Source organism: Bradyrhizobium sp. SZCCHNR1043 (assembly GCF_032489675.1).
GTDB lineage: Bacteria > Pseudomonadota > Alphaproteobacteria > Rhizobiales > Xanthobacteraceae > Bradyrhizobium.
Window position 1 is genome coordinate 1 of record NZ_JAUEYN010000019.1, and the last position, 112,833, is coordinate 112,833.

The following is a 112,833-nucleotide window of genomic DNA, read 5'->3' on the forward strand; positions in this document are numbered from 1 at the left end:
ATGGCCGCGACCGGCAAGCCGCAGAAGCACGTCGCGACCAATGCGCCGTGCGAGACCTGCCACAAGAGCACGACGACATTCGGTGGAGCCCGCTTCAGTCACACCGGCACGATGGCGGCCTGCGCGAGCTGCCACAACGGCATGGCCGCAACCGGCAAGCCGCAGAAGCACGTTGCGACCAATGCGCCGTGCGAGACCTGCCACAAGAGCACGACGACATTCAGCGGAGCCCGTTTCAGCCACACCGGGACGATGGCGGCCTGCGCGACGTGCCACAACGGATCATCAGCCGGCGGCAAGCCGCCGCGCCACGTGGTCACCAGCGCGCCATGCGAAAGCTGCCACAAGAACACCGTGTCGTTCTCGGGCGCACGGATGGATCACACCAGCCTCACTGCGCCGTGCGCCAGCTGTCACAATGGCTCCAATGCCACCGGCAAATCGCCGAAGCACTTCGTGACCAACGTCCCCTGCGAGAGCTGCCATCGGACGGTCAGCTGGAGTTCGGTCAACTACCGGCACATGTCGGCAAGCTATCCGAACCATAGCGCCGCCATTGGCTGCACCGCCTGCCACAGCGGCAATTCGCAAGCCGTCGTGTTCAAGTTCGCGGCCTACAAGCCCGACTGCGCCGCCTGTCACGCGAGTGATTTCCGGCCGCAGCAGCATGCCAAGCTCGTGAAGCCGGCGCCGATGGACTACACCGTCGCCGAGCTCAAGGACTGCACCGGCGCGTGTCACATCTATGCTGACAAGTCGCAGACCGCCATCATCACCCGTCGCCAGCGGCAGCACCGGGTCAATGGAGGCGGCTGGTGATGAGCTGCCGCTTCAGTCAAGCAGCAGCAGGGAGACCGACCCGATGGGCGATGACTCTGCTGTCCGGCCTGCTCGCAATCCTGCTCGACGGAGCCTTCGGCGTCGCACCGGCGCAGCCGGTCATCGATCAGTTCGTTGCCAGTGCAAACGCCACGACGATCGGCAACTGCAGCCTGCTGCGCGTCAACTTTCATGCTCGCGTGCGCTACACTGGGCATTTTCCGCTGGATAAGGGCAGCCAGCTCAGCGTCTCGCTACAATTGGTCGATCGGGACGCCGTCATCACGCGGCGTCTGGTCAGACGAGAGGGCGTGCGGGTCGACAATGCCCAGGGCTCCGGCATCCAGGACGTCTATTTGACGCTCGATCAGAACAGAGGACCGATCCTCGTCGCTCAGTTTGCTGGCGAGTTCACCTATCAGATCGTGCAATCCGGCAGCTTCGAGCAGGTCACGATCGTGATTGCCCGGAAGGGCCCGGTGTCGGCGTGCAAGGTGAAGGCCCTGGTGCCGAGCGTAGCCGCTCCGGATGCGCCGAAACCGGTTGCGATCCCCGGTGCGGCGGCGTCGGTCCGCAACGACAATCGCACGATGCAGCCGGCGTCCGCGGCGGACATCCGGTTTGCGGAGGCCTCGATGGACGAGGCGCGCGCATCGATCAAGAAAGGCAATTTCAACGCCGCGATCGACCTTCTGAAGAAGGTGCTGAAACTCCCTGAGACCGGCTCGAGCGCAGAGGCGCAGGAGCTGCTCGGCGTCGCGCGCCAGAAGGCCGGGCAGACCGCTGCAGCCCAGGCCGAATTTGAGGACTATCTGCGCCGTTATCCGAACGGCGAGGGCGCTGAGCGGGTGAGGCAGCGGCTCGCTGCGCTTCTGACCGCAACCAGCAGCGCGCCGGCGCGGCCGCGCGACATGTCTCCGGCCAACTCCGATGGCGGAGACATGGGGGCAGGGATGCCAACCAAGTCGGCAGGGCCGAACGGCGATACGCGCTGGTCGATGTCGGGCAGCCTCTCGACCACCTTCATCACCAATGACAGCACCAGCGCCGTCAAGGACAGGGCCATCGCGCCGAACCCGAATGCAGATCCCGATGCCCACCGGGTGCACCAGAACACGCTGCTGACCAATTTCGACTTCCTGGGCACCGCGGACAACGATCGCATCAGGACCAAGTTCAAGCTGGCGTTCACCCACGAGCGCCAATTCGATACGGGCAATGACAAGTATGGCGTCTCGACCGCGCAAGTCGATTACACGCTGAAGGAAGCCGACGTGACCTTGCGTGTCGGACGGCAATCCCGCAACACCGGCGGCGTGATCGGCCGTTTCGACGGCGCGGTGCTGAGTTGGCAGAAGAGCCCCGGGCTGCGCTTGAACGTGCTCGCGGGCTCGCCGAACTGGAGCCGTTTCGACGCACCGTTCAAGGATGGCAAGACGCTCTATGGCGCAAGCATCGATTTCGGCAAGATTCTCGGCGGGCTCGAGACCACCGTCTACCTGATCACGCAATACGACCGCAACATCATCGACCGCCAGGCCATCGGCGCGGAATTCCGCTATTTCGACACCAACAAGTCGCTGCTCGGCCTGATCGACTACGACACGCATTTCCGCGCGCTCAATGCCGCCGTGTTCTCGGGAACGTATACGTTCGAGGACAAGTCGGTCATCAACGCCTCGTTCGATTACCGAAGAGTTCCATTTCTCTCGACCTGGAATGCGTTGCAGGGGCAGCCGTTCCTCACGCTCTACGACATGATGAAGTTCAATACCGCAGGCGAGATCAGGCAGCTCGCGATCGACCGCACGCCGACATTCCAGTCGGCGATGGTGAGCTATTCGCGGCCCCTGAACGAGACCTGGCAGGTCGCCGCCGATGCCACGGTGACCAATCTGACCGGCACGCTGCCGTCCGGCGGCGTCGACGGCACGCCGGCGAGCGGTCTCGAATATTATCTGTCGGCCCAGTTGACCGGGAACAGCATCATCAAGCCGGGCGATCTGTTCATGGGCGCGCTACGCTACGCGAGCCTGGCGGACTCGAAGTTCTATGTGCTGGATCTTGCCTCGCGCTACCCGATCACGCCCGATCTCGCCATCAGCCCGCGGCTGCGGATGGGCTACAGGTCCGGCACCCGGACCGACTTGAAGGAGTACACGATCCTGCCGTCGTTGCTGGTCAGCTATCTCTGGTCGAAGGAGATCAGCTTGGAAACAGAGGTTGGCTACCGGTTCGTCGACAGCACGCTGGCCAACGTCAAGACGACGACAAAGGACCTGTTCGCGACGGTCACGTTGCGGCGCGATTTCAACGCCGACGGTGTCACGAAGTGCAACGCCTCGATCGTCAGCTGCGCCTGGGCCAGGCCTGCAGCGTTGCAAGGCGGCCAGGGCGCGGGCTCGGGCGATATGCCGCTGCGGTCGCGCGCGTCGATCCTGCCGTCCTATATGCTGGAGACCGGAGTGCGCTACTGGTTCAGCTCGGGGCAGAATCGCTACCGCTATTTCGCCGATCAGGCTGCGACGCTTCAGGTCTCCCGGCTCGCTTATGGCGGAATGACCGGACACAGCGGCGAGATGTTCTTCAGGGTCGATGCGCTCGACGGCCCGTTCACCAACATGTTTCTGAAGGGCTATTTCGGGGCGGGCAAGATCAGCTCGGGCACGCTCGTCGACGAGGACTTTGCTCCTTTCGTCAATCCGTCATCCAAGACCGTCAGCAGCGTGGGCGGGCGGCTGCAATACGCAAATCTCGATGTCGGCTTCAACCTGCTGGAGACGGGGCGTTTCCGGCTTGGTGCCTTCGTCGGCTATCAATATTGGACAGAAACGGTCGACGCGCGGGGCTGCACCCAGGTGGGTGGCAATCCGACGATCTGCAGTCCGGCTCTTGGGGCAGGCGTCAAGGTGGTGACCGAGCAGGATCGCTGGCATAGCGGACGGGCCGGTGTCTCACTCGACACGCGGCTGTCGGACCGGCTGAGCTGGCAGGCGGAGGCCGCTTATGTCTGGACTTCGCAGAATGCGATCGACACGCACTATTTCACGTTCGGGCGCGATCCTGCCTCAGGACAAGGATCCGGATTCCAGGCCGAGACCGTGCTGAACTACCAGTTGACCGACAATTTCCGCATCGGCATCGGCGGACGCTGGTGGCATCTCAGCACCAATGCGGTCGATTCGTTCAATCAGGTCCTGAGATACACGACGGAGCGCTATGGCGTCTTCCTGCAGGGCTCCTACCAGTTCAATCGGGCAAAATAGTCGGCAGGAGTCGTCCAATCATGAACTACCAGATGCGGCCGTTGAGCCTCCTCCCCGAATATGACGCGATGTTCCGCGGTGCGTTGGATCGACTGCATCAGGAACGGCGCTATCGTGTCTTTGCGGATCTTGAACGCCAGGCGGGGCGCTATCCCTATGCGATCTGGCATTCGGGGGAGGGCAAGCGTGAGGTTGTGATCTGGTGCTCGAACGATTATCTGGGCATGAGCCAGCACCCGAAGGTCATGGGAGCCATGATCGATGCCGTATCGCGCATGGGCACAGGAGCCGGGGGCACCCGTAATATCGCGGGAACGAACCATCCGCTCGTCGCGCTCGAGCAGGAGCTGGCCGATCTCCACGGCAAGGAAGCCGCGCTGGTGTTTACCTCCGGCTACGTTTCCAACGAGGCGGGGATATCGACGATCGCCAAGCTGCTGCCTGGGTGTTTGCTGCTTTCCGACGCGTTGAATCACAACTCCATGATCGAGGGGGTACGCAAGGCCGGTGCTGAGAAGCAGATCTGGCAGCACAATGATCCTGAGCATCTCGAACGGCTGCTGCGGGCGGCAGATCCCGAAAGGCCAAAGCTCATCGTATGCGAGAGCCTCTACTCGATGGACGGCGATATCGCGCCTCTGCATCGAATTTGCGACTTGGCCGAGCGCTACGGCGCACTGACCTATGTCGACGAGGTGCATGCGGTCGGGATGTATGGCCCGCGCGGCGGCGGCATAGCTGAGCGCGACGGGGTCATGGAAAGGATCGACATTGTTGAGGGCACGCTCGCAAAGGCCTATGGCTGTCTCGGCGGCTATCTTGCGGCTGGGACGAACCTGATCGATGCGGTGCGCTCCTACGCCCCCGGTTTCATCTTCACGACGGCATTGCCGCCTCCGGTCTGTGCAGCCGCGACCGCTGCAATCCGGCATCTGAAAGCCTCGACAGCGGAGCGCGTCCGGCATCAGGATCGTGCAGCGCGGCTGAAGTCCGTCCTGACGGCAGCAGACCTGCCGGTGATGCCGAGCGAGAGCCATATCGTGCCGGTGCATGTCGGCGATCCCGAGAAGTGCAGGGCGGCTTCGGACCTGCTGATGTCGGAGCATGGCATCTATATCCAGCCGATCAATTACCCCACTGTCCCGCGAGGAATGGAACGCCTGCGTCTTACACCTACGCCCTATCACGACGACGCGCTCATGGACCAACTGGTCCATGCGATGATGAAGGTGTGGGACAAACTCCATCTCTGTTACCGCCGGGAGAGAGGCTTCACACGTGGGCATGAAGCGCCATAGCGCTGCCGGCGAAAGATTGGATCAGAAATCGGCACGTCCGGCCGGTGTGCGGAAAGGCGGTCGTGCTTCAGCTACTGAACGAACGCAGGTGTTCTCCCGCTCCGAGCGCACCATCCAGCCTCTCCTCCTTTCCAGTCTGTTTCCGGTTGTTTGCGGATGGCCGTGTCCGGCGACGAGTCCGAGCTGTCCGACGGCCCATGCCAGGCATCCGGCCGGATCAGCGCCAGGCCCGATTCCGGATCGTGAAACTTGCGCAGATGCGCCGGCGTTTCGGTGATGATGATCTCGAGGTCGGCCGGATGGCCCGACCTCGTATAGGCGTAGCCACCGAAGAAGTCCTCGCCCTTGCCCTGCACGCCGATTTGATCATGCCCGCGATGGTTGCGCTGAGTTTAACTTCCACGAAGCGTGTCATCGGATCGTTGTCTTCCGCGCTCTTATATTAGGGAATGCAGGCAGAATCGGAGCGGTCCTTACCACAGCCGGAGATAGAATTGCGACTGTCAGCCTGAATGAGAATCAATTACGCTGAAATCGTAACCGGGACGAATTGCAGCAATGAACCGTCGCGAGCGCCGAGCTTCGCCCACCAAAGTGAAGCTCCAACCTGCCAAGCCCGATGGTGCCGCGAACTTCTATGACGCTGCCTTGCGTGACGTCGCCAATGGCCGACATGCGGACGCCGAGCGGTGTTGTCATATGGCGCTTGCGATCGATGGAGGGCATGCGCCGACCCTCAACTTGCTAGGGATCCTTGCACTGCAGGCACAGCAGTATGAAGCTGCACTGCGGTGGGTATCCCGCGCGATCCAGCAGGATGTTCAGCCGCAGTACTTCCTGAGTCTTGGCACGGTGCTACAGGTCCAGGGACGCTCGGATGAGGTGATGAAGGTCGTCGAGAAGGCGAGGGCGCTCGGTCTCGAAAGCGCCGATCTGTGGATGCTGAGGGGCAATGCCCTTGTCAGCCTGCAGCAGCTCGCCGACGCTGTGTTGAGCTTCCAACGTGTGCTGGAACTGAATGCGAGGCATTGGGACGCGGCAAACCAGTGCGGCATCGCGCTTCAACGGTTGGGGCGGATCGACGAAGCGCTCGCCTATCTCGATCTGAGCGACGCCTTGCGGCCCAACCATGTACCGACGTTGTTGATGCGTGGTGCACTTCTGAATGGCCTGAAGCGCTTCGACGAGGCCCTTGCCATCTGTCGGCGAGCCCACGAGATCGAGCCTGGCAACTCTGACATCTGCGTCAAGACGGGCATTGTCCTGCGGACGATGCGCCGAGACGAAGAAGCGCTGCAATGGTTCGAGCGGGCGCTGGCTTTGCAACCTGGCTCCAGGGATGCTCTGCACGACAAGGCCTCTGTGCTGACGAAGCTGCGTCGATTCGACGAAGCGTTCGAGGTCTACAGGCAGTTGAAGCGTGCCGACCCGAGAGACACGCTGGCCGATCTTGGGACGGCTCATTTGAACCTGTTGCTGGGGGATCTCGACGCGGGCTGGTCTGGTCGGGAGGCCCGTTGGAGCCTGCCGAGCTCTTATCCGCGCTTCCAGCAACCCATGTGGCTGGGCCAGGACGGCATCGCTGGAAAAACCATTGTCATCGCAGCCGACGAAGGACTGGGCGATACGATCCAGTTTGTCCGTTACGTGCCGATGGTCCTGGCGCTAGGCGCCTGCGTCATCCTCGCCGTTCAAAAGCCGTTGCTACCTCTGTTGTCGAATGTGCCGGGCATTTCGCAGTGCATTCCGGTCTCGGAGGCCGCCGACCTTGCGGGAGTGGATATCCATTGTCCGATCATGAGCCTGCCGTTTGCCTTTCGGACGACACTGGCCGCGATTCCAGCGCCGGTGTCGTATTTGCCGGCGCCTGATCCGGATCGGATTCAAATCTGGCAAGAGCGCCTTGGTGCGCCTGAGAAATTGCGTGTCGGCCTGGTCTGGTCAGGCAACCCCAATCATCTCGACGACCACAATCGCTCCATCCCATTGCGCATGTTTTCCCGCCTGCTCGGCGAGGACGCGGCGTTCATCAGCCTGCAGAAAGAGCCGAAGGCCGAAGACAAAGCCGTGCTCCAGGAGACGAGCCGGATTGTGGACCTGACGGGTCAACTTGCCGATTTCGCGGACACGGCCGCGCTGATCTCATGTCTGGATCTCGTGATCACCGTCGATACCAGTGTCGCTCATCTCGCCGGCGCGCTCGGCCGTCCCACCTGGACGCTTCTGTCGTATACGCCGGACTATCGCTGGCTGCTCGATCGTGACGATAGCGTCTGGTACCCGAGCATGCGTCTGTTCCGTCAGCGCGAAGGGCGCGACTGGGGCGAAGTCATTGATCGGGTCGGAGATGCTCTTCACAAGCTGATTGTGGCGAGGGCGCCGTCCCTGCCGGTGTCGAGCGAGGAGATCGCGTGATCTGCCGCCGTTTCACTTCGACGACTGGCGGCTTGCCGTCAGCTGCTGTCGGTAACGTTCGGCGTCCCAGTTGAGCAGCAACTGCTCGTGCTGAGACGAGAGATAGCCGATATCGGCCGATAACGGCAGGCGGCTGGTCACGAGCGCGAGGCAGCTCAGCATGGCCTCGGCGCCCGGGCTGGCGTCGCTGCGGATGATGGCGCCGAGACCCGGCGCGAGGACCGCGACGGGCGCGGGCAGGCGGCTCGCGTCCGCCCGTGCGAGCAGCGTGGCGAGGCCGCCGGCGCTCTCGATCGTCGGCAGGCCCGGGCCGAGAAACACGACGTGGTCCGGATACAATGAGCCGCCGGTTGCGATGGCGCGGTTGAACGGATCGGTGGCGATGCCGTGGCTACCAGCGTCGTGCGGCAGGCGATAGTCGGCGCCGGCGCACAGGCGGCGCAAGGCCGCGGCGTCGGCGGCGGGCGCCGAGCGCACCGGCAGCGCCAGCCGGCGCTCGACGTCATGGACCAGCGCCTCAGCCTGATCGCAGGTGTCGGCGCCGACGACGAGGCCGTGATTGCCGAGGATCAGCACGTCGATGCGCTCGCGCGCGACGATTGCACTCACCGCGCGCGCCAGCGGCAGCCCGGGATGAAAGTAGTCGAGATCGCGCCAGGAGAGCCCGACCAGTCGCGCCGAAAATTCATCGCGTGCGTCGCGCCGTGCCGCCCAGGCGATGGTGTTGACGGCATGCACGTGCAGCACGACCCGGTGCGGCAGCAGCGCATGCAGCGCGGTCTCGATCGAGGCGCGTAGCGGGCCGGGGGCTGCCAGCGGAATGCGCTCGTCATCAGCGGCGAGCGCGTCGCGCGCTGCAGGCAGCAGAACAGGCACGAAGATGTCCTTCGCGTCGGCGTCGGCAAGCCAGGTGCCGGACGCCTTCACCCACAGCACATCATCCTGCTTGAGCGAGGAGTTGCCGCCGGCGCCTTGAACCAGCTCCACGTTGCGGCCGACCCGCGCCGACATCCGGCGCAAGTCATCAAGCTCGGCAGGCTCGCGCATCTCGCGTCTCCTTCTCACCACACCAGGTGCTGCATCGTCCAATTCGGCATGCGGCCTGGCGAAGCCGCGAGCTTGCGCGTCGCGGCAGCCAGGTCGGGCGCACCGGCCAGCGTCGTGCGATGCACGCCATCGCCGAGCAGCAGGCTCTGCAGGCCTGCGGCGCGGGCGCCGGCGACGTCATGGTCGAGCGAGTCGCCGATCATCAGCACGCGATGCGGATGCGGATGGCCGAGCTGCTCCAGCGCAGCCGCGAAGATCGGCGCATGCGGCTTGCCGACGAAGCTCACCGGGCCGCCGAGCCACTCATAGGCGCGCGCCAGCGTGCCGGGCGCAGGCACGAGGCCGCTCGCGCCGAACATCATCAGGTCGGGATTGGCGCAGATCATCGGCACGCCTCGCGCCGCCGCTCCGGTGAATTGATCGCGCCAGAGGTCCGGCTCGGCGAGGTCGTCATCAAGGCCGCCGAGCAGGATGAAATCGGCGTCGTGCATATCCGTCACGATGACGAGATCCAGCCCGTCGATCAACGAGCGGTCGCCGCCCCTGGTGATCAGGAAGCAGGCATTGCCACAATCGGTGAAGGGCGCGCGGGTGCGGTCGCGCAGGCCGGTCCAGGTCACCTCGCCCGAGGTGAGAATGCCGTCATAGGTCGAGCGCGGCAGGCCGAGCCGGGCGAGGCGCTCGGCATTGGCGCTCGCGCGCTTGCCGGAGTTCGACAGCACCAGGATATGCTTGCCGGCCTCGCGCAGCCGCAGGACGCAGTCATGCGCAGCGGTAAGCACCGTCCTTCCGTCATGCAACGTGCCCCATTGGTCGAGCAGCACGTGATCGAACCGGTCGGCGATGGCGGACAGGCCGCTGATCTCGCACGCCGCCGCCGTCATCGCGGCGGTCCCTGCAGCGCCAGCAGCGCCGTGCCGTAGCTCGCTTCGGTCTGCGCGGCGACGCTGACGGGCACGCCGACGATGCGCCGGCGGATATCGGTCCAGGCATCGTTTCGGACCCCGCCGCCGATGCTGATCACCCGCCGCAGAGCCGGCGCGCCGAGCGCGTGAAGACGCCGATAGGCCAGCGCTTCCACGCCAGCAATTCCTTCGAGCAGCGCCTGGAAGAAGCGATGATCCTCGACCGGCCGTGGCGTGATCCGCGGCGCCAGCGCGGGATCTGCGATCGGAAAGCGTTCGCCGGGTTTTTGCAGCGGATAGTAGTCGAGCCCGGTGGGCTCGTCCGGGCGCAGTAGCGGTGTCATGCGATCCATGGCGTCGGTGGTGAAATGCGCAAGCAGCGCGGCGCCGCCGGAATTCGATGCGCCACCGGCGAGCCATTTGTCGCCGAGGCGGTGCGAGTACACGCCCTGATCGGCGGCGAAAATCGGCTGCGTCGCGACCAGCTTCACCACCAGCGTGGTGCCGAGCGAGGTCACCGCATCGCCCGGCGTATCGGCGCCGGTGGCGATGAAGGCGGCGACGCCGTCGGTCGTGCCGGCGACGATGCGCGTCGATGGGGACAGACCGAGCGACCGCGCGATGGCTGGATCGATGTCGGCGAATGGCGTGCCCGGCACCAGAATGCTGGGCAGCACGTCGCGTGGAACGCCGAGCTGATCGATCCACTGCGGCCATTCGCGCCTGACAGGGTCATAGCCGAGCTTCAGGGCGTTGTTCTCATCGCTGACGCCGTGACGGCCGGCGAGGCGTCCGGCGATCCAGTCGGCCTGGTGCACGGCATGCCGCGCGCCGCTCGTGGAGGCGAGCAGATGCAGCAGCTTGGCGAGCGGGCTGCTCGTGCCATGCGCACCGCTCTCGGGCGGTGCGACGGCTGCGATGCGCCTGGCCTCGTCGACGGCGCGGGCATCATTGTACATCAGGCCGAGCGAGCGGGGCCGCCCGTCGGCGTCGATCAGCAGCAAGGTGCCGGAGGTGCCGTCGACCGCGATGTGCGCGACGGCGCCGAGATCGACGATCCTGCCGAGCTTGTCGAGCGCCGCGACCGTCGCCTGCCACCACAGCTCGGGATCCTGGTCGATGGCGTTGCCGTCCTGACGCGGCACGACCAGCGGAACGGCGGCTGCGCCCTTGATCTCGCCGCTGATATCGACGGCGCAGGCGCGCACACCGCTCGTGCCCACGTCGATGCCGACAAACAACTCCGTCATGCGACCTCATCCCGTTGTGCGCCGGCGAGCATGCCTGTGCTCGCCCGGCGCGTCGTCCCTGACGCGCTGCAGCACGTTTGGGGGATTGACGGCCGGATCGGCGTCGGCAATTTTTTGCAAGGAGTGAAGAATTTTGCAAGCAGGCATTCGGCGTGACGACAGCTTCCGACAGGGCGCCCATGGTGGACGGCGAGGCCTCGCTCGCAACGCGCGCCGCGTGGCTGTATTTCGCGGCCGGGCTGACGCAGTCGGAGGTCGCCGACCGGCTCAACATCCAGAGCACCAAGGCGCATCGCCTGATCGCGCGCGCCAGCCGCGAGGGCATGATCCGCGTCTTCGTCGAGGGCCCCGTCGCCGAATGCGTCGCGCTGGAGAACGCGCTGGCCGAGCGCTACGGGCTCGCCTTCTGCCGCGTCGCGCCGGATCTCGGCGAGGGCGATCTGCCGCTGAAGGCGCTGGCGCTGGAGGGCGCCAGCTTCCTGCGCCAGGTGCTGGAGCGCGGCGACGACAAGATCATCGGTGTCGGCCATGGCCGCACGCTTGCGGCGGTGGTGGCGCAGCTGCCGCAGACCCCGGCGCGCGACGTGCAGTTCGTGTCTTTGCTCGGCGGCCTCACGCGCAAATTCGCCGCCAACCCGTTCGACGTGATCCATCGTCTCGCCGAGCGCACTGGTGCCGAAGCCTATCTGCTGCCGGTGCCCGTGTTCGCCAATTCGGTCGCGGACCGCCGCGTGCTGATGCAGCAGTTCGGCATTGCCGACGTGTTCGCGCTGGCGCAGCGGGCGTCGCTGCTGTTCGTCGGCATCGGCCAGATCCATGCCGACGGCTTCCTGGTGTCGAGCGGCATGATCAAGCCGGACGAGGTCGTCGAGCTGAAGCGCGCCGGCGCCTGCGCCGACCTGCTCGGGCATTTCTTCAACGCCCAGGGCGAGCTGCTCGATCTCGATCTTTCGGCGCGCGCCACCTCGATGGCCGCTGCCGATCTGAAGAAACACCGCATCGTCGCCATCGGCGGCGGCGAGGCAAAGATCACGGCCCTGCGCGCGGTGCTGCGCAGCGGCTTCCTGAACGGTCTCATCATCGATGAGGTAACCGCTCAGGCACTCGCTACCGACAAGCCGGAGAAAACATCCGGCCACGCCAAGAACAAGAGTCGGAAGGGCAGGTAACGCGAACACGTCTCTACAAAAAACAAAGGGAGGGTTGAATGTACGATCGTGAGAAGAATCTCTTTGCGTCCTATGCCGGCAAGCGCATCAGCCGGCGTGATCTGCTCGACGGCGCTGCCAAGCTCGGCATCGCCGGTGTCGCCGCCAATGCCGCCTTTGCCTCGGCGATGTCGAGGGCGATGGCCGCGGATTTCAACTGGAAGGCCCATAGCGGCAAGACCGTCAAGCTGCTCCTCAACAAGCATCCCTATGTCGATGCGATGATCGGCGACATCGAGGCGTTCAAGAGCCTGACCGGCATGAACGTCAGCTACGACATCTTCCCGGAGGACGTCTATTTCGACAAGGTGACGGCGGCGCTGTCGTCGAAATCCGATCAATACGACGCCTTCATGACCGGCGCCTACATGACCTGGACCTATGGTCCGGCCGGCTGGATCGAGGACCTCAACACCTACATCAAGGATCCCGCCAAGACCAATCCGGCGTTCGCCTGGGACGACGTGCTGCCCGGCCTGCGCTCCTCGACCGCCTGGGACGGCGTGGCCGGCTCCGAGCTCGGCTCGGGCAAGGCCAAGCAATGGTGCATCCCGTGGGGCTACGAGCTCAACAACATCACCTATAACCGCAACATCTTCGACAAGGTCGGCGTCAAGCCGCCGAAGAACCTCGACGATATGCTCGACGTCGCCGCCAAGATCACCAAGGACGCCGGTGGTCCCTATGGCGTCGGCGTGCGCGGCTCGCGCTCCTGGGCCACCATCCATCCCGGCTTTCTGTCGGCCTACGCGAATTTCGGCCAGAAGGACTTCGTGATGGAGGGCGGCAAGCTCAAGGCCGCGATGAACACCAAGGCGTCGAAGGATTTCCACGAGAAGTGGGTCAAGATGATCCAGGGCTCGGGTCCGAAGAACTGGTCGACCTACACCTGGTACCAGGTCGGCACCGATCTCGGCGCCGGCGCTTCCGGCATGATCTTCGACGCCGACATTCTCGGCTACTTCATGAACGGCGGCGAGAACAAGGAGCGTGGCAATCTCGGCTACGCGCCATTCGCGGCCAATCCGGCCGCCAAGGCGCCGACGCCGAACGTCTGGATCTGGTCGCTGGCGATGTCGAGCTTCTCCAAGCAGAAGGATGCGGCGTGGACCTTCATGCAGTGGGCGGCTTCCGTCGAGCACGACCTGTTCGGCGCCCGCAAGATGGACTTCGTCAATCCAGTCCGCACCTCGGTGTGGAAGGACAGCGAGTTCCGCGATCGGATCGCCAAGTCCTATCCTGGCTATCTCGAGCAGCATGACCTCTCGGCGCCCGGTGCGAAGATCTACTTCACAGCGCAGCCGCTGTTCTTCGATCTCACGACGGAGTGGGCGGCCTCGCTGCAGAAGATGGTGGCCAAGGAGATCAGCGTCGACGAGGGCCTCGACAAGCTTGCCGAGAGCATCAACCGTCAGTTGAAGCAGGCCGGCCTTGGCTGAGGCCGGGCGACGCTCGTTCCATGACCACCCGCCGGTCCGGCCGCTCCCCCACGGGCGTCCGGACCGGCCCATCCCCGCGCTGATGCGATCACGCTTGTCATGAGCATGGCTGAACTTATCGAGACCCAAGCAGTGCCGCGCCGCACGAAACGCTGGCGCGGGCGATTGCTGCCATACCTGTTGAGCCTGCCGGCCCTGCTGGTCTGCATCGCCATCCTGGTGCCGTTCGTCACCGCGGCCGTCTATTCTCTGCAGCGCTACCGGCTCAATCTGCCATATCTGCGCGGCTTCATCGGCATCGACAACTACATCGATTTCCTGTCCGATCCGGCGTTCTGGAACACGCTGCGGATCTCGCTCGTCTACACCGCGGTAACAGTCGTCGCCGAGCTGCTGCTCGGCCTGGGCATCGCGCTGCTGCTGCTGCGGCCGACGCGCTTCCACAACGCGGTCTCGATCGTGCTGCTGCTACCGCTGATGACGGCGCCGGCGATCGCCGCCTTGATGTGGAAGCTGATGACCAATCCGAGCTTCGGCATCCTGTCCTATCTGGTCGGCCTGTTCGGCGCACATGACTTCAAATGGGCCTCCGATCCGTCGACCGCGCTGTTCACGGTCGTCCTGGTCGACGTCTGGGTCTACACGCCCTTCATCATGATCCTGCTCTTGGCCGGTCTGCGCTCGCTGCCGCGTCAGCCGTTTGAGGCGGCCGCACTCGACGGTGTGCCGGCGAGTTTCGTGTTCTTCCGCATCACCCTGCCGATGCTCGCGCCCTACATCATCACCGCCTCGCTGTTCCGGCTGCTCGATTCGATCCAGCAGTTCGACATCGTCTATGCGATGACGCAAGGCGGCCCCGGCGACCGGCTGATGGTGTTCCAGGTCCAGGCCTATCTCGAGTTCTTCCAGTACACCAATGTCGGACGCTCGGCGGCGCTGCTGATGATCCTGTGGCTGATCACCAACATCCTCTCGAACATCTTCATCAAGAACTGGCTGCGGCTGCGCGCACGCGCCCACGGTCACGCCTGAGGGAGGGACGTCATGGATCACTCCAGCCTGGCTGGACGCATCTTTCGCGGCATTGCGCTCGCGCTGGTGCTCGTGTTCTTCATGTTTCCGATTGTCTGGATCCTCCTGATGTCGTTCCAGACCAACGAGCAGATCCTGCGGATCCCGCCGCGCATCCTGTTCGAGCCGACATTCGCCAATTACGAGGCGCTGATCTCGGGCCAGCTCCGCACCGCGGCCGGCAATCTGCAGATCTCGTTCATGCGCAACCTGATGAACAGCTTCGTGCTGTCGAGCGCCTCGGTGATCCTGGCCTTGCTGCTCGGCGTGCCCGCGGCCTATGCGTTCGCGCGCTTCAAGTTCAGGCTCGGCGAGACCATTGCGTTCACGCTTCTCTCGTTCCGCTTTGCGCCCCCGCTGCTGGTGCTGCTGCCGCTGTCGCTGTACTACCAGCAGCTCGGCCTGAACGACACGTATTTCGGCATCGTCTGGGTCTACCAGCTGATCGCGCTGCCGTTGATCCTGTGGATCGTGCGCGGCTATTTCGAGGACATCAGCCCGGATATCGAGCATGCCTACCGGCTCGCCGGCCATTCCTGGCGCGAGGCGTTCACACGCATCGCGGTGCCGCTGGCAGGGCCGGGGATCGCAGCGGCGGGGCTGTTGTCCTTCATTTTCTGCTGGAACAATTTCGTCTTCGCGCTGATCCTGGCCTCGGCCGACAAGCAGCCGGTGACGGTGGGCGCGCTCGCCTTCGTGACGGCGTCCGGCATCCAGTACGGCCAGATCGCCGCCGCGATCGTGCTGTCGGTTACGCCGACATTGCTGCTGGCGCTCTACGCGCAGCGTTATCTCGTCGAAGGACTGTCGCTCGGTGCGGTCAAGGGTTGAGGATACATGGCGCGTCTCGAACTGAAAGCCGTCGACAAGACCTTTGGCGCCGCCTGCTGCGCGAAAGGCGTGTCGCTGACGGTCGAGCCCGGCGAGATCGTCGCAGTGTTCGGTCCGTCCGGCAGCGGCAAGACCGTGCTGCTGCGCATGATCGCCGGCATGTTCGAGCCTGACGATGGCGACATCCTGGTCGGCGGGCGCTCGATCGTCGATGCCCCGCCGGAGCAGCGCGGCATCGGCATGGCCTTCCAGAATTTTGCGCTGTTTCCGCATATGAGCGCGCGCGACAATATCGCCAGCGGCCTGCGCGCGACGGGGGCGGCCGACACCGCCGCGAAAGTGACGGCGATGAGCCGGCTGTTGAAGATCGAGCACGTGCTCGGCCACAAGCCTCGTGAACTGTCCAACGGCCAGAAGCAGCGCACCGCGCTGGCGCGCGCGCTGATCGGCAACCCTGAGGTGCTGCTGCTCGACGATCCCCTGCGCAACGTCGACGCCAAGCTGCGTTACGAGATGCGCCTCGAGCTGCCGAGCCTGCTGCGCCGCAGCTCGGCGGCGGTGCTCTATGTCACGCAGGACTATCGCGAGGCGATGGCAATCGCCGATCGCATCGCGGTGCTGATCAACGGCCGTCTGGTGCAGGTGGCGCGTCCCGAGGAAATCTACGCGCGGCCTGCCTCGGTCGCGGTGGCGCGGCTGTTCGGCGATCCCAGCATCAATCTTGTCGAGGTCACGCCGGTGGCGGAGCAGGGCCGGCTGACCGCATCTGTCGCCGGGACGCTGATCCGGCTCGATGCGGACGGCTTGCCGACCAATATGCGCGAGCGCTGCTGGCTTGGCGTCCGGCCGGACGATGTCGTGGTGACGCGTGATGGCGGCGAGGGTGCGATCCCGGCGCGGATCGTCGCGGTCACGCCGATCCACGAGCGCGCCGTGGTGCTGCTGCGCTTCGCCGACGGATCCGAGTGGCTGGCTGCGCTGGCGCCCGAGGCGCTGGAGGCAGATGCGGACGAGGACGTGTTCGTGCGGTTCGCGCCCGATGCGGCGCTGTTGTTCGACCACGCGACGGGAGACCGCATTGGCCTCTCGCCGCGGCGGCAGGCGGCGTGAGGACCTGGCATGGGCATGCTCGAAATCCGCAACGTCGACAAGGTCTATCACAGCCGGGGCAAGCCGCCGGTCCATGCCGTGCGCGCGCTCGATATGGAGGTGAAAGCAGGCGAGATCGTTGCGCTGCTCGGCTCTTCCGGCTGCGGCAAGACCTCGACTTTGCGCATGATCGCCGGGTTCGAGAGCGTCAGCTCGGGTTCGATCGCGCTGGCGCAGCGGCCGATCCATGATCTGGCGCCGGCGAAGCGCAAGGTGGCGATGGCGTTCGAAGGCTATTCGCTGTATCCGCCGCTCACGGTGCGCGAGAACATCGGCTTCGCGCTGAAGGCGCAGCAGCTGTCGCGCGCCCAGATCGCGCATCGGGTCGATAGCATCGCCCGCCTGGTCGAGATCGAGGATATCCTCGACAGCCATCCGCGCGCGCTTTCCGGCGGCCAGCAGCAGCGCGTCTCGCTGGCGCGCGCGTTGGTGCGCGACGCCGACCTCTATCTGCTGGACGAGCCGATGGGGCAGCTGGAGCCGCAGCTCCGCGCCGTGCTGCGCGGCCGCATCAAGGGCCTGCTCGCCGAACGTGGCATGACGGCGATCTTCGTCACCCATGACCAGACCGAGGCGAGCGCGCTCGCCGATCGCATCGCTGTCATGGAAGACGGCGTGCTGCAGCAGTTCGCGAGCGAGCGCGAGCTGAAGAACCGCCCGGCCAATCAGTTCGTCGCGAGCTTCATCGGCGAGCCGCCGATGAACCTGCTGGAGACCGCGGTGACACAGGAGGAAGGCGGCTTCCGTCTGTCCGTGGGCTCCGATGTTGCCTTTCACATTCCCGGGCAGACGTTGGACGTGACGGGACAACAGGCGCTGGTGCAGGCCGATCGGATCAAAGTCGGCATCCGGCCGCAGCGGATCGCGATCGGCAGCGGTGAAACGCGGCTGCGCGTCGTCTCCAACCAGTGGCTCGGCGATCAGTCGCACATTGCGGGCGAGTGCGCCGGTCATCTGCTGGTCGCCGTGACGTCGAGCAGGGTCGTGGCGCGGCCGGGCGACGTCGTGCCATGCGCGCTGGAGTCACGCCATCTCCACGTTTTCGACGCCGACGGAGTCTGCGTCCGCCACGCGGAGGCGCGTTGAATATGACCTCCGGAGCGATTCGCGACGTGATCATCGGCATCGACGCCGGGACGTCGGTGATCAAGGCGGTGGCCTTTTCGCGGGATGGCCGCCAGCTCGGGGATTTCGCGATTCCCAACAGCTACACCACCTTGCCGGGCGGCCGAGTCGAGCAGGACATGGAGCGGACCTGGACCGACACCGTTGCGGCCTTGCGCGGCCTCAGCGGCGCGCTGCCGAATCTGGCTCACCGGGTCGCCGCGATCGCCGTGACGGGGCAGGGCGATGGCACCTGGCTGATCGATGCGGATGGCCATCCCGTCGCTCCCGCGCTGCTGTGGCTCGACTCGCGTGCGGCAGGTTTCGTTGAAGCCTTCCGCGGCGGCGAGCGCAATGTCGCGCACTATCAGCGCACCGGATCGGGGCTCAACGCTTGCCAGCAGGGGGCGCAACTGGCCTGGCTGCAGGCCCACGACGAAGAGTTGCTGGGACGCGCGGGCACGGCGTTCCACTGCAAGGACTGGCTCTACTTCAAGCTGACCGGCGAGCGGGTCACAGATCCCTCCGAGGCGACGTTCTCCTGCGGTGATTTTCGCAAGCGCGGCTTCGACGGCGATGCCGCGCGTCTCATCGGCATCGCCGATGCCGCGCGCCTGTTTCCAGATGTCGTCGATGGTGTCGCGACGACGCATGGCTTGACGGCAACGGCTGCGGCCGAGACGGGCTTGCCCGAGGGCGTGCCGGTGTCGCTCGGCTATGTCGACGTGATCTGCAATGCGCTCGGCGGTGGGCTGTATGACCCCACGCCGGAGGTCGGCTGCACCATCATCGGCTCGACCGGCATGCACATGCGGCTGGTGAACGGCGCCGATGCAGTCAGGCTGAATGCCGAGGCGACCGGTTATACGATGCCGTTCCCGGTGCCGGGCCACTATGCGCAGATGCAGTCGACCATGGCCGCGACCTTGAACATCGACTGGCTGCTCGATGTCGCGCGCGGGGTGCTCGCCATGGAAGGCATCGCGCGGTCGCGCAACGATCTGATCCGGCGGCTGGACGAGCGCGTGCTTGCGGCGAAATCGGGCGAGCTGCTGTATCATCCGTTCATTTCCGACGCCGGCGAACGCGGCCCCTTCGTGTCCCATGAAGCTTCTGCGCAACTGATCGGCCTGCGTATCGGTCACGGCTACTGGGATCTGATGCGTGCCGTGATGGAGGGACTGGCCTTCGCTGCACGTGACTGCTACGCGGCGATGGGACCGCTGCCGACGGAAATTCGCCTGACGGGGGGCGCGGCGCGCAGCCGCGCGCTCGGTGCCATTCTCGGCGCGGCACTCGGCAGCACAATTCGAGTCTGCCGTCGCGAGGAGGCCGGCGCGTCGGGGGCGGCGATGATCGCCGCGGTCGCGACCGGGCTCTACTCGGACATGATGATCTGCGCGGAGGAGTGGGTGAGACCGTATCTGGATGAGCCGCAAGCGCCGGATGCGGCGCTGGCGGAACGCTATGCGCAGCTGTTCCCGGCCTATGTCGAGGCCCGCCTCGCGGCGCGGCCGGTCTGGAAGCAGCTCGCCGCACAACGCGCAGGTGCCGATCATGTCTAGCTCCATCGCCATCATCGGCGACCGCTTCATGCTGCCGTCGGTGTTCGCCGAGCGCATCACCGCCACCTGCGGTGATGGCATCGACATCCGCATGCTCGAGCAGCCCTGGCCGGACGAGCCGATGGAGCATGGCTATGCCGGCTCCAAGCTCGACGGGCTGAAGGAGTTCATGGGCGACCCCGAAGAACTGGCGGACTTCATCGGCGAGGCGTCCCTGCTGGTGACGCATCTGGCTCCGATCTCGCGGGCGATGCTGCAGCGGTTGCCGAGCCTGAAATTCATCGCCGTGTCGCGCGGCGGCCCCGTCAACGTCGACATGCAGGCCGCGCGCGATCACGGCGTGTTGGTCGTCAACACGCCCGGCCGCAACGCGAGCGCGGTGGCCGAATTCACCATCGGCGCGATGCTCGCCGAGACCCGGTTGATCCGTAGCGGCCACGAGTCGATGCGGGGCGGGCAATGGCGCGGCGATCTCTACCGCGCCGACCGCACGGGACGCGAACTCGGCGAAATGACGGTCGGCATCGTCGGCTATGGCGCGATCGGCACTCGTGTGGTCAAGCTCTTGAAGGCGTTCGGCTGCAAGATCCTGGTGACCGACCCCTACGTCCAGCTCAGCGCTGAGGACCGCAACGACGGCGTCGAGCACGTCGCGCTCGCCGACCTCTTGGCGCGCGCCGACGTCGTCAGCCTGCATGCCCGCGTGACGCCGGAAACCACCGGCTTCATCGATCGCGATGCGCTGGCCCGGATCAAGCCCGGCGCGATCCTGATCAACACGGCGCGCGGGCCGCTGGTCGACTATCGCGCGCTCCATGACGCGCTCAGCTCGCAGCGACTGGCCGGTGCGATGCTCGATACGTTCGCCGTCGAGCCGGCGCCGCCGGACTGGCCGCTGTTGCAGCTTCCCAACGTCACGCTGACGCCGCACATCGCCGGCGCGTCCGTGCGCACCGTCACCTTTGCCGCCGACCAGGCGGCCGAAGAGGTTCGCCGCTATCTCGCCGGCGAGCTGCCGCTCAATCCCTGCTGACGACGAAAGGTTTTCGACATGAATCGCGAGGAACGGCTGATCCGCGAGAACATCATCGCCAAATGCCGATGGATGAATGCGTCGGGCTTGAACCAAGGCACCTCGGGCAACATCTCCGCCCGCTACAAGGACCGCATGCTGATCACGCCGTCGGCGACACCTTACGACTCGATGAAGCCGGAGATGATCGCATCGATGCCGCTCGAGGGTGAATACGGATCTTGGGAAGGGCCGCTGAAGCCTTCGACGGAATGGCGCTTTCATCTCGACATCATGCGCGGCCGTCCGGATGTCGGTGGCGTCGTTCACACGCATTCCACCTATGCCACCGTGCTCGCCATCGCGCGCAAGCCGATACCGGCCTGTCACTACATGATGGCGGCGTTCGGCGGCACCGACATCCGCTGCGCCGGCTATGCGCGTTTCGGCACGGCCGAATTGTCCGAACTCGCGCTCGCGGCGCTCGAGGGACGCAACGGCTGCCTGCTCGCCAATCACGGCATGATCGCGGTCGGCGCCAATCTCGACAAGGCGATGTGGCTCGCGGTCGAGCTCGAGACCATCGCCCGGCAATATTATCTGTCGCTCGCGCTGGGCCAGCCGCACATCCTGGGCGACGCCGAGATCGCCGAGACGTCGCAGGGGTTTTCGACCTACGGGCTGCAGGAGCCGAAGGCGAAAGCGGCAAAGCCGGCCAAGGCTGCGACGAAGGCGCGTGCTGCTGCGCGCAGCAAGCCAGAGAAGAAGCGCAGTAGCAAGCGATGAATGCGACGGTCTCACGCAGCGGAACCGATCACGGTCTGTTGGACCTCGCCGTGATCGGCGGCGGCATCAATGGCGCTGGTATCGCCCGTGATGCCGCCGGCCGCGGCCTGAAGGTGCTGTTGTGCGAGAAGGACGATTTCGCCGAGGGCACCTCGTCGCGATCGGGCAAGCTGATTCATGGCGGCTTGCGCTATCTGGAGTACTACGAATTCCGCCTGGTGCGCGAGGCCCTGATCGAGCGCGAGGTGCTGCTGGCCTCGGCGCCGCACATCATCTGGCCGATGCGCTTCGTGTTGCCGCACTCGCCGGAGCAGCGTCCCGCCTGGCTGGTGCGCGCCGGGCTGTTCCTCTACGACCATCTCGGCGGCCGCAAGCAGCTGCCAGCGAGCCGCAACGTCGATCTCGCGCATGAGCCGGAGGGCGCGCCGCTGCGCCCCGAATTCCGGCGCGGCTTCGAATATTCGGACTGCTGGGTCGACGATGCCAGGCTGGTGATCCTCAATCTCGTCGATGCCGCACGCAAGGGCGCGACGATCCTGCCGCGCACCCGCGCCGTGAGCGCACGGCGAGAGAATGGCGTCTGGCGGCTGGAGATGCGCTCCGAGAGCGGCGAGCTGCAGACCGTCAGCGCGCGGGCGCTGGTCAATGCCGCAGGTCCCTGGGTGCAGGACGTGGTGCAGGGCGTCGCCGGGCTCAACTCGGCGCACAATGTGCGGCTCGTGAAAGGCAGCCATCTCGTGGTGCCAAAATTCTGGAGCGGATCGCAGGCCTATCTGCTGCAGAACACAGATCGCCGCGTCATTTTCGTCAATCCTTATGAGACCGATCTGGCGCTGATCGGGACCACTGACATCGTGCATGACGGCCGCGCGGAAGACGTTGCGATCGACGGTGCCGAAGTCGACTATCTGCTCGCCGTGCTCGACCGCTATTTCCGGGCTGCGCCCGGCAAGGGGGATATCATTCACGCCTTCTCGGGGGTGCGGCCGCTCTATGACGACAACGCCGACAATCCGTCGGCGGTGACGCGCGACTACGCGTTCGAGGTACATGGTGCACCCGGGCAGCCGCCGCTGCTGTCGATCTTCGGCGGCAAGATCACGACGTTTCGCCGGCTTGCCGAACAAGCGATGGAGCGCCTCGCGCCATGGTTTCCGCAGCTGGCGTCGGCATGGACGGCGGGCGCGTGTCTTCCGGGCGGCGATCTCGGTGCGCCGTTCGATCAGTTCCTTGCTGATCTCGCCGGCGAGTATCCGGGATTGCCGCCGGCGGTGCTGGCACATTATGCGCGGCTCTACGGCACCCGGGCGCGCGACCTGCTCGGAGCATCCCGCAACGTCGGCGATCTCGGCCGCCATTTCGGTTCCTCCTTTTATGAGCGCGAGCTCGTTTTTCTGCGCGAGCAGGAGTGGGCCGTCACGGCCGCCGACGTCCTCGACCGGCGCACCAAGCACGGCCTGCATCTGAGCCGTGCCGAGCGCGAGGCGTTCGAGCATCAGCTCTGACCGCGTCTTGACGCCTCGAGCCCTTCCGCGACCGCCGCAGCGCTTGGCGGGTGCCGATGACACGCCCCGGCAAACCGTGCTATCGAGCGCCCGCGATATGGATCGCGACGCGCCTGGAGACGCGGAATTCGGCACAATCCGGACCTTTCGCCGATGCTTGACGCGCCGATCGATTCACAATCAAACCGCCCGACGACCTCCTGAATTCGACGCCATGCGGGACCAGATCAAAGCGAGAGCCGACCATCGGCGCGGTCCGCGGCAGGCAGGCATTGTCGACGCCTGGACCAGGGCCGCGTCCGGATCGTGGATGGATCGGCGCTGGACCCCCTGGATCATCGTGCTGAGCGGCCTCGTGCTGGCGCTGCTGTGTGATGCCTTCGTGGCGCACATGCTTTCCGTCAACTATCGGGAGACCTATCGGGCCACCGAGGCCGCCAACGGCGATCTTGCCCGCGCGCTCGAAGAATACATGTTGCGCAACATCCAGGGCGTCGACGTGCTCTTGAACACGACGATCGACAGTCTCAAGCAGGACCCATCGCTGCTCACCGCCGGCAATCCGGCGCTGATCGACGAGCTGAAGCGCAGGGTGGCGCCGTATCCAGCCGCGGGCGGCATCGTCGTGATTGATGCGGACGGCAACCTGCTCGGCGACAGCGCCGGCAACGGAGTTCCCGGCCGCGAGAACAATTTCGCCGATCGGGCCTATTACAAGGTCCAGCGCGATGACCCCGGCCGCGGCCTGTTCATCGACGTGCCGGTGGCCTCGCGTGTGAACAAGGGTCTGTTCATCGCGGTGAGCCGCGCCTTGATGATGCCGGGCGGACGTTTCGCCGGCGTGATCGTCGTGGCCGTCGACTACGAGAATCTGCGGCAGTTCTTTCTGTCGCTGAACGTCGGGCAGCGCGGAACGGTGACGCTCTATCGAGACGATGGCACGATCCTGCTGCGCTCGCCGAACGCCGACGATTTTGCCGGCCGCAACGTTCGGTCCAATCGTCTGTTCAGCCAATATCTCCCGCAGGCGCCTCACGGCAGCTTCGAGGGCAGCGGCATGACGGATGGCACGTCGCGGAGCATCAGCTATCGACGCGTCGCCGGCCTGCCGCTGGTGGTGACCGTGGCGCGCGATCCGGTCGAGTATCTGGCCGGCTGGAAACACAACGCGCTGTACTACAGCGCCATCGCCGCCGGGCTCAATCTGCTGATCTCGGGATTCGGCCTCGTCCTGGCGCGGCAATGGCGGCTGCGCGCGGCATCCGAGCAGGCGCTGCGCGACAATTTCGAGCAGCATCTGCTGGTCACGGAGAACGTGCCCGCGTTGATCGTCCAGGTCGGCGCCGACGGCGACATCCGCTACGCCAATCGTGTCGCACGCGAATGGTACGCGCAGCCGCCCACCGGAGCCGGCCGCAGCCGCAGGATCGACGACTACATCGATCCCGCGCGACGTGGCGAGGTGAGGCCGAAGATCGAGGCCGCGCTGGCCGGCCGCACCGCGGGCGGCGAGGAGAAGATCGCGTTTCCCGACGGCCGTGAACGCTGGTGCCAGACCATTCGGGTGCCGGATCGCAGCCAGGATGGCACGGTGCGCGGCTATTTCGTGCTGTCGGTCGACATCACCGAGCGCAAGCGCATCGAGGACGAATTGCGCCAGGCCCAGAAGATGGAGGCCGTCGGCCAGCTGGCCGGCGGCATCGCGCACGATTCCAACAACATGCTGGCGGCGACGCTCGGCAATCTGGATCTGCTGCTCGACGCCTTGCCGCCCGCCGATGTCTCCTGCCGCAGCATGGTCGAGCGGGCGATCGAGGCGGCGGAGCGGGTCGCCGATCTCAACCGGCGGCTGCTGGCCTTCGCCCGCAAGCAAGCGCTGCAGCCGCAGATCACCGACGTAAATCAGTTGGTCAGCGGGATGACGACGATCCTGCAGCGGACGCTCGGCGAGAACATCGAGATCGAATTGGCGCAGGATCCGATGCTGTGGCACTGCCTGATCGACCCGACGCAATTGCAGAACGCGCTGCTCAATTTGGCGCTCAACGCGCGCGATGCGATGGATGGCGGCGGTCGACTGACGATCACGACGACGAATGCCGTGCTCGACCAGCCGCTCGATGACGGCGACGAGCGCATCATGCCCGGGGACTACGTGACGATCGCGGTGTCGGACATGGGGGCCGGCATGCCGCCCGAGATCGCGCGCCGCGCCTTCGAGCCGTTCTTCACCACCAAGGAGTTCGGCAAGGGCAGCGGCCTCGGCCTCAGCATGGTCTATGGCTTTGCGCGGCAATCGGGCGGCACGGTGCTGATCGACAGCCGGGTGGCGGAGGGCACGTGCGTCACGCTGTATCTGCCGAGCGCGGGGCCGGGCGTCACCGGTCGCGCGCGCGCCGGCGCGGCGCGGCTGGCGCGGCCGCAGACCGGCGAACGGATCCTGGTCGTGGAGGACAATCCGCTGGTGGGCGCGATGGCATCGACCATGCTGACATCGATGGGCTACAGCCTGGTCGTCGTCACCAACGTGGCCGCGGCGATTGCCGAGCTGGAGCGGCCGGACCCGGTCGCGCTGCTGCTGACCGACATTCTCCTGCCGGATGCCCTGACCGGCATCGACCTGGCGCGCGAGGTGCGCCGCAGATGGCCCGATCTGCCCATCGTCTTCATGTCCGGCTTCGCCGACCCCTCGCTGGTGCCGGAAGAATTCCGGGCGACGACCAGGCTTCTCGCCAAGCCGTTCCGGCTGAGCCAATTGTCGGAGGCGATCGTGTCGGCCTTGGCCGGCAGGACAGCGACGTGAGCCCGCAGCGATCATGCGGTGAGCGATCCCTCGTTCGCCCCGATCCACAGCGCCGTCCGGGCGAGCCGTCTCCGCCTCGCGGCGCGTGATGCGTCCGAGCTCTGCCGGTGGTTTCGCCCTCTCGACAACGAGGGGGCGGGGAATGCCGGGCGCTGGCCGCACCCATGGCCCGCCTGCGAAAAAAGTGCAGGCGGCAGGAACCACAGGTTCAGCCGAGACATCCCGGCATTCCCCGCGCGATGGTTGGGCGGCTTATACGTCCTCTCCCCGGGGACCGGCTGTCTTGCCCCCGTCACCCGCGCAACGCGAACGCGTTGTCACGAGCTTGGCCTCAGCACCGGGAGGCCAGGACCCTACGATTTCGCCGGCGCATCGGAATCGTTCGTCCGCATGTCGAGCATGCTGCGACTCGCTACGCCCACCGCATCCCACCCCGCGTGTCGTGACGATCGCGATACGCCCCTCGTGCCGAGGCGGGACGGTGGTAGAAAATCATGATTTTCGGAAAAGCGAAAGAGGAATATTTTTCACGGAACGACTGGACAGGGATGATGTGGTTGAGGGGGCAGACGAAAACAGAGTTTTGGCGCAACCGGGTTTTCTCCCGCGCTGCTCGGGACGGCGTTGAACCATGAGAGCGAGGAGACGTCGTTGCAGCCATGGCGCAACGTCCGACATGAAGAATCCAAGACGGCTGTGCGGACACGCAGCCTCAGCGCAGCGACCGAGACTGGCTCAATGCAAAGCTCTAAGCCCGATCAGGGTCGGCTCCTCGATAGAAGAGCGCTCGTCCCTTCGGTATGAGCTGAAGCAATATGTCGTAGTCGGGGACATTTGCCGTCAGGACCACCAAGCCGAGCTTCTGCGCCTGAAGGAACAGCGCGCAATCCTGGAGAGCGCGGAACTTGCCATCTTTGTCATAACCCTGGGTTCGGCAAAGGATGCCTGACAGGAGTGCTGCGCGTCCAAGAATTTCGGCGTCTGGGATGAAGACGCAATGCGAGGGCGTTGCCTTGATCTGTCGTCCAACCACCGCGATGACGGACGCAGTGCGCGAGTCGGTTGGGTTCAAGGCGCCAACCGTGTGCATCAACTCCTGCACCGCAAGGATCGAGTGGTTGACCTGACGACGCGCGATGACTTCGTCCAGAATGGGAGGTGAGCGGCTCTGCATCTGGTCGATATAGACACAAGTGTCGAGCAAAAGTCCTTGTCCGGCAATCAGGCCGGGTCCGACAAATGGCAGCTCGTCATCGCTCCGCCGTGCCACGTTCCCCGTGGATCGAAACGCGCCCAGCGCCGCGCGCTCTCGAAGTCGAATGCCGCCACGTCAATAGCCGAGCTTCAGTTTCGGATCGACCGTCCCGCGCGATTCCTTGAAGACTTGCGCGAAATTATCCTCGAGCGCGATGGTCGCGAGAGCAAACTCGAAAAGGTCGGTATCCGTTTCGATTCCCGTTTGCCGTTTGGCCTGCCGGACCAACGCGGAGCTCACGCGTCCGCCAATCCGTCCCGCCTTGTCCTTGACGAGTCCGGACCGTTCGGCTGCCCGCATGACCGCCTGGACGCGCGTCTCGCTCGGGACGACGCGTCCAATCGTCGCCTCAACACGAGGCCGGCGCGACATGCCGTGAGCGGTTTGCTTGCCCCGGCGGGAGGGGGATTTGCCGGCAGGTGCCTTGGCCATGATGATCCGGGTTCTGTTGGACAAAAACCTTCTTTGTTCAACATAGCGCGTCTCGCCTCTGCTTCAACGTGCCGCCGACGCGCCCCTCACTCCACCGCATCCTTCTTCGCGATCCGGTGCAGCTGCTCGAACAGATCGGCCTGCTCGCTGGTGCACAGACACACGCCCTGCGCGGAGTCCGTCTCGCCGGCGTTGAGGTAAGCGTGGCCCATGGTGCTGTCGAGATACATGCCGTCGCCTTCGTGCAGGATCTCGGGCGCGTAGAACTCGGTGTGCACGGCGATGGTGCCGCGGGTCACCAGGAAGTATTCCTCGCCGCTGTGGCGGAGCAGGGGGCCGAACTCCTCCAGCGTGCGGGCGCGCACCTCGGCGATCATCGGCACCATGCGCTTTCCGATCAGGTCGGTGCATTGATAGGTGTAGGTGTAGAACCTCGTGTTCACCACTTGGCCCTGGCCGGCGCGGCTGATGCTGCGCCGTGCCGTCACCGGCCGGCCCGGCTCGGGGCGCGGCGTCGTCGGGCTGAACAGCTCGGCGATGTCCATCTGCAGGCCCGAGGTGAGCTGCAGCAGCTTGTCATAGGTCAGGGACATCAGGCCGTTTTCGACCTTGGACAGGGTCGACAGCGCCATGCCGGTCTTTTCGGCGACCTGCTTCAGGGTCAGCCCGCGCGCCTGCCGGGCCGCCTTCAGGCACTGGCCGAGCTGGGAGTGGGGGGCTTCGGCTGAAACGCTGATGGCAGTGTCTGTCAAAGCGATCTCCGGAAAATCCGTTAGCGGATCAGGCGTGCCGATGGCCGGGGCAGGCCGACAATCTCGCCCCAAAGAACAACATATTCAATTGGGTGCCCCGATGTCCGAAGGTCATGCGTGGACAGCGGTGGAACAATGCGTTTTCGGGTCGTGCATTCGATTTCCTATATGCTAAATAGTTTTCCGAAACGGAAAAGAGAAGCCCCGTGGAATCGATTTGCGACACGACCGCCGTCGAGCTGGTCAACCTCCTGAAAACAAAGGCGATCTCGCCGGTTGCGCTGCTCGAATCGTGTCTGGACCGGATTGCGGCGGTGAATCCGGCCGTCAACGCGGTGGTGACCCTGGACGAGCCGGCTGCCCGCGCGGCGGCCAAGGCCGCCGAGGCCGAGATCGTGAGGGGCGAGGACAGGGGGCCGCTGCACGGCCTGCCGGTCCTGATCAAGGATACCCAGGACACCGCCGGGATTCGCTCCACCTATGGCAGCCCGATCCTGGCCGACAATGTTCCGGCCGTCGACCAGGCCTCGGTGGGCCGGCTGCGCGCCGCCGGCGCGATCATCTTCGGCAAGACCAATACGCCGGAATGGGCGGCGGGCGGCAACACCCGCAATCCGGTGTTCGGCGCCACCGGCAATCCGTTCGATCCGATGCGCTCGGCCGCCGGCTCCTCCGGCGGCTCGGCGGTCGCGCTCGCCTGCGGCATGGCCCCGCTGGCCTCCGGCTCGGACACCGGCGGCTCCCTTCGCAATCCGGCCGGCTTCTCCGGCATCGTCGGCATGCGGCCGTCGTACGGCCTCGTCGCCAGCGAGAAGCGCGCCCATGGCTGGTCGTGCCTGTCGACCGATGGGCCGATGGCGCGCGATGTCGGCGATACCGCGCTGATGCTGTCGGTGATGGCGAGCGACGATGCGCGCGATCCGCTCGCCTACACCTTGCCGGGCGAAGCCGTGCGCGGCGCGCCATCGCGCTGGGTGGTGCCGCCGGTGGTCGAACTCAAGACGCTCAGGCTCGCCTTCACCGAGGATTTCGGCTTTGCCCCGACGGAAGCGCTGATCCGCCGCGCCTTCCGCGCGCGCGTGTCGCGCATCGCGCCGCTGTTTGCTGACGCGCACGAGAGCGCGCCCGATTGCAGCGGTGCCGACGAGACCTTCGCGGTGCTGCGCGCCTCGCTGTTCCTCACCCAGCACGGCAAGAATTTTCGCGAGCGGCCCGACATGCTGGGGCCGAACGTGCGCGCCAATGTCGAGGAGGGGCTCGGCTACAGCCTCGACGATTTTTCGCGCGCGAGCGCCAACCAGACCCGCATCTACCGCGCCTATCAGGGCTTCTTCGCAAGCCACGACGTGCTGATCAGTCCGACCATCACCTTGAGCCCGCGGCCGTGGGTCGAGCTGTATCCGGCCGAGATCGACGGCGTGCCGACACGCTCCTACTTCCACTGGCTGGCGCTTGCCTATGCGGTGACGCTCGCCGGCCATCCCGCGCTCAGCCTGCCGCTCGGCCTCGACGACAACGGCCTGCCGTTCGGCCTGCAGATCGTAGGTCCCCGCGGCGGCGATGCGCTGGTGCTCGGCGTCGCCGCGGCGCTGGAAGCCGCCTTTGCCGATGACGCCGAGCTGCGCCGTCCACGGCCGGACCTCGCCAAGCTCGCGTCGCTGCCGCCACTGGCGCAGACGCCGGGCTTCATGGCGTGGGATTGAGGCCGGCCATCATGATCAATACATCCTGGAGCGACTAACGATGTCCGACGCCCCCTCATGGCCGTTTTCGCTGGTGCGCCGCGCCGGCGGCCTGGTGTTCCTGTCCGGCGAAATCCCGGTTGCGGATGACGGCAGCATTCCCGAAGGCATCGCGGCGCAGACCGATCTCGTCTTCAAGCACATCTCGGAGACGCTTGCCGGCGAAGGCCTGACGCTCGACGACGTCGTGTCCTGCATGGTGCACCTCGCCGACAAGGCGGATTTCGCCGCCTACAACGAGGCCTATCGCAGGCACTTCAAGGACCCGCTGCCGGTGCGCACCACGGTGCAGGCCCAGATGATGGCGGATGTGAAGATCGAGGTCACCGTCGTCGCGGCGGCGCGGACCTGAGGCAGGAGTGATGACGATGCAAAGCGCGATCGTTCTCGGTGGCGGCATGGTCGGCGTCGGCACGGCGCTGCACCTGCAGAGCCGCGGCTGGTCAGTGGCGCTGGTCGACCGCAGGGAGCCAGGCCGCGAGACCAGCTACGGCAATGCCGGCATCATCCAGAGCGAGGCCGTCAGGCCCTACGCGATGCCCTATGATCTCGCCGGCGTGCTCGACATTGCGCTCGCGCGCACCAACGACGTGCACTACAGCCTCGCGGCGTTGCCCTATCACGTGCGCCCGCTGCTGCAATACTGGTGGAATTCGTTCCCCGCCCGGCACGAGGTGCTGACGCGGACCTATGCGCAACTGATCGCACGCGCCGCGCCCGAGCACGAGCCGCTGATTCTCGCGGCCGGGGCCGGCAATCTCGTGCGCCGCGACGGCTTTCGCGTGCTGCACCGGACGCAAGCGCAGTTCGACAAGGAGGCGAGGGAGGCCGAGGCGGTCGGCAAGGCGTTCGGCGTCAAGTTCAAGCTGCTCAGCGCCCAGCAGCTCAAGCAGGCCGAGCCCGGGCTGATCGACAGCGGCATCGGCGGCCTGCACTGGCAGGAGCCGTGGACCGTGTCCGACCCCGGCAGCCTCGTCGGCTCCTATGCCGAGCTGTTCACGCGGCGCGGCGGCAAGCTGCTGCGCGGCGACGCGACCACGCTCGCACAGGCGGGCAGCGGCTGGGCCGTCACCACGGCGGAGGGACGCATCGAGGCCGAGGCCGTGGTGGTCGCGCTCGGACCGTGGTCGCCGGAGTTCCTGAAGCAGTTCGGCTACGACATCCCGATGGTGCGCAAGCGCGGCTATCACCGTCACTACAGCGGCGGCGCCCCGCTCGATCTGCCGTTGCGCGATGCGGCGCGCGGCTATCTGATGAACCCGATGGCGCTCGGCGTGCGCATCACGACCGGCGCCGAGCTGTCATCGCCGAATGCGAAGGCGACCCCGGTTCAGCTCGGCAAGGCCGAGGCTGCCGCGCGCCAGCTCATCGACCTCGGCAAGCCGGTGGAGCCCGAGCCGTGGATCGGCACGCGGCCGTGCATGCCCGACATGCTGCCGGTCGTCGGCCAGGCGGCGCGTCACAAGGGCCTGTGGCTGCATTTCGGCCACGGCCACCAGGGCTTCACGCTGGGGCCCGCGACGGGACGCATCCTCGCCGAGCTGATGAGCGGCGAAGCGCCGAGCGTCGACGTCGCCGCCTGCGCGCCGGCGCGATTCGGCGCATAGCTGCGAGAGCTGCTGCAGCCCTGCAATTGCAGGCTGCAGCGGCGCTCTCCGGGCAGTCCCTTGTTTACCAAGCGGGCCTGTTCTGGCGCTGCAAAATTTCCACTTCACGAATTCGCAAGCCCGCTCTCCTAGGGTGACGCCGGTTGAACCAGGACGCGGGGGCGAAACGCGTTTCGTGAGTTCTGTCGTCGGCCAGTGATCCGAACATCATGTGGGGGAGCAGATGAACTTCACGGGCCTCGTGTACCGTTTCATCTCGAATTTCGTATTTCTCGCGGCCGTCTATCTCAGCCTGAACTACATCGAGAAGTACCAGAACCGCGCCGTCCTGGCGCTCGTGGTGCTGATCTATGCCGGCATGCGCGCCGTCACGGTGGTGCGCACCTTCCATTTCTTCGGACGGATCGAGAAGATGGAATCGGACGTCCGCCGGCTGGCCGGCATGCTCGGCGACGGGCCGGTGGGGCAGGTGGTCAGCAGGCAGGTGGTGTCCGACGTCGGATCGCTGCGCAAGGACGGCGAGAAGAAATCCTACATCGACCTGTTCTTCCTGGCCGCCGCCGTCATCCTCTGCGTCAGCAAGCTGGTCTCGAACTGACCGGTCGCACCGCGAGCGGTGTGCATCAGGCCGATCGCCGCGATATCGAGCTCGAGCAGCCGAAGGCGAGGGCGAGCGAATCGTGCCGCATCCCCGCGTGCAACATCTGCGAATGTTCAGCGTCGCCTGAGGCTGGCGAGGCGCAGCGGACGCGGCGCCGGCTTGGCAGTCGCCGCCTTCGGGGCCGGGCTCTCGAGCCGGGCGAGCTGATGCCGCTGCGCCGACAGCGGCGCGACAGGCGGCCATGCGAACAGATTGGGCGCCGGCGCTGCCAAGGCCGGCGCTGCAAGGCGCGGCGCGAGCGGCGGACGCGGCCATGCCGGCTTCTGCGCGCCGTGCGTGACGGCCGCGGGCACGTCGAGAATGCCGAAATCGTCCAGCCTGGCGCGGGCGCGTGTTTCGGCGCCGGCGAGATCGACGGGCGCGATCCTGGGCCAATGCGCCACCGGGGTCTCGTCCGACGGACGATGCACCAGCCAATCCTCGGGCTCGGTCGGCGTCGCCGGCCGGTCCGGCGTTGCCGCCACGACGTGCACGATCTTGTAGTTCTTGGCCTTGAGATCGGCGAGGATCTTCGGCAGCGCCGTGACGGTGCGGGCCTGGATGTCGTGCAGCAGCAGGATGCCCTTGCCGCGCGCCTCCAGCCGCTTCATCGCGAGCTCGTAGACCTTGGCGCCGGAAATGCTTCGCCAGTCGTCGGCCAGGAAATCGGCGCTCCAGACCTGCAGGCCGAGCGAGGCGGCGTAGCTCTCCACGGCGTCACCGCGCAGCAGGCCGGGCACGCGGAAGAACGGCGACAGCGCGGAGGGATCGGTGAGCGCGGCCTTCGTCCAGGCGACGCCCTGATCGACCTCCGGCTGGACCTGTTCGAGCGTCATCTTGTTGAAGCTCAGCGGATGGTTCTGGCTGTGGGTGCCGATGGTGTGGCCGGCGGCCGCGAGCTTCCTCACGCCCTCGGGATCGGCCTTGGCCTGGCGGCCGATGGTGAAGAACGTCGCCTTGACGCATTGGTCGGCGAGAATCTGCAGCACCCGATTGCTGTATTTCGGCAGCGGCCCGTCGTCGAAGGTGATGACGACCTCGTGATCCTTGAGCGGCAGCGTCGCCTTGTACTGCATCGCGCCCAGGCGCGGATGCTCGTGCGGATCGACTACCAGGACGCGCGACGTGCCGAGCGCGTTCGGGTGTCCGGGACAATCGGCCGCCGATGCGGCTGACGATCCGACACTGGAGGCGACGCAGGCGACGGTGCCCAACAGCACTGCGAACCATGTTGGCCGTCCGACGCAAGCCCACTGACGATCACGCATCACGCTGCTCACATTCCCTTCACCGTCCCGGCCCCTTCGGCCAGGGTCTTCGACGCTCGATGATGTGTCGCAGCCGCGCGGGACGGGCAAGCGACCGCCAAGACATAGCAGGGATGTTCGGCTGTCGCGAGATGACATCGTTCCGGGTTCCGGTTTGCACGCGGCTGTTGCCGGATTGCAAGCGGCGGAAATCGCCGTGATCACGGCAGTCGAGCGTAGACAGGGGTCCTGAACGACGGATTAACCACCTTCGTTCGGCGTCGTCGGCGCGGGTGAAGGGCGCTCGCTATGCTGCTCGTGATGCACATCTGCCGGCTGCTTCGGAACCACATGGACCACGCGATAGCCGTGGTTCTTCAGGTAGCGCAGGAACGCGGGCAGCATGGCGACCGTGCGCGGCTGCGGATCGTGCAGCAGGATGATGCCCTTGCGCGCCTGGCTCAGCCGGGTGGTCAGCAGCTTCAGCGTCTGCTGCGGTGACATCGGGTTCCAGTCGCTGGCCCAGAGATCGGCGCCGAACACGACGATGCCGCGCGACTGCAGCAGGTCGAGCGTCGCCGGTGTCGATTCGAAATAGGGAAAGCGGAAGAATGGCGTCGACGGCGTGGTCGTCTCCGCGCCGTTGAGCGCCTTCTCGTCGGCGCCGATGCCGCGATCGATCTCATCGACGGCCTGTCCCGGCGTGATGTGCGCGAGATTCGCATGCGTGAAGGTGTGATGGCCTATGGTGTGGCCTTCGGCCGCGATCTTCCGCACCAGCGCGGCGCGGCGCGACGCAGGCTCGCCGACCAGGAAGAAGGTCGCGCGCACGCATTCCCTGGCGAGCGCGGCGAGCACTTTGTCGGTCATCGGCGGCGACGGACCGTCGTCGAAGGTCAGCACCACCTCGCCGTCGTGCAGCGGCAGCGTGTCCGGGAAGCTCTTCAGGCCGACGCGCGGATGTGTCGCGGGATCGACGGTGAGAATGCGCGACGTGCCGAGCGTACCTTCGCGCGGGCATGCGGCGGGCGCGGCTGCGGCGACGTCAGCCGCAAGCAGCGCCACCACGACGCCGGCCGCGTTTACCCATCCCGTCATCGGTCGCCAAAGCCGCATCTTTTCCCGTTGCGCTCGCTGTTGCCGATTATGTAATGCGTGAAAGCACAAATCAGACCATTTGCTCTGAAATCAAGCGCGTGAGGCACGTCATGAACGAGACATCGGACGTTGCCCATGCTGATGCTACTCTACGCGATCGCGCGCCGATGCGCACCGAATCCGGCGAGATTCGCGCCGAATTCATCGCGGCCATCACGGCGGCGATCGCCGCCGAGGACGAGGCGTTTCTGCGCGCCGAGGTCGCCGAGCTGCACGAGGCCGATCTCGGCGACCTGATCGCGGCGCTCGCGCCGGACGACCGTGTCCGGCTGGTCGAGCTGACCGGCACCGATTTCGACTTCTCCGCGCTGAACGAGGTCGACGACGCGGTCCGCGAGGAGATCCTCGAGGAGCTCGAGCCTGCGACCGTCGCCGAGGGCGTGCGCGAGCTCGAATCCGACGATGCGGTCGAGCTGCTGGAAAGCCTCGACGAGGAGGACAAGGAGGAGATCCTCGAACGCCTGCCGCCGTCGGAGCGCGACGCGCTGGCGCGCAGCCTCGACTATCCCGAGGGCTCGGCCGGCCGCCGCATGCAGAGCGAGGTCATCGCGGTTCCACTGGGCTGGACGGTCGGCGAGGCCATCGACTACATGCGCGAGACGCCGGATCTGCCCGAGCGGTTCTACGAGATCTATGCGGTCGACGACGCACGGCATTGGCAGGGCGCGGTGTCGCTCGATGCGCTGCTGCGCGCCCGCCGTCCGGTTCCGCTGGCCGATCTGATCGACGAGGACCGCCGTCGCGTCACCGTCACCGACGATCTCGCCGAGGTGGCGCGGCTGTTCGGCAAGTACAATCTGGTCGCGGCCCCCGTGGTCGATGCCGATAACCGGCTGGCCGGCGTCATCACCATCGACGACGTGGTCGACGTCATCGAGGAGGAGGCCGACGAGGATTTCAAGGCGCTCGGCGGCGTGTCGGGCGACGAGGAATTGTCCGACAGCGTCTGGACCATCGCCAAGGGCCGCTTCAACTGGCTGCTGATCAATCTCGCCACCGCGTTCCTGGCGTCATCGGTGCTCGGCCTGTTCGAGGGCCAGTTGCAGCAGATGGTGGCGCTCGCCGTGCTCGCGCCGATCGTCGCCAGCCAGGGCGGCAATGCCGCGACCCAGACCATGACGGTCGCGGTGCGCGCGCTGGCGACGCGCGAGCTCGGGCCGAACAATGCGATGCGGGTCGTGATCCGCGAGGGGCTGGTCGGGCTCGTCAATGGTCTGGCCTTCGCGCTCGTCACCGGCATCGCCGCCGTGGCGTGGTTCAAGATGCCCGGGCTCGGCATCGTGATCGGGCTTGCGATGATCTCGAATCTCGTCGCGGGGGCGCTCGGCGGCATCCTGATTCCGATGGTGCTCGAACGCGTCCGCGCCGACCCGGCCGTCGCCTCGGGAACCTTCGTCACGACGGTGACCGACGTCGTCGGTTTCTTCTCGTTTCTCGGCATCGCCACGCTGTGGTTCGGCTTGAAATAAGCGCAATCCCTGAACGACTTATATCGTTAATCCGGCCTTAACGCGGTTCGGCGAGACTGTCGCTCGAGACGGAGTCGGACGATGCAACGCTTGCGGCTGAAGGCAGATGGACGGATCGTGGAGCTGCGTGACGGCGAGGAGATTCCGCTGGCGCCCGCGGCTCCGCTCGAAGTGCGCGACCTCAGGCGGCGGGTGCAGCTGACCCAGCAGGAATTCGCCGCCAAGCTCGGCGTGCCCGTCGAGACCATCCGCAACTGGGAGCAAGGCAAGCGCATGCCGCGCGGCCCGGCGCGCGCGCTGCTCACCGTCATCGCGCACGCGCCCGAGACGGTGTTTGCCGCCTTAGCCAAGACTTAAGCCAAACACGGGTCGTGCGTTGGCAACGCCCAGCGTGTGCCTACATAATGTTGCACGCGCTCTGGAGTGCACGGCCATGCTGATGATCGAGGCCAATGGTGCCGGAATTCCCGCTTTGGGTCTCGGAACCTGGGAGCTGCGCGGGCGCGCCTGCAGCCGCATCGTCGAGCAGGCGCTCACGCTCGGCTACCGGCACATCGACACCGCGCAGGTCTATGAGAACGAGCACGAGGTCGGCGAGGGCCTGCGTGCGTCCCGCGTCCGGCGCAGCGAGGTGTTCCTGACAACCAAGGTGTGGACCACGCATTTCGCGCCGCACGACCTCGAGCGCTCGGCCAAGGAGAGCCTGGTCCGGCTGCGCGTCTCCGAGGTCGACCTGTTGCTGCTGCACTGGCCCAACCCGCACGTGCCGCTGGCCGAGACGCTCGGCGCGCTGGCGCATGCCAAGACGCTCGGGCTCGCACGCCACGTCGGCGTCTCCAATTTCACGGTTGCCTTGCTCGACGAGGCGGTGGCGGCATCGCCCGAGCCGCTGGTGTGCAACCAGGTCGAGTATCATCCCTATCTCGATCAGACCAAGGTCCGCGATGCCTGCGCGCGCCATGGCATCGCGCTTGTCGCCTACAGCCCGATCGCCAAGGGCAAGATCAAGAACGATCCGACCTTGACGCGGATCGGCCGCGCCCATGGCAAGAGCCCGGCGCAGATCTGCCTGCGCTGGCTGGTGCAGCAGAACGTGGTGGCGATCCCGCGCACCTCGAAGATCGAACGGCTGTCCGAGAACCTCGACGTGTTCGATTTCGAGCTGTCCGAGCAGGACATGGCCGACATCTTCGCGATGGGCAGTCCCGAAGGACGGATGACCAACTTCGCCTTTGCGCCGAAATGGGATTGAGGGCGGCGCCCGCGCCGCTATGCTAGACACCGACATGGCAGGCGCGGCCGGCGGGCCGGATGGCGGCTGGCGCTGCAATCCCTGCCAATGATCGGCGAGACCGCGCGCAGCCCAGGCAATCGGTCCGGCGTTCGGTCAGGCGCGGGCGCAAGTGAAGCAGCATGGAACGTTGGCAGTTCATCCGTTGGGGCATCGCCGCATCGGTGCTCGCGCATCTCCTGATCGCCGGTGGGGTCGTGGTCTCGACCACGGTACGTCCCTACGAGATTGCCAGGACTGACGAGGTTGCCGTCGACATCGTCGATGCCGACGACCCGCAGAAGACGCCGGAGCCGGTGCCGTCGCCATCGCCCGAGCTGACGCTGCCGCAGCCGGCGCCGAGCCCGTCGCCGGCGGCCGCCGCGCCGCCTCCGGCGCCTGAGCCGGCGCAGCCACCGGTGCAGGAGGCGAAGGAGATGCCGAAGCCGCCGTCTCCCTCACCGGCGCTGCCGCAGCCTTCGCCGATGCCGCCGTCCAAGGCCGTGAAGACGGCCGCCAAGGCGGAGGCGAAGTCGGCCGCCAAGCCTTTGCCGCCGCCTGTGCCGGCTCCGGCGCCGAGCTATGTACCGCCCGAGCCCGACATCACGGTGAAATACGGCGTCATGCTGGGCCTGCCGGAGCCGCTTTCGCCGCTGCCGCCGGCAATCGGCCCGGACGATGCCAAGGACGCCGGGCCGGCCGCGACGACCAACCTCGCGGCCAATCTGGAGACGGCGCTGCGTCAGCGGGTCAGGAGCTGCGCCCGTCTTTCGGCTTCGATGTCACCGTCCGACCGGGTCATGGTCAGGCTGCGCTTCGCAATGACGCCCGACGGGCGGCTGGCGACGGAGCCGGAGGTGAGGGAGGTGATCGCACCGCTGAAGGCTGCGCAGCTGAAGGAAAGCGCCGTCGAGGCATTGAACGCCTGCCAGCCTTATTCGATGCTGCCGCGGGATCGCTATGACGAGTGGAAGGTGATCGAGATGTCGTTCACGCCGCAGGACTTCACGCGCTGATCGTGTTGCGCGCAAGGGGACGCAAATCGGAGCAAGTCGCTGTCGACGCGGCCGCCGCCGATCCTGTATGCGTCCTGGAAGGCAAGGCTCCCATGGCCGACACGGCGCGGCCCATGCACGCCTGAACACGGAGACGGCTGGACATGACGCTGAAGCTGGTGATCGGCAACAAGAACTATTCCTCATGGTCGATGCGGCCGTGGCTGGCGCTGCGCGGCTGCGACATCGCCTTCGAGGAGATCGTGATCCCGCTCTACACCGACGATCCCGCCGACAAGGCGCGCATCCTTAAGCATTCCCCGGCCGGCAAGGTGCCGATCCTGATCGATGGCGCGATCAGCGTGTGGGATTCGCTCGCGATCATCGAATATCTCGCAGAGCGTTTCCCGCAAGCGGGGCTGTGGCCCGCCGATGCCGCTGCCCGCGCCCACGCGCGATCGGTCTGCGCGGAGATGCACTCCGGCTTCCCGGCCTTGCGCAACGAATGCCCGATGAACCTGCACCGGCCGGTGCGGCCGGTGGAGCTGTCCGCCGATGCCAAGGCCAATATCGCCCGGATCGAGGACATCTGGCGCGACTGCCGTGCCCGCTACGGCAATGGCGGGCCGTTCCTGTTCGGCCGCTTCGGCGCGGCCGATGCCATGTTCGCGCCGGTGGTCACGCGCTTCCACAGCTTCGCCATTCCGGTCGCCGCCGAGACCCGCGCCTACATGGACACGATGATGGCGATGCCGGAGTTCGCGGCGTGGGTGAAGGACGGACTTGCGGAGAGCTGGATCATCGACCGGGTCGAGAAAGTCTGAACGGCGTCGCCTGTTCACGATATGGTCTGCGGTGGACGAGCGAGCCCCGACGCGCTCGTCCAGGAATACCGCCTACGGCGTCATCCCGTTGAAGACTCTCGCAATCTCCGTGTTTGCCATGTCGTGAGGTCGCTGGTCAGGGCGGGCGGCGGCGTGATATAAGCGCGATATTTATAAAGACACGCCGGCCCGGGCAGCGGGACAAGGGGCTCTTGCCGGCACGCGAGCAGGAGAGGGCGTTGAAACACAAGTTCCCCATTGGATCGACCGTCTATTTTACCGCGAGCAACGTCTCGCGTCCGGCCGCCACCGGCACCTACGAGATCATCCGCCAGCTTCCGACGGAAGACGACGACTGCCAGTATCGGATCAAAAGCTCGACGGAAGCCTTTGAGCGGGTTGCCAGAGAGAGCCAATTGGCCTTGTCTTGAGGATGACGTGCCGCGTCGGCGGAGGCGGCCGCCGGAGACGTAGCCGAAGCGAGAGGGGGAGTTGCCACGCGTTCGGGAGCCGTGGCGCGAGACGCTGACGATTGCTGCGCGATCCCTTTGGGGATAGCGGGTAGCTCCACACCATCCGGCGCCCGCAGGCGCATGGAATCGTCCTATTGTCGTGGTGGGGCCGCAATCGATCGGGTGATCATTTGAATTTGATGATCGTTTCACGGCCGTCCCATGTAGGGACGCCATCGGGCCCGCTCTCGCTGGCCCACGTCAGGAACAAGCGCGCATGAACTCGACCTGGCCTTCCTCGTTGGATCAGCTCTTGAACTCACCGGCGTTCCCGATGTGGCTCACCGTTGCCGCGGCGGGTTTCTTTGCACTGATCGTCCTGATGACCCTGCTCAGGGCCGAGAAATCGGTCGCCAACGGCGCGCTGACGGTGATCACGCTGCTGGCGGTCGGGATTGCGGTGGCGTCGATGATGCGGAGCCAGGATGCGAGCCCGCGCGGCGCCAATGGCGATCCTGCGGCGACCGCCTCCGTCAGCTTCTCGCCGCCCGCTCTGGCCTGCGTGGATGATCTCGCCGGCGACCTGGTGCTCGCGAATTGCGAGAAGAGCCTGTTCGGGTCGGCCGAGATGACGGCCGCGGCCGTCAGTTATGCGGCGGGCATGCTGAGCCGGCTGTCCCAGGCGGGCGACGTCGCCAGCGCCAACAAGGTGATGACCGCCGAGCTGCTGGCGCTGCGCCGCGCCGTGGAGCGCGATCGTTATGGCCTGATGGCCTATGTGCTGCTGACGCGCGACCGCTGCACGCCGAGCGATTGCGTGATGTTCCGTGCCGTGGGCGATCGCCAGCAACTGATGAACAACATGGAAGGGCGGACCTATGAGGGGCTGGTGACGCGCTACGCCTCGCAGTGGAATGCGGCCCCGGGCCAGCCCGTCGCTGGAACCTTTGCGGGACTGGCGCCTCCAGGGCAGGCGCCGTCGGCGCCGAGCGGCAAGCCGACGACCGCGGAATTTCCCAGCTCGGCCAATACCCCGCCGGTCAGCATCATGAATCCCGAGCCGACGGCCTCGACGCGTTCGGTCGCACCGGCAGCCGCTGCGCCGAAGCCGCCGACGCAGCTTGCGCCGTCGCCGGCAGCGCCGCCGACAGTGGCTGCCAGCCACGCCCAGGCGCCGCCGGCGGCCAAGAAGGCCGCACCGAAGCCGAAGCCGCCGGCTGCCGCGGCGCCTCAGGCGGCGCCTGACGCCGCCGAGCCGGCCGCCAACAACGAATAGATCCCGCTGGTCGAACCGCCATCATGCCTCTGCACCTGATCAAGCTCGCCGTCGGCTGCGAGTCCGTGAAAGAGCTGAAGGAGTGGATCGCCGAGCGCATGCTCGCGGCCAAGAAGAAGGGCCTGCCGCAGCAGCACGTCCATGTCACGCGGATGACGCCGAAACGAGTCGAGGACATCCTCGCCGGCGGCTCGCTGTACTGGGTGATCCGCGGTGAGGTCGCCGCGCGCGAGAAGATCGTCGGCATCGAGCCGTTCCGCGACGGCGACGGCATCGGGCGGTGCCGCATCATCATGCAGCCGAAGGTGATCGCGGTGTCGCCGCGGCCGATGCGTCCGTTCCAGGGGTGGCGCTATCTGACGACCGAGGATGCGCCGGCCGATCTCGGCAAGTCCAGTGCGGCGGGGGTCGAAGCCATGCCCGAGCCGCTGCGCCGCGAGCTGCGCGATCTCGGCCTGCTGTAGCCGCTCGACGAGTTGCCGGTGTTGCACGTGAGCATCTCACGCCGGGGCGGAAGTTCAGACTCGATCGCAAGGGCAGAGCGTACGCTCTACCCGGCGTCAGTTGCCGCTGCCTCTGCCCTTGCGGGCGAAGGAGCACTCGCGGTCTTGGCGAGCCGCTGATTTCCCGGCGGCTCAGCCGGCGATATTGTCGATCAGTCGCGTGGTTCCGATCTTGGCCGCGACCAGGATGCGTATCGGTCCTGACTCGTTCGGGGCGATGGGGGCCAGCGTCTCGGCGTGGCGGACCTCGAGATAGTCCAAGGCGAAGCCGGCTTGGGTGATCGCGGCGGCGCCGTCCCCAAGCGCCGGCTGCATGTCGTCGCCGGCGCGCAGCCGGGCCGCCAGCTCCTTCAGGACACGGTGCAGCGTCGGCGCCGCCCGCCGCTCGTCTGCAGTGAGGTAGACATTGCGCGACGACATCGCGAGCCCGTCGCGTTCGCGCACCGTACGGGATCCGACGACGCGGACGCCGAGATCGAGGTCGCGCGCCATCTGGGCGACGACGCGGAGCTGCTGATAGTCCTTCTCGCCGAAGATCGCGACGTCCGGCCGGCATTGCGTGAACAGCTTGGCGACCACGGTCGCGACCCCGCCGAAGAAATGCGGACGGAAGCGATCCTCCAGCCCGGCCAATGCCGCGCCTTCCGGCACGACCCGCGTCGCGAACCCGTCCGGATACATCGCCTTCGCGTCGGGATGCCAGATCAGATCGACGCGCTCGGCCGCAAGTTTCGCAACATCCTCCTTCCAGGTCCGGGGGTAGGAACCGAAATCCTCCGTCGGCGCGAACTGAGTCGGGTTGACGAAGATCGAGACGACCACCTTGTCGGCGCGGCGCTTCGCCAGCCTGACCAGCGAGATGTGGCCTTCATGCAGCGCGCCCATGGTCGGCACGAGCGCGATGCTGGCCTTTCTCGCGCGCAAGCTGTCGAGCTCGCGGCGGAGGGCGGAAACGGTGCGGGCGATGCGAGGGCTTCGTGACATTTTTGCTCGATCTCACAGCGAAAAATTGCGGTTGCTCTGTTCGGTCTTGACGCTCGGGCGACCGCCCTTAACAAGGACGCGACACGCCGCTCAGCATACTTGAATACGCCTGTTAGCACGTCTCCGCGTCCGATGCGGAGTTGGTAAACGCGCGCGTCAAGTAGTAGCGGAGGATGCGTCCCCCGTGGGATTCACGATGACGATGCATTTCACTTGACCGCAGACGACCGTGACTCGAAGATGATCGTAAGAGGTCGACAACATGCTGGTGCAGACTAGCCAAGGACAATCGGGCTCGGCCCACGTGGTTGTGCTTGGAAACGAGAAGGGCGGGTCGGGCAAGTCGACCACCGCCCTGCACATCGCCGTGGCACTCCTGAAGGCCGGCCAGCGCGTCGCCACGATCGATCTCGACTGTCGCCAGCAGAGCTTCACCCACTACATCAACAACCGCAGCGCCTGGGCGCGCCGCACCGGCCTGCGCCTCGAGCTGCCCACGCACTACTGCATCCAGCTCGGCCGGACGCTGCAGATCGACGAGAACGAGAACGCCGAGTTCCAGCAGTTCATGGAGGCGGTGAGCGCCGTCGAACGCTCGTTCGATTTCATCGTCATCGATACGCCCGGCAACGACAGCTACCTGATGCGCTTGGCGCATTCGATGGCGGATACGCTGGTCACGCCGATCAACGACAGCTTCCTCGACTTCGACGTGCTGGGAACGGTCGATCCGGCGACCTATGCCGTGACCGGCGAGAGCCACTATGCGGAGATGGTGCGTGACGTCCGGCGCAAGCGCCGCCAGGTGGACGGTGCGATGACCGACTGGATCGTGGTCCGCAACCGGCTGTCGATGCTCGGCTCCCGCAACAAGCAACTGGTCGCCGACGGCCTCAAGGACCTGTCGCTGCGGCTCGGCTTTCGCGCCATCGACGGCTTTGCCGAACGCGTCGTCTATCGCGAGTTCTTCCCGCGCGGACTGACCGCGCTCGACGACATCGACGAAGCGACCCTGGGCACCCGCCCCAATCTCGGCCACGTCACGGCCCGGGAGGAGGTCACCAGCCTGCTGCGGCAGCTCAAGCTGCCGCTGGACGAGCGCGGCCGCCGCCGCGCCGCGAACCGCGCCGAATGGTTCGCCCAGGTCGACAAGCCGCTCGACCTGCACGACATCATCAGCGCCTGAATACCGTCCGCAGTCCGGCGAAGCCGCGCCTGAGACATTGTGCGCGTTGAACGTGCGCCCGCCGCTTGGTTAACAATCCGCGTGACAGGGGGGGACGGCGCGTTCAGCCTGCTTGGGGCGGACGAGGAAGATTTGTCTCAGGTCAACGCCGCGGCCGCCAACTTCGCTAGATTACCGTCAAATTCATGACTGATTTGAACCTGACGTTCAGGGCTCAAGTTACAGAGACGGGCGACGGAACCCGCTATGCTGCACAGCAACTAGGTGCGGCGCACAACGAACGGGCGACCGATACACAACATTTGGTCTTCCTGTCACAGCGCCGTTACATATATTAAACAGAACGGGTCGCGAGAGTCTTACAGGTTCAAAACTACCTTTGATTGTGCTCCCGAGGGACGAACATGAAGCGTGGAATAACCGTTCTTGTGTCTGTCAGCGTGCTGGCGGCCGTCGGCTACTTCACCGCGAGCAAGTGGGCGATCCGGCACGAGACCATCAGGTTCTATGACGCCTCGCGCGACAACCGTCTGGTCGAAGTCGCCGTGGCCGTACGCCGCGACAAGGAGATGCAGGCCGAAGCCGGCATGGTCAAGCTGCCGGTCGCGATCCTCAATCACGGCAACACCGTCAAGTTCACCGAGTACTCGTTCCTGGCCAACGTATTTGCTGCGCGCGGCTACATGGCGGTCAGCATCCAGCACGACCTGCCGACCGATGCGCCGATGGTGACGAAGGTCGGCGAGCCCTATGTCGGCCGCCTGCCGCAGATCCAGCGCGGCGTCGCCAACATCCGGTTCGCCGTCGAGCAGATGCACCAAGTGCAGCCGAACGCCGACTATGATCATCTGACGATGGTTGGTCATTCGATGGGCGGCGACATCTCGATGTATTTCGCCAAGCAGTATCCCGAAGACGTCCGGAAGGTCGTCACGCTCGACAACCTCCGCGTCCCGTTCGTCACCGACGGCAAGTTCAAGATCCTGTCGTTCCGTTCGAAGGACCCGCAATTCAAGACCGATCCCGGCGTGATCCCGAGCGACGACATCTGCGAGAAGGAAGGCATCACGGTCGTCAACACGGACTTCCAGCACAACGACATGCGCGACACCGGACCCGACGACGCCAAGTCGTCGATCCAGGCCATGCTGGACAAGTTCCTCGCCGACAGCGACAGCAGCAGCGACATCGGGCCGGTCAAGACCAAGACACCATTGCTCGATCCGGGGCCCGTCGCGCCTTATGCGCCGGTCGGCAAGACCGCGACGCCGGCCAAGCCACTGACGCATTGAGCGCGCAAGCCGGAGTGCACGCCAGCCTCGCCTGACCCTTGCCGCCCACCACGACGGGCGGAATGAACGGCGTATGCGGCAGATGGGCCGCTGCCGTCATTGACGCTGTTCGTCCGGCTGCCCACATGATGCGCGTCCGAGCAAGGTGCGCGTATGGTCGATCGTCGTACGAAGCCAGGTTCTGCGCCGATGACCTCGGCCGACGATGGCTCGCGCCAGCAACGGTTGCCGGACGATGCGCGCTCCACGGCAGGCGCCGTTGCGGCGTTCGTCGCGCAGGCCAAGGCCATGGCTCCTGCAGCTCAGGGAACCAGAGGTCGTCTCGTCTTTGCGCTTGATGCGACCCTGAGCCGCCAGCCGACCTGGGACATGGCCTGTGCCCTGCAGGCCGACATGTTTCGCGAGGCCGCCGCCCTCGGCAGCCTTGATATCCGCTTGGTGTACTATCGGGGTTTCGATGAATGCCGCGCCACTGGCTGGATCTCCGACAGCGCTGAGCTCGCCCGACTGATGGGCAAGATCGATTGCCGCGGCGGCCAGACCCAGATCGGCAAGGTTCTTGCCGAGGCTCGACGCCATGCGACAGCGTCTGGAATCCGCGCCGTCGTGTTCGTTGGCGACGCGATGGAGGAGAATGTCGACGTGCTCTGCGCAAAGGCCGGCGAGCTCGGGCTGTTGAAGGTCCCGCTGTTCATGTTCCAGGAGGGCAATGAGCCCGCGGCCGAGCAGGCTTTTCGCGAGATGGCGCGGCTGTCAGGGGGAGCATGGTGCCGCTTCGATCCCGGCGCATCCGCGCAGTTGCGCGATCTTCTGCGCGCCGCCGCGGCCTATGCTGCCGGTGGTCGCGCGGCGCTGCTCCGGCTCGCCGGCTCCGAAGCGGGCGCGGCACGCCTGATCGGGCAGATGAAGTAGAGATCGATCTCGGCCGCCGCCAATATCAAGCCCGGCGCACCGGCTCGAGCCTGCCGGTCGCGTACGCAGCCGATCATGCTTTTTGTCCCGACACGCCCTATATTCGGATCATGACACTGATCGCTGGCGCCGTCGCCGTCATCACCCTTTATCTGTTGCTGCAGATGTTCCGGAACGCGAATCCGGCGGCGCTGGCGCGCGCGCTCAAGTTTGCCGGCGGCATCGGCTGCCTTGCGGTGGCAGCCTTCACCGGCCTCCGCGGCGAGCTGGTGGTGGCGATCCCGATCGGGCTGTTCGGGGCGGGATTGCTCGGCTGGTCACCGGGTGGGCTCGGCAATGTCGGCAGCATGTTCGGGCTGGGCGGGCAGCGCTCGTCCGGTCAGAACTCGCGGGTGCGCTCGCAATTCATCGAGATGGTGCTCGATCACGACAGCGGGCAGATGCAGGGCCGTTTCGTCGCCGGCGTCCATGCCGGCCGGTCGCTGGACGAGTTCGATCTGCCGCAGCTCGCCGCGATGACGCCGAGCCTCGATGCCGACAGCGTCGCTCTACTTGAAACTTATCTGGACCGCCGGTTTCCCGCTTGGCGTCAGCACGCGGAGCGCGATGCGGCAGGGCGGCAGGGACGCGCGGCGTCGAGCTCCAAAATGACGGAAGAGGAGGCCTATCAGATCCTTGGCCTGCAGCCGGGCGCGGGGCGAGACGAGATCGGTCGGGCCCACCGTGCGCTCATGAAGAAACTGCATCCCGACCAAGGGGGGTCGACGTACCTCGCCGCCCGGGTGAACGAGGCCAAGGATACTCTGCTTCGTACGCATCACGGCTAACTCCGGCAACGCCACCAACGCCACAACACCGAACCCGCTTTCAACGCAACTTTGTCGACGCCTGCGGCTCTCGCCCTTGCCAGGCACGATCGTTCGTCATGGTGAAAAAGTTCTAGCGGCAAATCCTTGACGAGTGGTTTGCAGCCGTGCGTCCCGTCATCGATCGCATGGTCCGCAAACGAAAAGGCCCGCGCTGTGTCGCGCGGGCCTCATCGGAACAGGATCGGTGCCGGCGTTAGTTGTGCACGGTCATGCAGGAGATGTCGGCGCGCTTCAGCTTCTTGCAGACGGCCTCGGCCTGATCACGATCGAGTCCTGCGAAGCGGGCGCGGATGAGGGTCTTGTCACCCTTCGCGACCGTCTCGGTGAAGGGATCGGCCTTGCTGAGGAGGCCTTGCGCCGAGCTGCGGGCCGCCTCGATCCGCTTCTGGGCCTCGGCCTCGTTGTCCAGCGCACCGACCTGGATGATCCAGCCGCTCCGCGTCACGGAAGGCTTGCTCGGAAGCTCCGCCGCGGCGCTCGCGGAGGCGATCTGCGTCGGTGCCGGCTGGGCCGGAGGCGCCGCATAGGCCATGGCCTGCGACGAGCCTGCCGGCAGGCTGGAGGCAGGCAGCACGCCGAGAATGCCGTTGCCGGTGCCATGGCCCGGCGGCTGCGGCGGCATGTCGGGACGGGGGGCCTCGGCGCGGGTGATCGGCGGCGCCGGCTCGATGGCCTCGACGCGCTGAGCGAAGGGCGCGGGAGCAGGGGCGGCCGGCTGCGGCGCGGCGGTCGCGAGCTTGACCGCGCCGGCCTTGACCTGGACCGTCCTGACCTTGACCGGCTTCATCGGCTCGGTCGAGCCGGGAACGATCGACATCGGCTGGCTCTGGATCACACCGGAGGTCATCGGCGCCGGCTCGACCTTGGCCTCTCGCGGTGCCGCCGGCGGCAGGGCCGCGGTGGCTTCCGAGAGGGTCGAGATGATCTTGGAGGCGCGGCTCGGGGCCGGCGTCTCCGGCGCCGCGGAGGCGAGCTGCACCGTGCCCTGGTTCGGATCGCCGCCGTCGGAGCCGCCGCGCTCGCCGATCGCCGCCACGGTGCGCCGGGTCGCGCCCTTCTCGAGGTTTTCGGCAAGCAGGTTGCGCATGATGGCGTCGCGCGAGCCGCCGCTGCGGCCGCCGAGCACGACGCCGACCAGGTGGCGGTTGCCGCGGCGCAGCGAGGTCACGATGTTGAAGCCGGAGGCGCGGGTATAGCCGGTCTTGATGCCGTCGATGCCCTCGACATTGCCGAGAAGATGATTGTGGTTGCGGATCGACTGGCCGCGATAATTGAACACCACCGTCGAGAAATAGCGATAGTAGCGCGGGAAGCGGTCCTGGATCGCGCGGCCCAGGATCGACTGGTCGCGCGCCGTCGTGATCTGCGCGTCGGCGGGGAGGCCGGAGGCGTTCACATAGGTGGTGCGGCTCATGCCGAGCGAGCGCGCCTTGCGCGTCATCATCTTGGCGAACTCGTCCTCGTCGCCGCCGATCGCCTCCGCGATGACCACGGCGGCGTCGTTGGCCGACCGCGTCACCAGGCCCTTGATCGCGTCCTCGACGCGGATCGTCTGACCGGGGCGCAGGCCGAGCTTGGTCGGCGACTGCTCGGAGGCGTGCTCGGACACCGGCATCTCGGTATCGAGCTTCATCTTGCCGGAATCGAGCCGCTCGAACAGCAAATAGAGCGTCATGATCTTGGTGAGCGAGGCGGGGTGCCGCGAGGCGTCGGGATTGGTCGCCGTCAGCGTCGCGCCGGAATTGCCGTCGACGACGATCGACGCGAACGCCGGGCTGTAGCTGCCCTCGTCATTATGGGGCGAGTGCCGCGCGTGATGCTGCCGATGGCGCCGACGCGCCTCCGCGCTGTCGACCGTGACCACTGCTGCCGTCGCGAGGGTGATCAGTCCGTAGACGCCAACTCGCAACAGGCGCGAGGAAGCCATTTGTTTGCGAAGCATGAAATCCCCGTCCAATTTCTGACGTGATCACCGGCTCGTAAGGCGAAATTGTGCCGAACGCCCCCGTAACCGTGCCTGTCGGACCTCCCGATCGCGCCATGACGCTGCCAAGCATCGAAGGGCTCGAACTGAGGTTTTGTTAAGACGCTGTTTTAGAACAGCTTTACGGTTCGGCCGACGCTGGCCGGGACCACCGGAGAGGTTAGGACGGTCGAGTTGCCAAAGGATTAAAGAAACCTTGCGCCGACGGTCGGTATTTCCGCCGAACTGGCCCGGGTTGGGGCGCCTGACGGTGCATCAAGACCGCAATGCCCGTGATGGTGCATTGCACAAGATTCTTGATTTTTTTGTGCGCTGCACTATATTATGGATGCGTCAGGGAGCCGGGGCTTCCCTGAGGGCGCTCAAAATCAGGGAAAGGAATGCCACATGTTTAAGGTTGAAGACTTTCAGAACTACGGCAAAGAGCAGTTCGAGACCGTCGTGAACTCTGCGACCACCGTGCAGAACGGGCTCCAAGCCATCGCCACCGCGTATGGCGACTACACCAAGAAGTCGTTCGAGGACACCAAGTCGTTCGTCGAGAAGCTCCAGGGCGTGAAGTCGCTCGACAAGGTGCTCGAGGTGCAGACCGAGTTCGCCAAATCGGCCTACGAGACCTTCGTCGCCGATTCGCAGAAGATCGCCGGGCTGTATTCGGATCTCGCCAAGCAGGCGTTCAAGCCGCTGGAAGGCATCGCCGCCAAGTTCACCCCGCCGGCCGCGCACTGACCGTTCGCGCCCTGTAGGGAGCACAAAGCCCGGCTTGCGCCGGGCTTTTTTGTTGGCTGAAGGCGGAGCGCTGTCGGTGCCCGGCGCTTCTGTTATTTGGCAACCCGCAGCTTCGACAATGCGGTGCCGATCGAGTTGAACGTGGTCACGATCTGGCTCGAGCTCGTCAGCATGTAGAACTTGTCGGGACTGCTGGCGCAGTTCTGCAGCACGGCCGAGGTCGGATCGGCGGGCGAGCTCGTGTTCACCTGGATCGTGTAGATCGTGTACATCGCGTTGCCCTTCGAATCCTTGGTGTTCTTCAGGTTCGAGCAGAGCAGGGCCTGGCGCGCGTCGATCGGGTTGCCCGAGGCTTGCGACGAGCCGTTGCCGTATTCGGGCCAGCGGTCCTCGGTGTTCAGGCCGTCCGACAGCAGGATGATGACGCGATTATAGGTGGTGTTGACGTCCTCCGCCGGCGCGGCCAGCACGCCGTTCGGAATCAGCGACTGCACGGCCCAGGCAAGTCCGATCGCCTGATTGGTGCCGCCGGTGGGCTGCATGGCGTTGACGGCGCTCTTCAGCGAGCTCCAATTGTAGCTGAGCGGCACGATCTCCGCGAGCTTGGTCGAGGCCGTGCTGTTGCAGTACTGGGTGCTGTTCTCCATGTGCTGGTTGGCCGGGAACAGCGTCGTCACGTCGGAGGTCGCGGGCGACACGGCATTCGCGTCGTTGGGCTGGGTGCGGTCGGCGACGCAGCCGGTCCAGGTGCTCTTGGTGTTGGCGATCCAGGTGTGCGTGAAGGTGTTGACCTTGCACACCGTGCTGGATCCGCTTCCCGTGCAACTGCACGTGTTGTTCGGAAGATTGCTGCCGCTGGTCGGGCAGCTGCAGTAGCTGCCGGTGCACCAGTTCACCCGCGTGCTGGTCTGCACGCTGTCCCAGCAGCCGTTGTAGTAGCTGTGCGAGGCGGAGTCGTAGCCCGGGCAGATGTACCCGTTGTAGGTCCCGCTCGACGGGATCTTGGAGGCGCTGGAGCTGCCGGTCGCCGGGCCGCTGGTGCAGGAGAAGTAGGGGAAGCCGTTGCCGGACTTGAACGGACAGGAAGATCCCGGTCCCACCATGTCCCATTGGGATTGCGTGAAACTGCCGTTCGGGATTGCGGCCTGATAGGAGCCATTGGCGGGCTGGATCGTGGGCGGATTCTGCCAGTCGGTCCAGTCGATCCAGTCCTTGGCGAAATTGCTGGCGCCGACGTTCACGACCTTGGCGAATGGAACGACCGAGATGTAGACGTCGCCCGGGGTCTTGGCGAGGGCGCTGAGCTGGTCGATCAGCCCGCCGCTGCCGGCCACGGCGTTCTGCAGCGCGGACATCTTGCCGCTGGACGCCATCGAGCCGGTATTGTCGAGCGCGAGCGCCACCCGCATCTTCACGTCGCCCCAGGTCGATGTCGTTTTGACGCCGAAGTCCATGGTCGGAAAGCCGGCGATCTTCATGAACTGGGTGACGATCTGACCGGAGGCCGACAATTGGATGTTGGAGGCCGATGAGCTGGTCGAGGAGGTATAGCTGGCCGTCACGGTGACGTTCTGCGCGTCCGTGCTGGTGTAGAGCGCCTTGAAATAGGCGCTTGCCTTGGTTCCGACGTCGGCTGCGCTGATGGTGCCCTGCGCCAGGTCGCGCGACAGCATCAGCGAGGTGGAGTCGAGCGCGGCCTGCATCGACGACCGCGCGGCGTTCAGCCGGCTGTAGTCGACGCCTGCGCCGACGAAGGCCAGGATAGGGACGAGCGAGATGGCGAACAGCACGGAGATGTTGCCACCGCGGTCGCAGGCAAACCGTCGGGCGGCGCGGCGGCAGAGTCGAATGAAGGAGACATCGGTCATGTCGCTCACCAATTATGGTTTTCTGCAGGTGTTTTCGGTTCGGCTTCGTCAAGGACGGGTAAATCGAAACCGCGAAACACCGGGCCAATGCCCGCAGCGTGGCGCCGCGCCCGCAACCGAGCTGGTTCCCTGTCAATGCCCGCTGAATGGGCTTTGTAAAATGCGGCCGGTTTGATTAACCTTGCACCTCATCGCCGGGGCAGGGAATCGGTCCTGCCGGAGCGTCGGTCCGTCCTGGGCCTGCGCTTGCGGCAAACCGGTCGCTGACCCATATTCCTGGCGTCGGTCCGACCGGACCGGTCGGCTGGGACAGGCGATCTGGAAAGCAGGACCGGGTGGCGGAAAGCGGCCCGGCAGGGGACAGGTCGGGGCAACCCTTATTGAGCAACCCTCCAAGTTGAGCGACCCTCCAAGGGAAACTCTTTATTGGGGGCCTCGCAGCCATATCTAACGCGTGCAAGATGTCGCAGCCAACTTCCAGATTGAACCGATCCGCGCCCAGGATGAGCAATAACGACAACAAGTCCGGTGGCACCGGTGGCCCGGCAACGTCCGTGATCACCAAGGTCAAGCCGAAAACCAAGCGCCCCAACCTCTACCGCGTCCTGATCCTGAACGACGATTACACGCCGATGGAGTTCGTCGTTCACGTCCTGGAGAAGTTCTTCAACAAGGACGTCGAGGCCGCGACCAAGATCATGCTCCACGTGCACCACCACGGCATCGGGGAGTGCGGCGTCTTCACCTACGAGATCGCCGAGACCAAGGTGACGCAGGTGATGGACTTCGCCCGCAAGCACCAGCATCCGTTGCAGTGTGTGATGGAGAAGAAATAGCCGGCTCCCTCCGCGAAGAGAGCCGCCGACGCGTGCAATAGCGAGCCAGAGGCCGGGGGCTCCGGCTGCTCGGGCGCGCCGGAGAAGTGGCGGTGGCGAATCGGAATCGCAAGTCGCCGCAGATGCAAATTGCTGCAGACGAGGTCGGCGCAATCCGGGCAGGTTTCACGTTTCGCCCGAAGAATTACGGCCGCTCCGGTCCCTATCTCTCCGCGCTGGGCCGCCTGCGCCGTTCGGTTGTCGCAAGCCCGATTTGCCGCAATCGGAACGGGTTTTGCATTGACGATCCGGTGAACCCGTAATCGAGCGGCTCGGCCGGTCTTTTGTCGCACTCGGTTATAACTATATTTGACGAAGGTTGTTGTTGCCTGACCGGGCGGCGGCGATCATGATGGCAAGGGGCCACAGAGGACGCGCATGCCGACTTTTTCTCAAAGCCTTGAACAATCCCTGCATCGTGCGCTGGCGATCGCCAACGAGCGTCATCATCAATACGCGACACTGGAACACCTCCTTCTGTCCTTGATCGATGACTCCGATGCAGCGGCCGTGATGCGCGCATGCAGCGTCGACCTCGACAAGCTGCGCGGCAGTCTCGTGAACTACCTCGAAACCGAGTTCGAAAATCTGGTCACGGACGGCAGCGACGACGCCAAGCCGACCGCAGGTTTCCAACGCGTGATCCAGCGCGCCGTGATCCACGTTCAGTCGTCGGGCCGCGAAGAGGTGACCGGCGCCAACGTGCTGATCGCGATCTTCGCCGAGCGTGAGAGCCACGCCGCGTATTTCCTGCAGGAGCAGGACATGACGCGTTACGACGCCGTCAACTACATCAGTCACGGCATCGCCAAGCGGCCCGGCGTGTCCGAGGCCCGCCCCGTGCGCGGCGTCGACGAAGAGACCGAGACCAAGGGCAGTGAGGACTCCAAGAAAAAGGGCGAGGCGCTGGAAACCTATTGCGTCAATCTCAACAAGAAGGCGCGTGACGGCAAGATCGATCCGGTCATCGGCCGCAACTCCGAGATCAACCGCGCCATCCAGGTGCTGTGCCGGCGCCAGAAGAACAACCCGCTGTTCGTCGGCGAAGCCGGCGTCGGCAAGACCGCGATCGCCGAAGGCTTGGCCAAGCGCATCGTCGACAGCGAAGTGCCCGAGGTGCTGGCGGCGGCGACCGTGTTCTCGCTCGACATGGGCACGTTGCTCGCGGGCACGCGCTATCGCGGCGACTTCGAGGAGCGCCTGAAGCAGGTCCTCAAGGAGCTTGAGGCGCATCCGAATGCGATCCTGTTCATCGACGAGATCCACACCGTGATCGGTGCGGGTGCGACGTCGGGCGGCGCCATGGATGCGTCCAACCTGCTCAAGCCGGCGCTGGCCTCGGGCTCGATCCGCTGCATGGGCTCGACGACCTACAAGGAGTATCGCCAGCACTTCGAGAAGGACCGCGCGCTGGTGCGCCGGTTCCAGAAGATCGACGTCAACGAGCCGTCGGTCGAAGATGCGATCGCGATCCTGAAAGGCCTGAAGCCGTATTTCGAGGACTATCACCGGCTGAAATACACCAACGAGGCCATCGAGGCCGCGGTGCAGCTGTCGTCGCGCTACATCCATGACCGCAAGCTGCCGGACAAGGCGATCGACGTGATCGACGAATCCGGCGCGGCGCAGATGCTGCTGGCCGAGAACAAGCGCAAGAAGACGATCGGCATCAAGGAGATCGAGACCACGATCGCCACGATGGCGCGGATCCCGCCGAAGAGCGTGTCGAAGGACGATGCCGAGGTGCTCAAGCATCTCGAGCAGACCCTGAAGCGCGTGGTGTTCGGCCAGGACAAGGCGATCGATTCGCTGTCGGCCTCGATCAAGCTGGCCCGTGCCGGCCTGCGCGAGCCGGAGAAGCCGATCGGCTGCTATCTGTTCTCGGGTCCGACCGGCGTCGGCAAGACCGAGGTCGCCAAGCAGCTCGCCTCGACCCTGGGCGTCGAGCTGCTGCGCTTCGACATGTCGGAGTACATGGAGCGGCACACGGTGTCGCGCCTGATCGGCGCGCCTCCCGGCTATGTCGGCTTCGACCAGGGCGGCCTCTTGACCGACGGCGTCGACCAGCATCCGCATTGCGTGGTGCTGCTGGACGAGATCGAGAAGGCGCATCCGGATCTCTACAATGTGCTGCTGCAGATCATGGATCACGGCCGGCTCACCGACCACAATGGCAAGCAGGTCAACTTCCGCAACGTGATCCTGATCATGACCACGAATGCAGGCGCGGCCGACATGGCCAAGCAGGCGTTCGGCTTCCATCGCTCGAAGCGGGAAGGTGACGACCACGAGGCGATCAACCGGCAGTTCGCGCCGGAATTCCGCAACCGGCTCGACTCCATCGTCTCGTTCGCGCACCTCAACGTCGAGGTGATCGGCATGGTGGTCGAGAAGTTCGTGCTGCAGCTCGAGGCCCAGCTCGCCGACCGCGACGTCACGATCGAGCTGTCGGAGCCGGCCAAGAGCTGGTTGATCCAGCACGGCTATGACGAGCAGATGGGCGCACGGCCGATGGGCCGCGTGATCCAGGAGCACATCAAGAAGCCGCTGGCCGACGAGGTGCTGTTCGGCAAGCTGAAGGGCGGCGGGCATGTCCGTGTCGTCCTCGTCAAGGACGAATCCGGCGTCGAGGAGAAGATCGGCTTCGAGTTCGTCGAGGGCCCCGTCACGCCGAAGTCCGAAGTGCCGGCCGCGCGCAAGCGTAAGCCGAAGTCCGGCGGCGGCTCGAAGGGGCCGGCGCCGAAGGGACCGCTGGTCAAGGCGTAAGCCTGACGCTACGAGATGACTACGAAAGGCCGGCCATCGCGCCGGCCTTTTTCGTTGACGCGAGGTTCTTTGATGCGACGTCCGGCTCAGGCCGGCTTGACGAAGAAATACACCGTCAGGCCGCAGCCGACGGCGATGATGAAGCGGCGCACATGGGCCGGCGGGATGATCTGGCCAAGCCGCGCGCCGACGAAGCCGCCGACCATGGCAGCCCCCATCATCGTCAGCGTCTCCAGCCAATGCACGCGGCCTGAGAACGCAAAGATGGCGGAGGCCGTCATATTCATGAGCGCAGCGAGCAGCACCTTCATGCCGTTCATGGCGCGGATGTCGCGCATGCCGTAGAACACCAGGGCCGCCAGCATCAGGATGCCGATGCCGCCGCCGAAATAGCCGCCATAGATCGCGATCACGAACTGCACCGCCTGGATGGTCAGCGGCCCGAACCAGCGCGCGCCATCCTTCGGCGTGAAGCGCATGCCGAATGCGAACACGCTCGTGGCGAACAGCAATAGCCAGGGGACCAGCCGGCTGAAGGCGGCCGACGGTGTGACCAGGAGCAGCACGGCGCCGAGCGTGCCGCCGATCAGGCTGATGATCGACAGCCGCACGAGGTCGTGGCGCCAGGGCGCCTTTGCGTCGTTCAAGATCTCACGGGAGGCCCAAGCGCTGACGAACTGGCCGGGGCAGAGCGCGACGGTGCTGGAGGCGTTGGCGTCAATCGCGGGAATGCCGGCGGCGAGCAAGGTCGGGAAGGTCAGGAACGCGCCGCCGCCGGCCAGCGCATTGACGATGCCCGAGCCGAAGGCGGCGAGGGCGAGCAGGGCCAGCATCGTCCAGTCCGTCATCGCTGTCACTACTCGCCCTTCAGCCGCTGGCCGTCTTGGACGCGGACGCGCTCGGCGCCGCGGGCGCCGGCCGGCGACAGCCTGAGCATGCTCAGGAACGCGCCGACCAGCGCGAAACCGACGCCGGTCAAGAGCGACAGCCGCGTGCCGTCGGTCGAATCGATCGCGAGAAACATCGCGACCAGCGCCGCACCCGTGGTCTGGCCGAGCAGGCGCGCCGTGCCGAGCATGCCGCTGGCGCCGCCGGCGCGCTCGCGTGGCGCGGCGGCGATCATGGTACGGTTGTTCGGCGTCTGGAACAGGCCGAAGCCGCAGCCGGCCAGCGCCATGCGCCAGACGACATCCCATGCCGACGGCTCGCGCGGCAGCAGGCCGAGCGCACCGAGCCCGCACGCGAAGATCACGAGACCGATGCCGCCGAGCAGCCCGGCTGGTACGCGCTCGACCAGCCGCCCCGCAATCGGCGCGGTCAGGCCGACCGCGATCGGCCACGGCGTGATCAGCAGGCCCATCTGCACCGGCGAATAGCCGAAATGGCTTTCGAGATAGAAGGGGATCGCGACGAAGGCGAGCATCTGTCCGCAGAACGACGAGATCGAGGTCGCGATCGACAGCGCGAACACTGGAATGCGCAGCAGGTCGAGCGGCAGCAGCGGCGAGGCCATGTGGGTCTGGCGCCAGACCAGCCACACGCCGGCCGTGATGGCGACGACGAACTCGATCGCGCAGGTCACCAGCGCCTCGCCATGGCCGAGGCTGTCCACGGCGGCGATCAGGAAGCCGAAGGCGACCGCGCTCAAGGCCGCGCTCTGCCAATCGAACATGTGCGGCGCGCGCGGCGTATGCGGCAGGAAGCGGAAGCCGAAGACGAAGGTGACGATGCCGAGCGGCACGTTGATCGCGAACAGCCACGGCCAGTTGCCGACGGCGAGGATGCCGGCGGCGATGGTCGGACCGAGCGCGGCGGAGACCGCGACCACCATCGCATTGATGCCGATGCCGCGGCCGAGCAGAGCGTGCGGATAGGTGAAACGCACCAGCGCCGAGTTGACGCTGAGGATGCCGGCGGCGCCAAAGCCCTGCAGGATGCGCGCGAGCGTCAGCAGCAGCAGGCTGTCGGCCAGCGCACAGAAGGCGGAGGCAGCCGTGAACAGCACGAGGCCGGCGAGATAGACCCGCCGATAGCCGATGATCTCGCCGAGCGAGGCCAGCGGCAGCAGCGAGATCGTGACCGCGAGCTGATAGCCGTTGACGATCCAGATCGAAAAAGCAGGGCTCGCATTGAGGTCGCGGGCGATCGTCGGCAGCGCCACATTGGCGATCGCGCCGTCGATCACGGCCAGCACGATGCCGAGGGCGATCGTCACGATCGCCCAGGTGCGCTGCGGCAGCGGCAGTCCGTCGGCGTGCAGACCCGTGGTCGTCGGCGTCTTCATGCGGGCTCCGGCCGCAGCCGGGCCGCGGGCAATGGACGGGAACGGGCAACCGCGCCGCACAAGCCCCGTTCCACGCCGGCGGACCGCGCCGCCGCGTCACCGCCGTTTGGGGCGGGCCTGAATGGTCCTGAGATAATTGACCGCGGCTTCCGCCTCGGGCCGCTCGAACTGGAAGCTCGGCATGTCCTTGTGAATGGTCGACAGGCCGGTCTGCAGCCGCTGGGCAAAATCCTCGTCGTAGAGCTTGCTGTCACCGAAGGTCCTGAACGGGGGCGCGTCGGGGTGCCGGCTGGCGCCTGTGAGACCTACCGCATGGCATCGGCTGCAAAGGCTTTGCAAGAGCGCTTTTCCACGCTTCTGCTCGCTGTCCAGCGCATGGCTGGCGGTCGACGCGAACGCCAGCAGCAGGCAGGCGGACCCCATTCGTCGTCTCATGAACTCGTTCTCGCGTGTCTTGCGCCCGGCTACCAGCGGCCCTCGGCCTTGCTATAGGCATATAGGGCGATCAGCCCGATCGTCACCAGGGTCGAGCCGATCAGGACGATCCGGTCCCAGCGCAGCTGTGTCTCGTCGTCCCGCTGCAAGGTCAGCAGGGAGAACAGGGCCTTCATGGCAAAGCGGCGCATCGGATCGATCCCGGCAGCGGCCGCACATTCCGATGACGTGGGCCGGCCGCAGCTTAGCCTGCCCAATCGTTGCGCCGCCATGGCGAACATCTTGGGTCTGATGTCCGGCTTCCGGAGGGGATCGGAAGCCGGATGCTCGAACTACCCAGCCTGTCCCATCACGACGTCTGCAACCGCCCGCGCGACTTTCGCGATCGTTGCGTTGCGATCCTCGGGAGACGCCTGTGAACCAGTCAGATAGGCCGTGACCAGAACCGGTTTGCGGCCCGGGGGCCAGAGAATGCCGACGTCGTTGGTCGTGCCGCGGTCCCCAGCGCCCGTTTTGTCGGCGACGCGCCAGTCACGCGGCACACCGGCGCGAAGCCGAGTGTCGCCGGTCTTGTTGGCGATCATCCAGTCCGTCAATCGCTGGCGCATATTCGTCGACAAGACCTCGCCAAGGAGCACGCGGCGCAGGTTCTGTAGCATGGCGGCCGGACTGGTCGTGTCGCGAGGGTCGTCGGCCAGCGCCTCGTTGAGCTCAACTTCCCAGCGGTCCAGGCGGCTGATCTCGTCGCCGATCGATCGGGCAAAACGCGTCAGACCCGCAGGACCGCCGATCTGCCGCAACAGGAGATTTCCCGCGGTGTTGTCGCTCTGGGTGAGCGCGGCTTCGCAGAGCTCGGCGAGTGTCATGCCGCGGCCGACGTGCTCCTTGGTCACCGGCGAATATGTTACGAGATCCTTCGCCTCGAACGGGACGCGCGTGTCGAGATGCAGTTCGCCGGCGTCGACGCGCTTCAGGACAGCCGCGGAAGCCAGACACTTGAACGTGCTGCACATCGGAAAGCGCTCGGCCGAGCGCAGGCCCGCCTCGAACCCGCTTTCGGAGTCGAGGACGGCGATGCCGAGCCGTCCGAGGCTCTCGCGCTCGATGCGGGCGAGTTCCCCTTCCAGATGCGCCCTTCGGTCGGCCGCCGCCTTCGCCGCAGGTGATGGCAGCCCGCTCGCCGCAGCCGCTATCCCGAGGATTCCAAGACCCAGATGCCGTCTCGTCAGCATGTTCATTCTCCAGTGACTGCGCGAACCTGCCGAACGAGGTGACGACTGACAAACGATCATTTATTCGTCGAGCCATGAGCAGAACTTGGTCATCATGCCCATCCGCAGCCATCTCCCTTTGAACGCCTTGCGGGCCTTCGAAGCATCCGCCCGGCATCTGAGCTTCACCAAGGCAGGCTTGGAGCTCAGGGTCACGCAGACCGCGATCAGTCACCAGGTGAAACAGCTCGAGCAGATGTTGGGCGCTCACCTGTTCCGGCGCCTGCCGCGTGGCCTCACGTTGACCGACGAAGCCCTGGCTCTGTTTCCCGTCCTCAACGATGCGTTCAGTCGCATCAGCGGCGCGATCGATCGCATCGAAGCGAAGGGAACCCGCGAGGTCGTGACCGTCGGCTGTGTCGGCACCTTTGCAACGGGATGGCTGTTGCAACGCCTCGACGGCTTTCGAGATACGCACCCCCATATCGACCTGCGCCTCCTCACCAACAACAACCGCATCGATATCGCCGGAGACGGGCTCGACATCGCGCTTCGCTTCGGCGACGGCTCCTGGCACGGCACTGAGGCCATCCATCTGATGTCTGCCCCGCTGTCGCCCGTCTGTCATCCCGATGTGGCGAGTCGTCTGCGCGCGCCGTCGGACCTCGCGGGCGAAAATCTCCTGCGGTCGTATCGCGCCGAGGAATGGCCATTATGGTTTGCAGTCGCGGGCGCTCCATGCCCGATGATCCAGGGGCCGATCTTCGACAGCTCCGTCGCGATGGCCGAAGCGGCCGCGCGCGGCGTCGGCGTTGGCCTGGTTCCGATCGCCATGTTCAACTGCGAGCTCGAGACGGGGCGGCTGGTCCGGCCGTTTGCGGCTGAGGTCGCCGCCGGTTCTTATTGGCTGACCTGGTTGAAGTCGAAAGAACCGACGTTCGGGATGCGTGCCTTTCGTGACTGGCTGGTTGATGCCTTGCGCGCTGATCCGCCGCGCTGACGGCCGGTCGCCACCGCGCACAAGCCGAGGGCGCGAACAGCGCCACGAGCGCGTGAGGCGGGCGCGTTGCGGCCAGCTCAGCGCTTTACGGCGCTGCGCCGCCACTCGCGCGGCGACAGGCCGAACTGCTCGCGGAACACGCGGCCGAAATGCGAGAGATCGTTGAAGCCCCAGGACAAGGCGATTTCGCTGATCTGACGATGCGCCAGCATCGGCGAGCCGAGATCGCGCCGGCACTGCTTGAGCCGCTCGGCCAGCACGAAGCGCTGGAACGACGTCTCCTCGTCCGAGAACAGATCGTTGACGTAGCGCGCCGATAGCCCGAGCTCGCGTGCGATCTCCGGCAGTGAGAGGTCGGCGTCGGGCAGCCGGGTGCGGATGTGCGCCTTGATGCGATAAAGCAGCGCTGCGCGATGGCTCGAGGCGGGCAGGGGCTGTGTGCGCAGCCGCTCGGCCAAGGTCATGGCGAGCAGGTCGGCAGCCTGGTCGGCCAGAGGTTCGGCATGCTCGGGGCCGATGTGCTCGGCGCGTTCGCAGAGCCTGACGATGAAATCATGGGCGAGCGGCTGGAGCGGGCTATCGGGGCCGAAGCTGATCGCCGTCACGGTCTCCGTCGGGCCGATCCGGCGCTGCAGCATCTCGCGCGGGAGCTTGAACACGATCTGCTTGAACGCGGCGTCGAACTGCAGCTCGTAGGGGCGGGTCGTGTCGTAGATCGCGAACTCGCCGGGCCGGATCACGGTGTCGCGGCCATCCTGAACGACGCCGCCGATTCCCTCTCGCCCGAGTGCGACGAGGACGAAGTCGGCATCCGCCCGGGAGATGCGCTGCGAGGTCCGGTGCACGCGCTGCCGGTCCGAGGCGACCTCGGAGCAGACGGCCCGTCCCAACGCGGTGTGGGTCACCGAGCCCCGAAACGCGCTGCCGAGATCAGACGTGCAGTCGAGCCCGACATAGACGTCGCAGACGATGTCCTGCCACAGCGCCAGCCGGCGGTGGCCCGGGCTTCCTTCCGTGGTGAACAGGACCGGCATCGCTCCGTCTCCCTCCGCCTCTGTGTCGCGTGGATCGTCGGAAATGCAGCAAGTTCTGGGCCGGCTGGTCTCTCCCTGGCGGCCGCAGTCGAGTTTTCGTTCCCTCCAAGACGAGCGCGAATGATCGCCGAGGTCAATACTCCCCAGCGAATGCGGCGCGCGGCGCCGCCGATCCGGAAGAGGGGAGACGCGGGATGGGACTGGCACATCCGAAATACAAGGTGGCGGTGGTGCAGGCGGCGCCGGCCTGGCTCGACCTGGACGCCTCGATCAAGAAGACTATCGGCCTGATCGAGGAGGCGGCCGACAAAGGTGCCAAGCTGATCGCGTTTCCGGAGGTCTTCATCCCCGGCTATCCCTGGCACATCTGGATGGACTCGCCGGCCTGGTGCATCGGCCGTGGCTTCGTGCAGCGCTATTTCGACAATTCGCTGGCCTATGACAGCCCGCAGGCCGAGGCGCTGCGCGCCGCCGTGCGCAAGGCCAGGCTCACGGCCGTGCTGGGACTGTCCGAGCGCGACGGCGGCAGCCTCTACATCGCGCAATGGCTGATCGGCCCGGACGGCGAGACCATCGCCCGGCGCCGCAAGCTGCGGCCGACCCATGCCGAGCGCACCGTCTATGGCGAGGGCGACGGCAGCGATCTCGCCGTGCACGACCGGCCTGACATTGGCCGGATCGGTGCGCTGTGCTGCTGGGAGCATCTGCAGCCGCTGTCGAAATACGCGATGTATGCCCAGAACGAGCAGGTGCATGTCGCGGCGTGGCCGAGCTTCTCGCTGTACGATCCGTTCGCGCCGGCGCTCGGCGCCGAGGTCAACAACGCCGCCTCGCGCGTCTATGCCGTCGAGGGCTCGTGCTTCGTGCTGGCGCCGTGCGCCACCGTCTCGCAGGCGATGATCGACGAGCTGTGTGACCGGCCCGACAAGCACGCGCTGCTGCATGTCGGCGGCGGCCACGCCGCGATCTTCGGTCCAGACGGCTCTTCGCTTGCGGAGAAGCTGCCGCCGGAGCAGGAGGGGTTGCTGATCGCCGAGATCGATCTCGGCATGATCGGCATCGCCAAGAACGCCGCCGATCCGGCGGGACACTATTCTCGCCCCGACGTGACCCGGCTGCTGCTCAACAAGAAGCCGCTCAACCGGGTCGAGGCCTTCGCGCTGCCGGTCGACGCGGTCACGCCCGGCGAGGCGCAATCGGCGGCTGGCTGACAGGCTTGGCGAGCGCTAGGTCCCGGCCTCCGGTTGTGCCGGCGGCGGGGCCGACCGCCGCGGCGGCCGCTGCGCACGGCCTGCCGGCGCCGCCATGCGCGGCTGCAAGGTGACGATCACCGGGTTTGGCTTGTGGTCGGTCGCCGCGCCAGTCGCGGCGTCCACACCCATGCCGATCAGGCCGCCCGCTAAGATGTTGCCGGCGAAGCCGGCCGCGCCGGTCGCCGGGATGTCCTTGGTCAACGGGATGATCTGGGTCTCGTAGCCCGGCTTTTCGATGGTGACGGAGATGTCGGCATTGCGCTTGGCGACGAACGAGCAGGGCGTCGTGCAGGTCATCGGCGCTTCGAGACCGGCGATCGTGGCCTCGGCCCCGGACGGCGTCGACGCGACACTGATCGTCTCGGTTGTACCCCGCGTTACGGACGCGCAACCTCCCAGCGCGGCGCACAGTGCTACGAACGCTACAACTCTCATTTGGTACTGCCCCCTTGAAACCCAAGGGAACTCAAGCGCAACTGGAGCGGGACGGCAAGCGCAATCAGCATTATCCGAAGAAATTCCCGGGCGAGTTTCACGCGAGTGTGGCTTTCACACCTGCTTTCCACGAACCTGCCGCGCGATCGCCTTCTGCGCATCGAATTCGGCGCGCCGCCGCGCCAGCTCTTCCGGCGCGAGCATGGCCGGATTGCTGTAGTCGCGCTTCCAGCCGTGATCGTCGCTCCACTGCAAAGGCGATTGCACGGTCGTCCGTGCGGCTGGTGAACTCTCGAGGACACGCAAGGCGAGCTCGAGCGTGAAGGCCTGTGAGGCCGCGTCGTGCGGCTTGCCGACGGAATTGCCGAGCGGAAAATCCGAGAACAGGAAGCGCGGTGCTGCGGCGTGCTCGACGATGTCCTTGGCGCAGCCCATGACGACGGTCGCGATGCCGTTCGCTTCGAGATGCCGGGCCACCAGGCTCACGGTCTGGTGGCACACCGGACAGTTCGGCACCAGCACGACGGCGTCGATCTCGTCGGCGCGGCAGCGCGCAAGAATCTCCGGCGCATCGGTCTCGATCGTCACGCGCTGGCTGCGATTGGTCGGCGCGCCGAAAAAGCGCGGTCCGACCGCGCCGATGCGGCCCTCACGCGCCAGCCTGATGAGCTGTGGTAGCGGAAACCAGGTGCCGGAATCCTCGGCCGAGGTGTGCGCGCGATCATAGGCAATGTGGGAAATGCGCAGGTCGTGCTGCGCCGACGTGTCGCCGTCATAGACGGAGTAGAACTTGGCGCCGCCATTGTAGGGCGCGCCGGGGCCTTGATCGCCTTTGGCGGGATCGAACGGCGCGGCCGTGGTGACAACGGTGACGCGCGACTGCGCGAGCGGCTTGCGCAAGGGATGGAACGGCGCCGACGTGTAGTGAGCCCAGCGATAGGGCGTGTCATAGCCGATCGCGAGATAATAGTCGCGCGTGCGCGCCATGTAGGACAAGGGCGCATCGCTTTCGGGCGCGAGGCCGAGTCTGTCGTCGGTCGGTGCGGTCATCCGTCGCGCTCCCTGCAGGATTTTCGGATTGCTAGCCGGCTCATTCGCTGTGTCAAGGCGCCGCGCGGTGGAACCCCGCATGGTCCTGGGCTTTGTCTGTCGACAGAATTCCAACCATTGCACCGCGCTCACGATGCTTTCCATGGTTTCGATTGCTCGCATTGCCTGTCTCGGCCTTGCCTTGATGCTGACCATGCCCTTGTCCGGCGTGGCGGCGGAGCAGGGCTCAGACCGTGACGTTGCCGTGCCGGCTGATCCGAAGGGCGGCGCGCAGCAGGACGCGCCGCACGAGACTGCGAAGCCTGCAGAGCCTGCGGCAGAGGGCTCGGAGATCAAGGCCGAGGAGTCCAAGGAGAGCGGCACCCGCGAGGCGATCTGCCTGATGATCGAATCCGCAGCCAAGGCGAATGATCTGCCGCTCGAATTCTTCGCCCGCGTGATCTGGCAGGAAAGCCGCTTTCAGAGCGACGCAGTCGGGCCGGTCACGCGCAACGGCCAGCGCGCGCAGGGAATTGCGCAGTTCATGCCGGGCACGGCGAACCAGCGCCAGTTGCTCGATCCGTTCGATCCGGTTCAGGCGCTGCCGAAGTCGGCGCAGTTCCTGGCCGAGCTGCGCGACCAGTTCGGCAATCTCGGGCTCGCGGCGGCGGCCTACAATGCGGGGCCGCGCCGGGTGCAGGACTGGCTCACCGGCAAGGGGCAGTTGCCCTGGGAGACCCGCAACTACGTTTCGGCCATCACGGGCGCCACGATCGATGAGTGGGCGGCCGCCGCCGGCAGCGGCGGCAAGACGCCGCCGAGCCCGCCGCCGACCTCGTGTCGTCAGCTGATGGCGATGTTGAAGCGCGCGCCGAATCCGTTCGTCACGGAGCTCGAGCAGCATGTGGCGCTGTCGGCCGCGAAACCATGGGGCGTCCAACTGGCTGCAGGCTTCGACCGCAACAAGGCGCTCGCGATGTATTCGCGGGCGATCAAGGGGCTTGGCCCGGTCATCGGCGACCGCGACCCGAGCCTGCTGTCGTCGGTGATGCGCTCGCGCGGCAACCACGCCTTCTACCAGGTGCGGATCGGCGCCGAGACACGGGCCGAGGCCGACGCGCTCTGCAGCCGGATCCGCGGAGCCGGTGGCGCCTGCTTCGTGCTGCGCAATCGCTCCGGATAGAGCTGCCGCAGCGCGGCGTGTGGGGAATGGCTGCGCCGGACGCAGACCCGCGCGCGCCTGATGGCGGTTGACGCGAGCGGCTTTCGCCAGCCTTATCGCGGTTCGTTCCGCTGGGCCGCCCGTGACACTTCCTCCGCTCGATTCGCCGCAATGGCATGGTTCACTGCGCGCCTTCGGCTGGGGGCTGCGCGCGACGTCAGCGACCATCCTGTCACTGGTGCTGTTCGTCACCTTCATCGGCATCGGCGCGCTCGCCCACGATACCCGTTTCAGCATGCTCTGGGCGATCCTGAGCACGGTGCTGGTGTGGGCCGGGCCGGCGCAGATCATCCTGGTCTCCACGCTCGGCTCCGGCCAGACCATTCTGCAGTCGGCGATCGCGGTCACGATGAGCGCGATCCGGCTGTTTCCGATGGTGGTGGCGGTGCTGCCGCTGATCCGCTCCCCCCAGACCAAGCGGCGGCACCTGGTGCTGATCGCGCATTTCACCGCGGTGACCCTGTGGGTCGAATGCTATCGTTTCCTGCCGCATGTGCCGCGCGAGCGCCGCATCGCCTTCGTGCATGGGCTCGGTACCGGCCTGATGGGGATTGCGCTGATCGCGACCATCATCGGCTATCTTCTCGCCGCCAACCTGTCGCAGACCTTCGGCGCCGCGGTGCTCTTGCTGACGCCGCTGGCGTTTCTGTTCTCGACCCTGCGCAACGCCAGGGAGCTGGCCGACGTGCTCGCGCTCGGCCTTGGCCTCGTGCTGTATCCCCTGGCCGCCCAGCTCAACAGCGGCGTCGACATCCTGGTCAGCGGCGTCGTCGCCGGAACGCTCGCGTTCGGCGCGCACAAATGGCGCGAGCGGCAGGGGCCGGCATGAGCGACTTCATCGGCGATTGGCATGCGCTCGTGGTGCTGCTGGTGGCGGGCGTGATCCCCAACCAGATCTGGCGCCTGCTCGGGCTGTGGTTCGGCAGCGGGCTCGACGAGGGCTCGGACCTGCTGATGTGGGTCAAGGCGGTCGCGACCGCCATCTTGGCGGGGGTCATCGCCCAGATCCTGGTGCAGCCGCCGGGCGCGCTCGCCAGCGTGCCATGGGGCCTGCGCTACGGTGCGGTCGTTGCCGGCCTTGCGGCCTTCATGGCGAGCCGCCGCTCGATCTTTGCTGGTGTCGTCTGCGGCGAGGCCGTCATGCTGGCCGGCAAATGGTGGCTCGGCTGAGTTACGCGATCTTGCGCAACCGCAATTGCGGTGAGCCGAGGTTCGGATAGATTGCCGGGAAGACCCAAGGACTCCGCAATGACCACTGATACCGATCTCCGCCCGGGAGAAGTCGCCGTCGACGCGCCCCAGCCGCGCGACGCCACGCTGTATTTCATCGGCCGCATCCGCACGCCCTGGACCTCGCGGCTCGAGACGCCGCGGCAGGGTAGCTTCGAGGGGCCGGTGTGCCGGCTCGAGATCTTCGAGCCCTGGGTGCCGGCGCTGCAGGGCATCGATCGTTTCAGCCATCTCCAGGTGCTGTACTGGCTCAACCGGGCGCGCCGGGATCTCGTCAAGCAGAGCCCGCGCCATCATGACGGCGAGACCCGGGGCACCTTCGCGCTGCGCTCGCCGGTGCGTCCCAATCCGATCGGCGTGTCGACCGTCCGCTTCGTCGCGTTGGAAGGCAACACCGTGCTGGTACGCGGCCTCGACTGCCTCGACGAGACGCCGCTGATCGACCTGAAGCCGGATCATTGCGCGTTCACGCCGGCGGCGGCTGGTGAGGATGACAAATAGGACCGACGGATCCGGATGTCGAAGGTGAACAAGCGGCCGCAGAAGACGGTGACAGCTCAGGATGCGATCACGGCGGACCTCGTCGCCGTGCTGGTGGCGGTGACCGACGGCCATCCGAAGATCATGACGATCGAGCACGCTGCGGCGCTGCCGAGCGGACCGTTTCAGTTCGCGCACCGCTCGCTGCAGATGGGCCTGCGCGCCTGGGTCAAGGCGCAGACCGGCCATCCGCTCGGCTATGTCGAGCAGCTCTACACCTTCGCCGACCGCGGTCGCGGCGGCGATCCCGACGCGCCGCATCGTATCTCCATCAGCTATCTCGGCCTGACACGCGAGGAAGAGGGGCGCGAGGGCGCGGATGCGCAATGGTCGTCATGGTACGACTACTTCCCGTGGGAGGATCATCGCGACGGACCGCCGACGATCCTGGCCAAGATCATCGCGCCGAAGCTGAAGGCCTGGGCGCGAGCCGCCGACCAGCCGGCGCTGCAGAAGACAAGGTGGCAGCGCGCCGCGATCACTTTCGGTCTCGATGGCCGCGAGTGGAACGAGGAATTGGCGCTGCAGCGCTATGAGCTGCTGTACGAGGCTGCGCTGATTCCCGAGAGTACGCGCGAGAAGGAGGCCCGCCAGGCGGAGGTGCCCGGCCGCGCCATGATCGGTGATCACCGTCGGATTCTCGCTACCGGCATTGCCCGTCTGCGCGCCAAGATCAAATACCGGCCGGTCGTGTTCGAGTTGATGCCGGAAGAATTTACACTGCTGCAATTGCAGCGCAGCGTCGAGGCACTGGCCGGCCGGCTCGTGCACAAGCAGAACTTCCGCCGCCTCATCGAGCAGCAGGAACTGGTTGAAGAGACAGGCGCAATTGCTGCCGACACGATCGGTCGGCCGGCCAAGCTGTTTCGCTTCAGGCAGGGCGTTCTGGCCGAGCGGGCGGTGGTCGGAACCAAGCTGCCGCTCTCGCGGTCTTGATCTCCCGCTCTTGACAAGGCTTATGCTCAGGATAAGTATAAGGCATCTTATGCTCACGGAGAGTATAAATGGCCGAGCTTGTCCTGCCTGCCGTCGCGCCGAATACACCGCTTGCTGAGCGTCTGAGGCGGGTGATCCCGCCGCCGGAATGGGCCGTCTTCGAGGACGACGTCGAAGCCATTCTGGCGCTGAAGCGCCAGCGCAATGCCGTGGTGCTGGCGCACAACTATCAGACGCCCGAGATCTATCACGGCGTCGCCGACATCGTCGGCGACAGCCTGCTGCTGGCGCGCGAAGCGACCAAGGTCGATGCCGAGGTGATCGTGCTCGCCGGCGTCCACTTCATGGCCGAGACCGCCAAGCTGCTCAATCCTGACAAGACGGTGTTGATCCCCGACGTAAAGGCGGGCTGCTCATTGGCGGAATCGATCACCGCCGACGACGTGCGGCTGATGCGCGCGCGCCACCCGGGCGTGCCGGTGGTCGCCTATGTCAACACGTCGGTGGCGGTGAAGGCCGAGTCCGACGTCTGCTGCACGTCCGGCAACGCACGCGCGGTCGTCGAGTCGCTCGGCGTCGATCACGTCATCATGCTGCCGGATGAATATCTCGCGCGGAACGTCGCCGCACAGACAAAGGTCAGGATCACGGCCTGGAAGGGGCATTGCGAGGTGCATGAGCGCTTCAGCGCCGATGACGTCCGCACGCTGCGCGACAACCATCCTGGTGTCACCGTGCTCGCGCATCCGGAGTGTCCGCCCGAGGTCGTGGCGGAGGCGGACTTCGCCGGCTCGACCGCGGCGATGTCGGACTTCGTCGGAGCAAGGAGGCCGGCCCGCGTGGTGCTGCTGACGGAATGTTCGATGAGCGACAATGTCGCCGTGCTCCATCCCGACATCGAGTTCATCCGCCCCTGCAATCTGTGCCCGCACATGAAGCGGATCACCCTGAAGAACATCCGCCACGCGCTCGAGACCAACACGCACGAGGTCACGATCGATCCCGCGATGGCCGAGCGCGCGCGGCGCGCAGTGGAAAGGATGCTGGCATCATGAGCATCGATGTTTCGAAGTTGATCGGCCGTCCCGTGATCATCGGCGGCGGTGCCGCGGGTCTGATGACGGCGCTGCAGCTTGCGCCCGAGCCGGTCGTGCTGTTGTCGAAGTCGCCGCTCGGCGCGGAGGCGTCGAGCATGTGGGCGCAGGGTGGCCTCGCCGCGGCGGTTGGCGATGACGATGATCCGGGGCTGCATCTGAAGGACACGCTCGCCGCCGGAGCCGGATTGTGCGACGAGCCCGCCGCGCGCCGCATCATCGATGCGGCGCCGGCCGCGGTCGAGCGCCTCGCGCAGCTTGGCGTTGCGTTCGACCGAGGTGCGGATGGACGTTGGCGTCTGGGCCTGGAGGCCGCACACAGCCGCAACCGGATCGTGCATGCGACGGGCGACGGCACGGGACGCGAGATCATGCGCACGCTGATCGCGGCTGTCAGGCGTTGTGCTTCGGTGACCTTGTTCGAAGGCGTCGAGGCGCGCCGGCTGATCGTCAATGACAGCGCGATCCAGGGCGTGGCTGCGGCGCGCGGCGATGAGGCTCTGATCCTCGCCACGACACGCGTCGTGATCGCAACCGGCGGCATCGGCGGCCTGTTCCTCGACAGCACCAATCCGGCCGGCTGTTTCGGCCAGGGCCTCGCGCTCGCGGCGCGGGCTGGTGCGGTGCTGTCCGACCTCGAATTCGTGCAGTTTCACCCGACGGCGTTCGACGGGCCGTCGCGGCCGCTGCCGCTGCTCACCGAGGCGATCCGCGGCGATGGCGCCGTCCTGATCGACGACACCGGCACGCGCTTCATGGCCGACGAGCCTGGCGCTGAGCTGGCGCCGCGCGACGTGGTGGCGCGGGCGGTATGGCGCCGCCGTGCGCAAGGCCACCGCGTGTTCCTCGATGCGCGCGAGAAGCCGGGCAAGGATTTCGCCGCCCGCTATCCCGTGATCAGCGCGTTCTGCCGCATGGCGGGCATCGATCCCGCGCGCGATCCGATCCCGGTGCGGCCGGCCGTGCACTATCATATGGGCGGCATCGCTGTTGACGCGATGGGACGCAGCTCGGTCGAGGGCTTGTGGGCCTGTGGCGAAGCCAGCCGCACCGGCCTGCACGGCGCCAACCGGCTCGCCAGCAACTCGCTGATGGAGGCGATCGTCTGCGCGCAATGGGTGGCCGAAAGCGTGGCCGGCGCGCCGCAGCGTGCAGGCAAGCCGTGCGAGGTGGCGGCAATTCCGCCGGCGTCCGATCCCTCGGCCGTACGGCCGCTGCTGTCGCACGCGCTCGGCGTGATGCGCGAGCGTCGCACGATCGCGGATGCCGTCAGCAGCCTGCTTCCGCTGGCAGAGCAGGCCGGGCCCATGGCTGATCCGGCGCTGGTCGGCCTGATGCTTGCGGTCGCGGCCCATGCCCGTGAGGAGAGCCGCGGCGCGCATTTCCGCAGCGATCGTCCGGACACGCTGCGCGTCGCGCAGCCGTCCAGCTTCACTCTGTCCGAGGCGGTCGCCGTTGCACGCGACATTGTCGAGGCGGAGCAGACGCCGTTCAGGAGCGCAGTGCCATGACTCTCAATCCTCTCTCGCCCTTGCTCTACGAGCCGCTGGTGCGCATGGCTCTGCTCGAGGATCTCGGCCGCGCCGGCGACATCACCACCGATGCCATCGTCCCCGCCGAGCAGCGCGCCTCGCTGAAGCTGCGGGCGCGCCAGCACGGGGTGATCGCAGGTCTCGATGTGGCGCGCTGCGCCTTCCAGACCGTCTCGCCGGACGTGCGCATGGAGATCGTGCGACCGGACGGCAGCGTCGTGACGCCGGGAGACGCGATCGCGACCATCAGCGGCCCGGCACGGGCGCTCCTGACCGGCGAGCGCGTCGCGCTCAACTTCCTCTGCCGTTTGAGCGGGGTCGCCAGCGCGACGGCGTCCCTGGTCGCCGCGGTGAAAGGGACCAAGGCGCAGATCGTCTGCACCAGGAAGACCACGCCGGGCCTGCGCGCGCTGGAGAAATATGCGGTGCGCGCGGGTGGCGGCGGCAATCACCGCTTCGGGCTCGATGACGCGGTGCTGATCAAGGACAACCACATCGCCATCGCCGGCGGCATCAAGGCTGCCATCACGCGCGCAAAGGCCCATGCCGGCCATCTCGTCAAGATCGAGGTCGAGGTCGATACTCTGGCGCAGCTCGAGCAGGCGCTGACGCTGGGCGTCGATGCGGTGCTGCTCGACAACATGACGCCGGCGGAGCTCGAAGCCGCCGTCGGCATGATCAGCGGCAAAGCCATCGCGGAAGCCTCGGGCCGGATCACCGTGGAGACCGCACCCGCGATCGCCGCGGCCGGCGTCGACCTGATCTCGGTCGGCTGGATCACGCATTCGTCGGCCGCGCTGGACATCGGGCTCGACGAGGCGTGATCAGCCCTTCAGCGCCGCAATCAGCTTCGCGGCGTTCTCCTCCAGCACCTTCGGATCTTCCTTACGGCTCGCGGGCGGCAGCAGGGAATCGCCGTTGTGGCGGGGCATGATGTGGACGTGCAGGTGGAACACCATCTGGCCGCCGGCATGCTCGTTGAACTGCTGCACGGTGATGCCGTCGGCGGCGAACGCGGTCTTGGCGGCGCGGGCGATGGTGCGCACGGCACGGCCGACGTGGAGATAGTCCTCCTCGGTGATGTCGAGGATGTTGCGTGCAGCGGCCTTCGGGATCACCAGGGTGTGGCCGGGCACGCGCGGCATGATGTCGAGGAACGCCAGCACGTGGCCGTTCTCATAGACCTTGGTGCAGGGGAATTCGCCGCGCAGGATCTTCGCGAACGGATTGTTGGGATCGTAGGCGGTCATGGGCAGTCCCTTAAGCAGTTCCTCTTGGTGCGCCTTACTCTCACCGGCACGTGTCGCCGGTCAAGACGGCTCGTCCATCCCTTTCCGGAACGGTCCGGATTCGGCGAGCTCGCGGCCGGCCTGTTCGACATAGGCGCGTTCGCGCTTGAGATAGTCGTCGATGGCCCGGCGCAGGCCGCGGTCGGCGATGTAGTGCGCGGAGTAGGTGGTCTGCGGCAGGTAGCCGCGCGCGATCTTGTGCTCGCCCTGGGCGCCGGCCTCGACCACCCCCAGCTTGTGCTGGATCGCGAAATCGATCGCCTGGTAGTAGCAGACCTCGAAATGCAGGAACGGGTGATGTTCGATGGCGCCCCAGTTGCGGCCGAACAAGGTGTCCGAGCCGATGAAGTTGATGGCGCCGGCGATCCAGCGTCCGTCGCGCTTGGCCATGACCAGCAGCACGTCTTCGGCCATGGTCTCGCCGATCAGCGCGAAGAACTTGCGGGTCAGATACGGCCGGCCCCATTTGCGTGAGCCGGTCTCCATGTAGAAATCGAAGAAGGCGTCCCAGGCATCCTCGGTGATGTCCTTGCCGGTCAGCCAATGGATGCTGATGCCGGAGCTCAGCGCATCGCGGCGCTCGCGCTTGATCGCCTTGCGGTGGCGCGAATTCATCGTCGCCAGGAAATCGTCGAAGCTGGAAAAACCCTGGTTGTGCCAGTGGAACTGCTGGTCGGTGCGCTGCAGGAAACCCTGCGCTGCGAGCAGCTGCCATTCGGATTCCCGGGCGAAGGTGACGTGCACCGACGACGCCTCGCTGATCCCGCACAACGCCTTCAGGCCCTGGGCGAGGGCGTTGCCTATCAACTCCTGGTCCTGGTCGGCGCGGATCAGCAGCCGCGGCCCTGTGGCCGGCGTGAACGGCACCGAGACCTGCAGCTTCGGATAGTAGCGCCCGCCGGCCCGCTCATAGGCATCGGCCCAGCCGCGGTCGAAGACATATTCGCCCTGCGAGTGGGACTTGAGGTAGCACGGCACGACGCCAAGGACCTCGTCGCCCATCTTCGCCACCAGATGGCGCGGCGCCCAGCCGGTGCGCAGGGTGGCCGAGCCGGAGGCTTCGAGTGCCGAGAAAAATGCGTGTGAGATGAACGGATTGTAGCCGCGACCGCAGGCGGGAGATGAGCCGGGACTCACGCGACCGTCCGGATTGGCACAGGCGTCCCATGCTGCAGGCGGGATTTCGCTGACCCCGGGGACGGCTTCGAGCGTGATCTCAGGTGATGCCATCGAGTCCTTGAAAGTCGAGTCCTTAAGAGAACCTAACGAGCGGCGTCCTGGCGGCGACACTCGAATGGCCGGTCCCTCAAGATCGTGCATCGCAGCAGCGAGTTCAAGGCCGGCGTCACGTCTCCGGCGTAAACCCTTCGAAGATCATCTGATCCGCATAGCGGGCTGCGGCGGCGCGCTGCTCGGGGGTGCGGACGGTCCAGGTCAGCAGCGGGCAGCCGAACACGTTGCGCGCGATCCAGGGGGCAGGCGCAGGCAGCTGCTCGACCCAATAGGCGACGAAATGCGGCTGGCTGCTGAAGCCATGCTTGAGATGCAGCATGCTGTCGCGTTGCGCCTGGGTCAGCTTGGCCCAGTAGCCGTCCTCGTAGCTGCGCTGGGCGACGATGCCGCGCGTCAGGTTCGGCATGGTCTCGCGCAGCGCCAGCACCTGGTCCGGATCGAACGACATGCCGACCACCGGCCCGGAATAGGACGCCAGCACCTCGGCCATGCGCCGGACCAGCCGGTGATCGCCCTGGAACGTGCTCTTGACCTCGACGACCAGCGGCACGCGCCCGGCGATCAGGTTGCAGAGGTCGCCGAGCGTCATCATCCGCTCGTCGGTCTGCTTGAACTTGATCGCTTTCAGCTCAGCCGCGGTCTTTTCGATCAGCGGGCCGGTGCCCTCGGTGAGGCGTCCGAGATCATAGTCGTGATGCACCATGGCCTCGCCATCGGCCGACAGCTGGATGTCGCATTCGATGGCGAAGTTGCCGGCCACCGCGCCGCGCGCGGCGGCCGGCATGTTCTCGATGATGCCGCTGACAGCATCATGCAGGCCGCGATGGGCGACGGGGCGGGCCGTCAGCCAGTCAGGTGCGCGCATTCGCCCCGTCCATTTTGCTGGCGCATGATCTCGTCGGAAAACCGTTTCGCACTTTTCCGGATCATGCGCTCTCTCTCACTCAACCTCGAACACGCCTTCGACTTCCACCGCCGCATCGGACGGCAGGGCCGAGACGCCGACGGTGGTGCGGGCGTGGCGGCCCTTGTCGCCGAAAGCGGCGACCATCAGGTCGGAGGCGCCGTTGAGGACCTTCGGCCCGTCGAGGAAGTCCGGCGCCGAATTGACGAAGCCGCCGAGACGGACGACGCGCACGACCTTGTCGAGGTCGCCGATCGCCGCCTTAACCTGCGCCAGCAGGTTGACGCCGCAGCCCTTCGCGGCCGCATAGCCGTCCTCGATCGACACGCCGCCGCCGAGCTTGCCGGAGGCGATCATCTTGCCGTCGGCGCCGAGGCAGACCTGGCCCGACACGAACAGCAGGTTGCCGGTGCGCACGAACGGGACGTAGTTGGCCACCGGCGCCTTTGGTGCCGGCAACGTGATGCCCTGTGCCGTCAGATTCTGTTCAACCGTACCCGCCATCTGAAATCCCCGTTCTGTCGCCTGAAAGCCGATCCCGTGCCGGACCGCGGCCCTGTTTGGCGCAGTTGCTACTGACATGCAAGCAGCCAGCGCCGACGCCAATCCGCCGCTTTGACCGCACGTTTCCGTGAGCCAGCCGCAGTTGCGACGTAATGCAGCGGTCTTTAATGTGACGGTTTAGCGATACGTCCTCCGAGGAAAACTCATGGCTCATTCGTTTCGACTGTCGATGGGAGCGCTCGCCGTCGCGGCGATCACATTCGGTCCGGCGCCGGCCGGGGCGGCCGTGCCGTTCCTGCCGCATCAGGCGCTCTATGACCTGAGCCTGGTCAAGTCGCGCGGATCGAGCCCCGTCAACAGCGCGCGCGGCCGCATCCTCTACAATTTCTCCGGCAACGCCTGCAACGGCTACACCTCGGAATTCCGCCAGGTCTCGGAGCTCGATCTCGGCGAGGGCAAGGTGACCCTGAGCGACCTGCGCTCGACTGCCTGGGAGGACGGCGCCGGCAAGAGCTATCGCTTCAAGATCGACTCGCGCATGAACGATCAGGCCTCCAGCCCGGTCGACGGCATCGCCGAGCGCACCGGCGATCACATCACCGTCAAGCTCAAGCAGCCGGAGGCGAAGACCTTCACGCTCGACGGCTCGACCGTGTTTCCGACCGAGCAGATCCATCGCATCATCGCCGCCGCGCGCGAGGGCAAGTCGCTGCTTGAGCTGACGGTCTACGACGGCTCGGACAATGGCGAGAAGGTCTACAACACGCTGACCGTGATCGGAGCAGCCGTGTCGGCCGACAAGGCGGCCGCCAAGCCCGATGCCTCGACCGACAACGACGAGATGAAGAAGATGACGCGCTGGCCGGTAACGGTCAGCTATTATGACCGCGACGCCAAGCGGGCCGAGGGCGAGCAGACGCCGGTCTACGCGATGTCGTTCGAGCTCTACGAGAACGGCGTCTCGCGCGCGCTCGTGCTCGACTACAATGATTTCGTCATCGCCGGCGCGCTCGGCAAGTTCGACGTCAAGGACGCGAAGGACGGCAAACCCTGCGGCAATTGATCGGGGCATCATTCCGTCTGCTCCGGGCCGTCATAGGCGATGCCGCGGATCACCGCGGCCTGGCCGAACTTCTTGCGTAGCGCATCGATCGCGCGCTCGGCCGAGGCCGAACGGCGATCGAGCATGTCGGTGTCGGAGGCCTCCGAGCCCGGGCGCAGCGCGCTGACGCCGGCGCCCATCAGCCGGAACGCCGTGCCGTCGGTCTCGCGCGCCAGCATCTCCTTGCAGATTGCGAAGATCTTGCCGGCGAGCTGCGTCGGCGCCGCGATCGATTGCGAGCGCGTTCGTTGGCGGAAGTCCGCGGTCTTCAGCTTCAGCGTTATGGTCGACCCGGCGAGCTGGCTCGCCTTCAGCCGTGCCGACACCTTCTCCGACAGCCGCCACAGGGTCTTTTCCAGGGTCGCGTAGTCGCGGATGTCGGTGTCGAAGGTGGTCTCGCTGGAGATCGTCTTGGCGCCGCGATCGGCCACGACCTTGCGGTCGTCGATGCCGCGCGCCAGCCGCCACAGCCTGCGGCCGTCACCGCCGAACTGCTTCATCAGCTCGATCTCGTCGGCACGCTGCAGGTCGGCGATGGTGCGGAAGCCCTGGTTCGCCAGCCGTTGCTGCGTGGCGGGACCGACGCCGAAGATGAAGCCGACCGGCTTGTCGGCCAGCATGTTGCGCGCTTCCTCCTGGTCGAGTGCGGCGAAGCCGCGGGGCTTGTCGAGGTCGGAGGCGATCTTGGCGAGGAACTTGTTGCAGGACAGGCCGACCGAGACGGTGATGCCGATGGTCTGCTCGACCTCACGGGCGAAGCGCGCCAGCACCTTTGCGGGGACCATGCCGTGGACGCGCTCGGTTCCGGAGAGGTCGAGGAACGCCTCGTCGATCGAGAGCGGTTCGACCAGCGGCGTCAGCGCCTGCATCGCCTGGCGGACCTCGCGGCCGACCCGGACGTATTTCGCCATGTCCGGAGGAATGACGACCGCCGAGGGACACAGCTCCAGCGCCTTGAACATCGGCATCGCCGAGCGCACGCCATAGGTGCGGGCGATGTAGCAGGCCGCCGACACCACTCCGCGCTTGCCGCCGCCGACGATGACGGGCCGGTCGGCGACCTCGGGATTGTCGCGTTTCTCGACGGTCGCATAGAACGCGTCGCAATCGATATGGGCCAGCGTCAGCGCGGGCAGGGCGCGATGGCGGACGAGGCGCGGCGAGCCGCAGGCCGTGCAGCGGCGCGCGCTGTCATCCAGATCCGTCAGGCAGTCGCGGCAGAAGCAGGTCGGCCCGCTGACCGCGCGCGACGCTCCTTCTGGCGCGGAAGCGGTCACGGCACGTCGCGCTCCCACTGCCGGTCGCCCAATACCTGCCGCGCCGCCATGATATTGGTCGGATGTAACTTGGAGCTGGCGGCAAAAGCCTTTACCGTCTCGTCGTCGCGCAGCACGAAATCGAGCACGCTGACCAGGAAATTGGGGTCGGCGGCCGAGGATCGCAGCGTCTCCGGCCCAATCCCGGTCTCGGCCAGGAACCGGCCCAGCCGCTCCGGTTCGCCGGCCAGGAAGCCGAGGGCCTGAACTGCAACGATTTCAGCGACTTCGCGCGGATTTCGAACGGGCTTTTTCAACGGCGGATTTGCCTTTCCGTTAACTTGTCGGCTCTACTTTGCGCCCATCATGCCCGAGTCTTCGGAATGGGTTCAAGCAAGTGGAAACCATCTCGGGGAAAGATCGAATACCGACTTAACGGGTTAGAACGAATCTGGGGCTAGTTTGAATTAGATGAGTAGCGGTGGACAGGCGTCCGCCAGAGGGCATGCCGGTGTCAGTGATTCGGAGGGGCGGATGGGCAAGACCGTCCTGATCGTGGAGGACAACGAGCTCAACATGAAGCTCTTCCGCGATCTGTTGGAAGCCCACGGGTACCAGACGTCCGGGACGTCCAGCGGCGTGGAGGCGCTCGACATCGTGCGCCGGACCCGCCCCGATCTGATCCTGATGGACATCCAGCTGCCGCAGGTCTCGGGCCTGGAAGTGACGAAATGGATCAAGGACGATCCGGATTTGCGTGCCATCCCGGTGGTGGCAGTGACGGCCTTTGCCATGAAGGGCGACGAGGAGCGCATCCGCGAGGGTGGCTGCGAAGCCTATCTTTCCAAGCCGATCTCGGTCGGAAAATTCATTGAAACGGTACGCCGCTTTATCGGCTAAGGAGTTTCTGCAGTGTCCGCGCGTATCCTTGTGGTCGACGACGTCCCGGCCAACGTCAAGCTGTTGGAGGCGCGGCTGTCGGCCGAGTATTTCGACGTGCTGACCGCCGCGAACGGCGCCGAGGCGCTGCAGATCTGCCAGCGCGCCGAATGCGACATCATCCTGCTCGACGTCATGATGCCGGACATGGACGGCTTCGAGGTCTGCCGCCGGCTGAAGTCGAATCCGGCCACGCATTTCATTCCGGTGGTCATGGTGACGGCGCTCGACAGCCCGTCCGACCGCGTGCGCGGCCTGGAGGCCGGCGCCGACGACTTCCTGACCAAGCCCGTCTCCGACGTCGTGCTGATCGCGCGCGTGCGCTCGCTGACCCGGCTGAAGATGATGACCGACGAGCTGCGCATGCGCGCGCTGACCTCGCTCGAGATCGGCGTGCAGGCGCCCGAGCGCAACGCTGTCGCCGACGGCGGCAGGGGCGGCAAGGTGCTGCTGGTCGACGACCGGCCGTCGTCCTACGAGCGGCTCGGGCCGATGCTGGCGACCGAGCATGCCGTCGATGTCGAGACCAATCCCGCCGAGGCCGTGTTCAACGCCGCCGAAGGCAATTACGACCTCGTCATCGTCTCGCTCGATCTGAACGACTACGACGGCCTGCGACTGTGCAGCCAGCTGCGCTCGCTGGAGCGCACCCGGCACGTGCCGATCCTCGCCATCGCCGAGGCGGAGAACAATTCGCGGTTGCTGCGCGGCTTGGAAATCGGGGTCAATGACTATCTCTTGCGCCCGGTCGACAAGAACGAGCTGATGGCGCGGGCGCGCACCCAGATCCGCAAGCGCCGTTACACCGACCACCTGCGCGACAACGTGCAGAACTCGATCGAGATGGCGATCACCGACGCGCTGACCGGCCTGCATAATCGCCGCTACATGGAGACGCATCTGGCGACCTTGGCCGACCAGGCGGCGAGCCGCGGCAAACCGCTGGCGCTGATGATGCTCGATATCGACTACTTCAAGTCGATCAACGACAATTACGGCCACGATGCCGGCGACGACGTGCTGCGCGAGTTCGCGATGCGGGTGCGCAAGTCGATCCGTGGCATCGATCTCGCCTGCCGCTATGGCGGCGAGGAGTTCGTGATCGTGATGCCCGAGACCGATCTGCACGTCGCCGGCATGGTCGCCGAGCGGCTGCGGCGCTCGGTCGCCAACGAGCCGTTCTCGGTGCACAAGGGCGAGAAGCGCATCGAGGTCACGACCTCGATCGGGCTGTCGACCCTGGAGCAGAAGGGCGAGCCGATCGCCGACGTCATGAAGCGCGCCGACAATGCGCTCTACCGCGCCAAGAACGAGGGCCGCAACCGCGCGGTGGCGATCGCCCCGGTGCATCAACCGGCGCCGTTCCTGCCGCAAGCCGCCGGCCGCGGCCGCTGAGGGGCAGGGCGGCTCCGATCTTTCTGTCCTCGGCTGAAGCTGCGGCGCATCTGTCCAACGGCCTCCATCTGCCATCGAGTCGCTCCGGGCCTCGTGCTTCGAGACGCGCCGCAAGCGGCGCTCCTCAGCATGAGGGTTGAGAGCTTCGCCAAGATCTCTCAAAGACCGCGCCAAGACCACGGACCTCGTCCTGAGGAGCACGCCGCAGGCCTGCGTCTCGAAGGACGGCCACGCGCGCTGCAGGTTATCGGGCGTGCGTACGACGTCGTTGCGCCAAAGTAACGGCGGGGTCGGACGGCAGGCTTCCGTACATGACATGTCGTCCTCGCCACGCATCCGCGCCCGAGCTTTGCCATTCAAAGCCCTCGTCGAGAACAGAGGGCGCAGGGAAGGCCGGGTGCTGGTCGCACCCATGGTCCGCGTGCAGAAAAAAGCACGCGGCAGAACCACAGGTACGAGCCGGACATCCGGCCCTCCCTGCGCGATGGCTTTACGGCTTACTCCGCGCTCTCCCCGGGGACCGGCGTTCTTGCCCCCGTCGCGAGCGCGCTTCGTCGCAGCGCCCGCTTGGCCTCAGCATCGGGAGGCCAGGACCACACGGCTTGACCGTGCAAACCGGATCGTTCGTCGGCGCGGACAAGCCACGCTGCAACCCGACACGCCCACCGCAGCCCACCTCACGCTCGTGACGATCGCGATGCGCCCCTCGTGGCGAGGTGGGATGGATGGAGAGATAGCATGATTTCTGGAAAAGAGAAAGTAAAAATTGCGCTCTGAATAGCCGGCGAGAGCGACATCGTTGAAAGCGTTCGAGAAGTTAGTCTTTTGGCGCAGGACGGTCTCGGGGCGCTCGGATGGGGAGATCGCTTCCTCATCGCAATGCCTTAGACGGATCCCTGAAGATCAAGCCGATGTTGATCGGACCTACGTACTTCGGGTGTCTCATGCTAGCCTGGTTGCGGCGTTGCTCTCTAGTTGGGGGAAAGGCATGAAGCCGCTTCGCATGGGTGTTTTGGCCGGCGTGCTGATGTTGTGTGGAGTCTTGGTCCTCGAAGCGCTCGGTGTGCAGACCAACCTTTTGGTTTTCATGGTCTTGGGAGGCGTTTCGGGCTCGCTGGCTGACATCTTGGATCGGTTCATGGCGGGGCGCGGTACGTAGCGCTGGTCAGCGCGCAAGGCTGGATGGTTGTAGGCTCATTCGGATGTATCTCGGACGGAGAGAGCGTCTGATGTTTGTGGAGCGTCCCGATGTGGACATTTCAGCTGGTAGTCCGCACTCCGTAGGGCGGATCAGCGCAGCGTGATCCGCCGCTTCACGTTCGCCGTAAATCGGCAGATTGAGCTGACGCCAATCCGCCCGCCGTGCTCGCGCGGTCAATCTACAACAACTCGCCGCCAGGATGTGGGGCGCCAAAATATCCCTTGATGTTGCGTGCGTGCCATGATACCTTACGCGACATGAGCAAATCGGTCCGCATCGTCAACTTCTATCACATGACCCGCTTCGGCTGGGCCGTGGAAGGAGTCGCGCGCTAGGACTTGGACGTTGCGATCGTTTCACCAGGCCCCGCCGGCATCGGACGGGGCCTTTTGTTTGGCCACGCTCCCTGCCGGCATAACAGCAGGAGCACAGGATGCCACCCCATCAGACCAACGCGACGATCGACGCTGCGCACGTGTCAGGGCTCAACGTCGATCTCTCGATCGCATCAGTCACCGGCGCGATCAGCAGCGTGCAGCCATCGACGCAGTCCGAAGCGTCGATCGCAGCCTTGCGAGAGGTGTTGTCGGAAAAGGACGCGGCCGGTCCGCCGGCCACGCCGACTTGGCTGGTCATCCGCCTGATCGGCTGGTGCTGGCGCGCCCTTCAAGAACGGCGACGCCGTAACACCGTGCGGGACAGCCTGTATGAGCTGAGCGAACGCGAACTCACGGATATCGGCATCACGCGTGCCGAGATCGAGCACATCGCCGCGCTGCGGATGCTCGAGAGCCTGAGGGACGACCCGCGATATCTGGGGGACGTCTCGCGGAGGGGAATGTAGTCGGTCGCGGGTTGTGGCGATGCAGGGACGGTCGACCAACAGCGCGAGATGGTCGCCGCGACGTCATTGCGAGCGTCAGCGAAGCAATCCAGGGGCCCGCACACGACGCTGGATTGCTTCGCTGCGCTCGCAATGACGGAGGTGAGATCGCGCTTCCTTCTGGACACTTTCTGCCTGAGACGTCGTGTGCGCGGAGTTCGGCAGAACACAAGCCTCGCATAGGTGCTCATCTGCGAGCGCAGGAACTACATGCCTTGATCTGGCGCAATCATCGTGGTAGCTACAAACCATGATCAATGTCGTGCGCCGCTCCAACCGCAAACATACGACCCGCTGCAGCCGGGCCGTGGGAGGAGTCGTGCGCTAGGTTTTCGACGACACGATCATTCCACCAGGCCCCGCCGGCATCGGACGGGGCCTTTTGTTTGGCCACGCTCCCTGCCGGCACCACACAGCAGGAGCATCCGATGCCGCCCCAGACCAACCTCACTGCCGAGATCGCGCGCGATGGCGCCGCTCCCGGTCTCGATCGTCCCATGGCCGCAGCGACGAACGCTGTGCGTGGCGTGCAAGCCGCGCCGCGACCGTCCGCGTCCATCACGGTGCTGCGTGACGCGGTGTCGGAAAAGGACGCCGCCGGGCCGCCGGGCGCAGCAGCGCCGGGATTGCTCGGCCGGCTGGCGCGCTATTGGCTGGTGTTTCAGGAGGGCCGCCGGCTCAGGCGGATGAGAGTCGATCTGCGTGACCTGAGCGAGGCGCAACTGATTGATATCGGCCTGACCCGAGGCGACATCGACCACATCGCCGCGCACCGCGCTCTCGAACGGTTCAAGCGGAGCACGGCGCATCTGATGATGTCCCGCGGCGTGATGTAGCTGCGCGCGAGCCGGCGCTCGACGTTACGGTGGTCGTCGGAAGGGCGGATCTGCGTGATCCGCCCTCGCGATGCCATGGCTTGTTCCAAAGCGCGGGCTTGCCTGCTCAGCGAGCCGTTGCCACAACGTCCTTGCGCGCGCAGCGACGCAATCCAGAGTCCGTCTGCGGGACGAGCCTGGATTGCTGCGTTCGCAATGAGGGAGGAGAGATCGCGCGTCTCTCGACCATCATCCGCGGAGAATCGCGAGAGGAGGCCATGTCAGGTGACGCAACATGTCGGGATCGTCGGCTGCTCCGCCGAGGGCGCCGCGCTTTGCTATCGCACCATCTGCAAGGAGGGGGCCGGCGTCCTCGGGCCGCATGCGCATCCCGAGGTGTCGATGCACACGCCGTCGCTCGCCGACTACGTGACATGTCTCGATCGCGGCGACCTCGCAGGCGTGGCCGAGCTGATGCTGGCCTCGGCCCGCAAGCTCGCGGCGGCCGGCGCGGATTTCCTGATCTGCCCGGACAACACCATCCACCAGGCGTTGCCGCTCGTGCTGCCGCGCTCGCCGCTGCCGTGGCTGCACATCGCCGATGAGGTCGCCAAGGAGGCGGCGAGGAGAGGCTATCGGCGTGTCGGCATCACCGGCACGAAATGGCTCGTCGACAGCAATGTCTATCCCGACAGCCTGGCCGCGAACGGCCTCGCCTTCGAGCGCCCGGACGAGGCCGACCGTATCACGGCGAACCGCATCATCATGGATGAGCTCGTCTGCGGCCGCTTCGAGCCGTCATCCATCGCCGCGTTTCAGGCGATCATCGTGCGGCTGAAGGCGCGGGGCTGCGACGCGGTCGTGCTCGGCTGCACCGAAATTCCGCTCATCATCGATGACACCAACTCGTCCTTGCCGACGTTGGACTCGACGCGGCTGCTCGCCCGCGCCGCGCTGTCGCGCGCGTGTCCGGTTGCGGTCTGAGGAGCGGACCAGCGCAGGGCGATGCGCGGCCGTTCTCCATCGAACGTCGTCGGAACCGCCCGCCGCCGCAGGCGTTTGTCTGGGCCCCAAGGAGGAGCCCCGATGAAGAAGCTGATGTTTGCGGTTGCCGTGTCGCTGTCCGTTCTGCCGTCATTCGCGCTGGCCCATATGGGCACGCCGCAGGAGCAGAAGGCGTGCGCACCCGACGCCAAGCGCTTCTGCCGCACTCAGCTCGGCGACGACTTCGGGGTCCAGAATTGTCTGACGCAGAATCGGGCCAAGCTGAGCAAGCGCTGCGCGGCGGTGTTCCAGAGCCACGGGATGTAGCATGCCTGGTGCGTCCGGCGGATCAGCCCAGCGTGATCCGCCGATCTTACGGCGCGGAAGAGTGGCTATGACGCTCGCGCTAATGCGCTCGACGCTTCAGCTGAACACGGCTACGCCGCGCGGACCTTGCGCAGGAACTTGTCCAGCTCGTCCTTGAGGTGATCGCTCTCCCGCGACAGCGAGTGCGCGGAGGATAGCACCTGGGACGAGGCGGTGCCGGTGGCGCTGGCCCCCTTGCTGACGTCGTCGATGTTGCCGGCGACGCGCGCGGTGCCGCCGGCGACCTCCTGGACGTTGCGCGAGATCTGCCCCGTCGCCGCGCCCTGCTGCTCGACGGCGGCGGCGATGCCGGCGGCGATCTCCGAGATCTGCTGGATGGTGCCGCCGATCTGCTTGATCGAGGCGACCGAGGACTGCGTCGCGTTCTGGATGCCTTCGATCTGCTGACCGATCTCCTCGGTGGCCTTGGCGGTCTGCGACGCCAGCGCCTTGACCTCGGAGGCAACCACCGCGAAGCCGCGGCCGGCGTCGCCGGCGCGTGCCGCCTCGATGGTGGCGTTCAAGGCGAGCAGGTTGGTCTGGGCGGCGATCGAGGTGATCAGCTTGAGCACGTCGCCGATACGCTCGGCGGTGCGCGACAGCTCGCTGATGCCGACGTCCGTCTGCTCGATCTGGCGCACGGCCTCCTTGGCGATGGTGGTCGATTCCCTGACCTGGCGGCCGATCTCATGGACCGAGGAGGTCATTTCCTCCGCGGCCGAGGCGACCGATTGCACGTTGGTCGAGACCTGGCCCGAGGCGGAAGCGGCGCTGGACGACAGCTGCTGGGTCTGCTCGGCGGTCTTGGTCAGCGTGTTGGCCGAGACCTCGAGCGTGCGCGCGTCGGCATGAACCTTGTTGATGATCTGGCCGACGGTGGCTTCGAACTCGTCGGCCATGCGCTGCATCGCGACGTGCTGCTCCGTCTTGGCCGCATCGAGATAGACCGAGATGGCGAGATCCATGTCGATCATCGCCGCCTTGGTGATCGCAGCCTGCAGTGCGGCCTTCTTCTCGCGCGCCGACTGGCCCCCGAACCAGCCGTCCGCGATCTCCGTCTCGATCGCCTTCTGCAGCCCGGTGACGATCAGCGAATAGCCGGCGATGTACCAGCGCGGCTCCAGCCCCATCCGGTTGTGGGCCATCCCGATCCGGGTCACCGACTTCACATAGGCATCGTCGAACTTCGCGGTCGCCAGCGACATCCAATGATCGTGCTGGGCCTGCTTGGCGTGCCGCATGGCGGCCGGGGTGGAGAACATCTTGGCGAGATGCGGGTACTTGCCGACATGGGCGTAGAACTGCTCCAGCAGCCCAGGCAGCACCTTGCCGATCAGCGGCCGCAGCTCCCGCAGCGCCTCTCTGGTCGCATTGTCGATGCCGATAAAATCGAGACGGGATTGCAAAGTCTGAAGATCGGTCATCGCTGGTCTGCCGGTAAGATAAGGAGGGAGACGCTGCGAGACTCGCGGGTGCGTCGCTACCCCAAAATCGCACAGGTTTGGTTGATGGCTCCTTAAGTCGGGAACGGAGATTCGACCGCGGCGAGTGGACCGATCCGATGCGGGACGGCTCCGGCCGCATCCAGTGGCTGCATCGCGCGCAAAAAAAAACGGGGCCGAAACGGCCCCGTTGAAGTCGCAGCAGACCGCGATCTTACTTGATCTTGGCTTCGCGGAATTCGACGTGCTTGCGCGCAACCGGGTCATACTTCTTCTTGACCATCTTGTCGGTCATGGTGCGCGAGTTCTTCTTGGCAACGTAATAGAAGCCGGTGTCGGCCGTCGACACGAGCTTGACCTTGATGGTGACCGCTTTGGCCATGTCTTGAACCTCTGGAATCGGGATCGGGGGTGGGCACCGGCCAAAGAGGGGGCGCCGTTGGCCGGCAACCTACCCAGCCAGCCCCCAAAGTCAAGGTTTGAGGGCCAGATTCTGGGGGCCCTAGGCCGCGAAGAAGCGGTTTTTCGGTCTGGGCAGGCCGAGATTGTCCCGCAAGGTCGGCCCCTCATACGCCGTCCGGAAGATCCCGCGGCGCTGCAGCTCGGGAATCACCTTGTCGACGAAGTCGTCGAGCCCGGCCGGCAGGAACGGGAACATGATGTTGAAACCGTCCGACCCACGGCTTTCCAGCCACTCCTGCATCTGGTCGGCGATCGTCCTCGCGGTGCCGACGAAGGACAGACCGCCATAGCCGCCGACCCGCAGCGCCAGTTGCCGCACCGTGAGCTTGTCGCGCGCGGCGACATCGACCAGGCGCTGGCGGCCGCTCTTGGAGGCGTTGGTCTCGGGGATATCAGGCAGCGGCCCGTCCGGATCGAAGCCGGAGGCGTCGGTGCCGAGGATGACCGAGAGCGAGGCGATGGCGCTGTCGTAATGCACCTTGCTGTCGAGCAGAGCGCGCTTCTCCCTGGCCTCGTCGACGCTGTCGCCGACCACGACGAAGGCACCGGGCAGGATCTTCAGATGCTCCGGATCGCGGCCGACCTTCTCCATGCGGCCCTTGATGTCGGCGTAGAGTGTCTTTCCGTCAGCGAGGCTGCCGCCGCCGGTAAACACGGCCTCCGCCGTCTCGGCCGCGAGCTGCTTGCCGTCCTCCGAGGCGCCCGCCTGCACGATGACGGGCCAGCCCTGCACGGGACGGGCGATGTTCAGCGGGCCGCGGACTTTCAGATATTTGCCCTTGTGATCGAGCGCATGCATCTTGTCGGGATCGAAGAACAACCCGCTCTCGACATCGCGCACGAAGGCATCGTCGGCGAAGGAGTCCCACAGGCCGGTGACCACGTCGAAGAACTCGCGGGCGCGCTTGTAGCGCTCGGCGTGCTCCATGTGATCGTCGAGGCCGAAATTCAGCGCGGCGTCCGGGTTGGACGTGGTGACGATATTCCAGCCGGCACGGCCGCCGGAGATGTGATCGAGCGAGGCGAAGCGGCGGGCGACGTGATAGGGCTCGTCGAACGTGGTGGAGCCGGTCGCGATCAGGCCGATGTTCTCGGTGACCGCCGACAGCGCCGAGAGCAGCGTGAACGGCTCGAACGAGGTCACGGTGTGGCTGCGCTTCAGCGCATTGATCGGCATGTTCAGCACGGCCAGGTGATCGGCCATGAAGAAGGCGTCGAACTTGCCGGCCTCCAATTTCCGGATCAGCTGCTTCAGATGCGCGAAGTTGAAATTGGCGTCCGGCCAGGCGCCGGGATAGCGCCACGCGCCGGTGTGGATGGAGACCGGGCGCATGAAAGCGCCGAGCTTGAGTTGACGTGGGGCCATGAAGGGTCGTCCGCGGATGGTTGCTGTCTTGGGCAGATAGGAACTCGGCCCATGCGTGTCAGCAATCGGCGGCAGAACACGATTTCGTTTTTGGTGGCGGACGTAGCACGCTCATTCCAATGACGTGCCGAGCAAGCGATCCAAACAACGGTGTCATCCCGGCGAACGCCGGGATCCATACTCCGTGAAGGGAATGTGAGGCACAGTCTCGACCATCCGGGCCGATCGAAAGATTCCGCGGTATGGGTCCCGGCGTTCGCTGGGACGACACTTTGTTGTGGGGGTGGACCGCCCACTCGCCGCGACCAGCATCCACCGAGTATCCTGCTCCTCTGGCAGGGACGAACGGCAACAGTGCCTTTCGCACTCATTCACAAGGGAGCCATCGGCGTGTCAGACCGGCTGAACATCTCCTCAGGCTATCCGTTCGAGGACGTCTATGGCTATGCGCGCGCGGTCCGCGTTGGCGAGCAAATCTTCGTCTCCGGAACGACTGCGCGCGGTCCTGATTTGGATCGCGACGTCTACGCGCAGGCGCAAAGCGTAATCGGCCTTATCGCCGAAGCGCTGCAGAAGGCGGGAGCGGAGCTCCGTCACGTGGTGCGTACGGTCGTGTACTTGACCGACATGGCGGATACCGATGCGGTGGCCCTTGCGCATAGCGAAGCCTTCGGGACGATTCGGCCTGCAAGCACGCTCGTGAAGGTCGCAGGCCTCACGCCTGCGACGGCGCGCGTCGAGATCGAGGTGACCGCGATCATTCACGACCGAGCATCGTAGCGGCGCTATACCGGGGATTGCCTCAACCGCCCAGCACGTCCTTCTGCATCTTGCCGCCGTAGAAATGGAAGAACGGCACCGGCGCGTCGTGGCGGAGCGGGCCGGTGGCGAGGCGGCGGTCGAGCTCGTGGAGAACGTTCCTGGTCATCGGGTGCAGGTCGGCGAGCGGCTTGGAGCCGAGCTCGACCCAGACCAGCTCGACCAGCTCGGCATCGGCGTGGATCACGCCGTCGACGCGGTGGGTGATGGCGGAGGCATCGGCGGTGAAGAAGCGGGTGTCGAAGCGTTTGATGCGGCCGGGCGGGGTGATGGCGCGGGCGATCAGGAACAGGCCGGAGGGATCGGGCAGGAGGCCGGCCTGCGCGAATGGCGCCCAAGGACCTTCAAGCTTCAGTGCGGGGCCGTCGACCCTGCGTCCCAGGCAGAGACCGGTTTCCTCGCAGGCCTCGCGGATCGCGGCGACGGCCAGCGACTTCGCGCGCGACGCCGTCGTCTGTGGCTTGCCCTTGAACAGATTGGCTTCGAGCTCGGCCGGCATGGGCGCTGCGACCGGGATGCGGTGATCCGTCTTGTCGACGCGGCCGCCGGGGAAGACGAACTTGCCCGGCATGAACACGACCTTGTCGTGGCGCTTGCCGACCAGCACCTTCGGCACAGCGCTGCTGCGATCGACCAGGATCAGCGTCGCCGCATCCCTTGGCTTGGTGTAGGGATGGTGGTCCGCTTCCTTCTCGGCGGGCTTGCCCGCCGGCGCGCCGGTCGCCTGTGCCGTCTCGCTCATGTCCTCCCCGCCTTTTTCTTGCTCGTCGATCGGTCGAATGCTCACACCGGTGGAATGCCCTCCACCGGATTGTCGTCGAAGCCGTGCATGCGGAAGGCCCATTGCAGCCCGACGACGGCGCCCTTGACCGGCTGAATCAAGGCGAGCGCGGCGACCAAGGTCACCGGCAGATAGATCGCGAGTTGCAGCGCCACTGGCGGCGCGTAGTTGGTCTCGATCGAGAGCACCAGCGGCACGATGATGTGGCCGACGATGACGATCACGAGATAGGCGGGAAGATCGTCGGCGCGATGGCCGGAAAAATCCTGGCCGCAGCGGTCGCAGTTGTCGGCGACTTTCAGGAAGGCGCGGAACAGCTTGCCCTCACCGCAGCGCGGGCAGCGGCAGCGCAGGCCGCGCTTCATCGCGGTCCAGACGTCGCGCTTCTCGGCGAGGCCGGTGTCACGTGTCCAGGTTTGCGGCATTGCGTGGGGCGTTGAACTCATGGCGTCCATGATCTGCCTTTCTTCGATGTGCCGGGCTTGCGTTTTGCCCCTGCCTTTTGGCTTTTCTTGCGGCTTTTTTCTTCGTGCTTCGGACGAGCCTCGGATTTGGCCCGCTTGGTCGCCTTGCTCTTCGCCTTGACGGTCGTCTTGCTCTTCGACCGGTCGCGGCGGCCATGCCGCGAAACGAGGACATCCGCCTGGGTCAGGAGCTCGAAGCGCAGCGCGCCGGCCACCGGCTGAGCTTCTACCAGACGCACGTCGACGACGTCACCCAGCCGGTGCATGGCACCGCTGCGCTGGCCGATCAGCGCGTGCCGCGTCTCGTCATAGTCGAAATATTCCGTGCCGAGGGTCCTGATCGGAACCAGGCCGTCGGCGCCGGTCTCGTCGAGCTTGATGAACAGGCCCGCGCGGGTGACGCCGGAGATGCGGCCCTGGAAGGTAGCGCCGATGCGGTCGGCCAAGTGATGGGCGATCAGCCGGTCGGCGGTCTCGCGCTCGGCCTTCATCGCGCGCCGCTCGGTGACCGAGATCTGCGCCGCGACCTCGGCGAGATGATCCGGCGTCTCGCTGTCGGGCAGGGCGCCGTCGCCGAGGCCCAGCGCGCGCAGCAGGCCGCGATGCACGACGAGGTCGGCATAGCGGCGAATGGGCGAGGTGAAGTGGGCGTAGCGGCGCAGGTTCAGCCCGAAATGCCCGTAATTGTCGGTCGAATATTCCGCCTGCGCCTGCGAGCGCAGCACGACCTCGTTGACGAGATGCTCGTAGTCCTGGCCGGCGACCAGGGTCAGCACGCGGTTAAACAGCGACGGCCTGAGCGCGCCGCTCTTGGCGAAGGGCACGTCGAGGGTCTTCAGGAACTCCTGCAGCGCATGGATCTTCTCCACCGTCGGCTCGTCATGCACGCGGTAGATCAGGGGCAGCGCCTTCTTCTCCAGCAGTTCGGCCGCGGCGACGTTGGCCGAGATCATGAACTCCTCGATCAGCCTGTGGGCGTCGAGGCGCTCCGGCACGACGACGCGATCGACGGTGCCGTCGGTCTTGAGCAGGATCTTGCGCTCGGGGATGTCGAGGTCGAGCGGATCGCGCGCGTCGCGGCCGCGCTTGGCGACCTCATAGGCCGCATAAAGCGGCGTGAGGATCGGCTCGAGCAGGGGACCGGTGACGTCGTCCGGCTTGCCATCGATCGCGGCCTGCGCCTGCGCATAGGAAAGCTTCGCGGCCGAGCGCATCAGCACGCGGTGGAACGAGTGCGACCGCTTGCGGCCGTCGGCGCCGATCACCATGCGCACGGCGAGCGCGCCGCGCGCCTCGCCCGGCACCAGCGAGCACAGATTGTTGGAGATGCGCTCCGGCAGCATGGGCACCACGCGGTCGGGGAAGTAGACCGAGTTGCCGCGGATCAGCGCGTCGCGATCGAGCGCCGAGCCCGGCCGCACGTAGTAGGCAACGTCGGCGATGGCGACGTGGACAATGAAGCCGCCGACATTGTTCGGATCGGGGTCGGGCGCGGCATGAACGGCGTCGTCGTGGTCCTTGGCATCGGGCGGATCGATCGTGACCAGCGGCAGCTCGCGCCAGTCCTCCCGGCCCTTCAAGGTCGCGGGCAGCGCGGCTTCGGCTTCGGCCACCGCCGCGGCCGAGAAGTCCATCGGGATCTCGTGGGCATGGATCGCGATCAGGCTGATCGCCTTCTCGGTGGCGACCGAGCCGTAGCGCTCCTTCACGCGTCCTGCGGGCAGGCCATAGCCACGGCCACGCAGAAGGTCGACGCTGATGAGATCGCCGTCCTTGGCGTCCTTGGTGTCGGCGGGCGCGATGGAGAGCTCGCGGCCGGCCTGCTTCTTGTCGACCGGAATGAGGCGGCCGCCGCCGCCGGGATTGCTGCGGAAAATGCCGAGCACGCGCGGCCGCGCCTGATCGAGCACCTTGAGTACGCGGCCGCGATAGGCCACGCCTTCGGCATCCTTGATCGGCTCGACCCGCAGCAGCGCGCGGTCACCGACGCCGGCGGCCGAGCCCGGCCCGGCATGACGCGGCGTGTGGATGCGGATGCGCGGCGGCTCGGACTGTTCGGCCTCGTCCCATTCGGCCGGCTTGGCGATCAATTCGCCGTCGCTGTCGCGCCCGGTGATGTCGGCGACCAGCGTGGCCGGCAGTGTCGCGGTCTCGACGACCTTCTTGCGGCCGCTCTTCTTCACCGTGCCGTCGGCGACGAGCTCGCGCAGCAACTGCTTGAGCGCGACGCGATCGGCGTTCTTCAGGCCGAATGCGCGGGCGATGTCCTTGGTGCCAACCTTGCCCGGATTGGCGCGGATGAAGGCGACGATGGCCTCCCGCGAAGGGAAGCCGATGTCGCGCTTTTGGGTCATTTTCTCATCCGCGGGCCTTGCCGGCGCTTTTCTTGGGCGTCGCCTTGGTCGCAGGCTTGGCCGAGGTCTTGGCGGCCTTGGCGACGGGCGCACGCGCCTTGCTGGTGGAGTCTGATTTCGGTTTGGCGGCCGCCTTCTTCGCCACGGCCTTTTTCGCCGGCTTCGGCGTGTCGTCGTCACCGCCGGTCTTCGGCTTGGCCTTGCCGGCAGCCTTGGCCGGCTTCGCAGCCTTGCCCTTGGCCTTCTTGCCGCCGCCCTTGGCGGCGCGCTCGTCGAGCAGCGCAATCGCCTCCGCGAGCGTGATCGTGTCCTTCTCCTTGTCGCCGGGGATGGTGGCGTTGACGCCGCCTGCGGTGACATAGGCGCCGTAGCGACCGGCCTTGACGGCGACGGGGCCGAGCGACGGATGGTCGCCGAGCGCCTTGCCGGGATCGGCGCCGAACCGCTTGCTCGGTCCCTTGGCGATCTTCTCGGCGATCAGCGTGACGGCGCGGTTGAGGCCGATGTCGAACACCTCGTCGCCCGCCTCCAAGCTCGCATAGGTCTTGTCGTGCTTCACGAACGGCCCGAAGCGGCCGAGATTGGCGATGATCGGCAGACCCGTCTCCGGATGGATGCCCACCTCACGTGGCAGCGACAGCAGCTTCAGCGCATAGTCGAGCTCGAGGCTTGCGGGCGACGTCCCTTTCGGGATGCCCGCGCGCTTCGGCTTCTCGCCCTCGGCGTAATCCTTCTGCTCGCCGAGCTGGATGTAGGGGCCGAAGCGGCCGGCCTTGACGACGACGTCTAGGCCGGTGTCCGGATCCTGGCCGAGCACGCGATCGGCCGTCGCCTCGCTGTCGGCGGCGAGCGGGCGGGTGTAGCGGCATTCCGGATAGTTCGAGCAGCCGACGAAGGCGCCGAACTTGCCGGCCTTGAGGTTGAGCCGTCCGGTGCCGCAGGTCGGGCACTGCCGGACATCGCCACCGTCGTCGCGCGGCGGATAGATGTGGGGCCCGAGCATCTCGTCGAGCGCGTCGAGCACCTGCGCCACGCGCAGGTCCTTGATGTCGTCGACGGCGCCGATGAAGCCGGTCCAGAAATCCTTCAGGACCTGCTGCCAGGCGATCTCGTTGTTGGAGATGCGGTCGAGCTGCTCCTCGAGATCCGCCGTGAAATCATACTCGACGTAGCGGCGGAAGAAGTTCTCCAGGAACGCGACGACGACGCGGCCCTTGTCCTCGCCGTGCAGCCGCTTCTTCTCGAGCTTCACATAGCCGCGGTCCTTCAGCACCTGCAGGATCGAGGCATAGGTCGAGGGTCGGCCGATGCCGAGCTCTTCCATGCGCTTGACCAGCGAGGCTTCGGAGAAGCGCGGCGGCGGCTCGGTGAAATGCTGGGTGACCGCGAGATTCTGCCGCTTCAGCGGCTCGCCTGGGCTCATCTGCGGCAGGCGGCGGCCGTCCTCGTCCTCCTCGTCGTCGCGGCCTTCCTGATAGAGGGCGAGGAAGCCGTCGAACTTGATGACCTGGCCCGTCGCGCGCAGCTCCAGGGTGCGGGCGCCCGCCTTGGCGATGATGTCGACGGTGGTGCGCTCCAGCTCGGCGGATTCCATCTGGCTCGCGATCGTACGGGTCCAGATCAGCTCATAGAGCTTGGCCTGGTCGTCATCGAGCCGCTTGCGTAGATCGGCCGGCTTGCGCGACAGGTCGGTCGGGCGGATCGCTTCATGCGCTTCCTGGGCGTTCTTGGCCTTGGCCTGGTACTGGCGCGGGCTCTCCGGCACATATTTGTTGCCGTAGATCTCGCCGATCACCTTGCGGGCCTGGGTGATCGCCGAACCGTCGATCTGCACGCCGTCGGTTCGCATATAGGTGATGAGACCGGTGGTCTCGCCGCCGATGTCGATGCCTTCATAGAGACGCTGCGCGATGCGCATCGTGTGCGCCGGCGCGAAGCCGAGCTTGCGGCTCGCCTCCTGCTGCAGCGTCGAGGTGGTGAAGGGGGCCTGAGGGTTGCGCCGCGCGGGCTTGGCGTCGACGGTCGCGACCGTGTAGCTCGCCGCGTTGAGCGCGGTCTTGAAATCCTCGGCTTCGGCGCCGGTGCCGATGTCGAGCCGCTGGATCTTCTTGCCGTCGGCGCCGACGAGGCGCGCCTCGAAGGTGTCACCGCGCGGCGTCGCCAAGGTCGCGATCAGCGACCAGTATTCGCGCGGGACGAACTTCTCGATCTCGAGCTCGCGATCGCAGACGAGGCGCAGCGCGACCGACTGCACGCGCCCGGCCGAGCGGGCGCCCGGCAGCTTGCGCCACAGCACGGGAGAGAGAGTGAAGCCCACGAGGTAATCGAGTGCGCGGCGCGCCATGTAGGCGTCGACCAGCGCGCCGTCGATCTGGCGCGGATGCTTCATCGCCTCCGAGACGGCCTGCTTGGTGATGGCGTTGAAGACGACGCGCTCGATCTTCTGATCCTTGAGCGCACGCTTCTCCTTCAACACCTCCAGCACATGCCAGGAAATCGCTTCGCCCTCGCGATCAGGGTCGGTGGCGAGAATCAGCCGGTCAGCGCCCTTCAGCGATTTGGCGATATCGTTGAGTCGGCCGGCCGCCTTGGGATCGATCTCCCAGATCATGCGGAAATTCTCGTCCGGATCGACGGAACCGTTCTTGGCCGGAAGGTCGCGGACATGACCGAAAGAGGCCAGAACCTCGTAGGAGGAGCCCAGATACTTATTGATCGTCTTGGCCTTGGCAGGCGACTCCACGATGACGATATTCATGTATTTCCAATGGCTTAGTGGAAGGATTGAAGCTGGCTTCGCGGGATTCGCGCCGGCTGCGTTGACCCGAACATGGGTGGTGAGGGGGTTCCTGTCAAATCGAGGGATGTTGAAAGGCGATTGCGTTCGACCGGCGAAGTACCTATCAGGTTGTACGGAGCACGATGAGAATCGTGCTCTTTTGAGGTTGTTTTTCGTCAAATTCCTTATGCTGGGTGACGGTTGTTGGCCAAGGCAGTGGACAAAAGCGACCCGGACGTCGAGGTGACGGTGGAGGATCCCGACGCCGCGGCGGCGCTGATCGCCGAGGTGACGGCCAGCCTGTCGCATCTGGCGCAGCGCCATCACCTCGACATGCTCGACTACCTGCTGCGCATGGCGAACCTGGAGGCCGAGGAGCATCTCAGGCTGCGCAGCCGCCACAGGCTCTGCTGACGGCCGGCCGCGCTCAGCGCGGGGCGAGAGCGGTTTCCTCCGGCGCCAGCGTCCGGCCGTCCTCCGCAGTCAGCAGCAGCTTGCGAACCGGCCTGCGGTTCGCGCGGTCGACGAGCGCGGTGGCGATCTCGTCCGGGTGCTCGTCGAATTCCTCGCTCCACTGTCGCAGTGCGACCAGGATCGGAAACAGGCCGCGGCCTTTCGGCGTCAGCACGTAGTCGCGATAGGAGCTGCCATCCGCGGCCGGCTCGGTGGTCAGGATGCCACGATCGACCAGCGCCCGCAGTCGCACCGTAAGGATGTTCTTCGCCATGCCGAGGCTGCGCTGAAATGCGCTGAAGCGGCGCACGCCGAGAAAGGCATCGCGGATGATCAGCAGCGACCACCAGTCGCCGATCGCATCCAGCGACCGCGCGATCGGGCAGGCGTCGCCTTCCAGACTGGTGCGCTTGACCATCACGTCATCCTTGTCCTGTCACCCGCGGGGCGCGGCTGGTACCCCGGCGCGCCCGCGTCAGGTCACGCCCTTGTGTGGTTGCATTATAAAACCGACCGGCCTATGTCGTCTATTGGTTTAATTATGCAACCATATGGAGGCGGGCGTGAGGCTTGCAAACAAGACGGCACTGATTACCGGCGGCAGTAGCGGCATCGGGCTTGCGACCGCCCGGCGCTTCGTCGCGGAAGGCGCCAGGATAGCGATCACTGGGCGAGATGCCGGGCGGCTGGAGGCTGCGGCGCGCGAGCTCGGGCCGAACGCGCTGGCGCTGGTGGCCGATGCCACCGACATCGCCGCGACCGAGGCCGCGGCCGCCCGCGCCGCAGAGCGCTTCGGCAAGCTCGACATCCTGTTCGCCAATGCCGGCATCCCCGGCGCGACCCCGGCCGGAGCAACCAGGCCCGAGGTGTTCGAGCAGGTGATCCGCACCAATCTGACGGGCGTGTTCTTCACCGTTCAGGCGGCGCTGCCTCATCTCAAGGACGGCGCCTCGATCATCCTCAATGGCTCCGTGATCTCGGTGCTGGGCAATCCCGGCTATTCGGCCTACGCTGCGAGCAAGGCTGGGGTGCGCGCGATGGCCCGGGTGCTGGCGTCGGAGCTGTCGCCGCGCGGCATCCGCGTCAACGTGGTTGCGCCGGGCGCGATCCGGACGCCGATCTGGGGCGCCGCGGTCGCGACGCCCGAGGCTGAGAAGACGTTCGAGGCAAGGATCGCGGCGACCACGCCGCTCGGCCATATCGGCGAGCCGGAGAATATCGCCAGCACCGTGCTGTTCCTGGCGTCGGACGATGCCGCGCACATCCAGGGGCAGGAGCTGTTCGTCGATGGCGGCGCCACGAGCTCACCGGCCGGTGCGCCGATCTATCGGGGATAGGCGCCAGAGAGCAGCCTGTGGCGAGGCCTCGTCACGGTGAGAGACGGTGGCTGCCGGCGGCAGCCACCGTCTCGATCAGGCAGCGAGATCGCCGGCCGTCTGAAGCGCCGTCGCGAGCGCCTGCTCGCGCTGCTCCGGCCCGATCTGGACACCATCGGCCGCGATGAATGTGAGATCCTTGACGCCGATGAAGCTGAAGACCCCGCGCAAATAGGTCTCCAGATGTTCGAAGGCGGCCATCGGCGTATCCGCGCCATAACGGCCGCCGCGCGAGATTGCGATGATCACGCGCTTGTCGCCGGCGAGCCCTTCCGGGCCGTTCGGGCCATATTTGAAGGTCTTGCCCGCGACCGCGATGCGGTCGATCCATGCCTTGAGCTGGCTCGGGATGGAGAAATTGTACATCGGAGCCCCGATCACGACGGTATCGGCGCGGAGAAATTCGTCCAGGACAGCCTGACCGGACGTGATGTCCGCCTCGATGGCTGGATCCGCTGCCGCTCCTCCGCGCATGGTCGCGACATGCGCGCCAGACAGATGCAACAGCGGTTCTGCGGCGACATCCCGATAGGTGACCTCGAGGTCCGGCGTCAGCTGGCGGAGCCGCGCGACGATTGCGGCGGACACCTGACGGCTGACGGAGTGGGGGCCGAGCACGCTGGAGTCGACATGAAGGAGTTGGGTCATCGGTCAGTCACCTTGGTATTGGTTTGTAACTGGCGCACTATGAGTGACTGTGCTGTAACTCCACAAGAACGCACATTTTTGAAACTCGGGCACAGCCATGACACCTGCGAACAGCCCTGATCCTGACCTGCCGGCGGAGCCGGAGCACAATGATTGCCGGGGCGTCGCCTCGATCCTGGCGCGCGTCGGCGACAAATGGAGCGTGTTCGTCATCATGATGCTGCAGGACGGGCCGAAGCGCTTCAACGAGCTCAAGCGCCTCGTGGGCGGCATTTCCCAGCGCATGCTGACCCTGACCCTGCGCGGCCTCGAACGCGACGGGCTGGTGACGCGCACGGTGTTTCCGACCATCCCGCCGCGGGTCGACTATGAATTGACCGATCTCGGCCGCGGCCTGTCGCAGCCCGTGCAGGCGCTCGGGCACTGGGCCATCCAGCACCAGGAGCAGATCGAGCGGGCACGCACGCACTTCGACGCACGCAAGGATGCCGACTGAGCGCTAGGTGAGCGACACCATCCCGCCGCCGTGGCGCTCCAGGCGGCCGGCCAGCTCGAGCTCGAGCAGCACCATGCGCAGCACGGCGGGTGACAGACCGCTGATCCGGATCAGGTCGTCGATCGAGACGGGCGTCGGGCCGAGCAGGGCTGTGATCTGCGCGCGGTCGTGGCTTTCGGGATCGGGGGCGAACAACTCCTCGTCCGGCTCGCGCAGCGAAAAGGGCAGCGGCCGCTCCATGATCGGGCCGACGGCCTGGATGATGTCGGTGGCTTCGGTGACGAGCGCGGCGCCCTGCTTGATGAGATCGTTGGTGCCCGCGCAGCGGGGATCGAGCGGCGAGCCCGGGACGGCGAAGACCTCGCGGCCCTGTTCGCCGGCCATGCGCGCCGTGATCAGCGAGCCCGAGCGATGCGCGGCCTCGACGACGACGACGCCGAGCGAGGCGCCGGAGATCAGCCGGTTGCGGCGGGGAAAGTCGCGGGCGCGCGGCTCGTGGCCGAGCGGCATCTCGGAGATTGCGGCGCCGCTGCCACTGATGATGGCGCCGAGCAGGTCGACGTGCTCCGGCGGATAGATCCGGTCGTGGCCGCCGGCGAGCACCGCGACCGTGCCGCTGCCGAGGCTCGCGCGATGGGCGGCCTGATCGATGCCACGGGCGAGGCCGGAGATGATGACGAAGCCGGCCTGACCGAGCTCATGGGTGATCTGGCCGGCGAATTTGAGTCCGGCGGCGGAAGCGTTGCGCGAGCCGACGATGGCGATCATCGGGCGCATCAACGTCTCGCGGGCGCCGCGCACTGCGAGCAGCGGAGGCGCATCCTCGCAGGTGGCGAGGCGGGGCGGATAGCCGTCCTCGTTCGGCGCCCGCAGTTCGACGCCTTGCCGTTTGCAGGTTTCGAGTTCGGCCTCGGCTTCGCCGACCGTGCAGATCCGGCCGGCTCCGGCCGCGCCGCCGCGGCGTGCCAGACCGGGCAGCCGGTCGAGCGCTACGCGCGCGGTGCCGAAATGGTCGAGCAGCGAGCGGAAGGTGCGCGGGCCGACATTGTCGGACCGGATCAGGCGCAGCCGGTCGCGCCGCTCGGTGTCGCTCAGCTCGATCGTCGTGTTGATGGCATCCACGCAAAGCCCCCTTTACCGGGGACTAGAATGGAGCAACCCGAGGACGCAGGGAAGAGGGCGCGCTACGCCGGCGCGACGTCGCGCACATCCTCGGACGCGGATATCGGAGACGACAGCGCCGGCTGATCGCCCTGGATGGCCGGCGTGGTGCCGACCGGAGCCTCGCGCAGCCAGCGCTCGGCGGCGTCGCGTCCGCGCTGGTACAGCAGCTCGATGAAGCTGCTGCCGAGATCGGTCGCATCGCGCTGAGCCAGGGCCTCGATCTCGTCCTCGGCGGCAAGCCGATGAACGCGCGGCGGATGCAGGCCGTCGCTGCGCGCCCATTCGAGCGCGGCGAGCTCGGCGTTCAGGACCGCATTGCCGGCGATCTGGTCGAGACGGCGATCGATCGCGGCCGAGGTCATCGGGACATTGCCGTCGCGCGCGGGCGTGACCTGAACGACCAGCAGGTCGGCGGCGCTGGACTCATGCGCGATCTGGATCAGCGGCGGATTGGTGACGTAGCCGCCGTCCCAATACGCCTCGCCCTCGATGTCGACAGCGGCGTGCAGTTGCGCGGGACAGGTGGAGGCAAGCAGTGCATCCGGCGTGATGCCGGCATTGCGGAAGATCTGCGGCAGGCCGTCACGGGCCCGGGTCGCCGCGATCAGCAGGCGGGGCGCGGCCGGGCCCTGCACGGCGTCGAAGTCGATCGTCTCGAGGAGGATGTCGCGGAGCGGGTCGAGATCGAGCGGGTCGGCGCGTCCGCCGCGCAGCCCCGCGCCGAACGACACCGAGCTGCTCGCCGGCGAGTACGCGCCGATCACCAACAGCGATCGGAACGACGCCTCCTCCATCAGCCGGGTCCAGAACAAAGCGAGCCGGTTGCGGGCTTCGTCGCGGCCGCCCTTGGCGAGCCCGCTCGCGAGCAGCGAGGCGTTGACCGCGCCGGCGCTGGCGCCACTTATGGTGTCGAAATCGCAACCGGGTTCCTCGAGCAGACGATCCAGCACGCCCCAGGTGAAGGCCGAGAACGTTCCGCCGCCCTGCAGGGCCAGCGACAGCTTGCGCGGCGGCCACGTCCGGGGTGGTGGCGGCAGCGTGACCGTTGCGATCGTCTCCGCAAGCGTTCGCTCGGGCGTCTCTGCAGCTTTGGTGTCGCTGATCACGGGCGCGCTCGTGGCCGTCATGATCATCTCGGTAACGGCCGGCGCGACATCGGCTCGTTCCGGCGCAGGGTGCGGTTCGGATGCTTCGGTGGATGGTGCCACGTTCGGCATGACCGGCGCAGCGGGCGCGATCGCCTCAGGCGTGGGCGCCGGGTCTGTAGCGGCCGTGATGCCGGTCGACCAGATCTCGGCGGCCGAGAGCAGCAGGCTGGCGTTCGATCGGGCCGGGGCCGCCTTCTGCTGCGCCGGAGCCTGATCAGTACGGTCATCGTGCGTGGCCGACGAACCGCTGGAATTGGTCTTGCGTAACCACATGCAGGAATCATGACAGGCAATCATGATTCACGCCAGAGTCCCGCGTTAACTTATTAGCTGATGAATCGCCGGTGTTGCTGTGCAGCCGCTGTGAAATCAGGGCGTAACACAGGTTTTCCGTATTTGTCCGGAGTGATTACTTCTTCGTCCCGATCTTGCTCTCGGTGCCCGACTGCAATCGCTTGATGTTTTCGCGATGCATGTAAACGAGCAACAGTGTGAGCAAGGTGAACAAGGCGGCCAGCGCGGTGTGACCGAAAGCCCACAGCACGATCGGCGTCAGCACGCTGGCGACGAGTGCCGCGAGCGATGAGTAGCGGAGCGCGAACGCGGTGGTGAGCCACACCAGGCAGAAGAAGATGGCGCCGGGCCAGAACAGGCCAATCAGAATACCGATGTAGACCGCCACGCCCTTGCCGCCGTGGAACTTCAGCCACACCGGGAACAAGTGGCCGAGGAAGGCGCCGAGGCCCGCGATCATCGCGGCATTCGGGCCGCCGAGATAGCCGGAGATGATGACCGCGGCCGTGCCCTTCAGCGCGTCGCCGAGCAGGGTTGCTGCCGCGAGCCCCTTGCGTCCGGTGCGCAGCACGTTGGTGGCGCCGATATTGCCGGAGCCGATGCTGCGCAGATCCTGCGTGCCGGCCAGCTTGGTCAGGATCAGGCCGAACGGGATGGACCCCAGGAGATAGCCGATGATGAGAGCGAGGGGCAGGAAGGCTTCGGAACCCATCACACCACTCCTTCCGAGCTTGGCCTTGCGTCAGACATGTTCGAACACGGTGCGGCCGCCGACGATGGTGCGGACCACGCGACCGGTGAAGCGGGCTTCGTCGAACGGCGTGTTCTTGCACAGCGATTTGAGGTCGGCCGGATCGAGGATCCAGGGCACGTCGGGATCGATCACGATGATGTCGGCCGGCGCGCCCGCTCGCAGGGTGCCGCCGGGCAGGCCGAGCAGCTCGGCGGGCCGGGTCGACATCGCGCGGATCAGGGTCGTCCAGCTCAGCTCGCCATTGTGTACGAGCCGCAGCGCCGCCGGCAGCATGGTCTCAAGGCCGACCGCGCCGCTCGCGGCTTCCGCGAACGGCAGCCGCTTGACCTCGACGTCCTGCGGCGTGTGGTCCGACATGATGACGTCGATCAGGCCCGAGGCCAGCGCCTCGACCAGCGCGCGGCGGTCGACCTCGGTGCGCAGCGGCGGCGTCAGTTTCAGGAAGGTGCGGTAGGGGCCGATGTCGTTCTCGTTCAGGGTGACGTGGTTGATCGAGACCGACGCGCTCACCGTGAGGCCTGCCTCGCGGGCGCGCCTGAGGATGTCGAGCGAGTCGATCGAGCTCAGCGCGGCCGCGTGATAGCGTCCCTTGCTGAGCGCCACCAGGCGCATGTCGCGTTCGAGCACGACGGCTTCCGCTGCGGGCGGAATGCCGTAGAGGCCGAGCCGCGAGGCGAACTCGCCTTCGTTCATGACGCCTTCGCCGACGAGATTGGGATCCTCGGTGTGGTGCACGATCAGGGCGTCGAAATCCCGCGCGTAGGTCAGCGTGCGGCGCATCACCTGCGCGTTCATCACGCTGGTATGGCCATTGGAGAAGGCGACCGCGCCGGCAGCGCGCAGCAGCCCGATCTCGGTCATCTCCTCGCCGCGCAGGCCCTTGGTCAATGCCGCCATCGGCTGGATGTTGACGATGGCGGTGTCGCGCGCGCGGCGCAGCACGAAGTCGACGGTCGCCGAGTTGTCGATGACCGGCTCGGTGCCGGGCTGGCAGATGATGGTGGTGATGCCGCCGGTCGCGGCGGCCTGGCTGGCGCTGGCGAAGGTCTCGCGATGGCCCAGACCCGGCTCGCCGACGAAGGCGCACATGTCGATCAGGCCGGGGGCGACGATCTTGCCGGCGCAGTTGATGACGTCGGTGCCCTCGGGCACGCCGGCCGCGCCGATGCCGCGCTTGAGGTCGCGGATGACGCCGTCGGCGATCAGCACGTCGCCGGGGCCGTCGAAGTCGCGGGAGGGATCGATCACGCGCGCATTGGCGAGCAGGATCGGACGGCGGTCGGTCAGCATGGCGTTTTGTCCCGACTTCTGTATCACGCGTTGGGCAGGTTGCGGGCCAGTGCTTCGAGCACGGCCATGCGCACAGCAACCCCCATTTCGACCTGTTCCCGGATCAGCGATTGTGCGCCATCGGCAACGATGGACTCGATCTCGACGCCGCGGTTCATCGGTCCCGGATGCATGACCAGCGCGTCTGGCTTGGCGTAAGCGAGCTTCTTCTGATCGAGCCCGAAATACTGGAAATATTCCGACGACGACGGCACGAACGAGCCGTTCATGCGCTCGCGCTGCAGGCGCAGCATCATCACGATGTCGGCGCCGTTGAGGCCCTCGCGCATGTCGCGCGCGACCTCGACGCCCATCCGCTCGATGCCGGGCGGCAGCAGCGTGGAGGGCGCGACGATGCGGACGCGGGCGCCCATCGTATTCAGCAGCAGGATGTTGGAGCGCGCGACGCGCGAATGCAGCACGTCGCCGCAGATCGCGATCACCAGCCCCTCGATGCGGCCCTTGTTGCGGCGGATCGTGAGCGCGTCGAGCAGCGCCTGGGTCGGATGCTCATGCGCGCCGTCACCTGCATTGATCACGGAGCCGTCAACCTTGCGCGCGAGCAGCTCGACCGCGCCGGAGGCGTGGTGACGGACCACCAGGATGTCCGGATGCATCGCGTTGAGCGTGACCGCGGTGTCCATCAGGGTCTCGCCCTTGCGCATGGACGAGGACGACACCGACATGTTCATGACGTCGGCGCCGAGCCGCTTGCCCGCGATCTCGAACGAGGACTGCGTCCGCGTCGACGCCTCGAAGAACAGGTTGACCTGGGTCCGGCCGCGCAGCACGGTGCGCTTCTTGTCGACCTGACGATTCAGTTCGACATACTCCTCGGACAGATCGAGGAGACCGGTGATGTCGTGGGCGGAAAGGCCCTCGATTCCCAGCAAATGCCGGTGCCCGAGGACGAAAGTCGATTTCGGAGAGGTTGCCATTAAAGCCAGAGCTATAGGCGCGGTTTCCGCAGGGGGCAAGGCCGAAAGCCGGGGTTCCGAGTTATCCCCCGTTCCGTCTTTCGAGCCTCTCAGGGCGCTCCAAACCGGCGGCTGGCGAGCCATCGCCAGACGAGGTCCGCTCCGATATGCCCTGATCCTGCTGGCAGCGATCGTGCCGGCCTGTGCGGCCGCGTTGCCGTTCGATTTCGTCTATCTCCGCGACATCGACCCGACGATCCTCCAGGACATCCGTTATGCCGGCAGCAACAATTTCGTCGGCCGCCCTTTGCCGGGCTACGAGGCGGCCGAATGCGTCGTGACGCGTGACGTGGCGCGGCGGCTGCAGGCCATCCAAGCCGAGCTGCGGCCGCGCGGCCTGTCGCTGAAGATGCTCGACTGCTACCGGCCGGTGCGTGCCGTGGCGGAGATGCTGGCTTGGTCGCAGGACGGCGTCGAGACCACGGCCGGTCGCCGTTACACTCCGCGCATTGCCAAGCAGGACCTGTTCCGTCTCGGCTATATCGCCGTGCGTTCGAGCCATTCGACCGGTGCCGCGCTCGATCTCACGCTGGTCGAGCTGGCTGCGGACAATTCTGCGGTGTTCGATCCGGCCAAGGACTATCCGGACTGCACCGCGCCCGCAGCGCTACGCGCGCCCGAGGGCAGCGTCGACATGGGAACCGGCTACGACTGTCTAGATCCCAAGGCGCATACCGCCGCGCAAGGATTGGCGCCCGAGCAGCGGCGCTGGCGCAATGAGCTGCTCTCGGCCATGGCGCGGCAAGGTTTTGTGAACTATGCCAAGGAGTGGTGGCACTTTTCGCTGCCGGGCGCTGGCGCGACCACTTATGTTTTTCCCATTCGGCCGCGCCGATGATCGATCTGTAGCAGGGCACGGCCATGACGCAGTCTTCCTTCGCGACCCATGAGGTCTTCAACCAGTCGCCGCCATTCGAGGACGTCAACCTGTTCACGGCAGACCAGCCGCTGGTCGACGCGGTGAAGACCAATGGCGGTGCTGGCGCCGAGCAGGAGCTGTCTGCGTTCGGTGCGCTGTGGGGCTCGGCCGAGATGGCCGAGCAGGGCCGGCTCGCCAACGAGAACACGCCGAAGCTGCGCAGCTTCGACGCCAAGGGCTTTCGGCGAGACGTCGTCGAATTTCATCCGGCCTACCATGCGATGATGTCGCGCTCGGCCGCGGCCGGCCTGCACAATTCGACATGGACGGCAGAAGGCCGGCCCGTCGGCGGCTGCTCGGAGGTGGTGCGCGCCGCGAAGTTCTACATCGCCTCGCAGGTCGAGAGCGGCCACCTCTGTCCGATCACCATGACGCGGGCCTCGGTGGCGGCGCTGGCCGCCCAACCTGATCTGCTGGCAAGAGCGATGCCGGTCATCGCGACCGATGACTACGATCCGGCGTTTGCGCCGTGGTGGCAAAAGCGCGGCATGACGCTCGGCATGGGCATGACCGAGAAGCAGGGCGGGACCGACGTGCGCGCCAACATGACGCGCGCTGAGCGCACGGCCGATGGCTATCGCATCACGGGGCACAAATGGTTCATGTCGGCGCCGATGTGCGACGCCTTCCTGGTGCTGGCGCAGGCCGATGCCGGCCTGACCTGCTTCTTCATGCCGCGCTTCAAGCCGGATGGCTCGGTGAACGCGATCCAGTTTCAACGCTTGAAGGACAAGCTCGGCAACCGCTCCAATGCCTCGTCGGAGGTGGAGTTCGTCGGCGCCTATGCGGAGCGGGTCGGCGACGAGGGCAGGGGCATCAGCACCATCATCCAGATGGTGCAATTGACGCGGCAGGATTGCGCGATCTCGTCGGCCGGCCTGATGCGCTCGGGGCTCGCGCACGCGCTGCATCACGCGCGCCACCGCAGCGTGTTCCAGAAGCATCTCGCCGACCAGCCGCTGATGCAGGCGGTGCTCGCCGACATGGCCGTCCATGTCGAGGCGACGGTGGCGCTGGTGATGCGGCTGTGCCGTGCGTTCGATCGCGCGCATGATGATGCGACGGAGGCCGCCTACATGCGGCTGCTGACGCCCGCGATCAAATACTGGGTGTGCAAGAGCGCGCCGCCGTTCCTGTATGAGGCGATGGAATGCCTCGGCGGCAACGGCTATGTCGAGGACGGCATTCTCGCGCGCCATTTCCGGGAGTCGCCGGTCAATGCGATCTGGGAGGGCTCGGGCAACGTGATGTGCCTCGACGTGCTGCGGGCGCTGACGCGCGAGGCGGAGGCGGCCGCGCACGTGCTGATGCAACTGAAGGCAGAGACCAGCGGGCTTCCCGGCGCGGCGGAGGCGCTCGCTTTCATCGAGACCGGCTTCCGCCGGCCGGATTCCGAGCGCGTTGCCCGGCTTGCGGTCGAGAAGCTGGCGCTGCTCGCCGCCTGCGCCGCGCTCAACGTGGTCATGCCTCGCCATGCCGAACTGTTCGCCGCCACGCGGCTCGCCGCCGTGCATCCGAGCATGTATGGCGCGGTCGATCTCGATCCCGCCGATATCCGTGCCTTGCTGGAGCGCGCCCTGCCTTGACCGATTCTCCTGAAGCCGCCGTCGCGGACTCGCTCGATCCGGCCAATCCACCGCAACAGGTCGCGCCTGCGAAACACCAGCCGCGCACGCTCGGCTTCTGGTGGACCGCGCTGTGGGGCTTCGTGATCTTCATCGCGCTGTTCGCCGGCCAGGCTGCGGTGGTCGGCTATTTTCTGCTGATGCGGGACGGGCCGACCGACGCCGCTGCGCTGGTTCACATCGCCAGCCGCGGGCTGACCTTGTCGCTGTCGGTGATCATGGGCCTGCCGGCCGTGCTGCTGGCGGTCTCTTTCGCCGTCCGTCATACCCGCACGCCCTTCGCCGAATATCTCGGCCTGCGCTGGACGTCGTGGAAGTATGTCGGCATCGGCATCGTGGGCATGGTGGTGATCGTCGTCGCCTGGGACCTGATGTCACGGGCGACGGGGCGCGAGGTCTCGCCGGGCTTCATGTTGGACGTCCTGAAGACGGCCAAGGGCGACGGCACGGTCTGGCTGATGGTGCTCGCCTTCTGCGTCGCGGCGCCGCTGTCCGAGGAATTGTTCGCGCGCGGCTTCCTCTATCGCGGCTGGTCGGATTCGTTTCTGCGGGTGCCGGGCGCGATCGTCCTGTCGTCGCTGGTCTGGACCGCGATGCATCTGCAGTACGACTGGTACTTCTTCCTCGAGGTGCTCGCGCTCGGCCTGTGGTTCGGCTATCTGCGCTCGGTCAGCCATTCGACCTGGCTGACCGTCGTGCTGCATGGCCTCAACAACCTCGCCGCCACCGTGCAGACCATGTGGCTCGCCAGCGGCCACTCCTGAGCGGCGGTGTTCAGCCGGCCCAGGCGATCGCGAGCGGCATGGTCAGCGCCGCCAGCACGGTCTGCAGTGAGATGATCTGCGCCAGCAGCGGCGCGTCGCCGCCCATCTGCTTGGCCAGCACATAGGCGCTCGGCGAGGTCGGCACCGCCGCGCAGATCGCGACCACCACGAGGCTCGGGCCGGTGACGCCGAACCATCCGGCGAGCCCGATCGCGAGGAGGGGCATCAAGACCAGCTTGAGCACGACGCCGAGCGCGGCGGCCGGGCCGGCGCGACGCAAGCCTTCGAAGTGCAGGCCGGCGCCGGTCACCAGGAGGCCGATCGGCAGCGACGCCTGGCCGAGCGCGTCGGCGGCATCATGCCAGAGTTTAGGCAGTGGCACCCGCGCGACGTTGAGCGCGAGGCCGAGGACGCAGGCCCAGATCAGCGGATTGCGCACGATGGTGGCGAGAATCTCGCGGAGCGGGCGGCGGTTCGGCGAGGCATAATGGGCGAGCACCGCGACGCTGAACACGTTGACCATCGGGATGATCGCGATCATCGCGACCGACGCCACCGCAAGGCCGGTGGGGCCGAACAGGCTGCCCGATACGCTGAGCGCGACGTAGGTCTGCCAGCGCGTCGCGCCCTGGAAGATCGAGGTGAAGGCCGGTCCGTCGACGCCGGCGCGCGCGAGCAGCGGCCGCAGGGCGAGGCAGAGCGCGGACATCGCCAGCATCGCCAGGAACAGCGCACCGCCGATGCCGGCCACCGGCACCTTGCTGAGATCCGCCTTGACGAGGCTCTGCAGCAGCAGGACGGGGAACAGCACGTAGTAGGTCAATCGCTCCAGCCCGTGCCACTGGGTATCGAGCCGCATCAGACTGCGCCGCAGGCCAAAGCCGACCACGATCAGCAGGAACACCGGCGCCAGCGCCGCGATGACGGGGCCCATGCGACTACTGACCCGAGCGGCGCAGCGTCGTCAGCCGGTCGAGCGCGCCCTGCAGGATGAAGATCGCCGCATGCGTATCGATCACCTCGGCGCGTTTGGCGCGGCTGACATCCATGCCGATCAACTCGCGCTCGACCGCCGCCGTCGACAGCCGCTCGTCCCACAGGCCGATCGGCAAGTCGGTAAGGCCGGCGAGATTGCGCGCGAACGCCCGGGTCGATTGCGCCCGCGGCCCCTCGCTGCCATCCATGTTGATGGGAAGGCCGAGCACGAAGCCGACCACCTTGCGCTCGGCGCAAATGGCAAGCAGCCTGATGGCATCGGCCTTGAAGGCCTTGCGCTGGATCGTCTCGACGCCGGTGGCGAGCCGGCGATCGGGATCGGACACGGCGACGCCGATGGTCTTGGTGCCGAGATCGAGGCCGACGAGCGCGCCGCGCTCGGGCCAGCGGCCGGCGGCTTCGACAAGGGGGAGAATGGGGGCGGGCATGGCAATGCGCTTAACACGCAGGCGCGTGGCGAGCCAGCAGGTGAGGGCGTGCATCGCTTCGCCGCCCCGATGAAGCTCGCGCACGCGAGTCGACCGGCCCAGATGTCGAGCGTTGCAGTCTTTCCCGGATGCGCCGGCTTCGGATCATCAAGCGAAGCTGGTGGAGCGCGAGAGCTTGTTCCAGGCACTCACTTCGGCTTTCATGCCCTCGATCTTCTGCTCGACCAGGGCCAGCGCGTCCTCACCGAGGAACAGCCGTACAGGCGGTTTTTCGGCTTCCACGAGGGCAAGCAATGCCTGTGCGGCCTTCGCGGGATCGCCGGGTTGGTTTCCGCTCTTGGCCAATCGGGCGGCGCGAATCGGATCCATGACGGCGTCGTAGTCGGAAATGCTGCGTGGCGTGCGATCCATGGACCGTCCCGCCCAATCGGTCCGAAACTGACCGGGCGCGAGCGCAATGACGCGGATGCCGAAGGCGGCCACTTCCTTGCCGAGCGCCTCCGAGATGCCCTCCAGCGCGAACTTGCTGCCGCAATAGAAGCTGATCCCGGGCATGGTGATGAAGCCGCCCATGGAGGTCACATTGACGATATGGCCGCGCCGCCTCGCGCGCATCCCCGGCAACACGGCCTTCATCATCGCGACAGGGCCGAACACGTTGGCGGCGAACTGCCGCTGCAGATCGTCGAGCGAGGACTCCTCCAGCGTGCCCTCGTGACCGTAGCCGGCATTGTTCACCAGTACGTCGATCGCGCCAATCTGCTTCTCGGCCTCTGCCACAGCAGCCGGGATTGCATCGAAATCCGTAACGTCGATCACGAGAGGATGAGCCTTGCCCGCTGCAAGCGCGGCAAAAGCCTCGGCATCGCCGACCCTTCGCACGGTCCCGATCACCCGATGGCCGGCGGCAAGCGCGCCCTTTGCGAACGCTCGGCCCAAGCCCGAGCTGACGCCAGTGATGAGGAAAATCTTCGAATCGGCAGCCGCCATCGTACAACTCCGCATGACAAGGTTATCTATATCATGATATAGATACTGCATGGCACGTGGCAAGACCGAACATTCATCCAGTGGCATGAGAGGCGAGCCGCTTCGTCGGCACGTCCTCGATGCCGCAGAGCGGCTTCTTCGTCAGGGCAGGGCCGATTTCTCGATGCGGGACCTTGCCGCTGAGGCGGGGGTCAGCTTCGCGACGCCGTTCAATCAGTTCGGCAACAAGGCCGCGATCATGCAGGCTCTCTCCATACGTCGGATCGACACCATGGAGGTGCGGTACGCCGCCGCGCCACCATCGAGAGATGCGAATACCCGCGTGCTATTGGCTATTGATACGGCGGTGGCAGTGATGTTGGAGAATCCAGACGTGAACCGGACCGTGATGGGATGGCTGGGTGCCGCCCAGGCTTCGCCCGGTCAGACGCTGTCCCGATCCACTGCCTTCTGGGCACTGGCCTTGGGGAAGGGAGAGGGACTGAGGGCCGGCCGGCGAGAACAAGCCCTGCGCTGCCTTCCAGAGCAACTCGCCTTCAGTTTCCGCGGCGTGTTGTCCTTCTGGACTGCGGGCGAATTGTCGGATGCGGCGCTCGCCCCGCGTGCGCGAGACATGGCGAGCGCCTTGTTGCTCGCCTACGTCCATTGACGTCCGATAGGGGCGGCTTGATCGACTGATCCACCGATCCCAGGTCTCTGTCGGCCAGCTTCAGGCGCGCCTGCGGCGGGCTCCTTGTCCAAGGCTTGCTTTCGCAGGACGATTCCCGACTCCTCGTGAGGACGCGGCGCTCCCGGGATGCCCTCACGAGGAGATCGGCGGAGCTTAACGGATCGCGATCGGGTTGATCATGCCCTGGACGCCGCCGCGCCAGCGTGGCTGGCCGAGCACGAACAGGAACTCGTAGCCCTTGTCCTTGGCCAGTTCCGCCGTGTCCATGTTCTCCAGGATGTAGGTCCCGTTCATGGCGAGCAGGATCTGGTGCACCTCGAACAGGTTCGACGACTCGAACGGGATCGCCTCCACCGCCCAGTTGTCGGCGCCGACTGCGACCACACCCTTCGATGTCAGGTATTTGGCGCCTTCGACGCCGAGACCGGGTTCGCCGGCGCCGTAACGCTTATCGTCCTTGCCGATCAAACCAAGCCAGCCGGTGTGGAAGATCACGATATCGCCCTGGCGGATCTCGACGCCCTGCTTCTTGGCAGCTTCCTCGATCTCCTTGACGTTGAACGCCGTGCCTTCCTTGACCACGTCGGTGTTGTAATAGGCGGCCATGTCGAGCAGCACGCCGCGCGCCACCAATGGCGGCACCTTCTCGATGCCGAGCTTCTTCAGGCCGGTCGGATCGGCGAAGTCGAGCAGCTTGTTGCCGTTGTAATAGACGTGCTCGATGCCGAGATGGCCGAGCCCGTCGATCTGGCTGCCGACGCCTACCCAGCCTTCGACGATGTCGTCATTGTAGGTCGCCTTGTTCGGGCCGAGGCCGGGAATTCCGGCCTGGCCCGGCTGCACCACGGTGATCTTGAACGAACGCGGCGGATAGGCCGGCGTCTTGGAATCGACGATCATGCCGAGTGGGTAGGTCTTGCCGGTCTTCACCAGCGAGGCGGCTTTGACAACGAGCTCCGGCGTGATGTAGTTGGCCGCGCCGATCTCGTCCTGTGGGCCCCATTTCGATTTCGTCCAATCCGGGGTCTTGTCCTGGGCATTGGCCGTCCCGATCGCACCCATCATGGCAATCGAGCAGCACAACACGAACGCGTTGCGCATCGCATTTCCTCCGACATGTTGACGTTTGTTGTGTTTCGCGCTGGCCAGCGCCACATCCTAACGTAGTAGAGGATGGCGCGACAAAATTATTTTCGCGCGCGTGCGCTGCACAGCGCCCGAAAGTCGCATCGGTCGAAATGGCCGCGTTTCATGGTCGAGAACGTCATTTCGCGCAATGGAATGTGACGCTCGCCGGCAACGTTCAGTACAATCTCCGGGTGAATCCGCTCAAGCCGCGATGTCGTGATCCCGGCCGGCGAGGCCGGCCATGAAGGCCGAGAGCGCGCTGCTGCGATGCGCCGCGCGGCGATGGATGAACAGTGTTTCGACCTTTGCATGAACTGCATCGAGCGTGTGCAGGCTGACGCTGCCGATCATCTCGTTGCGCGTCAATACGGCGCGTGGCAACAGCGCGACGCCCATGCCGGCGGTGACGCAGCCGATCATACCGTCGAGCGTGCCGAGCTCGATGCGCGCTGCCGCGGGCCAGCCGAAATCGTTGAAGACCTGCTCCAGCCGCTGCCGGTAGGTGCAGCCGGCCCTGAACACCAGCGCCGTCGGACCGGACGCCGTTGTCGCCGCACGCAGAGCCGGCAGGCTTTCGAAGCGCCGGGCCGTCACCAGCACCAGCTCTTCCTCGAAGGCGATGATGCCCGAGAGATCGGGATGGTCGATCGGGCCGGCCACGAAGGCACCCTCGAGCGTCCCGTCGAGCACTGCGGCCACCAGCTCGGCAGTTGGCGCCGTGCGCAGGCCGAGGGCGACCGCCGGGAAGCGTCGATGAAAATCCGCGAGCAGCGTCGGCAGCCGCACGGCGGCGGTCGTTTCCATCGAGCCGATCATCAGCGGTCCCTTGGGATCGCCGTCGTCGCGCGCCGCGAGCAGCGCTTCGCGCGACAGCGCCGCGATCCGGTCGGCATAAGGCAGCAGGCGCAGTCCGGCATTGGTCAGGGTCATGCCGCGGCTGTGCCGCTCGAACAATGCGGTGCCGACCTCGGCCTCCAGCGCCTTGATCCGCTGGGTCACGTTGGACTGCACCGTGTTGAGGGCTTCCGCCGCGCGCGTGATGCCGCCGGTGCGCGCAACAGCCGCGAAAGTCTGGAGGTCGCTCAGCTCCACGGCCAATCTCCGTTTTGAATCTGCGATGGCAGAGTTCTCAAGTATTCATTTTGAGAGAATGTTAGCCGCGCCTAAACTCGCCGTCCAGAGATGAGGAGACTGTGATGCCGCTACGGACGGCGCTGACAGAAGGGCTCGGCATCAGCCATCCGATCCTGCTGGCGCCGATGGATGGGATTGCCGATGCGCGGCTGGTGCGCTCGGTCAGCGGCGCCGGCGGCTTTGGCATTCTGGGCGGCGGCTACGGCAATCGGACGTGGCTCGCGCATGAAATTGCGGAGCTCGAAGGCCTGCGCGCGCCGTTCGGCATCGGCTTCATCACCTGGTCGCTGGCCAAGCAGCCCGATCTGCTCGACATCGCGCTCGCCGCGCGGCCTGCGGCGATCATGCTGTCGTTCGGCGATCCCGCGCGCTTTGCGCCTGATATCAAGTGTGCCGGTGCGCTGCTGATCTGCCAGGTGCAGAGTGAGGTGATGGCGGAGCAGGCGATTGCGGCCGGGGCTGACATCCTGATCGCGCAAGGAACCGAGGCGGGTGGTCATGGCGCGTCGCGGACCACGCTCGATCTCGTGCCGGCGATCGTCGACCTCGCGGCCGGCCGCTTGCCTGTGGTGGCTGCGGGCGGTCTCGCCGATGGCCGCGGCCTTGCGGCGATGCTGATGCTGGGGGCGGAGGGCGTGCTGCTCGGCACGCGCTTTTATGCCAGCCGGGAGGCTGCCGGCGCCGACGAGGCCAAGCGGCGGATCTGCGCGGCAAAATCCGGCGAGACCGTGCGCGGCATCATCTTTGATCTGTCGCGCAACAATGTCTGGCCAGCGCCGTTCACCGGCCGCTGCCTGGTCAACGATCATGCGCGCCGCTGGATGGGGCGCGAGGTCGATCTGCTGCAGCAGGTCGAGACCGTCTCGGCCGACTATATGAAGGCACGCGCCAACGGCAATTTCGACATTGCAGCGGTCATCGCCGGCGAGGCGGTCGGTCTGATCCATGATATCCCACCGGCCGGCGAGATCGTCGCGCGCATCGTCAGCGAGGCCGAGCACATTCTTCAGGGACGGCGCAATTCATCCGCCGTCTCAGCCGAGCAATAGGAGCAGACCATGTGGCCCGATCGCCGTTTCGCTGATCTCGTCAAGACCGACCATCCGATCGTGCTCGCCCCGATGGCGGGCGTGGCCGACGCCGAGCTTGCGATCGCTGTGGCCGAAGGCGGCGGGTTGGGGTCGCTGGCGTGTGCGATGATCTCTGCCGACAAGATGCGCGAGCAGGTCAACATCTTCCGCCAGCGCATTGCCGCGCCGATCAATGTGAATTTCTTCTGCCACACCGCGGTCGAGGCCGATGCGATCAGCGAGGCCGGCTGGAGGCGGCGGCTGGCCTCCTACTACCGCGAGTACGGCATCGATCCCGATGCGGAGGTCCAGGCGGCCAATCGCGCGCCGTTCGATGAAGCGATGTGCCTTGCCGTCGAGGAGCTGAAGCCGGAGATCGTCAGCTTCCATTTCGGCCTGCCTGAGCCCGGGCTGCTCGCGCGCGTGAAGGCGACCGGCGCGGTCGTGCTGGCGTCGGCGACCGTCGTGCGCGAGGCGGTCTGGCTGGAGCGGAACGGCGCCGACATCATCATTGCGCAAGGTGCCGAGGCGGGCGGCCATCGCGGCATGTTCTTGACAGACAAGCTCGCCGAGCAGGTCGGCACGTTTGCTCTCGTGCCGCAGATCGTGGACGCCGTGAAGTTGCCGGTGATCGCGGCCGGCGGCATCGCCGATGCGCGCGGCATTGCCGCTGCGTTCGCACTCGGCGCCTCCGGCGTGCAGATCGGCAGCGCTTTTCTGCGCAGTCCCGAATCCAAGGTCAGCGTGGCGGCGCGCGCGGTGCTGGCCGCCGCCAGCGACGAATCGACCGTCATCACCAACGTGATGACCGGTCGGCTCGCCCGCGGCGTCGCCAACCGGGTGATGCGCGAGGTCGGGCCGATCTCGCCGGATGCGCCGGCGTTTCCGCATGCCGCGACCGCGCTCGGTCCGCTCAAGGCCGCGGCAGAGAAGCAGGGCAGGGTGGATTTCACCAATCTCTGGGCCGGCCAGGCGCTGCCGTTGGGGCGCGAGGTGCCGGCCGCCGAGCTGACGCGGAGCCTGGCCGAACAGGCTCTGGCGCGGCTGCGGAGCATGGCGGGCTGACACCTCGGGCGGGATGTTGCCCCAGGAAAGTCCAACGGCTGCCGGTTGCGGCGCGAAAGCGGGCTCTGCTATAGGGCGGGTTCACCTTGTCCCGTGAGGCCCTATATAATGTCGGTCGATGCCGCCACCGTCCGCCGGATCGCGCAATTGGCGCGGATCGCTGTCACTGACGCCGAGGTCCCGCATCTGCAGGGCGAACTCAATGCGATGCTGGATTTCGTCGAGCAGCTGTCGGAGGTCAATGTCGAGGGCGTCGAGCCGATGACCTCGGT

107 protein-coding genes and 1 pseudogene (1 of these 108 only partly in view) are annotated in these 112,833 nt (G+C 66.2%); 63 read left to right on the forward strand and 45 right to left on the reverse strand.

Annotated elements, in window-relative coordinates; translation table 11 throughout:
* From QX039_RS29345 to hemA, 3 genes and pseudogenes are all read left to right on the forward strand, one after another.
* Positions 1-819, forward strand: a pseudogene (locus tag QX039_RS29345) (cytochrome c3 family protein); the annotation flags it as partial.
* Between the two features lie 50 nt (positions 820-869).
* Entirely contained in the window at positions 870-4,085 is a 3,216-nt protein-coding gene (locus QX039_RS29350) for a hypothetical protein (protein WP_315773097.1), read from the forward strand.
* Positions 4,086-4,117: 32 nt separating this feature from the next.
* A complete protein-coding gene (hemA, locus tag QX039_RS29355) occupies positions 4,118-5,383 on the forward strand; it encodes a 5-aminolevulinate synthase (protein ID WP_409998905.1) in 1,266 nt (421 codons plus the stop codon).
* A 71-nt stretch (positions 5,384-5,454) separates the two neighbouring features.
* On the opposite strand, the gene QX039_RS29360 is transcribed toward hemA, so the two are convergent.
* Positions 5,455-5,739, reverse strand: coding sequence for a hypothetical protein (locus tag QX039_RS29360; RefSeq protein ID WP_315741301.1), 285 nt, complete (start codon positions 5,737-5,739; stop codon positions 5,455-5,457).
* A gap of 202 nt (positions 5,740-5,941) precedes the next feature.
* On the opposite strand from QX039_RS29360, the gene QX039_RS29365 reads away from it, so the two are divergent.
* Complete coding sequence (locus tag QX039_RS29365) at positions 5,942-7,798, forward strand: tetratricopeptide repeat protein (RefSeq protein ID WP_315741300.1); 1,857 nt, start codon at positions 5,942-5,944, stop codon at positions 7,796-7,798.
* A 12-nt stretch (positions 7,799-7,810) separates the two neighbouring features.
* Here QX039_RS29365 and QX039_RS29370 read toward each other — a convergent pair whose 3' ends face one another.
* The 3 genes from QX039_RS29370 to QX039_RS29380 are packed head-to-tail and all read right to left on the reverse strand — an operon-like array spanning position 7,811 to position 11,000.
* On the reverse strand, positions 7,811-8,845 hold the full coding sequence (locus QX039_RS29370; protein ID WP_315741299.1) for a class II aldolase/adducin family protein: 1,035 nt from the start codon (positions 8,843-8,845) through the stop codon (positions 7,811-7,813).
* Between the two features lie 14 nt (positions 8,846-8,859).
* Positions 8,860-9,729, reverse strand: a complete 870-nt coding sequence (locus tag QX039_RS29375; RefSeq protein WP_315741298.1) for a TIGR01459 family HAD-type hydrolase — start codon at positions 9,727-9,729, stop codon at positions 8,860-8,862.
* Positions 9,726-11,000, reverse strand: a complete 1,275-nt coding sequence (locus QX039_RS29380; protein ID WP_315741297.1) for an FGGY-family carbohydrate kinase — start codon at positions 10,998-11,000, stop codon at positions 9,726-9,728. Before QX039_RS29380 ends, QX039_RS29375 begins: the two co-directional genes overlap by 4 nt.
* Positions 11,001-11,179: 179 nt before the next feature.
* Here QX039_RS29380 and QX039_RS29385 point away from each other — a divergent pair, with 179 nt between their 5' ends.
* The 11 genes from QX039_RS29385 to QX039_RS29435 all read left to right on the forward strand — a co-directional run bounded on the left by QX039_RS29385 (position 11,180) and on the right by QX039_RS29435 (position 25,473).
* Positions 11,180-12,169: a sugar-binding transcriptional regulator gene (locus QX039_RS29385; protein ID WP_315741306.1), complete on the forward strand. Its 990-nt coding sequence runs from the start codon at positions 11,180-11,182 to the stop codon at positions 12,167-12,169.
* Between the two features lie 38 nt (positions 12,170-12,207).
* A complete protein-coding gene (locus QX039_RS29390; protein ID WP_315741296.1) occupies positions 12,208-13,647 on the forward strand; it encodes an extracellular solute-binding protein in 1,440 nt (479 codons plus the stop codon).
* A 105-nt stretch (positions 13,648-13,752) separates the two neighbouring features.
* Positions 13,753-14,679, forward strand: a complete 927-nt coding sequence (locus QX039_RS29395) for a sugar ABC transporter permease (protein WP_315741295.1) — start codon at positions 13,753-13,755, stop codon at positions 14,677-14,679.
* A gap of 12 nt (positions 14,680-14,691) precedes the next feature.
* Positions 14,692-15,549 carry a carbohydrate ABC transporter permease gene (locus QX039_RS29400; RefSeq protein ID WP_315741294.1) on the forward strand — a complete coding sequence of 286 codons (858 nt, stop codon included), beginning with the start codon at positions 14,692-14,694 and terminating at the stop codon, positions 15,547-15,549.
* 6 nt (positions 15,550-15,555) lie between these two features.
* Positions 15,556-16,659, forward strand: a complete 1,104-nt coding sequence (locus QX039_RS29405) for an ABC transporter ATP-binding protein (RefSeq protein ID WP_315741293.1) — start codon at positions 15,556-15,558, stop codon at positions 16,657-16,659.
* A 15-nt stretch (positions 16,660-16,674) separates the two neighbouring features.
* Positions 16,675-17,784, forward strand: coding sequence for an ABC transporter ATP-binding protein (locus QX039_RS29410; protein ID WP_315741305.1), 1,110 nt, complete (start codon positions 16,675-16,677; stop codon positions 17,782-17,784).
* A gap of 2 nt (positions 17,785-17,786) precedes the next feature.
* Positions 17,787-19,367, forward strand: a complete 1,581-nt coding sequence (locus QX039_RS29415; RefSeq protein ID WP_315741292.1) for an FGGY-family carbohydrate kinase — start codon at positions 17,787-17,789, stop codon at positions 19,365-19,367.
* The gene (locus QX039_RS29420) at positions 19,360-20,400 is read left to right on the forward strand and encodes a 2-hydroxyacid dehydrogenase (protein WP_315741291.1); all 1,041 of its coding nucleotides are present in this window, start codon (positions 19,360-19,362) and stop codon (positions 20,398-20,400) included. Before QX039_RS29415 ends, QX039_RS29420 begins: the two co-directional genes overlap by 8 nt.
* Before the next feature lie 18 nt (positions 20,401-20,418).
* Positions 20,419-21,165, forward strand: coding sequence for a class II aldolase/adducin family protein (locus QX039_RS29425; RefSeq protein ID WP_315741290.1), 747 nt, complete (start codon positions 20,419-20,421; stop codon positions 21,163-21,165).
* Positions 21,162-22,670, forward strand: a complete 1,509-nt coding sequence (locus QX039_RS29430) for a glycerol-3-phosphate dehydrogenase (protein WP_315773099.1) — start codon at positions 21,162-21,164, stop codon at positions 22,668-22,670. The genes QX039_RS29425 and QX039_RS29430 overlap by 4 nt, the downstream gene beginning before the upstream one ends.
* Positions 22,671-22,980: 310 nt before the next feature.
* Positions 22,981-25,473 (forward strand): hybrid sensor histidine kinase/response regulator, encoded by a 2,493-nt coding sequence (locus QX039_RS29435; RefSeq protein ID WP_315741288.1) that lies wholly within the window; start codon positions 22,981-22,983, stop codon positions 25,471-25,473.
* Between the two features lie 748 nt (positions 25,474-26,221).
* On the opposite strand, the gene QX039_RS29440 is transcribed toward QX039_RS29435, so the two are convergent.
* The 3 genes from QX039_RS29440 to QX039_RS29450 all read right to left on the reverse strand — a co-directional run bounded on the left by QX039_RS29440 (position 26,222) and on the right by QX039_RS29450 (position 27,912).
* A complete protein-coding gene (locus QX039_RS29440) occupies positions 26,222-26,743 on the reverse strand; it encodes a DNA-binding protein (RefSeq protein WP_315773101.1) in 522 nt (173 codons plus the stop codon).
* A 60-nt stretch (positions 26,744-26,803) separates the two neighbouring features.
* Complete coding sequence (locus QX039_RS29445; RefSeq protein ID WP_315773102.1) at positions 26,804-27,160, reverse strand: hypothetical protein; 357 nt, start codon at positions 27,158-27,160, stop codon at positions 26,804-26,806.
* 86 nt (positions 27,161-27,246) lie between these two features.
* Positions 27,247-27,912 (reverse strand): XRE family transcriptional regulator, encoded by a 666-nt coding sequence (locus QX039_RS29450; RefSeq protein WP_315773104.1) that lies wholly within the window; start codon positions 27,910-27,912, stop codon positions 27,247-27,249.
* Positions 27,913-28,118: 206 nt separating this feature from the next.
* Here QX039_RS29450 and QX039_RS29455 point away from each other — a divergent pair, with 206 nt between their 5' ends.
* The 4 genes from QX039_RS29455 (at position 28,119) to QX039_RS29470 (ending at position 31,859) form a co-directional block, all read left to right on the forward strand.
* Positions 28,119-29,615 (forward strand): amidase, encoded by a 1,497-nt coding sequence (locus QX039_RS29455; protein WP_315773106.1) that lies wholly within the window; start codon positions 28,119-28,121, stop codon positions 29,613-29,615.
* Positions 29,616-29,655: 40 nt separating this feature from the next.
* Complete coding sequence (locus tag QX039_RS29460) at positions 29,656-30,006, forward strand: RidA family protein (RefSeq protein WP_315740350.1); 351 nt, start codon at positions 29,656-29,658, stop codon at positions 30,004-30,006.
* A gap of 16 nt (positions 30,007-30,022) precedes the next feature.
* Entirely contained in the window at positions 30,023-31,261 is a 1,239-nt protein-coding gene (locus tag QX039_RS29465; RefSeq protein WP_315773107.1) for an FAD-binding oxidoreductase, read from the forward strand.
* Positions 31,262-31,484: 223 nt separating this feature from the next.
* On the forward strand, positions 31,485-31,859 hold the full coding sequence (locus QX039_RS29470) for a hypothetical protein (RefSeq protein ID WP_315740348.1): 375 nt from the start codon (positions 31,485-31,487) through the stop codon (positions 31,857-31,859).
* A gap of 116 nt (positions 31,860-31,975) precedes the next feature.
* On the opposite strand, the gene QX039_RS29475 is transcribed toward QX039_RS29470, so the two are convergent.
* Together QX039_RS29475 and QX039_RS29480 are read right to left on the reverse strand one after the other, a co-directional pair.
* Entirely contained in the window at positions 31,976-33,169 is a 1,194-nt protein-coding gene (locus tag QX039_RS29475; protein ID WP_315773108.1) for a polysaccharide deacetylase family protein, read from the reverse strand.
* 240 nt (positions 33,170-33,409) lie between these two features.
* On the reverse strand, positions 33,410-34,246 hold the full coding sequence (locus tag QX039_RS29480; protein ID WP_315773110.1) for a polysaccharide deacetylase family protein: 837 nt from the start codon (positions 34,244-34,246) through the stop codon (positions 33,410-33,412).
* A gap of 110 nt (positions 34,247-34,356) precedes the next feature.
* Between QX039_RS29480 and mgtE the strand changes: the two genes are divergently transcribed.
* The 8 genes from mgtE (at position 34,357) to QX039_RS29520 (ending at position 41,056) form a co-directional block, all read left to right on the forward strand.
* Positions 34,357-35,775, forward strand: coding sequence for a magnesium transporter (gene mgtE / locus QX039_RS29485; protein ID WP_315754474.1), 1,419 nt, complete (start codon positions 34,357-34,359; stop codon positions 35,773-35,775).
* An 81-nt stretch (positions 35,776-35,856) separates the two neighbouring features.
* Entirely contained in the window at positions 35,857-36,132 is a 276-nt protein-coding gene (locus QX039_RS29490; protein WP_315740344.1) for a helix-turn-helix domain-containing protein, read from the forward strand.
* A gap of 76 nt (positions 36,133-36,208) precedes the next feature.
* Entirely contained in the window at positions 36,209-37,027 is an 819-nt protein-coding gene (locus QX039_RS29495) for an aldo/keto reductase (protein ID WP_315740343.1), read from the forward strand.
* Positions 37,028-37,188: 161 nt separating this feature from the next.
* Positions 37,189-38,061: a hypothetical protein gene (locus tag QX039_RS29500; RefSeq protein WP_315740342.1), complete on the forward strand. Its 873-nt coding sequence runs from the start codon at positions 37,189-37,191 to the stop codon at positions 38,059-38,061.
* A 143-nt stretch (positions 38,062-38,204) separates the two neighbouring features.
* The gene (locus tag QX039_RS29505; RefSeq protein ID WP_315740341.1) at positions 38,205-38,864 is read left to right on the forward strand and encodes a glutathione S-transferase family protein; all 660 of its coding nucleotides are present in this window, start codon (positions 38,205-38,207) and stop codon (positions 38,862-38,864) included.
* Between the two features lie 239 nt (positions 38,865-39,103).
* Positions 39,104-39,295: a hypothetical protein gene (locus QX039_RS29510; RefSeq protein ID WP_315740340.1), complete on the forward strand. Its 192-nt coding sequence runs from the start codon at positions 39,104-39,106 to the stop codon at positions 39,293-39,295.
* Between the two features lie 298 nt (positions 39,296-39,593).
* Positions 39,594-40,592, forward strand: coding sequence for a hypothetical protein (locus tag QX039_RS29515; RefSeq protein ID WP_315773112.1), 999 nt, complete (start codon positions 39,594-39,596; stop codon positions 40,590-40,592).
* 23 nt (positions 40,593-40,615) lie between these two features.
* Complete coding sequence (locus QX039_RS29520) at positions 40,616-41,056, forward strand: DUF1489 domain-containing protein (protein ID WP_315740338.1); 441 nt, start codon at positions 40,616-40,618, stop codon at positions 41,054-41,056.
* A gap of 171 nt (positions 41,057-41,227) precedes the next feature.
* Here the strand turns inward: QX039_RS29520 and panC are convergent, their stop codons facing one another.
* Positions 41,228-42,079, reverse strand: coding sequence for a pantoate--beta-alanine ligase (panC, locus tag QX039_RS29525; protein ID WP_315773113.1), 852 nt, complete (start codon positions 42,077-42,079; stop codon positions 41,228-41,230).
* Positions 42,080-42,341: 262 nt separating this feature from the next.
* Between panC and QX039_RS29530 the strand changes: the two genes are divergently transcribed.
* The 4 genes from QX039_RS29530 to QX039_RS29545 all read left to right on the forward strand — a co-directional run bounded on the left by QX039_RS29530 (position 42,342) and on the right by QX039_RS29545 (position 46,296).
* Positions 42,342-43,265: a division plane positioning ATPase MipZ gene (locus QX039_RS29530; RefSeq protein WP_315740336.1), complete on the forward strand. Its 924-nt coding sequence runs from the start codon at positions 42,342-42,344 to the stop codon at positions 43,263-43,265.
* 404 nt (positions 43,266-43,669) lie between these two features.
* A complete protein-coding gene (locus QX039_RS29535; protein ID WP_315740335.1) occupies positions 43,670-44,557 on the forward strand; it encodes an alpha/beta fold hydrolase in 888 nt (295 codons plus the stop codon).
* A gap of 153 nt (positions 44,558-44,710) precedes the next feature.
* Positions 44,711-45,469 (forward strand): VWA domain-containing protein, encoded by a 759-nt coding sequence (locus tag QX039_RS29540; protein WP_409998902.1) that lies wholly within the window; start codon positions 44,711-44,713, stop codon positions 45,467-45,469.
* Between the two features lie 110 nt (positions 45,470-45,579).
* Positions 45,580-46,296, forward strand: a complete 717-nt coding sequence (locus tag QX039_RS29545; protein WP_315754567.1) for a DnaJ domain-containing protein — start codon at positions 45,580-45,582, stop codon at positions 46,294-46,296.
* 235 nt (positions 46,297-46,531) lie between these two features.
* Here QX039_RS29545 and QX039_RS29550 read toward each other — a convergent pair whose 3' ends face one another.
* On the reverse strand, positions 46,532-48,280 hold the full coding sequence (locus tag QX039_RS29550; protein WP_315740333.1) for a D-alanyl-D-alanine carboxypeptidase: 1,749 nt from the start codon (positions 48,278-48,280) through the stop codon (positions 46,532-46,534).
* A gap of 429 nt (positions 48,281-48,709) precedes the next feature.
* On the opposite strand from QX039_RS29550, the gene QX039_RS29555 reads away from it, so the two are divergent.
* Positions 48,710-49,051, forward strand: coding sequence for a phasin family protein (locus QX039_RS29555; protein WP_315718372.1), 342 nt, complete (start codon positions 48,710-48,712; stop codon positions 49,049-49,051).
* 92 nt (positions 49,052-49,143) lie between these two features.
* On the opposite strand, the gene QX039_RS29560 is transcribed toward QX039_RS29555, so the two are convergent.
* On the reverse strand, positions 49,144-50,919 hold the full coding sequence (locus tag QX039_RS29560) for a pilus assembly protein (protein WP_315773116.1): 1,776 nt from the start codon (positions 50,917-50,919) through the stop codon (positions 49,144-49,146).
* Positions 50,920-51,422: 503 nt separating this feature from the next.
* Between QX039_RS29560 and clpS the strand changes: the two genes are divergently transcribed.
* Together clpS and clpA are read left to right on the forward strand one after the other, a co-directional pair.
* The gene (gene clpS / locus QX039_RS29565) at positions 51,423-51,755 is read left to right on the forward strand and encodes an ATP-dependent Clp protease adapter ClpS (protein ID WP_006611275.1); all 333 of its coding nucleotides are present in this window, start codon (positions 51,423-51,425) and stop codon (positions 51,753-51,755) included.
* Positions 51,756-52,172: 417 nt separating this feature from the next.
* Positions 52,173-54,560: an ATP-dependent Clp protease ATP-binding subunit ClpA gene (gene clpA / locus QX039_RS29570; protein WP_315740331.1), complete on the forward strand. Its 2,388-nt coding sequence runs from the start codon at positions 52,173-52,175 to the stop codon at positions 54,558-54,560.
* Positions 54,561-54,646: 86 nt separating this feature from the next.
* On the opposite strand, the gene QX039_RS29575 is transcribed toward clpA, so the two are convergent.
* The 5 genes from QX039_RS29575 to bla form a co-directional block, all read right to left on the reverse strand.
* Positions 54,647-55,408 (reverse strand): sulfite exporter TauE/SafE family protein, encoded by a 762-nt coding sequence (locus QX039_RS29575; RefSeq protein WP_315740330.1) that lies wholly within the window; start codon positions 55,406-55,408, stop codon positions 54,647-54,649.
* A gap of 8 nt (positions 55,409-55,416) precedes the next feature.
* Positions 55,417-56,844: an MFS transporter gene (locus tag QX039_RS29580; RefSeq protein WP_315740329.1), complete on the reverse strand. Its 1,428-nt coding sequence runs from the start codon at positions 56,842-56,844 to the stop codon at positions 55,417-55,419.
* Between the two features lie 96 nt (positions 56,845-56,940).
* A complete protein-coding gene (locus tag QX039_RS29585) occupies positions 56,941-57,267 on the reverse strand; it encodes a cytochrome c (protein WP_315740328.1) in 327 nt (108 codons plus the stop codon).
* 41 nt (positions 57,268-57,308) lie between these two features.
* Positions 57,309-57,470 (reverse strand): hypothetical protein, encoded by a 162-nt coding sequence (locus QX039_RS29590; RefSeq protein WP_315718376.1) that lies wholly within the window; start codon positions 57,468-57,470, stop codon positions 57,309-57,311.
* Positions 57,471-57,611: 141 nt separating this feature from the next.
* Positions 57,612-58,511 carry a class A beta-lactamase gene (gene bla, locus QX039_RS29595; protein WP_409998906.1) on the reverse strand — a complete coding sequence of 300 codons (900 nt, stop codon included), beginning with the start codon at positions 58,509-58,511 and terminating at the stop codon, positions 57,612-57,614.
* A 94-nt stretch (positions 58,512-58,605) separates the two neighbouring features.
* On the opposite strand from bla, the gene QX039_RS29600 reads away from it, so the two are divergent.
* Entirely contained in the window at positions 58,606-59,490 is an 885-nt protein-coding gene (locus QX039_RS29600; RefSeq protein ID WP_315740360.1) for a LysR family transcriptional regulator, read from the forward strand.
* A gap of 77 nt (positions 59,491-59,567) precedes the next feature.
* Here QX039_RS29600 and QX039_RS29605 read toward each other — a convergent pair whose 3' ends face one another.
* The gene (locus QX039_RS29605; protein ID WP_315740326.1) at positions 59,568-60,524 is read right to left on the reverse strand and encodes a helix-turn-helix domain-containing protein; all 957 of its coding nucleotides are present in this window, start codon (positions 60,522-60,524) and stop codon (positions 59,568-59,570) included.
* Positions 60,525-60,718: 194 nt separating this feature from the next.
* On the opposite strand from QX039_RS29605, the gene QX039_RS29610 reads away from it, so the two are divergent.
* Positions 60,719-61,735 carry a carbon-nitrogen hydrolase family protein gene (locus tag QX039_RS29610; RefSeq protein ID WP_315740325.1) on the forward strand — a complete coding sequence of 339 codons (1,017 nt, stop codon included), beginning with the start codon at positions 60,719-60,721 and terminating at the stop codon, positions 61,733-61,735.
* Positions 61,736-61,750: 15 nt separating this feature from the next.
* Here QX039_RS29610 and QX039_RS29615 read toward each other — a convergent pair whose 3' ends face one another.
* Positions 61,751-62,212, reverse strand: coding sequence for a PEGA domain-containing protein (locus tag QX039_RS29615; protein WP_315740324.1), 462 nt, complete (start codon positions 62,210-62,212; stop codon positions 61,751-61,753).
* Between the two features lie 114 nt (positions 62,213-62,326).
* Complete coding sequence (locus QX039_RS29620; protein WP_315740323.1) at positions 62,327-63,262, reverse strand: glycine reductase; 936 nt, start codon at positions 63,260-63,262, stop codon at positions 62,327-62,329.
* A gap of 142 nt (positions 63,263-63,404) precedes the next feature.
* Between QX039_RS29620 and QX039_RS29625 the strand changes: the two genes are divergently transcribed.
* The 8 genes from QX039_RS29625 to nadC all read left to right on the forward strand — a co-directional run bounded on the left by QX039_RS29625 (position 63,405) and on the right by nadC (position 70,619).
* Positions 63,405-64,424, forward strand: coding sequence for a transglycosylase SLT domain-containing protein (locus QX039_RS29625; protein ID WP_409998903.1), 1,020 nt, complete (start codon positions 63,405-63,407; stop codon positions 64,422-64,424).
* Positions 64,425-64,545: 121 nt separating this feature from the next.
* Positions 64,546-65,292, forward strand: a complete 747-nt coding sequence (locus QX039_RS29630; RefSeq protein WP_315740321.1) for an AzlC family ABC transporter permease — start codon at positions 64,546-64,548, stop codon at positions 65,290-65,292.
* A complete protein-coding gene (locus QX039_RS29635) occupies positions 65,289-65,633 on the forward strand; it encodes an AzlD domain-containing protein (RefSeq protein WP_315740320.1) in 345 nt (114 codons plus the stop codon). Before QX039_RS29630 ends, QX039_RS29635 begins: the two co-directional genes overlap by 4 nt.
* 78 nt (positions 65,634-65,711) lie before the next feature.
* A complete protein-coding gene (gene tsaA / locus QX039_RS29640) occupies positions 65,712-66,194 on the forward strand; it encodes a tRNA (N6-threonylcarbamoyladenosine(37)-N6)-methyltransferase TrmO (protein ID WP_315740319.1) in 483 nt (160 codons plus the stop codon).
* Positions 66,195-66,209: 15 nt separating this feature from the next.
* Complete coding sequence (locus tag QX039_RS29645) at positions 66,210-67,169, forward strand: NrtR DNA-binding winged helix domain-containing protein (protein WP_315740318.1); 960 nt, start codon at positions 66,210-66,212, stop codon at positions 67,167-67,169.
* Between the two features lie 68 nt (positions 67,170-67,237).
* Complete coding sequence (nadA, locus tag QX039_RS29650; protein ID WP_315740317.1) at positions 67,238-68,224, forward strand: quinolinate synthase NadA; 987 nt, start codon at positions 67,238-67,240, stop codon at positions 68,222-68,224.
* Positions 68,221-69,774: an L-aspartate oxidase gene (locus tag QX039_RS29655; protein WP_315740316.1), complete on the forward strand. Its 1,554-nt coding sequence runs from the start codon at positions 68,221-68,223 to the stop codon at positions 69,772-69,774. Before nadA ends, QX039_RS29655 begins: the two co-directional genes overlap by 4 nt.
* Positions 69,771-70,619 carry a carboxylating nicotinate-nucleotide diphosphorylase gene (gene nadC / locus QX039_RS29660; RefSeq protein WP_315740315.1) on the forward strand — a complete coding sequence of 283 codons (849 nt, stop codon included), beginning with the start codon at positions 69,771-69,773 and terminating at the stop codon, positions 70,617-70,619. Before QX039_RS29655 ends, nadC begins: the two co-directional genes overlap by 4 nt.
* Here nadC and QX039_RS29665 read toward each other — a convergent pair whose 3' ends face one another.
* The 4 genes from QX039_RS29665 to QX039_RS29680 all read right to left on the reverse strand — a co-directional run bounded on the left by QX039_RS29665 (position 70,620) and on the right by QX039_RS29680 (position 73,725).
* Positions 70,620-71,045 carry an HIT family protein gene (locus QX039_RS29665; protein ID WP_315740314.1) on the reverse strand — a complete coding sequence of 142 codons (426 nt, stop codon included), beginning with the start codon at positions 71,043-71,045 and terminating at the stop codon, positions 70,620-70,622.
* Between the two features lie 60 nt (positions 71,046-71,105).
* Complete coding sequence (locus QX039_RS29670) at positions 71,106-72,314, reverse strand: GNAT family N-acetyltransferase (protein WP_315740313.1); 1,209 nt, start codon at positions 72,312-72,314, stop codon at positions 71,106-71,108.
* A gap of 115 nt (positions 72,315-72,429) precedes the next feature.
* On the reverse strand, positions 72,430-73,182 hold the full coding sequence (locus QX039_RS29675; protein ID WP_315740312.1) for a glycerophosphodiester phosphodiesterase: 753 nt from the start codon (positions 73,180-73,182) through the stop codon (positions 72,430-72,432).
* A gap of 75 nt (positions 73,183-73,257) precedes the next feature.
* Entirely contained in the window at positions 73,258-73,725 is a 468-nt protein-coding gene (locus tag QX039_RS29680) for a RidA family protein (protein ID WP_315740311.1), read from the reverse strand.
* Between the two features lie 205 nt (positions 73,726-73,930).
* Between QX039_RS29680 and QX039_RS29685 the strand changes: the two genes are divergently transcribed.
* A complete protein-coding gene (locus QX039_RS29685; protein ID WP_315740310.1) occupies positions 73,931-74,788 on the forward strand; it encodes a cell envelope integrity EipB family protein in 858 nt (285 codons plus the stop codon).
* An 8-nt stretch (positions 74,789-74,796) separates the two neighbouring features.
* On the opposite strand, the gene QX039_RS29690 is transcribed toward QX039_RS29685, so the two are convergent.
* Together QX039_RS29690 and QX039_RS29695 are read right to left on the reverse strand one after the other, a co-directional pair.
* Positions 74,797-76,104 (reverse strand): DNA polymerase IV, encoded by a 1,308-nt coding sequence (locus QX039_RS29690; protein WP_315740309.1) that lies wholly within the window; start codon positions 76,102-76,104, stop codon positions 74,797-74,799.
* Complete coding sequence (locus QX039_RS29695) at positions 76,101-76,400, reverse strand: DUF3572 domain-containing protein (RefSeq protein WP_315740308.1); 300 nt, start codon at positions 76,398-76,400, stop codon at positions 76,101-76,103. Before QX039_RS29695 ends, QX039_RS29690 begins: the two co-directional genes overlap by 4 nt.
* 217 nt (positions 76,401-76,617) lie before the next feature.
* Here QX039_RS29695 and QX039_RS29700 point away from each other — a divergent pair, with 217 nt between their 5' ends.
* The 7 genes from QX039_RS29700 to QX039_RS29730 all read left to right on the forward strand — a co-directional run bounded on the left by QX039_RS29700 (position 76,618) and on the right by QX039_RS29730 (position 82,627).
* On the forward strand, positions 76,618-76,983 hold the full coding sequence (locus QX039_RS29700) for a response regulator (RefSeq protein ID WP_008964019.1): 366 nt from the start codon (positions 76,618-76,620) through the stop codon (positions 76,981-76,983).
* 12 nt (positions 76,984-76,995) lie between these two features.
* Positions 76,996-78,417, forward strand: a complete 1,422-nt coding sequence (locus QX039_RS29705) for a PleD family two-component system response regulator (RefSeq protein WP_315740307.1) — start codon at positions 76,996-76,998, stop codon at positions 78,415-78,417.
* A 988-nt stretch (positions 78,418-79,405) separates the two neighbouring features.
* Positions 79,406-79,576, forward strand: a complete 171-nt coding sequence (locus QX039_RS29710; protein ID WP_315740306.1) for a hypothetical protein — start codon at positions 79,406-79,408, stop codon at positions 79,574-79,576.
* Between the two features lie 517 nt (positions 79,577-80,093).
* Positions 80,094-80,462 carry a DUF1127 domain-containing protein gene (locus tag QX039_RS29715; protein WP_315773117.1) on the forward strand — a complete coding sequence of 123 codons (369 nt, stop codon included), beginning with the start codon at positions 80,094-80,096 and terminating at the stop codon, positions 80,460-80,462.
* 467 nt (positions 80,463-80,929) lie between these two features.
* Positions 80,930-81,337: a DUF1127 domain-containing protein gene (locus tag QX039_RS29720; RefSeq protein WP_315740305.1), complete on the forward strand. Its 408-nt coding sequence runs from the start codon at positions 80,930-80,932 to the stop codon at positions 81,335-81,337.
* A 264-nt stretch (positions 81,338-81,601) separates the two neighbouring features.
* Complete coding sequence (locus QX039_RS29725; protein WP_315773119.1) at positions 81,602-82,300, forward strand: aspartate/glutamate racemase family protein; 699 nt, start codon at positions 81,602-81,604, stop codon at positions 82,298-82,300.
* Between the two features lie 102 nt (positions 82,301-82,402).
* The gene (locus tag QX039_RS29730; RefSeq protein WP_315740303.1) at positions 82,403-82,627 is read left to right on the forward strand and encodes a hypothetical protein; all 225 of its coding nucleotides are present in this window, start codon (positions 82,403-82,405) and stop codon (positions 82,625-82,627) included.
* A 110-nt stretch (positions 82,628-82,737) separates the two neighbouring features.
* On the opposite strand, the gene QX039_RS29735 is transcribed toward QX039_RS29730, so the two are convergent.
* The 3 genes from QX039_RS29735 to QX039_RS29745 all read right to left on the reverse strand — a co-directional run bounded on the left by QX039_RS29735 (position 82,738) and on the right by QX039_RS29745 (position 85,936).
* Positions 82,738-84,090, reverse strand: coding sequence for a globin-coupled sensor protein (locus QX039_RS29735; protein ID WP_315773121.1), 1,353 nt, complete (start codon positions 84,088-84,090; stop codon positions 82,738-82,740).
* A gap of 232 nt (positions 84,091-84,322) precedes the next feature.
* Positions 84,323-84,490, reverse strand: coding sequence for a 50S ribosomal protein L33 (gene rpmG, locus QX039_RS29740; protein ID WP_015666342.1), 168 nt, complete (start codon positions 84,488-84,490; stop codon positions 84,323-84,325).
* Positions 84,491-84,610: 120 nt separating this feature from the next.
* Positions 84,611-85,936 carry an LLM class flavin-dependent oxidoreductase gene (locus QX039_RS29745; protein ID WP_315773122.1) on the reverse strand — a complete coding sequence of 442 codons (1,326 nt, stop codon included), beginning with the start codon at positions 85,934-85,936 and terminating at the stop codon, positions 84,611-84,613.
* Positions 85,937-86,326: 390 nt separating this feature from the next.
* On the opposite strand from QX039_RS29745, the gene QX039_RS29750 reads away from it, so the two are divergent.
* Positions 86,327-86,716: a RidA family protein gene (locus QX039_RS29750; RefSeq protein WP_315740300.1), complete on the forward strand. Its 390-nt coding sequence runs from the start codon at positions 86,327-86,329 to the stop codon at positions 86,714-86,716.
* Between the two features lie 22 nt (positions 86,717-86,738).
* Here the strand turns inward: QX039_RS29750 and QX039_RS29755 are convergent, their stop codons facing one another.
* The 4 genes from QX039_RS29755 to topA are packed head-to-tail and all read right to left on the reverse strand — an operon-like array spanning position 86,739 to position 93,112.
* Positions 86,739-87,497, reverse strand: coding sequence for an NUDIX domain-containing protein (locus QX039_RS29755; RefSeq protein ID WP_315740299.1), 759 nt, complete (start codon positions 87,495-87,497; stop codon positions 86,739-86,741).
* 41 nt (positions 87,498-87,538) lie between these two features.
* Complete coding sequence (locus tag QX039_RS29760) at positions 87,539-87,982, reverse strand: DUF983 domain-containing protein (RefSeq protein WP_315740298.1); 444 nt, start codon at positions 87,980-87,982, stop codon at positions 87,539-87,541.
* Positions 87,979-90,354: a ribonuclease R gene (gene rnr, locus QX039_RS29765; RefSeq protein WP_315740297.1), complete on the reverse strand. Its 2,376-nt coding sequence runs from the start codon at positions 90,352-90,354 to the stop codon at positions 87,979-87,981. Before rnr ends, QX039_RS29760 begins: the two co-directional genes overlap by 4 nt.
* A 4-nt stretch (positions 90,355-90,358) precedes the next feature.
* The gene (topA, locus tag QX039_RS29770; protein WP_315740296.1) at positions 90,359-93,112 is read right to left on the reverse strand and encodes a type I DNA topoisomerase; all 2,754 of its coding nucleotides are present in this window, start codon (positions 93,110-93,112) and stop codon (positions 90,359-90,361) included.
* Positions 93,113-93,337: 225 nt separating this feature from the next.
* Here topA and QX039_RS29775 point away from each other — a divergent pair, with 225 nt between their 5' ends.
* A complete protein-coding gene (locus QX039_RS29775; protein WP_315740362.1) occupies positions 93,338-93,547 on the forward strand; it encodes a hypothetical protein in 210 nt (69 codons plus the stop codon).
* Positions 93,548-93,560: 13 nt separating this feature from the next.
* Here QX039_RS29775 and QX039_RS29780 read toward each other — a convergent pair whose 3' ends face one another.
* Positions 93,561-94,004, reverse strand: a complete 444-nt coding sequence (locus QX039_RS29780; RefSeq protein WP_315740295.1) for a helix-turn-helix domain-containing protein — start codon at positions 94,002-94,004, stop codon at positions 93,561-93,563.
* A gap of 145 nt (positions 94,005-94,149) precedes the next feature.
* Between QX039_RS29780 and QX039_RS29785 the strand changes: the two genes are divergently transcribed.
* On the forward strand, positions 94,150-94,923 hold the full coding sequence (locus QX039_RS29785; protein ID WP_315740294.1) for a glucose 1-dehydrogenase: 774 nt from the start codon (positions 94,150-94,152) through the stop codon (positions 94,921-94,923).
* A gap of 75 nt (positions 94,924-94,998) precedes the next feature.
* Here the strand turns inward: QX039_RS29785 and QX039_RS29790 are convergent, their stop codons facing one another.
* Positions 94,999-95,610 (reverse strand): FMN-dependent NADH-azoreductase, encoded by a 612-nt coding sequence (locus QX039_RS29790; protein WP_315740293.1) that lies wholly within the window; start codon positions 95,608-95,610, stop codon positions 94,999-95,001.
* Positions 95,611-95,707: 97 nt separating this feature from the next.
* Between QX039_RS29790 and QX039_RS29795 the strand changes: the two genes are divergently transcribed.
* Positions 95,708-96,106 (forward strand): helix-turn-helix domain-containing protein, encoded by a 399-nt coding sequence (locus tag QX039_RS29795; RefSeq protein ID WP_315740292.1) that lies wholly within the window; start codon positions 95,708-95,710, stop codon positions 96,104-96,106.
* 3 nt (positions 96,107-96,109) lie between these two features.
* Here the strand turns inward: QX039_RS29795 and dprA are convergent, their stop codons facing one another.
* The 5 genes from dprA to QX039_RS29820 all read right to left on the reverse strand — a co-directional run bounded on the left by dprA (position 96,110) and on the right by QX039_RS29820 (position 101,733).
* Entirely contained in the window at positions 96,110-97,228 is a 1,119-nt protein-coding gene (gene dprA, locus QX039_RS29800; protein WP_315740291.1) for a DNA-processing protein DprA, read from the reverse strand.
* 62 nt (positions 97,229-97,290) lie between these two features.
* Positions 97,291-98,691, reverse strand: coding sequence for a patatin-like phospholipase family protein (locus QX039_RS29805; protein ID WP_315740290.1), 1,401 nt, complete (start codon positions 98,689-98,691; stop codon positions 97,291-97,293).
* A 136-nt stretch (positions 98,692-98,827) separates the two neighbouring features.
* The gene (plsY, locus tag QX039_RS29810) at positions 98,828-99,424 is read right to left on the reverse strand and encodes a glycerol-3-phosphate 1-O-acyltransferase PlsY (protein ID WP_315740289.1); all 597 of its coding nucleotides are present in this window, start codon (positions 99,422-99,424) and stop codon (positions 98,828-98,830) included.
* Between the two features lie 30 nt (positions 99,425-99,454).
* Positions 99,455-100,756, reverse strand: coding sequence for a dihydroorotase (locus QX039_RS29815; RefSeq protein ID WP_315740288.1), 1,302 nt, complete (start codon positions 100,754-100,756; stop codon positions 99,455-99,457).
* A gap of 23 nt (positions 100,757-100,779) precedes the next feature.
* Complete coding sequence (locus QX039_RS29820) at positions 100,780-101,733, reverse strand: aspartate carbamoyltransferase catalytic subunit (protein ID WP_315740287.1); 954 nt, start codon at positions 101,731-101,733, stop codon at positions 100,780-100,782.
* Between the two features lie 151 nt (positions 101,734-101,884).
* Between QX039_RS29820 and QX039_RS29825 the strand changes: the two genes are divergently transcribed.
* Genes QX039_RS29825 through QX039_RS29835 form a run of 3 tightly spaced genes read left to right on the forward strand, consistent with a single transcriptional unit; the run spans position 101,885 to position 105,080 of the window.
* The gene (locus QX039_RS29825; protein ID WP_315740359.1) at positions 101,885-102,610 is read left to right on the forward strand and encodes a M15 family metallopeptidase; all 726 of its coding nucleotides are present in this window, start codon (positions 101,885-101,887) and stop codon (positions 102,608-102,610) included.
* A gap of 23 nt (positions 102,611-102,633) precedes the next feature.
* Entirely contained in the window at positions 102,634-104,277 is a 1,644-nt protein-coding gene (locus tag QX039_RS29830) for an acyl-CoA dehydrogenase family protein (protein WP_315740286.1), read from the forward strand.
* Positions 104,274-105,080, forward strand: coding sequence for a CPBP family intramembrane glutamic endopeptidase (locus QX039_RS29835; protein WP_315740285.1), 807 nt, complete (start codon positions 104,274-104,276; stop codon positions 105,078-105,080). Before QX039_RS29830 ends, QX039_RS29835 begins: the two co-directional genes overlap by 4 nt.
* A gap of 10 nt (positions 105,081-105,090) precedes the next feature.
* Here QX039_RS29835 and QX039_RS29840 read toward each other — a convergent pair whose 3' ends face one another.
* From QX039_RS29840 to QX039_RS29850, 3 genes are all read right to left on the reverse strand, one after another.
* A complete protein-coding gene (locus tag QX039_RS29840; RefSeq protein ID WP_315740284.1) occupies positions 105,091-106,014 on the reverse strand; it encodes an AEC family transporter in 924 nt (307 codons plus the stop codon).
* A gap of 4 nt (positions 106,015-106,018) precedes the next feature.
* Positions 106,019-106,504: a Holliday junction resolvase RuvX gene (ruvX, locus tag QX039_RS29845; RefSeq protein WP_315740283.1), complete on the reverse strand. Its 486-nt coding sequence runs from the start codon at positions 106,502-106,504 to the stop codon at positions 106,019-106,021.
* Positions 106,505-106,651: 147 nt separating this feature from the next.
* Complete coding sequence (locus tag QX039_RS29850) at positions 106,652-107,494, reverse strand: oxidoreductase (RefSeq protein WP_315740282.1); 843 nt, start codon at positions 107,492-107,494, stop codon at positions 106,652-106,654.
* A gap of 49 nt (positions 107,495-107,543) precedes the next feature.
* Here QX039_RS29850 and QX039_RS29855 point away from each other — a divergent pair, with 49 nt between their 5' ends.
* The gene (locus tag QX039_RS29855; RefSeq protein WP_315740281.1) at positions 107,544-108,143 is read left to right on the forward strand and encodes a TetR/AcrR family transcriptional regulator; all 600 of its coding nucleotides are present in this window, start codon (positions 107,544-107,546) and stop codon (positions 108,141-108,143) included.
* 174 nt (positions 108,144-108,317) lie between these two features.
* On the opposite strand, the gene QX039_RS29860 is transcribed toward QX039_RS29855, so the two are convergent.
* Together QX039_RS29860 and QX039_RS29865 are read right to left on the reverse strand one after the other, a co-directional pair.
* Positions 108,318-109,265 carry a cyclase family protein gene (locus QX039_RS29860; RefSeq protein ID WP_315740280.1) on the reverse strand — a complete coding sequence of 316 codons (948 nt, stop codon included), beginning with the start codon at positions 109,263-109,265 and terminating at the stop codon, positions 108,318-108,320.
* Between the two features lie 228 nt (positions 109,266-109,493).
* The gene (locus QX039_RS29865) at positions 109,494-110,384 is read right to left on the reverse strand and encodes a LysR family transcriptional regulator (protein ID WP_315740279.1); all 891 of its coding nucleotides are present in this window, start codon (positions 110,382-110,384) and stop codon (positions 109,494-109,496) included.
* Between the two features lie 104 nt (positions 110,385-110,488).
* Here QX039_RS29865 and QX039_RS29870 point away from each other — a divergent pair, with 104 nt between their 5' ends.
* From QX039_RS29870 to gatC, 3 genes are all read left to right on the forward strand, one after another.
* Positions 110,489-111,475, forward strand: coding sequence for a nitronate monooxygenase (locus QX039_RS29870; RefSeq protein ID WP_315740278.1), 987 nt, complete (start codon positions 110,489-110,491; stop codon positions 111,473-111,475).
* Positions 111,476-111,484: 9 nt separating this feature from the next.
* Positions 111,485-112,561: a nitronate monooxygenase family protein gene (locus QX039_RS29875; RefSeq protein WP_315773125.1), complete on the forward strand. Its 1,077-nt coding sequence runs from the start codon at positions 111,485-111,487 to the stop codon at positions 112,559-112,561.
* A gap of 108 nt (positions 112,562-112,669) precedes the next feature.
* Positions 112,670-112,833: the 5' portion of an Asp-tRNA(Asn)/Glu-tRNA(Gln) amidotransferase subunit GatC gene (gene gatC / locus QX039_RS29880; RefSeq protein WP_315773127.1), read on the forward strand. 124 nt of this gene lie beyond the right edge of the window; the window shows 164 of its 288 coding nt (coding positions 1-164); it begins with the start codon at positions 112,670-112,672; its stop codon lies beyond the right edge, outside the window.

What these genes read in the sequence shown, in the direction of transcription:
- QX039_RS29350 (WP_315773097.1), top strand. Translation starts at nt 870, where the DNA reads ATGACTCTGCTGTCCGGCCTGCTCGCAATCCTGCTCGACGGAGCCTTC.
- hemA (WP_409998905.1), top strand. Translation starts at nt 4,118, where the DNA reads ATGCGGCCGTTGAGCCTCCTCCCCGAATATGACGCGATGTTCCGCGGT.
- QX039_RS29365 (WP_315741300.1), top strand. Translation starts at nt 5,942, where the DNA reads ATGAACCGTCGCGAGCGCCGAGCTTCGCCCACCAAAGTGAAGCTCCAA.
- QX039_RS29370 (WP_315741299.1), bottom strand. Translation starts at nt 8,845, where the DNA reads ATGCGCGAGCCTGCCGAGCTTGATGACTTGCGCCGGATGTCGGCGCGG.
- QX039_RS29375 (WP_315741298.1), bottom strand. Translation starts at nt 9,729, where the DNA reads ATGACGGCGGCGGCGTGCGAGATCAGCGGCCTGTCCGCCATCGCCGAC.
- QX039_RS29380 (WP_315741297.1), bottom strand. Translation starts at nt 11,000, where the DNA reads ATGACGGAGTTGTTTGTCGGCATCGACGTGGGCACGAGCGGTGTGCGC.
- QX039_RS29385 (WP_315741306.1), top strand. Translation starts at nt 11,180, where the DNA reads ATGGTGGACGGCGAGGCCTCGCTCGCAACGCGCGCCGCGTGGCTGTAT.
- QX039_RS29390 (WP_315741296.1), top strand. Translation starts at nt 12,208, where the DNA reads ATGTACGATCGTGAGAAGAATCTCTTTGCGTCCTATGCCGGCAAGCGC.
- QX039_RS29395 (WP_315741295.1), top strand. Translation starts at nt 13,753, where the DNA reads ATGGCTGAACTTATCGAGACCCAAGCAGTGCCGCGCCGCACGAAACGC.
- QX039_RS29400 (WP_315741294.1), top strand. Translation starts at nt 14,692, where the DNA reads ATGGATCACTCCAGCCTGGCTGGACGCATCTTTCGCGGCATTGCGCTC.
- QX039_RS29405 (WP_315741293.1), top strand. Translation starts at nt 15,556, where the DNA reads ATGGCGCGTCTCGAACTGAAAGCCGTCGACAAGACCTTTGGCGCCGCC.
- QX039_RS29410 (WP_315741305.1), top strand. Translation starts at nt 16,675, where the DNA reads ATGCTCGAAATCCGCAACGTCGACAAGGTCTATCACAGCCGGGGCAAG.
- QX039_RS29415 (WP_315741292.1), top strand. Translation starts at nt 17,787, where the DNA reads ATGACCTCCGGAGCGATTCGCGACGTGATCATCGGCATCGACGCCGGG.
- QX039_RS29420 (WP_315741291.1), top strand. Translation starts at nt 19,360, where the DNA reads ATGTCTAGCTCCATCGCCATCATCGGCGACCGCTTCATGCTGCCGTCG.
- QX039_RS29425 (WP_315741290.1), top strand. Translation starts at nt 20,419, where the DNA reads ATGAATCGCGAGGAACGGCTGATCCGCGAGAACATCATCGCCAAATGC.
- QX039_RS29430 (WP_315773099.1), top strand. Translation starts at nt 21,162, where the DNA reads ATGAATGCGACGGTCTCACGCAGCGGAACCGATCACGGTCTGTTGGAC.
- QX039_RS29435 (WP_315741288.1), top strand. Translation starts at nt 22,981, where the DNA reads ATGGATCGGCGCTGGACCCCCTGGATCATCGTGCTGAGCGGCCTCGTG.
- QX039_RS29445 (WP_315773102.1), bottom strand. Translation starts at nt 27,160, where the DNA reads ATGGCCAAGGCACCTGCCGGCAAATCCCCCTCCCGCCGGGGCAAGCAA.
- QX039_RS29460 (WP_315740350.1), top strand. Translation starts at nt 29,656, where the DNA reads ATGTCCGACGCCCCCTCATGGCCGTTTTCGCTGGTGCGCCGCGCCGGC.
- QX039_RS29465 (WP_315773107.1), top strand. Translation starts at nt 30,023, where the DNA reads ATGCAAAGCGCGATCGTTCTCGGTGGCGGCATGGTCGGCGTCGGCACG.
- QX039_RS29470 (WP_315740348.1), top strand. Translation starts at nt 31,485, where the DNA reads ATGAACTTCACGGGCCTCGTGTACCGTTTCATCTCGAATTTCGTATTT.
- QX039_RS29475 (WP_315773108.1), bottom strand. Translation starts at nt 33,169, where the DNA reads ATGCGTGATCGTCAGTGGGCTTGCGTCGGACGGCCAACATGGTTCGCA.
- QX039_RS29480 (WP_315773110.1), bottom strand. Translation starts at nt 34,246, where the DNA reads ATGACGGGATGGGTAAACGCGGCCGGCGTCGTGGTGGCGCTGCTTGCG.
- mgtE (WP_315754474.1), top strand. Translation starts at nt 34,357, where the DNA reads ATGAACGAGACATCGGACGTTGCCCATGCTGATGCTACTCTACGCGAT.
- QX039_RS29490 (WP_315740344.1), top strand. Translation starts at nt 35,857, where the DNA reads ATGCAACGCTTGCGGCTGAAGGCAGATGGACGGATCGTGGAGCTGCGT.
- QX039_RS29495 (WP_315740343.1), top strand. Translation starts at nt 36,209, where the DNA reads ATGCTGATGATCGAGGCCAATGGTGCCGGAATTCCCGCTTTGGGTCTC.
- QX039_RS29500 (WP_315740342.1), top strand. Translation starts at nt 37,189, where the DNA reads ATGGAACGTTGGCAGTTCATCCGTTGGGGCATCGCCGCATCGGTGCTC.
- QX039_RS29505 (WP_315740341.1), top strand. Translation starts at nt 38,205, where the DNA reads ATGACGCTGAAGCTGGTGATCGGCAACAAGAACTATTCCTCATGGTCG.
- QX039_RS29515 (WP_315773112.1), top strand. Translation starts at nt 39,594, where the DNA reads ATGAACTCGACCTGGCCTTCCTCGTTGGATCAGCTCTTGAACTCACCG.
- QX039_RS29520 (WP_315740338.1), top strand. Translation starts at nt 40,616, where the DNA reads ATGCCTCTGCACCTGATCAAGCTCGCCGTCGGCTGCGAGTCCGTGAAA.
- panC (WP_315773113.1), bottom strand. Translation starts at nt 42,079, where the DNA reads ATGTCACGAAGCCCTCGCATCGCCCGCACCGTTTCCGCCCTCCGCCGC.
- QX039_RS29530 (WP_315740336.1), top strand. Translation starts at nt 42,342, where the DNA reads ATGCTGGTGCAGACTAGCCAAGGACAATCGGGCTCGGCCCACGTGGTT.
- QX039_RS29535 (WP_315740335.1), top strand. Translation starts at nt 43,670, where the DNA reads ATGAAGCGTGGAATAACCGTTCTTGTGTCTGTCAGCGTGCTGGCGGCC.
- QX039_RS29540 (WP_409998902.1), top strand. Translation starts at nt 44,711, where the DNA reads ATGGTCGATCGTCGTACGAAGCCAGGTTCTGCGCCGATGACCTCGGCC.
- QX039_RS29545 (WP_315754567.1), top strand. Translation starts at nt 45,580, where the DNA reads ATGACACTGATCGCTGGCGCCGTCGCCGTCATCACCCTTTATCTGTTG.
- QX039_RS29550 (WP_315740333.1), bottom strand. Translation starts at nt 48,280, where the DNA reads ATGCTTCGCAAACAAATGGCTTCCTCGCGCCTGTTGCGAGTTGGCGTC.
- QX039_RS29555 (WP_315718372.1), top strand. Translation starts at nt 48,710, where the DNA reads ATGTTTAAGGTTGAAGACTTTCAGAACTACGGCAAAGAGCAGTTCGAG.
- QX039_RS29560 (WP_315773116.1), bottom strand. Translation starts at nt 50,919, where the DNA reads ATGACCGATGTCTCCTTCATTCGACTCTGCCGCCGCGCCGCCCGACGG.
- clpS (WP_006611275.1), top strand. Translation starts at nt 51,423, where the DNA reads ATGAGCAATAACGACAACAAGTCCGGTGGCACCGGTGGCCCGGCAACG.
- clpA (WP_315740331.1), top strand. Translation starts at nt 52,173, where the DNA reads ATGCCGACTTTTTCTCAAAGCCTTGAACAATCCCTGCATCGTGCGCTG.
- QX039_RS29575 (WP_315740330.1), bottom strand. Translation starts at nt 55,408, where the DNA reads ATGACGGACTGGACGATGCTGGCCCTGCTCGCCCTCGCCGCCTTCGGC.
- QX039_RS29580 (WP_315740329.1), bottom strand. Translation starts at nt 56,844, where the DNA reads ATGAAGACGCCGACGACCACGGGTCTGCACGCCGACGGACTGCCGCTG.
- QX039_RS29585 (WP_315740328.1), bottom strand. Translation starts at nt 57,267, where the DNA reads ATGGGGTCCGCCTGCCTGCTGCTGGCGTTCGCGTCGACCGCCAGCCAT.
- QX039_RS29590 (WP_315718376.1), bottom strand. Translation starts at nt 57,470, where the DNA reads ATGCGCCGCTTTGCCATGAAGGCCCTGTTCTCCCTGCTGACCTTGCAG.
- bla (WP_409998906.1), bottom strand. Translation starts at nt 58,511, where the DNA reads ATGCTGACGAGACGGCATCTGGGTCTTGGAATCCTCGGGATAGCGGCT.
- QX039_RS29600 (WP_315740360.1), top strand. Translation starts at nt 58,606, where the DNA reads ATGCCCATCCGCAGCCATCTCCCTTTGAACGCCTTGCGGGCCTTCGAA.
- QX039_RS29605 (WP_315740326.1), bottom strand. Translation starts at nt 60,524, where the DNA reads ATGCCGGTCCTGTTCACCACGGAAGGAAGCCCGGGCCACCGCCGGCTG.
- QX039_RS29610 (WP_315740325.1), top strand. Translation starts at nt 60,719, where the DNA reads ATGGGACTGGCACATCCGAAATACAAGGTGGCGGTGGTGCAGGCGGCG.
- QX039_RS29615 (WP_315740324.1), bottom strand. Translation starts at nt 62,212, where the DNA reads ATGAGAGTTGTAGCGTTCGTAGCACTGTGCGCCGCGCTGGGAGGTTGC.
- QX039_RS29620 (WP_315740323.1), bottom strand. Translation starts at nt 63,262, where the DNA reads ATGACCGCACCGACCGACGACAGACTCGGCCTCGCGCCCGAAAGCGAT.
- QX039_RS29625 (WP_409998903.1), top strand. Translation starts at nt 63,405, where the DNA reads ATGGTTTCGATTGCTCGCATTGCCTGTCTCGGCCTTGCCTTGATGCTG.
- QX039_RS29635 (WP_315740320.1), top strand. Translation starts at nt 65,289, where the DNA reads ATGAGCGACTTCATCGGCGATTGGCATGCGCTCGTGGTGCTGCTGGTG.
- tsaA (WP_315740319.1), top strand. Translation starts at nt 65,712, where the DNA reads ATGACCACTGATACCGATCTCCGCCCGGGAGAAGTCGCCGTCGACGCG.
- QX039_RS29645 (WP_315740318.1), top strand. Translation starts at nt 66,210, where the DNA reads ATGTCGAAGGTGAACAAGCGGCCGCAGAAGACGGTGACAGCTCAGGAT.
- nadA (WP_315740317.1), top strand. Translation starts at nt 67,238, where the DNA reads ATGGCCGAGCTTGTCCTGCCTGCCGTCGCGCCGAATACACCGCTTGCT.
- QX039_RS29655 (WP_315740316.1), top strand. Translation starts at nt 68,221, where the DNA reads ATGAGCATCGATGTTTCGAAGTTGATCGGCCGTCCCGTGATCATCGGC.
- nadC (WP_315740315.1), top strand. Translation starts at nt 69,771, where the DNA reads ATGACTCTCAATCCTCTCTCGCCCTTGCTCTACGAGCCGCTGGTGCGC.
- QX039_RS29665 (WP_315740314.1), bottom strand. Translation starts at nt 71,045, where the DNA reads ATGACCGCCTACGATCCCAACAATCCGTTCGCGAAGATCCTGCGCGGC.
- QX039_RS29670 (WP_315740313.1), bottom strand. Translation starts at nt 72,314, where the DNA reads ATGGCATCACCTGAGATCACGCTCGAAGCCGTCCCCGGGGTCAGCGAA.
- QX039_RS29675 (WP_315740312.1), bottom strand. Translation starts at nt 73,182, where the DNA reads ATGCGCGCACCTGACTGGCTGACGGCCCGCCCCGTCGCCCATCGCGGC.
- QX039_RS29680 (WP_315740311.1), bottom strand. Translation starts at nt 73,725, where the DNA reads ATGGCGGGTACGGTTGAACAGAATCTGACGGCACAGGGCATCACGTTG.
- QX039_RS29685 (WP_315740310.1), top strand. Translation starts at nt 73,931, where the DNA reads ATGGCTCATTCGTTTCGACTGTCGATGGGAGCGCTCGCCGTCGCGGCG.
- QX039_RS29700 (WP_008964019.1), top strand. Translation starts at nt 76,618, where the DNA reads ATGGGCAAGACCGTCCTGATCGTGGAGGACAACGAGCTCAACATGAAG.
- QX039_RS29710 (WP_315740306.1), top strand. Translation starts at nt 79,406, where the DNA reads ATGAAGCCGCTTCGCATGGGTGTTTTGGCCGGCGTGCTGATGTTGTGT.
- QX039_RS29720 (WP_315740305.1), top strand. Translation starts at nt 80,930, where the DNA reads ATGCCGCCCCAGACCAACCTCACTGCCGAGATCGCGCGCGATGGCGCC.
- QX039_RS29730 (WP_315740303.1), top strand. Translation starts at nt 82,403, where the DNA reads ATGAAGAAGCTGATGTTTGCGGTTGCCGTGTCGCTGTCCGTTCTGCCG.
- QX039_RS29735 (WP_315773121.1), bottom strand. Translation starts at nt 84,090, where the DNA reads ATGACCGATCTTCAGACTTTGCAATCCCGTCTCGATTTTATCGGCATC.
- rpmG (WP_015666342.1), bottom strand. Translation starts at nt 84,490, where the DNA reads ATGGCCAAAGCGGTCACCATCAAGGTCAAGCTCGTGTCGACGGCCGAC.
- QX039_RS29745 (WP_315773122.1), bottom strand. Translation starts at nt 85,936, where the DNA reads ATGGCCCCACGTCAACTCAAGCTCGGCGCTTTCATGCGCCCGGTCTCC.
- QX039_RS29755 (WP_315740299.1), bottom strand. Translation starts at nt 87,497, where the DNA reads ATGAGCGAGACGGCACAGGCGACCGGCGCGCCGGCGGGCAAGCCCGCC.
- QX039_RS29760 (WP_315740298.1), bottom strand. Translation starts at nt 87,982, where the DNA reads ATGAGTTCAACGCCCCACGCAATGCCGCAAACCTGGACACGTGACACC.
- rnr (WP_315740297.1), bottom strand. Translation starts at nt 90,354, where the DNA reads ATGACCCAAAAGCGCGACATCGGCTTCCCTTCGCGGGAGGCCATCGTC.
- topA (WP_315740296.1), bottom strand. Translation starts at nt 93,112, where the DNA reads ATGAATATCGTCATCGTGGAGTCGCCTGCCAAGGCCAAGACGATCAAT.
- QX039_RS29780 (WP_315740295.1), bottom strand. Translation starts at nt 94,004, where the DNA reads ATGGTCAAGCGCACCAGTCTGGAAGGCGACGCCTGCCCGATCGCGCGG.
- QX039_RS29790 (WP_315740293.1), bottom strand. Translation starts at nt 95,610, where the DNA reads ATGACCCAACTCCTTCATGTCGACTCCAGCGTGCTCGGCCCCCACTCC.
- QX039_RS29795 (WP_315740292.1), top strand. Translation starts at nt 95,708, where the DNA reads ATGACACCTGCGAACAGCCCTGATCCTGACCTGCCGGCGGAGCCGGAG.
- QX039_RS29805 (WP_315740290.1), bottom strand. Translation starts at nt 98,691, where the DNA reads ATGTGGTTACGCAAGACCAATTCCAGCGGTTCGTCGGCCACGCACGAT.
- plsY (WP_315740289.1), bottom strand. Translation starts at nt 99,424, where the DNA reads ATGGGTTCCGAAGCCTTCCTGCCCCTCGCTCTCATCATCGGCTATCTC.
- QX039_RS29815 (WP_315740288.1), bottom strand. Translation starts at nt 100,756, where the DNA reads ATGCTGACCGACCGCCGTCCGATCCTGCTCGCCAATGCGCGCGTGATC.
- QX039_RS29820 (WP_315740287.1), bottom strand. Translation starts at nt 101,733, where the DNA reads ATGGCAACCTCTCCGAAATCGACTTTCGTCCTCGGGCACCGGCATTTG.
- QX039_RS29830 (WP_315740286.1), top strand. Translation starts at nt 102,634, where the DNA reads ATGACGCAGTCTTCCTTCGCGACCCATGAGGTCTTCAACCAGTCGCCG.
- QX039_RS29840 (WP_315740284.1), bottom strand. Translation starts at nt 106,014, where the DNA reads ATGGGCCCCGTCATCGCGGCGCTGGCGCCGGTGTTCCTGCTGATCGTG.
- ruvX (WP_315740283.1), bottom strand. Translation starts at nt 106,504, where the DNA reads ATGCCCGCCCCCATTCTCCCCCTTGTCGAAGCCGCCGGCCGCTGGCCC.
- QX039_RS29850 (WP_315740282.1), bottom strand. Translation starts at nt 107,494, where the DNA reads ATGGCGGCTGCCGATTCGAAGATTTTCCTCATCACTGGCGTCAGCTCG.
- QX039_RS29855 (WP_315740281.1), top strand. Translation starts at nt 107,544, where the DNA reads ATGGCACGTGGCAAGACCGAACATTCATCCAGTGGCATGAGAGGCGAG.
- QX039_RS29860 (WP_315740280.1), bottom strand. Translation starts at nt 109,265, where the DNA reads ATGCGCAACGCGTTCGTGTTGTGCTGCTCGATTGCCATGATGGGTGCG.
- QX039_RS29870 (WP_315740278.1), top strand. Translation starts at nt 110,489, where the DNA reads ATGCCGCTACGGACGGCGCTGACAGAAGGGCTCGGCATCAGCCATCCG.
- QX039_RS29875 (WP_315773125.1), top strand. Translation starts at nt 111,485, where the DNA reads ATGTGGCCCGATCGCCGTTTCGCTGATCTCGTCAAGACCGACCATCCG.